This window comes from Kitasatospora sp. NPDC001540, assembly GCF_042894345.1.
Taxonomy (GTDB): Bacteria; Actinomycetota; Actinomycetes; order Streptomycetales; family Streptomycetaceae; genus Kitasatospora; species Kitasatospora phosalacinea_C.
The window spans coordinates 57672-173014 of the sequence record NZ_JBIAVO010000004.1 but is presented as its reverse complement, the minus strand read 5'-3'; the positions used below and the strand labels follow the sequence as shown (position 1 = coordinate 173014).

Below are 115343 nucleotides of genomic sequence, written 5' to 3'. Positions count from 1 at the left end.
GCCGAGCAGCCCGCCCTCGTGACGCGAGGCCACATCGACTTCGGTCGGGTGTGGTCCGCGGCGTGTCGCGGCTGACCCGGCAGCGGGCCGCCTGATCCGGCCCTTCCTCCCTCCGGGAGTCCTCCCTCGGTCGCCCCTGTCGCGGGCCGGGAAGCCGTCCGTCCGGACGGACCAACAGGTGCACGCTGCCGCCTCCCCCCAGCATTCCCCCGCTCGCTCCTGAGCCGGCGTCCCGTCACGCGCCCGCACCCGTCCTCCCCCACCCGTCGCCGCCGTCCGCAGCCGTCCGCACCGCCCGCCGGGGCGTCCCCCGGCATGCCCGGACGCGGCCCGCCCCACCGGAAGAGGCTCCACCATGCCCGTCGAGTTCCTCGGAATCGCCGCCACCGGCGACGGTTCGGAGACCACCGCCCGCACCACCCACGCCTTCGACCGCGACTACACGCTGCGCCTGGCCCGCGCCCACGAGGACCACGGCTGGGACCGGGTGCTGTTCGCCTACGGCGCCGGATCGCCCGAACCCGCCGCCTCCGCCGCGTACCTCGCCGCCAAGCTCGACCGGCTGCAGATCCTGCTCGCGCACCGGCCCAACGTCTCGTACCCGACCTTCGCCGCCAAGACCTTCGCCACCCTGGACCGGATCAGCGACGGCCGGCTCACCGTGCACTTCATCACCGGCGGCAACGACCACGAGCAGCAGCGCGAGGGCGACTTCCTGCCCAAGGACCGCCGCTACGACCGCACCCGCGAGTACATCGGCATCGTCAAGAAGGCCTGGACCAGCCGCGAACCCTTCGACCACGAGGGCGAGTTCTACCGCTTCAACGACTTCGTCTCGGACGTCTTCCCGGTCCAGCAGCCGCGCCCGAACGTCTCCTTCGGCGGCTCCTCGCCTGCCGCGTTCGCCGCGGGCGGCGCCGAGGCGGACATCTACGCGCTGTGGGGCGAGCCGCTGGCCCGCACCGCCGAGCAGATCGAGCTGGTCAAGGCCGCCGCCCGGGCCGCCGGGCGCACCGACACCCCGCGGATCCAGGTCGCCTTCCGGCCGATCATCGCGCCCACCGAGGAACTCGCCTGGGAGAAGGCGCACCGCACGGTCGCCGCGATCAAGGCCCGCCGGGAGGGCGACGACCTGGTGCGCCGCCGGCTCGCGAACGGCGCCGGGCCGGAGAACGCGGGCTCGCAGCGGCTGGTGGAGATCGCCGAGGCGGGCGAGCGCTACGACCGCGCGCTGTGGACCCCGACCGCCGCCGCGACCGGCGGCGCGGGCAACTCCAACGCCCTGGTCGGCACGCCCGAGACGGTCGCCCAGGCGCTGCTCGACTACTACGACCTCGGCGTGGACATCCTCTCCGCCCGCGGCTACGACCACGTCGGCGACGCCATCGACTTCGGCCGGTACGTCATCCCGATCGTCCGCGAGGAGGTCGCCAAGCGCGACGCCGCCAAGGCCGCCCGGGCCGGGGCCGCCGGGGTGGAGGCCGCCCGGGCCGGGGCCGACGCGGCATGAGCGCGCTGACCGTCGAGCGGGCCGTCCTCGGCGACCCGCTCACCCAACCGCTGATCCGCGAGCTCACCCACGAGTACGTCACCCGCTACGGCCCCGGCGGCCACCGGGAGATGGCCCGCTACGGCGCCGAGGAGTTCGCCCCGCCGCACGGCCTGCTGCTCCTGCTGCTGCAGGGCGGCGAGCCGGTGGCGGGCGGCGCCTACCGCCGCCACGAGGACCCGCACACCGCCGAGGTGAAGCGGATGTGGACCGCCGCCGGGCACCGCCGCCGGGGCCTGGGCCGCCGGGTGCTGGCCGAACTGGAGACCGCCGCCCGGGAGGCCGGCTACCGCCGGATCTTCCTCACCACCGGCCCGCTCCAGCCCGAGGCCAAGGGCCTCTACCTGGCGGCCGGGTACACCCCGCTGTTCGACGTCCGCGTCGAGCCCGCACCGGACGGCGACCCGCTGCCGTTCGAGAAGGACCTGCTCCACCCCCGTCCGTCCCACCCGCAGGACCTGGCCGCCGCGGCGGCCGGAAAGGCACCGATCCGATGAAGCGCCACCTCCCCGCCGTCGCCCTGGCCGCCGTCGCCGCCCTGGCGCTGGCGGGCTGCGGCTCCGACCCGGCGGCCGCCCCGAAGGCCGCGCCGGTCGGCATCCAGCCCGACCAGGACGTCCTGTCGGGCGTGCAGAAGAACGAGGCGGCCGCGGCGCTGCTGCCCGCCGAGGTCCGGGCCGCGGGCACGGTCAAGCTCGGCGGCGCGGTCGGCTTCCCGCCCGGGGCGTACTACCCGGAGGGCAAGAAGGAGATCACCGGGCTGGACGTCGACCTGGTCAACGCCGTCGCCAAGGTGCTCGGGGTGCAGGTGCAGCGCGAGGACGCCGCGTTCGAGACCATCCTGCCCGCGCTCGGCAGCGGCAAGTACGACGTCGGCACCGGCAACTTCGGCGTCACCGAGGCCCGGCTGAAGACCATCGACTTCGTCACCTACGTCGACGACGGCCAGGGCTTCGCGGTGCGCGCGGACAACACCGCGCTGAACACCGTCACCGACCTGGTCCAGCTGTGCGGCCTGACCATCGGCACCGGCGCGGGCACCACCTTCGAGGCCACCCTGAACGCCAAGAAGGACGTCTGCGCGCAGGCCGGCAAGAAGCCGTACGAGGTCAAGGTGTTCTCCGACAACGGTGCCGTCTTCACCGGCCTGCAGCAGGGCCGCCTGGACGTGGTGATGTCCACCATCAACGGCCTGCGCTACCAGGCCGCCCAGCCCGGCGCCAAGACCCGCTTCCTCGGCGAGTACCACCTGCTCGACGTCGGCTTCGCGTTCAAGAAGGGCTCGCCGCTCACCCCGGCCTTCCAGGCCGCCGTCAACCAGCTGATCAAGGACGGCACCTACCGGAAGATCCTCGCCAAGTGGGGCACCGCCGACTCGGCGATCACCGAATCGAAGATCAACCCGCCCGAGCACTCCTGACCCCACCCCCGGGAGCCCCCGATGACCGCCCTCACCCCCGAACAAGCCCTCCCGCTCAGACAACCGGCAGACTCCGCCCAGGAGTTGAGGATCGTCCCGCACCGCAGGCCGTGGCGGCTGGTGGCCGGCCTGGCCGCGCTGGTGCTGGCCGCCCAGTTCCTGCACGGGCTGGCCGTCAACCCCGGCTGGGACTGGCCGACCTTCCGCGCCTTCGTCTTCTCCGACAGCATCCTGCGCGCGGTCGGCGTCACCCTCCAACTCACCGCCTACGGCACCGTGCTGGGCTTCGCGCTGGGCGCGGTGATCGCCGCCCTGCGGCTGTCCGGCAGCCCGATCCTGCGCACCATCGCCTGGACGTACGTGTGGGCGTTCCGCTCGATCCCGCTGATCGTGCAACTGGTGTTCTGGTTCAACCTGGCCTACCTGTACAAGCGGATCGGGATCGGCGTCCCGTTCGGTCCGACCTTCGCCTCCTTCGGCACCATGGACCTGCTCGGCGCCCTCGGCGCGGCCGTCCTCGGCCTCGCCCTGCACCAGGCCGCGTACGCCGCCGAGATCATCCGCGGCGGGGTGCTCGCGGTCGACGCCGGGCAGCTCGAGGCCGCCGCCGCGCTCGGCATCCCGAGGTTCCGGCAGGCCTGGCGGATCGTGCTGCCGCAGGCCATGCGCGGCATCCTGCCGAACGCCGCCAACGAGGTGATCTCGCTGTTCAAGGGCACCTCGATCGTCTACGTGATGGCGATCGGCGAGCTCTTCTACCAGGTCCAGGTGATCTACGGCCGCACCGGCCGGGTGGTGCCGCTGCTGATGGTGGCCACCGTCTGGTACGTGCTGCTGACCACCGCCCTCTCGCTCGTCCAGTACTACGTCGAGCGCTACTTCGCGCGCGGCAGCGAACGCCACGCGCCGCCCACCCCCTGGCAGCGGCTGCGCGCCGCCGTCACCGAGATCAAGGAGAAGCGGGCATGAGCGGCGACGGCGCCACGGCCATGGTCGAAGTGCGCGGCGTGCACAAGCGGTTCGGACGGCTGGAGGTGCTGCGCGGCATCGACCTCGACGTCCGCCCCGGCACCGTCACGGTGGTGCTCGGCCCGTCCGGCTCCGGCAAGTCCACCCTGCTGCGGGCGGTCAACCACCTGGAGAAGCTCGACCAGGGGTACGTCCGGGTGGACGGCGAGCTGATCGGCTACCGGCGGGTCGGCGACAAGCTGCGCGAACTGCCCGAGCGCGAGGTGCTCAAGCAGCGCACCCGGCTCGGCTTCGTGTTCCAGAACTTCAACCTGTTCCCGCACCTGACCGTGCTGGAGAACCTGGTCGAGGCCCCGGTCGGAGCCCTCGGCGTGCCCAAGGAGCAGGCCCGGGCCCGGGCGCTGGAGCTGCTGGAGCGGGTCGGCCTGGCCGACAAGGCCGCCGAGTACCCGCGCCGGCTCTCCGGCGGCCAGCAGCAGCGCGTCGCCATCGCCCGGGCGCTCGCCCTGGAGCCCAAGGTGCTGCTGTTCGACGAGCCGACCTCCGCGCTCGACCCCGAACTGGTCGGCGAGGTGCTCGACGTGATCAAGGACCTGGCCCGCACCGGCACCACCATGATCGTGGTCACCCACGAGATCGGCTTCGCCCGCGAGGTCGCCGACACGGTGGTCTTCATGGACGGCGGCGTGGTCGTCGAACAGGGCCCGCCCGCCCAGGTGCTGGACGCCCCGCAGCACGAACGCACCCGCGCCTTCCTCGCCAAGGTCCTCTGAATTCCCCTCCCCGTCAAAGGAGTAGCTCCCATGTCCGTGTACCGCCGCACCTTCGTCCCGGCCGCCGCCGCCCTCGTCGCCGCCCTGCTGCTCTCCTCCTGCGGCTCCTCGGACAACGCCGCCGCCGACCTCGGCGCCAAGAAGGAGGGCACCGCGCCCAACGGCGTGAAGATCAACCTGACGCCGGACCAGAACCGGGTCAGCACCCCCAAGGTCGACGCGATCGCCGCGCTCGTCCCCGACGAGATCCGCCGAAGAGGCACCCTCCAGGTCGCGGCCAACGTCGGCACCATCCCGCCGCTGGGCTTCTACGCCACCGACGACAAGACCGTCATCGGCACCGAACCCGACCTGGCGTACCTGATCGGCGACGTGCTCGGCCTCAAGGTCGAGATCAACCCGGTCTCCTGGGAGAACGTCTTCGTCGGCCTGGACAGCGGCAAGTACGACGTCGCCGTCACCAACGTCACCGTCACCGAGGCCCGCAAGGAGAAGTACGACTTCGCCACCTACCGGCTCGACATCCTCGGCTTCGAGGCCAAGAAGGGCGGCAGCTGGAAGGTCAAGGGCCCGGCCGACGTCGCCGGGCACACCATCGGCGTCTCCTCCGGCACCAACCAGGAGAAGCTGCTGCTGGCCTGGAGCGAGCAGGACGTCAAGAACGGCCTCAAGCCGGTCGACGTGAAGTACTACCAGAACTCCTCCGACTACTACCTGGCCCTGGGCTCCGGCCGGATCGACGCCTGGCTCGGCCCCAACCCGGGCACCGCCTTCCACGCCGCGCAGACCGGCGAGACCGAGGTGATCGGCACCTACTCCGGCGCGGGCGACACCGTGCTCGGCAAGATCGCCGCCACCACCAAGAAGGACAACGGCCTGGTCAAGGCGCTCAACGCGGCCATCAACGAGGCCATCAAGAACGGCAGTTACGGCCAGGTGCTCAAGCGCTGGGGCCTGGACAACGAGGCCGTGCAGACCTCCGAGATCAACCCGCCCGGCCTGCCCAGGACCAATAGCTGACGCCCACCCCGAGGTCGTTGGAGCGCATCCCTCACCAGCCGTGCGGGATGCGCTCCAGCACGCCGCCCGCGAACACGTCGTACAGCGGCAGCGACTCCAGGTGCACGTAGCCGATGTGGCAGTCGCACGACCCCAACGGGCATGCCCGAGGCCGCAGTTGATCCCGGTACGAGTCGTCGTACAGGTTGCCCAGCGGCGGCCGGACGAAGTGGCAGCGGCGCACCGTCCCCTCCCCGTCCACCGACACCACGCTCTCGCCCGTCCGGCACGGCAGCCCCGCGCTGCGGTGCGGGTGGCGGCTGTAGCCGAACAGCGGGTCCAGCTCCGTCCACCGCGCCGCCTCGGCGTCGGTGTACGTCAGCCCCTCGGCCGCGTTCACCCACAGGTACACCCCCTCCGGCAGCGCCGCCCGCAGCCGCCGGGCCGCCGCCAGGTGCTCCGGCTGCCCGACCACGCCCACGCTGAACCGCACGCCCAGCGCGGCGAGTTCGGCGCACTTGGCGAGGAAGCGCTGCTCGGTCACCTGCCCCGGGTGGTACGTCACCCACAGCGCCAGCTTCGACAGGTCCGCCTCCGCCAGCCAGCCGGTCCGGCAGCTCGCGTTGGTCTGGATCGCCACCCGCCCCAGGTGCGGCAACCGGCTCAGCTCCACCATCGCCCGCCGGTACCAACTGCGCACCAGCCCCTCGCCCCACGGCGTGAACAGCACCGACAGCCGCCCGTGCCCGTACGCCGCCGCCCAGGCCGTGAACCGCTCCAGCGCCGCCCGGTCGGCCCGCAGCAGCTCGGGGGTGTCGCGCCGCTTGGCGAACGGGCAGTACGGGCAGTCGTAGTCGCAGGAGGACAGCGGGCCCCGGTACAGGACGGTCAGCTCGGTCGGCTCGGTCATTTGGCTTCGTACTCCGCCATGGCGGCGCGCACCGCCGACGAGAACAGCCGCGGCCCCACCGCGTCCGACCAGGCCAGGCCCTCCGGGCTCAGCAGCAGCCGGGCCGGGTCGTCCGCCGCCAGCCAGCCGCGGGCGGCGAACTCGGCCAGCTCGGCCGGGAAGTCCAGCTCCGGGGTGCTGCCGAAGCGCTCCCGGTAGGCCGCCAGGTCGACGCCCTCGCCCTGCAGCAGCGACTGCACCAGGTGGCGGCGGCGGGTCTCCTCGTCCGTCATCGCCCAGCCCAGCTCGGCCCGGGAGAAGTCCGGCGCGGCCACGTAGTCGTCGATGATCCGCCGCACCTCGCGGGCGTCCACCGCGTAGTCGAAGGAGTAGTGCAGCCGCGAGGTGTACGAGCGGGCCCCGCAGCCGAGGCCCACCATGCCGTCGGTCTGGCAGGCGTACTCGCCCGCGCCCGCGCTCGCCGCGCCGACCCGGCGGAACATCCGCATCGACACCTGCTCGTACCCCTCGGCCAGCAGGTGGTCGCGGCCCGCCCGGTACAGCGCCAGCCGCTGGGCGTCCCACTCCGGGGCCGGACCGGCGGGGGCGTGCCGGCCCAGGCCGGTCAGCGGGCGGACGTACAGCGGGTACAGGTACAGCTCCTCCGGCCGCCAGGCCAGGGCGGCGTCCAGCGACGCGACCCAACTGGCGGGCGTCTGGCCGTCGATGCCGTAGATCAGGTCGATGTTCAGCACCGGGAACCCGGCCTCCCGCACCCGCGCCAGCGCCGCCTCCACCGCCGCCCGCTTCTGCGGGCGCACCGCCGCCCGGGCCTCGCCGTCCAGGAAGGACTGCACGCCCAGGCTCAGCCGGGTCGTCCCGCGCTCCGCCAGCACCCGCAGCCGGTCGGCCGTCGCGGTGTCCGGCGAGGCCTCCACCGAGAGCGGCACCGCCCGCAGGTCCGCCCCCATCCGCACCTCGGCGATGTCGCACAGCCGCTCCAGCTCCGCCGCGCTCAGGTAGGTCGGCGTCCCGCCGCCGAAGGCCGCCAGCGCGAACCGCGCCCCCGGCGCCAGCGCCTCCCGCACCTGCCGGGCCTGCCGCTCCAGCGCGTCCAGGTACGCCGTGGTCAGCCCCTCCGGGCTGCCGATCCGGGTGAACAGGTTGCAGAACCCGCACCGCACCTCGCAGAACGGCACGTGCAGGTAGAGCGAGAGCGCGTCCTGCTTCTCGCCCCGCCACAGCTCGGCCAGCCCCGGCCGCCCCGGCAGCGGGCGGTAGGCCGTCTTGTGCGGGTACGCGTAGACGTAACTCTGGTACGGGGACTCGGCGGTGGCGGTGCTCATCGGGGCTCCTGCGGGGTGGCGGGGAGGGTGAAGTGCGCGTACGGGACGGTCCAGACCACCTCGTGGCCGATCCGGTGGCCGGTGTACCCGTCCTCGCCGTACGCGGTGCCGTGGTCGGAGCAGACGATCGCGAAGCACGGCCGCCGCGCGCTCATCGCCGCGAACAGCCGCCCCACGTGCGCGTCCACGTACTCCAGCGCGGCGGCGTGGGTCTCCCGGCTGTCCCCGTCCTCCCGGGTCGCGCCCGGCAGGTGGAACCAGTTCGGCTGGTGCAGCGCCGAGACGTTCAGGAACAGGAACAGCGGCCGGTCGGGCGGCTGCCCGGCCGCGACCCGCTCCGCCACCGCCACCTGCGACTCGAAGGAGGTCGGCGACGGCACCCCCAGCTCCGGTGCCCAGTGGCTCTCCTGGAACAGGCCCGGCAGGACGGAACCCAGCGGCCCCTGCTTGTTGAAGAACCCCACTCCGCCGATGCACACCGTCCGGTACCCGGCCCGGGCCAGCGCCGTCGGCAGGTCGGGCGCGTCGAACACCCACGTCCGCGCCTCGGTGGTCTCCGAACCGGCGAACCGCGCCGCGAACAGCCGCGGGTGCGGACCGTCCGGCGAGGCGGGCGTCGGCAGGAAACCGGCCAGGATCGCCTGGTGCGCGGCGTACGTGAAGCTCCCCGGCGAGTGCCGCCGCTCCCAGCCGGTGGGCGGGAGGACCTTCGCGAGGTTGGGCAGGCGCCCGGCCGCGAGCAGCTCGGCGGCGACGTCGTAGCGGAGGGTGTCGAGGGTGACCAGGAGGAGGTCGTGCGAGCCGACGACCTCGTTCATGTCGGGAACGGCGGGTCCGTGCTGCTGCGTGTCCGTGACAGGACCCGAAGCCGATGCGCGCTCCGGCAGTGAACCTCGCGCAGACCCGGGCTCGCCGTTCCCCGAGCCCCTGATTTCGCGTCCCGCCGCTCCTTCCGAGCCCTCGGGTGCATACGCGGGCGAAGCCAGTTGCGCCGCGTAGGTGTCCAGGCCCGGGGCCGGCCCCTCGGGGAGGCCGGGGAGGTTCGGGAGGAGGTCGCCGAAGGCGTTGACCTCGGCGACCAGCGCGCGGCGCCAGTGGGCGTGCGGGAGGAGGTCGACGCCGACCATCGGGGCGTGCGGGAAGCAGCGCGCGGCGGCCTCCGCGGTGGCGAGGAGTTCGGGCCAGTGCTCGCCCGCGGCGGCCCGGGCGAGGGCGAGTTCGCCGCGGGCGCCGCCGAGGTGGAGGTTGGTCATGGGGTGGCGGCTGGTGCGGACCACCGCGTGGGTGGCGCGCCCGCCTACCACCAGCACCCGCAGGTCCGCGGCGCGGCCGTGCTGGCCGGACTTGGGGACCCAGCGCTCGACGTGCAGGCCCTCGGGGGCGAGGCGGTCGACGAGTTCGGCGACCTGGGTCGCGGAGCGGTAGCGGCGGACGGCGAGCGAGTTGTGCAGCCCGTCCGGGGCGAGCTCGACCGAGGTGGTCGCCTGGACGCGGCCGTGCGGGCCGAACTCCAGCGCCACCACGCCGGACGCGGAGGAGCCGTGCACCGGCTTGAGGAACACCCGGCGCAGTCCGGCGTCCGCCAGCCGCTCCCGCAACTCCTCGAAGCCGGAGGGCAGTTCGCCCGGCAGGGCGTCCGGCACCGGCACCCCGGCGGCGGTCAGCAGGGCGTGCGTGCGCCGCTTGTCGAACATGGTGGCGATCTCGTCCGGGTCGCCGAGCAGGCGCACCCCGGGCCGGGCGGCCAGCTCGCGCAGGGCCGAGGTGACGCCCGCGTACCAGGCGGGGCCGCCCTCGACCCGGGTCGCGGCGTAGCCCGGGCCGAGGACGGGGCCGCGCAGCAGCCGGTCGGCCTCCGGGTCCTCACCGGGGGAGTCGAGCCGGACCACCGCGCCGGGCGGCAGCTCGTACCGCCCGCGGAGCAGGTCCGACCAGGGCAGCACGGCGGGCTCCGGCCGGCCGGCGGCGCGGGCCGCGGCGGCGAACAGGGTGACCCGGCGGTGCCCCGGACAGCCCAGGACGACCAGCTGGTGGTGCGTCAATTCCCTCGTCCCGCCTACTCGGAGATGGCGACGTAGCGCCAGTTGTCGCCCGGGTCCTCGGCGTCGGAGAGGTCGATCCGGACGCCGGGCAGGGCGTCGCGCAGCCGCTGCTGCATGGCCTCGGTGAGGTAGTGGTGGTGCAGGTCCAGGGTCTTCAGGTGGGTGAGCGGCTGGCCCTCCAGCAGCGCCGCCGCGCCCTCGTCGGTGAGCGCGCCCATGGACAGCGACAGCCCGGTCAGCCGGGGCACCACGGGGGCCTGGGCGACCAGCGCGGCGATCCGGTCCTGGATCTCGGAGTCCTGCAGGCCCAGGTGCTTCAGCGCGGGCAGCTTGGCGCCGGACAGGAACGGGGCGAGGTCCTCCACCGTCCAGTCGCCGCCGTAGTTGGCGACGCCGAGCCACAGCTCCAGCTTCTCCAGCGCCGGGAAGTCGCTGGCCCCGACCGCGCGGACGATCGAGGCGGGCAGGCCGCCGGACTCGAAGCGCAGCGCCTTCAGCCTCTCATGCCGGACGGGCTTCAGGCCGAGCCGCTCGGTGTCCTCGTAGTCCTCGCTGGCGCCGCGCACCACCAGCTCCTCCAGCAGCGGGAAGGTCTCGAACACCGGCGTGATGTCGCACATCTGGATCCAGGAGATCTCGCACTCCTCGCCGGTGACGTCGCACAGGAACAGCGCGCGCAGCGCGGGCAACCGGTCGGCGGCGGCGAGGATCAGCGGCAGCGCCCGGGACAGCGGCTCCGGCTCTTCCGGGAACCAGCGGCCCAGCACCAGCGCGGTGACCTCGGACAGGTCGACGGCGTCCAGGAACGCCTGCCACAGCGCGGGGAACTCCTCGTCCTCGTCCTCCCAGTCCAGGCCGACCCGCCAGGCGGTGGCGCCCGCCGCCGGGAGCTCGCCCTTCGTCCGGGCGGTGCGGAAGTCGGTGACCGGGAGGCCGTGGAACTCCTCGGCGTGGTCCCTGATAACCATGCGCTGCTCCTCGCTGCTTCGTCGTACCGCCGCTGTCGCCGCGGCTCGGGGTGGGCCGAAGACCTGTCTACCAGGCGCCCGTGACTTCACCCGCACGAAGGACGCGGAGCGGGCGCGGTTGTCGGTGGTGCGGCCTAGTTTGCGGTGCACGGAGTCCGGCAGCGGGCCGGACCGGACCGCGGGAGGCCCCGTGTACCGCCAGGGAGACGTACTGATCGTTCCGGTCGCGCCGAGCGCCGTCCCGGGCGCCGTCGCGCACCTGGCGCGCCGGCCGCGGGACGCCCGGGGGCGGCTGGTGCTGGCCCTCGGCGAGGTGACCGGGCACGCCCACGCGGTGCTGGGCCCGGGCGAACTCGTCCGCGAGGGCGGTCCGTTCGCCCCCGCCTGGCTGCACCTGCCGGAGGGCGGCAGGGTCGTCCACGAGGAACACGCGGCGATCACCCTGCCCAGCGGCTGGTTCCGGGTGGTCCGCCAGCGCGAGTACGCGCCCGGCGCGGTCCGCATGGTCGCCGACTGAGCCCGCCCACCCGCCGTCACCCGTCCCGGACCCAGCACACGGAGAATCCATGACCAGCCAGTTGACCGGCCGTCCGGCCGACCTCTCGGTGGCCCACTGGCGGGCCGTCGCCGCCGCCACCGGCCCCGCCGACCGGGCCACCGCCGAGCAGGCCGTCCGGGACGTCTACCGGGCCGCCGGGCTCGCCGAGCCCGCCGAGTTCCGCTGGTACCCCTCGCCGCGTGCCGTCCTCGCCGAACTCCTGCACCACCCGGGCGAGTTCGGGGCGAGCGTGCGCGAGCGGGTGCGCACCGCCGCCTGGGAGCGGGCCCGCACCGCCGCCCTCGCCGCGCTCGGCCCGGCCGGCTGGGCCGAGCTCTGGCACACCACCGGCGCCGAACTCGCCGCCACCGCCGCGCTGCCCGCCGAACGCGTCCGCGCCGCGCTGCTCGACCACTTCGCCCCCGAGCCCGAGCCGATCGCCGACTGGCAGCAGGCCCGCAGGCCCGAGAACCGGGCGGCCCGGCAGCGGGCCGCCGAGGAGCGCGCCGCGGTCCGGCTCGCCCTGCTGGACGCGGTGGCCGGGCAGCACGACGCCGCCTGGCTCGCCGCCTTCGACACCGCGGGCACCGGCGACGCGGCCCTCGCCGCGCTGGCCGGCGTCGCCCGCCAGACCGGCTGGTGGTGGCCGTACGAGCGCGTCGTGCTGCTCAGCGAACGCCCCACCGCCCTGCACCGCGACGAGGCCGGCCGGCTCGACCGCGCCGACGGCCCCGCCCTCGCGTACGCCGACGGCTTCGCGCTGCACGCCTGGCGCGGCATGCCCGTCCCCGCGGACTTCCCCGAGCAGCTGACCGGCCTCACCCCCGAACGCATCCGCGCCGAGGAGAACGCCGAACTGCGCCGCGTCATGCTGGAGCACTTCGGCTACGACCGCTACCTCGCCGAGTCCGGCGCCGAACCGCTGCACCGGGACGAGACCGGCGTCCTGTGGCGGATCCAACTCCCGGACGACGAACCGGTGGTGATGGTCGAGGTGGTCAACTCCACCCCCGAACCGGACGGCACCCACCGCACCTACTACCTGCGCGTCCCGCCCGGCACCCGCACCGCCCGGGCCGGTGTCGCCTGGACGTTCGGCGTCGAGGAGGCCGACTACCGGCCGCAGCGCGAGACCTGACCGGCGGCCGGGCGGGGCGGTGGAGCGGCCCGACGGCTGTCAAGGGTGCGGGCCGCTGATTCGGCTTCCGCCCGACCCCTTTCGATTGGGAGGATTTCGCCGAACGGACACCACTGTTCCGCAGACGAGCGCCGCTGGTATACCTCAATGTCCCGGGGCAGGGTCGAGCCCGCCCCCGAGACGAACAGGTGGTGACGGGCAGTGAAGCTCCTCCGCGTGGGCCCTGCGGGCGCAGAACGACCGGTCGTACTCGCCCCCGACGGCACCGCCCGCGACCTCCGCCCCCTCACCCCCGACCTGGACGGCGCCTTCCTCGCCGGATTCGACCCGGTGACCTTCGACCCCGCCGCGCTCCCGGTCACCGACCTCACCGGCGAACGCGTCGGCCCGCCGGTCGCCCGACCCGGCAAGATCGTCGGCATCGGCCTCAACTACCGCGACCACGCGGCCGAGGCGGGCGCCGCGATCCCGACCGAGCCGGTGGTCTTCCTCAAGCCCACCAACACCCTGGTCGGCCCGCACGACCAGGTGCTCGTCCCGCGCGGCAGCGAGAAGACCGACTACGAGGTCGAACTCGCCGTCGTCATCGGCCGCACCGGCCGCTACCTCGACACCCCGGCCGACGCCGCCGCGATCATCGCGGGCTACGCCGCCGTCAACGACGTCACCGAGCGCGCCTTCCAGTTCGACCGCGGCGGCCAGTGGGACAAGGGCAAGTCCGCCGAGACCTTCACCCCGCTCGGCCCCTGGCTGGTCACCCCCGACGAACTCGGCGACCCGCAGGCCCTCGACCTCCGCCTCTGGGTCAACGGCGAACTCCGCCAGAACGGCTCCACCGCCGACATGATCTTCCCGGTCCACGAGACCGTCCGCTACCTCACCCACTTCATGCGCCTGGACCCCGGCGACGTCGTCATCACCGGCACCCCCGCCGGCGTCACCCTCGGCCGCCCCGGCACCCCCTTCCTCCGCGCGGGCGACAAGCTCGCCCTCGAAGTCACCGGCCTCGGCCGCCAGGAGACCACCCTCGGCCAAGCCTGAGAACGGCGGGCCCCTGAGGGGCCCTCCTCACAGCCCCAGGTCGCGCAGCCGCGCGATGAGCACCCCCGCCGGACTCTCCGCCGTCTCCAGCTCCAGCCACCCGTGCAGCACCTCCGCGGTCTGTTCGTCGCGGACGGCGGTGGCCGCGGCCATCACCACGAACTGGTCGACCAGCCAGGCGCACAGCGAGTCGGCCGGGATCTGCCGCCCCTCGTCGAGCCAGCTGATCGCGGAGGCCTCGACCACCGAGATCCACGAGCGCACCAGCAGGGTGAGCCGCGGTCTGGCCTCCCGCACGCCGAGGTGGCGCAGGGTGCGCCGGAGCGCCGCGCGGCGCACGTCGTCGACGATGGCCGAGGTGCGGGCGGTCTCCACGACGGAGCCGCCGCGCAGCAGCGCGCCGTAGCCCGCGGCGTGCTCGCCGACGAAGTCGAAGTAGCGGTGCAGGACGGCGCCGAGCTGCTGGGTGGGGGTGCCGTCGGTGGGCTCGACGGCGAAGCGGGCGGTGAGTTCGGAGGCGGCGCTGCGCAGCGCCGCCTCGTACAACTGCTGCTTGCCGCCGGCGAAGTAGCGGTAGACGAGCGGCCGGGAGGCGCCCGCGGCCTCCGCGACGTCGTCGAGGGAGACCTCCTCCGGCGGGCGGGCGGCGAAGAGTTCGAGGGCGACGGCGATGAGCTGCTCGCGCCGTTGCTGGACGGGCAGTCGGCGGTAGGCGGCGCGGCGTGGGCGCTCCGCGGCGGTGGGGTCGTCGACGGGTCGCTCGACGGGGTCCCCGACGGGGGAGGGGGTCGCTGCCATGCGTGCCAGGGTAGACCTCGGGCGGTGCCGCCGGACCCCCTCCGCACGGCCGCCACCGGCGGGTTCCCGCCGGGCGGGGCCCGCTCCGGGGTCGCAGACTGTGGGCAGGTGTCGGGTGAGTCGCGGCGAGGAGCGGCCGGTGCGGTGGGTGCGGGCGGTGGCGCGGTGGGTCGGCAAGTCCCCGGGGACGTACGTGTGGCTGCTGCTGCTGGCGATCACCAGCTTCGTGGTGGCGCGGATGGACCCGGCGGCGCTGGACTACTTCCTGCAGAAGCGTTCCACCAACCTCGACCAGCTCTCCTCGCACCCGGTGCACGCCCTGCTGGCCAGCCTGATCTGGACCGAGCAGGCGAACTTCCTCTTCTACTTCGTGGTGTTCCACCTCTTCCACGTGCCCGCCGAGCGCTGGCTCGGCACCCGCCGCTGGCTGACGGTCGCGCTGACCGCGCACGTGCTGGCCACCTTCGTCAGCGAGGGCGTGGTCGCCTGGGGCGTCCACCGCCACGTGCTGCCGCAGAACCTGTCGACCACGGTGGACGTCGGCGTGTCGTACGCGCTGGCCGGGGTGGAGGGCGTGCTGACGTACCGGCTGGCCGGGGCGTGGCGCTGGGTGTACGGCTGCGGGCTGGTCGGGTTCTACCTGGTGCCGCTGCTGACCTCGCACACGTTCACCGACCTCGGGCACTTCTGCTCGGTGCTGATCGGCCTGGCGTTCCGCCCGATGACCCGGGGCCGGCCGACCTGGGACCCGTGGCGCAGCGTCCGCCGACTCGTCCCCGCGAAGGGGTGACCACTTCGACAGCGGACAGGGGTTGAATTCGCCTGCGGCTGCGACAGGATGGCCGGATGGCTCATGAACTGAACGACCCTCACCCGAGCGGCCCCACCCCGCGCCGCCTCGCCGACTCCTACGTCCACGCGCTCGCCGAGGCCGACCCGCTGACCGCGGTGTACCTCGGCCTCAACCCGGAGGACGACCGGCTCCCCGACCTGTCGTCCGAGGGCATCGAAGCCACCGCCGAGCTGGCCCGCCGCACCCTCGCCGCCCTGGACGAACTGGAGGCGTCCGGCCCGGTCGAGGACGAGGCCGAGCGCCGCTGCGCCCGGCTGCTGCGCGAGCGGCTGACCGCCGAACTGGCCGTGCACGACGCGGGCGAGGGCTACCGCAGCGTCCGCAACCTGGGCTCGCCGGTGCACAACACCCGCGAGATGTTCACCCTGCTGCCCACCGAGACCGACGAGGACTGGCAGCGCCTGGGCCGTCGGCTGGCCCGCTTCCCGCTGGCGATGGCCCAGTACCGGCAGAGCCTGGAGGAGGGCGTCCGGCGCGGCCTGCTCTCGGCGCCGCGCCAGGTGGAGACGGTGGTCGGCCAGTTCGGCGAGTGGATCGACGGCGAGACCCCCGGCGGCTGGTTCGGCGAACTGGTCGCCCCCGCCCCCGAGCACCTGCGCGAGCGGCTGACCGCCACCGCGGTCGAGGCCACCGCCGCGCTCGCCGACCTGCGCGACTGGATGCGCGACGCGTACGCCCCCGCCGCGAAGGGCACCCCCGACGCGGTCGGCCGCGAGCGCTACGCCCGCTGGGTGCGGTACTGGACGGGCGCCGAACTCGACCTGGACGAGGCGTACCGCTGGGCCTGGGAGCAGTTCCACGACCTGGACGCCCAGATGCGGGCCGAGGCGGAGAAGGTCCGACCGGGCGCGACCCCGATGCAGGCGATGAAGTGGCTGGAGACCGACGGCCCGGCGATCCGCGGCGAGCAGGAGGTGCAGGAGTACCTGCAGGGCCTGATGGACCGGGCGATCAACGACCTCCAGGGCACCCACTTCGACCTGGCCGAGCCGCTGCTCAAGGTCGAGTCGCGGATCGCCCCGCCCGGCAGCGCCGCCGCCCCGTACTACACCCAGCCCTCGCTGGACTTCTCCCGCCCCGGCCGGACCTGGCTGCCGACCCTGGGCCGGGAGGCGTTCCCGGAGTGGGACCTGGTCTCCACCTGGTACCACGAGGGCGTCCCGGGCCACCACCTGCAGCTGGCCCAGTGGACGTACGTCGCCGACCGGCTCTCCACCTACCAGGTCACCCTGGGCGGGGTCAGCGCCAACATGGAGGGCTGGGCGCTGTACGCCGAGCGCCTGATGGACGAGCTCGGCTACCTCACCGACCCGGGCCACCGCCTCGGCTACCTGAACGCCCAGATGATGCGGGCGCTGCGGGTGATCGTCGACATCGGCATGCACGCCGAGCTGGACTTCCCGGCCGACTCGCCGTTCGCCCCCGGCGAGGCGATGACGCCCGAGCGGGCCCGCGCCTTCTTCGGCGCCTACTGCGGCCTGTCTGCGGACTTCCTGGACAGCGAGCTGGTGCGCTACCTCGGCCTGCCCGGCCAGGCGATCGGCTACAAGCTGGGCGAGCGGGCCTGGCTGCGCGGACGGGCCGCGGCCCGGGCGGCGGCCGAGGCGCGCGGCGAGGAGTTCGACCTCAAGGGCTGGCACATGGCGGCGCTGTCCCAGGGCTCGCTGGGCCTGGACGACCTGGTCACCGAGCTGGGCGCGCTGTAGCCGGAGCGACCGGACGACCGCGTCCCGGGTGGCCGATGCGGCCGGGCACCCGGGTCCGCCGTCCCGGATCGTGGTCGGGAACCCGGGTCCGCCGTCCCGAATGCTGACATCACCGGACAATCCGCCTTGCCGCCGTCCCGTTCGGGGGTTTCCCTGGGAAGAGCGCCGTACGCGCCCAGCCCCACTCCCGATCCTGCGGAAGGCGGCCCCACGGTGACCCCCCAGCACGTCCCCGAGACCTCCGAGGCCGACCCGCGTCGCTGGTGGGCCCTGGCAGTCATCGCCATCGCCCAGCTGATGATCGTCCTCGACGCGACGATCGTGAACATCGCCCTCCCGTCCGCGCAGAAGGCGCTGGACATCTCCGACGGCAACCGGCAGTGGGTGATCACCGCCTACACGCTGGCCTTCGGCGGCCTGCTGCTGCTCGGCGGCCGGATCGGCGACCTCTTCGGCCGCAAACGGACCTTCATGGTCGGCCTGCTCGGCTTCGCCCTCGCCTCCGGCATCGGCGGCTTCGCCACCACCGGCGCCGTGCTCTTCGCCGCCCGCGCCCTCCAGGGCGCCTTCGGCGCGCTGCTGGCCCCGTCCGCGCTCTCCCTGCTCTCCGTCACCTTCCGCGACCCGCGCGAACGCGCCACCGCCTTCGGCATCTTCGGCGCCCTGGCCGGCGGCGGCGCGGCGATCGGCCTGATCACCGGCGGACTGCTCACCGAGTACCTGTCCTGGCGCTGGTGCCTGTACGTCAACATCCCGATCGCGATCGTCACCGGCATCGGCGCGTACTACCTGCTGGTCCGCGACCACATCGACCGCTCCCGCCGGGTCCGGCTCGACCTGCCCGGCGCGGTGCTCGGCTGCGGCGGCCTGCTGGCCATCGTGTACGGCACCTCCGAGGCGGTCTCCCGCGGCTGGGACGACTGGCTGGTGCTCACCGCGCTCTGCGTCGGCGTCGCCCTGCTCGCGGTCTTCGCCCTGGTCGAGCGCCGCACCGAGCACGCCCTGCTGCCGATCCACCTGATCAGCGACCGCAACCGGGCGGGCGGCGCGCTCTCCGTCGGGCTCGCCGTGATCGGCATGTTCGGCCTGTTCCTCTTCCTCACCTACTACCTGCAGGTGATCAAGGGCTACTCGCCGATCAAGGCCGGCGTCTCCTTCCTGCCGATGACCGCCGCCATCGTGATCAGCGCGGCGGGCCTCGCCTCCCGGCTGATGACCCGCGTCCCGACCCGCAACCTGGTCGTCCCCGGCCTGCTGCTCGGCGCCGGGGGGATGGCCTGGCTCACCCAGATCAGGGTCGACAGTCCCTACCCCACCATGGTGCTGCCCGCCGAACTGCTGCTCGGCTTCGGCATGGGCCTGGTCTTCATGCCCACCATGAGCCTGGCCACCCTGGGCGTCGCCCCGCAGGAGACCGGCGCCGCCGCCGCCATCATCAACAGCGCCCAGCAGGTCGGCGGCTCGATCGGCACCGCCCTGCTCAACACCATCGCCGCCAGCGTCACCGCCACCTACCTGGCCGCCCGGAACCCCACCGACCCGCTGGTCCAGGCCCAGGGCGCGGTGCACGGCTACGCCGTCGCCACCACCGTCGCGATGGCCATCCTGCTGGCCGCCGCGGTGATCGCCTTCCTGATGATCAACCACCGTCCGGCCCCCGGCGAGGCCCGGGGCGAGGACGCCGCCGCGGCGGCCCGCGCCACGGTCTGAGCCCCGGGCCCGGCCGGGCCCCGGGCGGGGCCGCGGGCGGGTGTCGCAGTCGGCGGCCCGCCCCCGGGCGTGGGACGCTGCTGTGCTGCACGCCGCGGGAAAACTCACGGGCCTCCCAGGCAGTGATGACGGCTTTCCCAGTTCGACGGCGGATATTGGGGGCAGGCGGCGTGCGACAGGTGCCCGCGCCGGAACCGCGGCGCGGGCGCCGCCACGACCATGAGCAGCGGGAGCGGGGCAACGAGATGGGACGACACACCGGGCCGGAGGAGCGCCGCACCGTGCGGCCGGTCGCCTTCACCTCCTTCCTCGCCGTCGGCGCCGTCGGGGTGATGGCGGCCGCAGGAGTGCTCACCGTCCGCCTGCACGGCGCCGGAGGCCCCGGCAGCGACAGCGTCGCCCTGGCCGCCACCGCCGCGGCCACCGCCGTCGCTTCCCCGTCCCCCTCCCCATCCCCGTCCCCGTCCTCTTCTCCCTCCCCCTCACCCTCATCCAGTGCCCCTGCCCCCGCCCCCGTGGTGCAGCAGGGCACCCCCGCCGCCGGCCCCACCCGGCAGGCCCCGCCCACCGCGCCCCCCGACGTCCCGCTCGGCGTCACCACCACCGCCCCCGACAACGCCGAGTCCCGCCGGGTCGGCGCCCTGTTCTCCGGCCCGACCGCCCCCGGCAACCACTTCTGCACCGCCAGCGTCATCGACAGCCCCGGCCGCAACCTGATCCTCACCGCCGCCCACTGCCTGTCCGGCGCGAGCGGCACCACCTTCGTCCCCGGCTACCGCAACGGCCAGGCCCCGTACGGGACTTGGCAGGTCACCAAGGTCTACACCCCGGACGGCTGGCGGGCCGACAACGACCCCGACGAAGACTTCGCGATCCTGGCCGTCGCCCCCAACGACGGCCACCAGATCGAGGACGCCCTCGGCGGCAACCCCCTCGGCACCGACGCCGCCTGGACCGTCCGGGCCCGCCTCTACGGCTACCCCGCGGGCACCGAACTCCCCATCGTCTGCACCAACACCACCAGCCGCCAGGACACCTACCAGCGCCGCATCGACTGCCCCGCCTTCCCCGGCGGCACCAGCGGGGGCCCCTTCATCGACGCCGCCACCGGACAGGTCATCGGCGTCATCGGCGGCTACCAACAGGGCGGCGCCACCGACGACATCTCCTACAGCGCCGCCTTCGACCACACCATCGCCGACCTCCTGGCCGAGGCCGGCTGACGAGAGCCCCGTCAGGGAGCCCCTCCAGGGGCTCGGGGAACGGCGAGTCCGAGCTGTCGGCGGCCGGAGTCCATCGGAGGTTCGTGCTGCTTCGGGCCGTAGGACAGCACCCGAAGCAACGGCAGGCAAGAGCAGTGCACCGCCGGCAGCCCCGAGCCCGCCGTTCCCCGGGCCCCCGGATCGCACGACCCGTGCTGCGCGGTGAGCACCGCAGGCCCGGGCCGGGCTGAGCCGCCGTCAGCCCGCCGCTCTCAGCCCGCCGTCGGGGCGAACCCGCCGTGCGAGCCGCCGTCCAGCAGGGCGGACCAGTCGATCGGCCCGGCCAGCTCCGCGGCGTCGGCCAGCGACACCACGAGTGCACCACCGGCCCGTTCGACCTCGCCGCACCACTGGGCCACCCCGTCGGTCCCGAACGACCCGCCGAGGGTGGGGAAGAGGCACCCCGCGTCGCCGGGCCCGTCCAGCACGCACATCGTCAACCGGGCGAACACCGACCACCCCTCCAACCCGGGCACCGCCCCGTCCACGACCCGCAGCACCGGCAGCGCACCGTGCACGGGCGCACCACCCAGCAGCAGGATCGGGGCGGACGCCCCGGAGACCAGTCGGACCTGTTCGGGAGAGATCATCACCCGGCCACCCTGCCACACCCCGACGGCCCGCCCCGCGGCCGTTCCGCCCGCCGACGCACCCCGGGAACGCCGAAGGCCCAGGTCCGCGGATCAACTCCGCCGACCTGGGCCTTCGTCACGCTCTTGTGCCCCCGGTAGGATTCGAACCTACGCACCCGCCTCCGGAGGGCGGTGCTCTATCCCCTGAGCTACGGGGGCCTGGGCCGCTTTTCGGGGCGGCCCGGCCTGACACGGGAAACACTACCAAAGAAAGCGCACGTGTTTGCACAGGGTTCTTCCGGCCCGCCCCGACGGCCCGTCAGCGGGTGACCGGCAAGTAGCCGAAAGGCCGGACGCGGGGGGCGGGGCGCGGCTACCCTCGGTGAGGTGGCGGCGACGTCGGGGCGGGTTCTCGTGGTGGACGACAGCGAGGTGATCCGCCAACTGATCAGGGTCAACCTGGAGCTGGAGGGCTTCGAGGTGGTGACCGCCGCCGACGGTGCCGAGTGCCTGGAGGTGGTCCGCCGGGTCGCGCCGGACGTGGTGACCCTGGACGTGGTGATGCCCCGGCTGGACGGGTTGCGGACGGCGGCCCGGCTGCGGGCCGCGCGGGAGACCGCGCACCTGCCGATCGCGATCGTGAGCGCCTGCACCCCGGCCGACCTGGAGCGCGGGGAGTCGGTGGGGGTGGACGGCTACCTGGCGAAGCCCTTCGACCCGGCGGAGCTGGTCGCGCTGGTGCGGCGGCTGCGGGCGGGGTCGGCGTCGTCGGCCGACCCGACGGCGGGCCCGGCCGGCCCGATCGTCCCGGCCCCGGTCGGGCGGCGGTTCGCCTACGACTTCGGGAGCCCGCCCCCGGCACCTCCGCAGGCCCTCCGGAAAACCTCCCGCGATTCAGCTCTGAGCGAACAGTCGCAGGAACTCGTCCGGCCGGACGACCCGCGCCCGTGAGATGTGCCCGCCAGCACCGACGTCCGACGACACGAAGCACGCCCGGAGGGACGACGCGCGCCGTCGCGGGCCAACCGGGTGGCGGTCGGGTACCCCGTCTCGCCTAGGCTGGGCACCGTGACACCCGCAGAACTCTCCCAGGCAGTCCAGGCCGCCGTCAGCGCCGCCGTCCAGGCCGGCGAGCTGACCGTCGACGTGCCCGAGCACGTCACGGTCGAGCGGCCCAAGAACAGGGACCACGGCGACTACGCCACCAACGTGGCCCTCCAGCTCGCGAAGCCGGCCGGTCGGCCGCCGCGAGCCGTCGCGGAGATCCTGGCCGGGCGTCTGCGAGAGATCGGCGGCGTCGCGAAGGTCGACATCGCCGGTCCGGGCTTCCTGAACATCACGCTGGACGCCGCGACCCAGGGCGAGCTGGCGCGCACCATCGTCGAGGCGGGCGAGGCGTACGGCCGCAACGAGGCGCTCAAGGGCCTGAAGATCAACCTGGAGTTCGTCTCGGCGAACCCGACCGGCCCGATCCACATCGGCGGCGTCCGCTGGGCCGCGGTCGGCGACTCGCTGGCCCGGGTGCTGAAGGCGACCGGCGCCGAGGTGTCCACCGAGTACTACCTGAACGACGCCGGCGTGCAGATCACCAAGTTCGCCAAGTCGCTCAAGGCCGCCGCCAACGGGCAGCCCGTCCCCGAGGACGGCTACGTCGGCGAGTACATCACCGACATCGCCAAGGCCGTCACCGACGGCCTGCCCGGCGTGCTCGACCTGCCCGAGGACGAGCAGCTCCAGGCGTTCCGCACCGAGGGCCTCAAGCTGATGGTCGCCGAGATCCAGCGCTCGATGGCCGAGTTCGGCGTGCACTTCGACACCTGGTTCTCCGAGCAGACCCTGCACGACTCCGGCGCCGTCGAGAAGGCCATCGAGCGGCTGCGCGAGCAGGGCCACGTCTTCGACCGGGACGGCGCGATCTGGCTGCGCACCACCGACTTCGGCGACGACAAGGACCGCGTCCTGATCAAGGCCGACGGCGAGACCACCTACTTCGCCGCCGACGCCGCGTACTACCTGAGCAAGCGGGACCGCGGCGCGGAGGTCTCGGTCTACATGCTCGGCGCCGACCACCACGGCTACGTCAACCGCCTGAAGGCCATCGCGGCCTGCGCGGGCGACGACATGGACCGCAACATCGAGGTGATGATCGGCCAGTTCGTGAAGATGCTGCGCGACGGCAAGGAGGTCCGGCTCTCCAAGCGCGCGGGCAACATCATCACGATCGACGACGTGATCGACTGGATCGGCGTGGACGCCGCCCGCTACATGCTGGTGCGGCAGTCCACCGACTCCACCATCACCATCGACATCGACCTGGTGACCAGCACGTCCCGGGAGAACCCGGTCTACTACGTGCAGTACGCGCACGCCCGGATGAGCGCGGTGCAGCGCAACGCCGTGGAGAAGGGCATCGAGCGCAGCGCGGACTTCAAACCGGAGCTGCTGAGCTCCGAGTGGGAGAACGACCTGCTCGGCCAGCTCGGCGAGTTCCCGCGGGTGCTGGCCAAGGCGGGCGAGCTGCGCGAGCCGCACCACGTGGCCACGTACCTGGAGGAGCTGGCCCGCGCCTACCACCGGTTCTACGACAACTGCCAGATCCTGCCGAAGGGCGACGAGGAGGTCACCGACCTCACGCACGCCCGCCTCTGGCTGGCCGACGCCACGCGAACGACGCTGGCCAACGGCCTCCGCCTGCTGGGCGTCTCGGCGCCCGAGCGGATGTAACGCACCAACCCCCCGAAGCGCAGCACAGCTGGGGGCGGCGACCGGTCGACGGAGACCGGTGGCCGCCCCTCGCCATAGGTCGAGGAAGTTTCCAGAGATGAGTCGCTCCGCCCACCCCGCCGGCCCCCGTCACGGCGACGTGCTGCCCGAGGGCCACTACCAGGCCCCGCCGGCCGACCTCAACGCCCTCGACCCCAAGGTCTGGTCGCGCACCGTCGGCCGCGACGCCGAGGGCGTCGCCACCGTCGGCGGCGTCGACGTGCGCACCCTGGCGGCCGAGTTCGGCACCCCCGCGTACGTGATGGACGAGGCCGACTTCCGGGCCCGGGCCCGGGCCTGGCGGGAGGCCTTCGGCGACAGCGCCGACGTGTACTACGCGGGCAAGGCGTTCCTGTCCAAGGCCGTGGTGCGCTGGCTGCACGAGGAGGGGCTGAACGTCGACGTGTGCTCCTCGGGCGAGTTGCACGTGGCGCTGGCGGCCGGGATGCCGGGGGAGCGGATCGCGCTGCACGGCAACAACAAGTCGGTGCAGGAGCTGGAGCAGGCCGTGAAGGCCGGGGTCGGCCACATCGTGGTCGACTCCTTCCAGGAGATCGACCGCCTGGCGGAGATCGCCGGGGCGCAGGGCGTCCGGCAGCCGGTGCTGATCCGGATCACCGTCGGCGTCGAGGCGCACACCCACGAGTTCATCGCCACCGCGCACGAGGACCAGAAGTTCGGCCTCTCGCTCTCCGGCGGCCTGGCCGCCGAGGCGGTCCGCCGGGTGCTGGCCAAGCCCTCGCTGGAGCTGCGCGGCATCCACTCGCACATCGGCTCGCAGATCTTCGACTTCGCCGGTTTCGAGGTCGCCGCCCGCCGGGTGGTCGGCCTGCTGGCCGAGGTCCGCGACGAGCACGGCGTGGAGCTGCCGGAGGTCGACCTGGGCGGCGGCCTGGGCATCGCGTACACCGCCGAGGACGACCCGCGCGAGCCCGCCGAGATCGCCGCCTCGCTCAGCGAGATCGTCCGGCGCGAGTGCGCCGCCGCCGAGTTGACGCCCCCGCGGATCTCCGTCGAGCCCGGCCGGGCGATCGTCGGCCCGACCGCGTTCACGCTGTACGAGGTCGGCACCGTCAAGGTGCTGGAGGGCCTGCGCACCTACGTCAGCGTGGACGGCGGCATGTCCGACAACATCCGCACCGCGCTGTACGACGCCGAGTACTCGGTGGCGCTGGTCTCCCGCACCAGCGAGGCCGAGCCGATGCTGGTCCGGGTGGTCGGCAAGCACTGCGAGTCCGGCGACATCGTGGTCCGGGACGCCTTCCTGCCCGCCGACCTGGCCCCCGGCGACCTGATCGCGGTTCCCGCGACCGGCGCCTACTGCCGCTCGATGGCGAGCAACTACAACCACGCCCTCAAGCCTCCCGTGCTGGCCGTCGCGGACGGATCGGCCCGGGTGATCGTCCGCCGCGAGACGGAGGAGGATCTCCTGCGGCTCGATATCGGCTGACGAAATTTTCGTCTCAGAACGTGGACCGGCCGTAGATCCGTGCGGAAAGTCCCGGAGACTGGTGACCACAGACAAGCCCCCGGGGCCGACGGAACACCCCGGCGGGGACCGAAGAATGCAGAGCGGAGTCGGATGATGCGTACGCGCCCGCTGAAGGTGGCGTTGCTGGGCTGTGGTGTGGTGGGCTCCGAGGTGGCGCGCATCATGACGACGACGGCCGACGACCTCGCCGCGCGCATCGGCGCCCCGGTCGAGCTCGCGGGCATCGCGGTCCGGCGGGCCGGCCGCCCCCGCCCGGGGGTGCCCGAGCACCTGCTCACCACCGACGCCGAGGCCCTGGTCGGGCGCGAGGACGTCGACGTGGTGATCGAGGTCGTGGGCGGCATCGAGCCGTCCAAGTCGCTGATCCTGAAAGCCTTCGCGGGCGGCGCCTCGGTGGTCTCCGCCAACAAGGCGCTGCTGGCCAAGGACGGCGCCGAGCTGCACGCCGCGGCCGCCGCGGCCGGCGTCGACCTCTACTACGAGGCCGCCGTCGCCGGGGCGATCCCGCTGCTGCGCCCGCTGCGCGAGTCGCTGGCGGGCGACAAGGTGAACCGGGTGCTGGGCATCGTCAACGGCACCACCAACTTCATCCTCGACAAGATGGACTCCACCGGCGCCGGGTACTCCGAGGCGCTGGAGGAGGCCACCGCGCTGGGCTACGCCGAGGCCGACCCGACCGCCGACGTGGAGGGCTTCGACGCCGCCGCCAAGGCCGCCATCCTGGCCGGGATCGCCTTCCACACCAAGGTCACCGCCGCGGACGTCTACCGCGAGGGCATCACCGAGGTCACCGCCGCCGACATCGCCTCCGCCAAGCAGATGGGCTGCGTGGTCAAGCTGCTGGCGATCTGCGAGCGGGCCGCCGACGGCGCCTCGGTCACCGCCCGGGTCCACCCGGCGATGATCCCGCTCAGCCACCCGCTGGCCTCCGTCCGCGAGGCCTACAACGCGGTCTTCGTGGAGGCCGAGGCGGCCGGCCGGCTGATGTTCTACGGCCCCGGCGCGGGCGGCTCGCCCACCGCCTCCGCGGTCCTCGGCGACCTGGTCGCGGTCTGCCGCAACAAGCTCGACGGCGCCACCGGCCCCGGCGACTCGGTGTACGCCGCGCTGCCCGCCAAGCCGATGGACGAGGTGGTCACCCGCTACCACGTCAGCCTGGACGTGGACGACCGCGCGGGCGTGCTCGCCCAGGTCGCCTCGGTCTTCGCCGACCACGGCGTGTCCATCGACACCGTCCGCCAGCAGGGCCGCGACGGCGACGCCGCCCTCGTCGTGGTGACCCACCGGGCCACCGACGCCGCCCTGTCGGCGACGGTCGACAAGCTCCGCGCACTGGACAGCGTGCGCGACGTGGCCAGCATCATGCGGGTCGAAGGGGAATAAGGAAAACCAATGAACGCCGTGATTGCCCGAGGCAGCCACACCCACCAGTGGCGCGGCCTCATCGAGGAGTACCGCGACCGCCTCCCGGTCTCCGACTCCACCCCCGTGGTGACCCTGCTGGAGGGCGGCACGCCGCTCGTCCCCGCCCAGGTGCTCTCCGAGCGCACCGGCTGCGACGTCTACCTCAAGGTCGAGGGCGCCAACCCGACCGGCTCCTTCAAGGACCGCGGGATGACCATGGCCATCTCCAAGGCCAAGGAGGACGGCGCCCAGGCCGTCATCTGCGCGTCCACCGGCAACACCTCCGCCTCCGCCGCCGCCTACGCGGTGCGCGGCGGGATGGTCTCCGCCGTGCTCGTCCCGCAGGGCAAGATCGCGCTCGGCAAGATGGGCCAGGCGCTGGTGCACGGCGCCAGGATCCTGCAGGTCGACGGCAACTTCGACGACTGCCTGACGCTGGCCCGCGAGCTCTCCGAGAAGTACCCGGTCGCGCTGGTCAACTCGGTCAACCCGGTGCGCATCGAGGGCCAGAAGACCGCCGCCTTCGAGATCGTCGACATGCTCGGCGACGCCCCGGACATCCACGTCCTCCCGGTCGGCAACGCGGGCAACATCACCGCCTACTGGAAGGGCTACCGCGAGTACGCCGCGGACGGCCTGGCCGCCCGCACCCCCCGGATGTGGGGCTTCCAGGCGTCCGGCTCGGCCCCGATCGTGGACGGTGCCCCGGTGCTCAAGCCGCAGACCATCGCCACCGCGATCCGGATCGGCAACCCGGCCTCCTGGGACCACGCGCTCGCCGCCCGGGACGACTCCGGCGGCCTCATCGACAAGGTGACGGACCGCCAGATCCTGGCCGCCTACCGCCTGCTGGCCGCGCAGGAGGGCGTCTTCGTGGAGCCCGCCTCCGCCGCCTCGGTGGCCGGCCTGCTGGCCAAGGCCGACGCCGGCCTGGTCGACCCCGGCCAGCGGATCGTCTGCACCGTCACCGGCAACGGCCTCAAGGACCCGGACTGGGCGGTGGCCGGCGCGCCGCAGCCCCAGGTCGTCCCGGTCGACCCGGAGGAGGCGGCCCGCCGCCTGGGCCTGCTCGACTGACGGCGGAGGTCGCGCCGACCCGGCGTCGACCCGGGGGGGGGGGGGGGGCCCCCCCCCCCCCCCCCCCCCCCCCCCCGGGGGGGGGCCCCCCCCCCCGGGCCGGCCCCCCCGCCGCCGTTTTCCGGTCAACCCACCGGCGCTTTTCCGCTGCTTGCGGCAACACGGAAGATCGGAGCCGAGCAGGGTGTACCGCTCCGGAACCTCTCTTCGATACGCTTGACCCCGGCGGGCCGCGCCGTGCTGCGCGCCCCTTTCGAGACCCCGCCGTCCGTACCGCCGCAGGCCCCGTCGTCCGGATGGTCCGGGCCTGAGATCCCCCCACCTTTTCAGGAGTGTGTCCACCGCATGGCCGGTCCCGCGTTCCGCGCCGCCGCCGTCCGGGTCCGCGTCCCCGCGACCAGCGCCAACCTCGGCCCCGGCTTCGACGCCTTCGGCCTCGCCCTGGGGCTCTACGACGACGTGGTGGTCCGGGTCGCCGACTCCGGCCTGACCGTGGACATCGCCGGCGAGGGAGCCGAGAACCTCGCCCGCGACGAGCGCCACCTGGTGGTCCGCTCGATGCGGGCCGCCTTCGACCGGCTCGGCGGCCAGCCCCGCGGCCTCGAAGTGGTCTGCGCCAACCGGATACCGCACGGTCGCGGCCTGGGCTCCTCGTCCGCCGCGATCTGCGCCGGCATCGTGGCCGCCCGCGCCGTCACCATCGGCGGCGCCTCCGCGCTCGACGACGACGCGCTGCTGGCCCTCGCCTCCGAGCTGGAGGGCCACCCCGACAACGTCGCGGCCTGCCTGCGCGGCAACTTCACCGTCGCCTGGACCGAGGACGGCGGTGCCCGCACCATCACCCTGGACCCCTCCGACCGGGTCGTGCCGGTCGTGTTCATCCCGTCCACCGAGGTGCTCACCGAGACCGCCCGCGGCCTGCTCCCCAAGACCGTGCCGCTCGCCGACGCCGCCCTCAACGCGGGCCGCGCCGCCCTGCTGGTCGAGGCGCTCACCCGCCGCCCGGAGCTGCTGCTCACCGCCACCGAGGACCGGCTCCACCAGGACTACCGGGCCTCCGCGATGCCGGACAGCGCCGCCCTGGTCGCCGCCCTGCGCACCGAGGGCGTCCCCGCCGTCATCTCGGGTGCCGGACCGACCGTGCTCGCGCTCACCGACGAGACGCACGTCGGGAAGGTCCTGAACTTCGCAGGTGCGCAGTTCGCGGCGCACCGGCTGGAGCTGGACCGCACCGGCGCCACCGTGCTGCCGCTCGACATGTGAGACGGACACGATTGACAACCAAAGGGCTGGGGAATGTGTCAGGGGGTAGGTAGTGTTAACCTCATTGCTGCACCAGATGCCCTCCGGGCGCCGGTGCGAGGCATCCCGATCCCGTTCCCCCGTCCGCACGGGGGCCGGAAGCTCGGGAGCACGATTCTCCGGGAGCTCGCCACAGCGCGTACGCAGCCTGCCTGCGCGATTGCGGCCCATCCCGAAGCCGTGACGGCACCGGACTCCCACCCCCAGCCTCCGCAGTAGCGAGGCTCGGCCGGGCTGGGGCCCGCAGTGCCGCCGCGCGACGGGGGCCCGGGCATCAACAGGCGCAGCGAGGTCGGCACCAGAACCGGCCGTCCGCGCCGCTTCGCACCACAGTGCACCGCACTTCGCAGCTCCCCGGAAGGACCAGCCTTCCACGGGAATCCAGCCCCTGACCAGCGCAAAGAGTCGCCGGCCAGGACAGCACAACCGGTCGCCGTGCCAGACAGGCCGACGTCCGCTCCAGGGAAGGACCCTTAGTGAGCGACACCACCGATCTGATGGGCGCGCGCCCGGACGCCGAGGCGTCGGACGCGGCCGCCCCGGCGGCTCCGGCGCGACGCCGTCGTACCGCCGCCGCCGGCCTGGACGGCCTGGTGCTGGCCGAGCTCCAGAAGCTCGCCTCGTCCCTCGGGATCAGCGGCACCGGGCGACTGCGCAAGGGCCAGCTGATCGAGGCCATCAAGGAGAAGAGCGGCGGGGACCCGCTGCTCGCGGGCGCCCCCGGCGCCACCGCTCCGGCCGCGAAGAAGGCCGCCAAGGCCGCGCCCGCCGCCGAGGCCGCCCCGGCCGCCCCGGCCGAGGAGCAGGGCGAGTCGGCGGCTCCGCCGCGGACTCCCGCCCGCCGCAGCACCCGCACCGCCGCCGCCACCGAGCCGCAGCCGCAGGCGCAGATCGAGATCCCGGTGCAGGCCGCCGCCGAGACCGCGGCCGCCGCCGCCCGGGCCGAGCGCCCGCGCCGCCGGGCCACCGCCGCGGCCGGCGCCCCGACCGCCGAGGCCGCCGCGGCCGCCGCGGCCACCGCCACCGAGCAGGCCCCCGCCGAGGCCAGGACCGAGGCGCAGCGCCCGGCCGCCGCCGAGGGCGAGGCCCGCGCCGAGCGCCGCGAGCGCCGCGACCGCCGCGACCGCACCGAGCGCACCGAGCGCACCGAGGCCCCCGCGGCCGAGGGCGACGGCGAGGTGCGCGAGTCCCGCCGGGACCGCCGCAACCGCCGCGAGCGCGACCGCACCGACCGCCAGCAGGGCGGCGACCGCCAGCAGCAGGACGGCGGCCAGGGCCGCGCCGACCGCCAGCAGAACCAGCAGCAGGGCGGTGCCCAGCAGCAGGGCGGCGGCAACGCCCACCAGCAGCAGGGCGGTTACGACGACGACGAGTTCGGCGACGGCCGCCGCGGCCGCCGCGGCCGTTACCGCGACCGCCGAGGCCGCCGCCGCGACGGCTTCGAGGGCACCGCCGGCCCCGAGGTCCCGCTGAGCGACGACGACGTCCTGATCCCCGTCGCGGGCATCCTGGACATCCTCGACAACTACGCCTTCGTCCGGACCTCGGGCTACCTGCCCGGCCAGAACGACGTCTACGTCTCGCTGGCGCAGGTCCGCAAGCACGGCCTGCGCAAGGGCGACGCCATCACCGGCGCGGTCCGCCAGCCCAAGGACGGCGAGCGCCGCGAGAAGTTCAACGCCATGGTGCGGCTGGACTCCGTCAACGGCATGGACCCGGACAGCGGCCGCGGCCGCCCCGAGTTCGGCAAGCTGACCCCGCTGTACCCGCAGGAGCGGCTCCGCCTGGAGACCGACCCGGGCGTGCTGACCACCCGGATCATCGACCTGGTGTCGCCGATCGGCAAGGGCCAGCGCGGTCTGATCGTGGCCCCGCCGAAGACCGGCAAGACCATGATCATGCAGGCGATCGCCAACGCGATCACCCACAACAACCCCGAGTGCCACCTGATGGTCGTCCTGGTGGACGAGCGTCCGGAAGAGGTCACCGACATGCAGCGGTCGGTGAAGGGCGAGGTCATCTCCTCGACCTTCGACCGCCCGGCCGAGGACCACACCACCGTCGCCGAGCTCGCCATCGAGCGCGCCAAGCGCCTGGTGGAGCTGGGCCACGACGTGGTGATCCTGCTGGACTCCATCACCCGCCTGGGCCGCGCCTACAACCTGGCCGCGCCCGCCTCCGGCCGCATCCTGTCCGGTGGTGTCGACTCGACCGCGCTGTACCCGCCGAAGAAGTTCTTCGGCGCCGCGCGCAACATCGAGAACGGCGGCTCGCTGACCATCCTCGCCACCGCGCTGGTCGACACCGGCTCCCGGATGGACGAGGTGATCTTCGAGGAGTTCAAGGGCACCGGCAACATGGAGCTCAAGCTCGACCGGAAGCTCTCGGACAAGCGCATCTTCCCCTCCGTCGACGTGGACGCCTCCGGCACCCGCAAGGAGGAGATCCTGCTCGGCCACGAGGAGCTGGCCATCACCTGGAAGCTCCGCCGGGTCCTGCACGCGCTGGACTCGCAGCAGGCGATCGAGCTGCTGCTGGACAAGATGAAGCAGACCAAGTCGAACGCCGAGTTCCTGATGCAGATCGCGAAGAACACCCCGGGTTCGGGCGACTGACCCCGGTAGCGGCGACCGCCGCGGACCCCGCACCGCCGTCGAGGCGGGGCGGGGTCCGCGGCGTTTTCCGGGCCGCAGCGGGAAACAGTCCACCGTCCGGGCGTGTCACTTATGCTCGAAAGGTCGCACTGAGGGCGAAAAGAGGCGATATGGCCGAGGACACCGAGCACCGCCCCACCCGCCGCCGCGGGCTGCGGATCGCGCTGATCGCCCTGGCCGGCCTCGTCCTGGTCGGTGCCGGGTTGGGCGGCCTCGCCTACTGGAAGCTGAACGGGAACATCCGCGGCGTCGACATCTCCGGCCAGCTGGGCACCGCCCGGCCGCCCGCCTCCACCGGCGGGGCGTTCAACGTGCTGGTGCTGGGCTCCGACTCGCGTTCCGGCGCCAACGGGAGCCTGGCGGGCGGCGAGACCGGCGACACCGCCCGCTCGGACACCGCGATGGTGGTGCACGTCAACCAGGCGCACACCGCCGCCTCGGTGGTCTCGATACCCCGCGACACCCTGGTGCCCCGCCCGGCCTGCACCGGCACCGACGGCAAGCAGGTCCCGGCGGTCCGCAGCGCGATGTTCAACTCCGCGTACGAGGTCGGCGGCCCGGCCTGCGCGGTGAGGACCGCCGAGCAGCTCACCGGGATGCGGATGGACCACTTCGTCGAGGTGGACTTCGCCGGGTTCGCCGCGATGATCGACGCGATCGGCGGGGTGGACGTCACCACCACGGTGGCGATCGACGACCCGGACAGCGGGCTGCACCTGGATCCGGGCGACCACCACCTGGGCGGGCAGCAGGCGCTGGCCTTCGTCCGGACCAGGCACGGCATCGGTGACGGCAGCGACCTGGGCCGGATCGAGCTGCAGAAGGAGATGGTCCGGGCGATGCTCGGGCAGGTCGGCTCGCTCGGCCTGGCCTCCAACCCGGTGGCGATGTGGAAGCTCGGCGACCGGCTGACCAACTCGCTGACCACCGACTCCGACCTCGCCTCGGTGAACGCGCTGGTCGGCATGGCGCAGACGCTCAAGAAGATCGGCCCGGACCAGCTCACCATGGTCACCCTGCCGGTGGCGTACGCGGTCAGCGACCCCAACCGGGTGGTGCCCAAGGCCCCGGACGTCCAGCAGCTGTGGGCGGCGCTGCGCGAGGACCGGGCGGTGCCGCAGTCGGTGCTCCAGGAGCAGCCGGGCAACCCGGCGCAGGCCACCCCGTCCGGCGGTCCGTCCGCCTCGGCGCGTGCGAGTGCGAGTGCGGATCCGAGTACGGGCGCGAGCGCGAGCGGGCGGGCGACGACGGTGCGCGGGGGAGCGGAATAGTCGGATCCGCCTCCCGGTTTGGGAAGAAGCGGGCAGTGCTGGCACACTGGTCCGTCGGTCCCGGTTCACGAGCGGCTGCCCAGTCCGCCGACCCGGTGCCCTCCCGATCAGCTAGGAGAATCCCTTGAAGTCCAACGTTCACCCGGAGTACGTGCTCACCAAGGTGACCTGCACCTGTGGCAACGAGTTCACCACCCGCTCCACCGAGACCAGCGGCGAGATCCGCGCCGAGGTCTGCTCGAACTGCCACCCGTTCTACACCGGCAAGCAGAAGATCCTCGACACCGGTGGCCGCGTGGCCCGCTTCGAGGCCCGCTTCGGCAAGAAGCTCTCCGGCGGCAAGGCCTAGCGCTTCCACGGCGCCGGTCTCGGACGCCCCCGTGCTCGTCACGGAGGCGTCCGGGCCGGCGCCGTTCGCGTCTCCCCCCTCCAGCACCCCGCGGCACACTCACGGAAGTAGGACAGACCGATGTTCGAGGCAGTCGAAGAGCTCCTCGTCGAGCACGCCGACCTCGAGAAGAGGCTGGCCGACCCGTCGGTGCACGCCGACCAGGCGAACGCCCGCAAGCTGGCCAAGCGCTACGCCGAGCTGACCCCGATCACCCGGACGTACCTGGCCTGGAAGCAGGCCGGCGAGGACATCGCCGCCGCGCGCGAATTCGCCGCCGAGGACCCGGACTTCATCGCGGAGGCGAAGGCCTCGGAGGCCCGGCAGGAGGAGTTGACCGAGGAGCTGCGGCTGCTGCTGGTGCCGCGCGACCCCAACGACGACAAGGACGTCATCCTGGAGGTCAAGGCGGGCGAGGGCGGCGAGGAGTCCGCGCTGTTCGCCGGTGACCTGCTGCGGATGTACCTGCGCTACGCCGAGCGGCTGGGCTGGAAGACCGAGATCATCGACGCCAACGAGTCCGACCTCGGCGGCTACAAGGACGTCTCGGTGGCGGTCAAGAGCAAGGGCAACCCCGAGCCGGGCCACGGCGTCTGGGCGCAGCTGAAGTACGAGGGCGGCGTGCACCGGGTGCAGCGGGTGCCCGCGACCGAGTCGCAGGGCCGCATCCACACCTCCGCCGCGGGCGTGCTGGTCACCCCGGAGGCCGAGGAGGTCGAGGTGGAGATCCACGCCAACGACCTGCGGATCGACGTCTACCGCTCCTCCGGCCCCGGCGGGCAGTCGGTGAACACCACCGACTCCGCGGTCCGGATCACCCACCTGCCGACCGGTATCGTGGCGTCCTGCCAGAACGAGAAGAGCCAGCTGCAGAACAAGGAGCAGGCGATGCGCATCCTGCGTTCGCGGCTGCTGGCCGCCGCGCAGGAGGAGGCCGAGCGGGAGGCGTCCGACGCCCGCCGCAGCCAGGTCCGCACCGTGGACCGCTCCGAGCGGATCCGGACGTACAACTTCCCGGAGAACCGCATCTCCGACCACCGCACCGGCTTCAAGTCGTACAACCTGGACCAGGTGCTGGACGGCGACCTGAACGCGGTGATCCAGTCCTGCGTGGACGCCGACGCCGCGGCCAAGCTGGCCGCCGCCCAGGAGAACTGAGCCTAAGGGGCCCGAGGGATGAACCTGCTGCTCGCCGAGGTGGCCCAGGCCACCCAGCGCCTGGCCGCGGCCGGCGTGCCCTCGCCGCGCTTCGACGCGGAGGAGCTGGCGGCGCACGTCCACGGGGTGAAGCGCAGCCAGTTGCACACCGTGCCGGACGGGGACTTCGACGCCCGGTACTGGGAGGCGGTCTCCCGCCGCGAGCAGCGCGAGCCGCTGCAGCACATCACCGGGCGGGCGTTCTTCCGCTACCTCGAACTGGAGGTCGGCCCCGGGGTGTTCGTTCCCCGGCCGGAGACCGAGACGGTCGTCGAGTGGGCGATAGACGCGGTCCGCGCGATGGACGTGGCCGAGCCGCTGGTGGTCGACCTGTGCACCGGCTCCGGGGCGATCGCGCTGGCCCTCGCCCAGGAACTGCCCCGCTCCACCGTGCACGCCTTCGAGCTCGACGAGGGCGCCCTGGCCTACACCCGGCGCAACGTCGAGGCCAGCCCCGACCGGGCCCGGGTCCACCTGCACCAGGGCGACGCCACCCAGGCCTTCGCCGACGACCGCGGCTGGGACGGCCGCTTCGACCTGGTGATCAGCAACCCGCCGTACATCCCGCTCACCGAGTGGGAGTACGTCGCCCCCGAGGCCCGCGACCACGACCCGCAGATGTCGCTGTTCTCCGGCGAGGACGGCCTCGACACCATCCGCGGCATCGAACGCGTCGCGGCCCGGCTGCTGCGGCCCGGCGGCGCGGTGGTGATCGAGCACGCGGACACCCAGGGCGGGCAGGTCCCGTGGATCTTCCGCGAGGAGGGCGGCTGGACGGACGCCGCCGACCACCGGGACCTGAACAACCGGCCGCGCTTCACAACAGCCCGAAGGGTCTCGTTGTGAACATCGAGCACAGCACGACGGCCAGGCGCGTTCCGCTGTAGGCGCGGCCCCACTGCAAGCACGGCCCCGCTGTACGTACCACTGACACCACCGGAAGGGGATTGCTCCGATGAGCCGCCGATACGACTGCTCCGACGCCCAGGACCGCGCGAGCGGGCTGCGTGAGGCCGCCACGGCGATCCGCCGCGGGGAACTGGTCGTGGTGCCGACCGACACCGTGTACGGCATCGCCGCGGACGCCTTCTCGCCGGAGGCGGTCGCCGCGCTGCTGGCGGCCAAGGGCCGGGGGCGGAACATGCCCTCGCCGGTGCTGGTCGGGTCGCCGACCACGCTGCACGGGCTGGTCACCGACTTCTCCGAGCAGGCCTGGGAGCTGGTGGACGCGTTCTGGCCGGGCGGCCTGACCCTGGTGGCGCGCCACCAGCCGTCGCTGCGTTGGGACTTGGGCGAGACCCGGGGCACCGTCGCGGTCCGGATGCCGCTGCACCCGGTCGCCCTGGAGCTGCTGAACGCCACCGGCCCGCTCGCGGTCTCCTCCGGCAACAAGACCGGCGGCCCGTCCCCGTCCACCTGCGACGAGGCCCAGTCGCAGCTCGGCGACGCGGTCTCGATCTACCTGGACGGCGGCACGGCCGACTACGGCACGCCCTCCACCATCGTCGACGTCACCGGCAAGGTGCCGGTGGTGCTGCGGGCGGGCGCGATCAGCGTCGAGCAGCTGAGGGAGGTCGTTCCGGACGTGGAGGCCGGCAGTTGACCGCCGCCGCCCCGTCGTACGGAGCGGGGAGCGCCCTGGCACCCTTCGCGGAGCCGGGGCCGCTCCCGCTGGACACCTTCCGGATCCTGTTCGTCTGCACCGGCAACATCTGCCGCTCCCCGATCGCCGAGCGCCTGGCCCGGCTGGAGCTGGACTCCCGGCTCGGCGTGCGCACCGGCCGCCGGATCGTGGTGGAGAGCGCCGGGACGTGGGGCCACGAGGGGGCCCCGATGGAGGCGCACGCGGCGACGGTGCTCGGCGAGTACGGCGCGGACAGCGCCGGTTTCGCGGGCCGGGAGCTGCTGGACGAGCACGTGATCGACGCCGACCTGGTGCTGACCGCGACCCTGGACCACCGGGCGCAGGTCATCTCGATGGGGCACGCGGCGGGGCTGCGGACCTTCACGATCAAGGAGTTCACCCGTCTGGTGCAAAGGGTCGACCCGCGCACCCTGCCGGACCCGCGGGACGGCGCGCGACTGACCGAACGCGCCCGCGCACTGGTCCGCTCGGCCGCCGCCCTGCGGGGCTGGCTGCTGGCCTCCGCGCCCGAGTTCGACGAGCTGAGGGACCCTTACGGGGCCCCGATCGGGATGTTCCGCAACTGCGGCGAGGAGATATTCGACGCGCTGGACCCGGTGGTGACCGCACTGACGGGTGTGGCCCGCTGAGTTGAGCGCCCTCCACTAAAGTTTCCGTGGGGGATTTGTGAAGACTGCGTGCGCAGGCGGTGGCGACAACCGGAAAGGCGCAAGCCCGCGCGCGCGGGCGGGCCGGGCGGCGGGGGCCGACCTACGCTGGGGGAACCTGCCCGCCACCGCAGCCTGGAGCCGCACCATGACGGTCGCCGACGCCCCGCTCGCCCACTGGGAGGCCGCCGAGGCCCTGCGCACGGCCGACCCGCTGATCGCCGACCTGCTCACCGCCGAGGCCGAACGCCGGACCGGGAGCCTGCAACTGCTCGCCGGGGAGAACCTGGCCACCCCCGCCGTGCTGGCCGCGCTCTCCGGCCCGCTGGTCGACAAGTACGCCGATGGCTACCCCGGCCACCGCCACCACACCGGCTGCGCGCCCGCCGACACCGTGGAACTGCTGGCGATCGACCGGGCCCGCGAACTCTTCGCCGCCCCGCACGCCAACGTCCAGCCCCGCTCCGCGACTTCGGCGATGCTGGCGGCCTACGCGGCCCTGCTGCGACCGGACGACGCGGTGCTCGCGATGTCGCTGCAGCACGGCGGCCACCTGAGCGCCGGATCGCGCGCCAACTTCTCCGGCCGCTGGTTCCGCTTCCACGGCTACGGGGTGCGCGCCGACGACGGCCGGATCGACCTCGACCAGGTCCGCGCGCTGGCCCGCGAGCACCGCCCGAAGGCGATCGTGGCGGGCGGCATCTCCTACCCGCGGCACGTCGACTGGGCCGCCTTCCGGGAGATCGCCGACGAGGTCGACGCCTACCTGATCGCCGCCGCCGGGCAGACCGCGGGCCTGGTCGCGGCCGGCGCGGCGCCCTCCCCGGTGCCGTACGCGGACGTCACGGTGGCCGCCACCCACAAGCTGCTGCGCGGCCCGCGCGGCGGCCTGCTGCTGTGCACCGCCGCCCTGGCCGACCGGATCGACCGGGCGGTGTTCCCGTTCAGCCAGGGCGGAGCCGCGATGAACGAGGTGGCCGCCAAGGCGGTGGCGCTGGCCCAGGCCGCCGCCCCCGCGTACGGCGACTACGTCCGCCGGGCGGTCGCCGGGGCGCGGGCGCTGGCCGCCGAACTGGTCGCGGCCGGGGCGCCGCCGCTCACCGGCGGCACCGACACCCACCTGGTGACCGCCTCGGTCGCCCCGCTCGGCCTGACCGGCGTGGAGGCCGAACGCCGGTGCGCCGCCGCCGGGCTGATGCTCGGCCGCTGCGCCCTCCCGTACGACCCGGCGCCGCTCACCGAGACCTCCGGGATCCGGCTGGGCACCGGGGCCTGCGCGGCCCAGGGGATGGGGGAGGCGGAGCTCGCCGAGGTCGGCACCCTGCTGGGGCGGGTGCTGGGCGGGGCGGCGGTCGAACCGGTGCGGCAGCGGGTGCGGGAGCTAGCCGGGGCGTTCGCCGGGCGGGGCTGAGCGGTCCGGGCGGGCCGCCGCCGGTCGGCCGCCCGCCCGGTCGCCCGCCCGGGAGAACCGCGATGCGGGGGCAGGGCGTCGGAGTCAATAAGGTGTGCTCCGTGGCGACGCACCTCGAACCCCGAACCAGCGCGGGAGTACTCTGCGTACTCGTCCGTCCGAGCGCGACCCTGGAGGCCGGTGGTGCGTGAGTATCTGCTGGTCATGTTCGTATCGGCCGCGGTGACCTACCTGCTGGTCAGTCCGGTGCGGAAGTTCGCCATCGCGGCCGGGGCGATGCCCGCCGTCCGGGCGCGCGACGTGCACCGCGAGCCCACCCCGCGGCTCGGCGGCATCGCGATGTTCGCCGGCCTGCTGGCCGGGCTGCTCGCCGCGTCCCAACTCTCCGGCCTGGGGCGGATGTTCGTGCAGAGCGCGGACATCAAGGCGCTGCTCTCCGGGGCCGGGATCATGTTCGTGCTGGGCGTCCTGGACGACAAGTGGGGCGTGGACGCGCTGGTGAAGCTCGGCGGCCAGATGATCGCCGCGGGCGTGATGGTCTGGCAGGGCATCACGGTCATCGCCATCCCGGTGCCCGGCTACGGCTCCGTCCCGGTCACGCCGACCCAGGGCATGCTGATCTCGGTCGTGCTGGTGGTCGTCATGGTCAACGCGGTGAACTTCATCGACGGCCTGGACGGCCTGGCCGCGGGCATGGTCTGCATCGCCGCGATGGCCTTCTTCCTCTACTCGTACCGGCTCTGGCTCGGCTACGGGATCAACGACGCCGCGCCCGCCGCGCTGTTCACCGCCGTGCTGATCGGCATGTGCCTGGGCTTCCTGCCGCACAACCTGCACCCGGCGCGGATCTTCATGGGCGACTCCGGCTCGATGATGCTCGGCCTGATGCTGGCCGTCGCCGCGATCTCCATCACCGGCCGCGTCGACCCCGACCTGGTCTCCGCGCAGACCGGTTCGCAGACCACCGCGATCCACGCCCTGGTGCCGATCTACATCCCGCTGATCCTGCCGCTGACGGTGATCGCGCTGCCGCTGGCCGACCTGCTGCTGGCCGTGGTGCGCCGCACCTGGGCGGGCCGGTCGCCGTTCGCCGCGGACAAGCAGCACCTGCACCACCGGCTGCTGGAGGTCGGGCACTCGCACAGCCGGGCCGTGCTGATCATGTACTTCTGGGCCGCGCTGATCGCCTTCGGCACCGTCGCGGTGTCGGTCACCAACACCGGCCGCGCGGTGATCCTGTCGATGGCGGGCCTGTGCCTGGTCGGCCTCGCGGTGCTGCTGATGCCGCGCTTCAAGCCGCGGGCGCCCAAGGCCGTGCAGCCCTTCGTCCCGCCCCGCTACCGGGACGGCGAGGGGCCGGAGGCCGCCGCCGGGGAGAGCGACGGCGACGGCGGCGAGGTGCCCGCGATGGCCGAGCTGTCGGCCGAGGACAAGGCCCTGCTGGGGCGGATGGGCACCGGCGCGACGGCGGTCGGGCCGCGCGGCGAGCCGCGCACCTGACGGCAGGTCAACTCCGGTTGGGCCGTTCGGCGGCACCCGTTCGGCGGCACTCCTGGGCCCTCCGTGTGACAGGTACCACACCTTCATGGTAAAGCTCTCATCAAATAGTTTGTGATACCGTTCACGAGTACCGAGAACACGCCGAAAGACCTGACAGGTGGAGGACTTCCGTCCCCGGTCGGTCTCCCTCGACGGGCTCGCCGTTCAGTCGGCTGTCCGCGGCGAGGTCCTCGCACCCCCGTGTGTCTCTGCCCCCCGTTTCCGACATGCCGCCGGAGTTGCCGACATGCCGTCCCACGACGCCCGGATCCTCCGTGGCGCCGCAATCCCCACTGCGGTCGCCGGAGTGGTCGCCATGGCGGCCGCCCTCGTCGCCGCCGGAGGGAAGGGCCTGCTCGGCGCCCTGCTCGCGACCGTGGTCGTGATCGCCTTCTTCGGGGCCGGTCAGATCGCCCTCGTCCGGCTGGGCCGGAACAACCCGCAGATGCTGATGCCGATCGCGATGCTGGTCTACACCACCCAGATCCTGGTGGTCGGCATCCTGCTCGCGGTGGCCAAGCACCTCACCTTCTTCGACCACAAGGTCTTCGGGTTCTCGCTGCTGGGCCTGGTGATCACCTGGATGGGCTTCCAGGTGCGGGGCTGGCTCAAGGCCAAGACCTTCTACGTGGAACCCGACGGCAAGCCGAAATCAGGGCGTCAACCGTGAGCGGGGCATACCGTCCCCCTCGCGAGGGGGGCGGTGTTTATGCCCTCCTGACGGACTGCTATCGTCCGTCCCAACGGCGGAGTACGGGAAGCGGCCAGGTCCCTCCGATGATCGGACGGATCGCCCCCCGGCTCCACGAAGCTTTCGAAGATCCCGCGGTGGGGATATGCGCCGCGCCGGGTCAGCGAGAAATCCGACAAGTTCCAGTGCCGCACCGTGGCCCCCGGCCGCGCCGACACACCGAGGTTGCCGTAACCATGCGTCAGAACGAAGGAGTCTGTGGTGGGTGCTGACGTCCAGCTCGCCTCCGAGGCCAGTTGCCACCTTTTCTCCGGCTGCGGCTTCCCGGCCCCCGGTCTCGGTGAGTTCCAGTTCAAGCCGATCTTCACGGTCGCCGGCGTCGAGTTCACCAAGCCGATGCTGCTGGCGATCATCTGCGCGCTGCTGGTGGTCGGCTTCTTCTGGGCGGCGTTCGCCAAGCCGAAGCTGCTCCCCGGCAAGTTCCAGCTGGTCGGCGAGATCGGGTACGACTTCGTCAAGCGGAGCATCGTGCTGGAGACCATCGGCAAAAAGGGCGAGAAGTACGTCCCGATGCTGGTCTCGATGTTCTTCTTCGTGTGGATCATGAACATCATGTCCATCATCCCGTTCGCCCAGTTCCCGGTGATGTCGCGCATCGCGTACCCGGTCGGGCTCGCGGCGATCGTGTGGGTCACCTACATGGGACTGACCTTCAAGAAGCACGGCTTCGTCGGCGGCATGAAGAACCTCTGCTGGCCGTCGGGCATCCCGGGCTGGGTCATGGTCATCCTGGTGCCGATCGAGTTCTTCTCGAACATCTTCGTGCGCCCCTTCACCCTCGCGGTCCGAGCCTTCGCCAACATGTTCGCCGGTCACCTGCTGATCGTCGTCTTCTCGGTGGCCTCGTGGTACCTGCTGAGCCCCACCATCGGCGCCCTGTACGGCTCGGTGTCCTTCGTGGTGGCCGTCGGTCTGACCGCCTTCGAGCTGCTGGTGCAGTTCCTGCAGGCGTACATCTTCGTGATGCTCGCCAGCAGCTACATCGCCGGTGCCCTGGAAGAGGCGCACTGAGCCCCGCGGCCCCGGCCGCGCCCTGAACTCCCGGTGGCCAACACCCACCGGTATCCCATCCCCGCAAAGGATTAGCTGAGATGTCCGCTCTCGCTGAAGGTGTCCACGGTTCCGTCGCTTCCATCGGCTACGGCCTCGCCGCGATCGGCCCCGGCATCGGCGTCGGTCTGATCTTCGGTAACGGCGTGCAGGCGATGGCCCGTCAGCCCGAGGCCGCCGGCCTGATCCGTTCGAACATGTTCATCGGCTTCGCGCTGACCGAGGCCCTCGCCCTGATCGGCATCGTCATGCCGTTCGTCTACGGCCAGTGAGCCAGGCGCACCGGTAGTCACTTCCGACGAAAGGTTCTGATATGGCCCCCGAGGTTCTCCTCGCGGCAGAAGAGAAGATGAACCCTCTTCTCCCCGCGTGGCCCGAGGTCATCATCGGCCTGCTCTGCTTCTTCATCGTCTTCGGCATCCTCGGCAAGAAGCTCCTCCCCAGCATCGAGAAGGTGCTGGGGGAGCGCCGTGACGCCATCGAAGGCGGCATGAAGCGCGCGGAGACCGCTCAGGCCGAGGCCCAGGCCCTGCTGGAGCAGTACCGCGCCGAGCTCGCCGAGGCGCGCCACGAGGCCGCTCGGATCACCGAGCACGCCCGCGAGCAGGGCGCTGTCCTGATCAACGAGATGCGCGAGGAGGGCCAGCGCCAGCGCGAGGCCATCGTCGCGGCCGGCCACGCCCAGATCGAGGCCGACAAGAAGCAGGCGACCGCGGTCCTTCGCCAGGACGTCGGCTCGCTGGCCTCCCAGCTGGCCTCCCGCATCGTCGGTGAGTCGCTGGAGGACCACGCCCGTCAGAGCGGTGTCATCGACCGCTTCCTGGACGAGCTGGAGTCCAAGGCCGCCGCTGCCCAGGGTGCGTCCAAGTGATCGGCGCGAGCCGCGAGGCACTCGCCGCCGGTCGCGAGAACCTGGAGAGCCTGACCGACAACACTTCGGTGGACGCGGCCAAGCTCGCCGAGGAACTCGCTGCCGTCACCGCGCTGCTGGACCGTGAGGTCTCGCTGCGCCGCGTCCTGACCGACCCCGCGCGGTCCGGTCAGGACAAGGCCCAGCTGGTCGCCTCGCTGCTGAACGGCCAGGTCTCCGGCGAGAGCGTCGACCTCGTCTCCGGCCTGGTCCGCTCGCGCTGGTCCGGCCCGCGCGACCTGGTCGACGCGGTCGAGGAACTCGCCGCGTACGCCGAGGTCATCGCCGCCGACAGGGCGGGCGCGCTGGACGACGTCGAGGACGAGCTGTTCCGGTTCGGCCGGGTGGTGGCGGGCTCGCACGAGCTGCGCGCCGCGCTGACCGAGCCGAAGGCCGACGCCGCCGCCAAGGCCGCGCTGGTCCGCAAGCTCCTCGGCGGCCGCGCCAACGCGGGCACCGTCCGCCTGGTCACCAGCCTGGTCACCAACCCGCGTGGTCGTAGCCTGGAAGGTGGCCTGGAGTCCTACTCCAAGCTCGCCGCCTCCCGGCGGGGCCGCGTGGTGGCCCTGGTCACCAGCGCGATCCCGCTGTCGGACGTCCAGAAGCAGCGCCTCGCCGCCGCCCTGGCCGGCCTGTACGGCCGGCAGGTCCACCTGAACATCGACGTGGACCCCGCGGTCCAGGGCGGTGTCCGGGTCCAGATCGGCGACGAGATCATCGACGGCACCGTCGCGAGCCGCCTCGAAGGCGCTCGCCAGGGCCTCGAAGGCTGAGCACCAGCACTATCCGACCCTCGGTCGGGCGTCGGTCCACACCAGGTGGGCCGGCAAAACGTACGGCCGGTTCACCCGACCCGGCCGAGAGTCGAGCACTTGCGGCCCTCAATGGCGGGCCGAGGATCGCAAACTAGGAGAGCAGGGAAGCCTGATGGCGGAGCTTACGATCCGTCCGGAGGAGATCCGGGACGCGCTGGCCGACTTTGTCCAGTCGTACCAGCCGGACGCGGCCTCGCGTGAAGAGGTCGGCACGGTCACCGAGGCCATGGACGGTATCGCCAAGGTCGAGGGTCTGCCCTCGGTCATGGCCAACGAGCTGCTGAAGTTCGAGGACGGCACCCTCGGCCTCGCGCTGAACCTCGACACCCGCGAGATCGGTGTCGTCGTCCTCGGTGAGTTCTCGGGCATCGAAGAGGGCCAGACGGTGCAGCGCACCGGCGAGGTCCTCTCCGTCCCGGTCGGCGACGGCTACCTCGGCCGCGTCGTGGACCCGCTGGGCAACCCGATCGACGGCCTGGGCGAGATCGCCTCCACCGGCCGCCGCGCCCTGGAGCTGCAGGCCCCCGGCGTCATGGCCCGCAAGTCGGTCAAGCAGCCGCTGCAGACCGGCATCAAGGCGATCGACGCGATGACCCCGATCGGCCGCGGCCAGCGCCAGCTGATCATCGGTGACCGCCAGACCGGCAAGACCGCCGTCGCCGTCGACACGATCATCAACCAGCGCGACAACTGGCGCTCGGGCGACCCGGAGAAGCAGGTCCGCTGCATCTACGTCGCCGTGGGCCAGAAGGGCTCCACCATCGCGTCCGTCCGCGGCGCCCTGGAGGAGGCCGGCGCGCTGGAGTACACCACCATCGTGGCCGCTCCCGCCTCCGACCCGGCCGGCTTCAAGTACCTCGCCCCGTACACCGGTTCGGCCATCGGCCAGGAGTGGATGTACGACGGCAAGCACGTCCTCATCGTCTTCGACGACCTGTCGAAGCAGGCCGAGGCCTACCGCTCCGTCTCCCTGCTGCTGCGCCGCCCGCCGGGCCGCGAGGCGTACCCGGGTGACGTCTTCTACCTGCACTCCCGCCTGCTGGAGCGCTGCGCCAAGCTGAACGACGCCCTCGGCGGCGGCTCGATGACCGGTCTGCCGATCATCGAGACCAAGGCCAACGACGTCTCGGCGTACATCCCGACCAACGTCATCTCCATCACCGACGGCCAGTGCTTCCTGGAGTCCGACCTGTTCAACGCCGGCATCCGCCCGGCCGTGAACGTCGGCATCTCGGTCTCCCGCGTCGGTGGCTCCGCCCAGATCAAGGCCATGCGCTCGGTCGCCGGCCGTCTGCGCCTGGACCTCGCCCAGTACCGCGAGCTGGAGGCCTTCGCCGCCTTCGGTTCCGACCTGGACGCGGCCTCCAAGGCCCAGCTGGAGCGCGGTGCGCGCATGGTCGAGCTGCTGAAGCAGGGCCAGTACCAGCCGTTCCCGGTCGAGGAGCAGGTCGTCTCCATCTGGGCCGGCACCACCGGTCAGCTGGACGACGTCCCGGTGGCGGACATCCGCCGCTTCGAGCGCGAGTTCCTGGACAACGTCCGCCTGGAGCACAAGGGCATCCTGGCCGGCATCGTCGAGACCGGCCTGCTGGAGCAGGGCACCATCGACGCGCTGACCGCCGCCATCACGTCCTTCAAGCAGGGCTTCACCACGGCTGACGGCAAGCTGCTCTCCGAGCAGGCCTGAGTCCGGTAGCGAGGGAAAGGACGTAACGACCCAATGGGAGCACAGCTTCGGGTCTACAAGCGCCGCATCCGCTCCGTCACCGCGACGAAGAAGATCACCAAGGCGATGGAGATGATCTCCGCGTCGCGCATCGTCAAGGCGCAGCGCGCGGTGGCCGCCTCCACTCCGTACGCCGACGAGCTCACCCGCGCGGTGACCGCGGTGGCCACCCGGTCCACCGCCAAGCACCCGCTGACCACCGAGAACCCGAACGCCAAGCGCGCCGCCGTCCTGCTGATCACGGCGGACCGCGGCCTGGCGGGCGGCTACTCGACCAACGCCATCAAGCAGTCGCTGGCGCTCGCCGCCCGCCTCCGCTCCGAGGGCAAGGAAGTGGTCACGTACATCGTCGGCCGCAAGGGCGTGGGCTACTACGGCTTCCGCAACCTGGCGGTGGCGAACTCCTGGACCGGCTTCTCCGACAAGCCGACCTACGGGGACGCCAAGACGGTCGCGGCGGACCTGATCGAGGCCTTCACCGCGGAGACCGGCGGCGTGGACGAGCTGCACCTGGTGTCGACCGAGTTCGTGTCGATGCTGACGCAGAACGCCATCGACAAGCGCCTGCTGCCGCTGCGGATCGACGAGGTCGAACTCAGCGACGCGACGCCGGCCAAGAACCAGATCTTCCCGCTCTACGACTTCGAGCCGTCGGCGGAGGGCGTCCTCGACGCGCTGCTGCCGCGGTACGTCGAGAGCCGGATCTACAACGCGCTGCTGCAGTCGGCTGCTTCCGAGCACGCCGCCCGCCGTCGTGCGATGAAGAGCGCGACGGACAACGCCGGCGAGCTCATCAAGTCGCTCACGCGGCTTGCCAACTCGGCCCGTCAGGCCGAGATCACCCAGGAAATCAGCGAGATCGTGGGCGGCGCGAACGCGCTGGCCGACGCTAGCGCGGGGAGCGAATGAGTATGACCACCACTGTTGAGCCGACCACGGCGACGGGCCGCGTCGCGCGGGTCATCGGCCCGGTCGTCGACGTGGAGTTCCCCGTCGACGCCATTCCGGACATGTTCAACGCCCTGCACGTCGAGGTGGACAACCCCGACGGCACGGGCAAGAAGACCCTGACCCTCGAGGTCGCCCAGCACCTCGGCGACGGCCTGGTCCGCGGCATCTCGATGCAGCCGACCGACGGCCTGGTCCGCGGTTCGCAGGTCGTCGACACCGGTTCGGCGATCTCCGTCCCGGTCGGCCAGATCACCAAGGGCAAGGTGTTCAACGCCCTCGGTGAGGTGCTGAACGTCGACAAGGCCGAGTTCGAGTCCCAGGTGCAGGTCCGCTGGCCGATCCACCGCAAGGCCCCGAACTTCTCCGACCTCGAGTCGAAGACCGAGATGTTCGAGACCGGCATCAAGGTCATCGACCTGCTGACCCCGTACGTCACCGGCGGCAAGATCGGTCTGTTCGGTGGTGCCGGTGTCGGCAAGACCGTTCTGATCCAGGAGATGATCTACCGCGTCGCCGAGAACTTCGGTGGTGTGTCGGTGTTCGCCGGTGTCGGCGAGCGCACCCGTGAGGGCAACGACCTCATCGACGAGATGGTCGACTCGGGCGTCCTGGACAAGACCGCGCTGGTCTTCGGCCAGATGGACGAGCCCCCGGGCACCCGTCTGCGCGTCGCGCTCTCCGCGCTGACCATGGCGGAGTACTTCCGCGACGTCGAGAAGCAGGACGTGCTCCTCTTCATCGACAACATCTTCCGGTTCACCCAGGCCGGTTCCGAGGTGTCGACCCTGCTCGGCCGCATGCCCTCCGCGGTGGGCTACCAGCCGAACCTGGCCGACGAGATGGGCCTCCTGCAGGAGCGCATCACCTCGACCCGCGGTCACTCGATCACCTCGATGCAGGCGATCTACGTCCCCGCGGACGACCTGACCGACCCGGCCCCGGCCACCACCTTCGCCCACCTGGACGCGACCACCGTTCTGTCGCGCCCGATCTCGGAGAAGGGCATCTACCCGGCCGTCGACCCGCTGGACTCCACGTCCCGCATCCTCGACCCGCGGTACATCACGCAGCTCCACTACGACACGGCCGTCCGTATCAAGGGGATCCTGCAGAAGTACAAGGACCTCCAGGACATCATCGCGATCCTCGGCATCGACGAGCTGTCCGAGGAGGACAAGGTCACGGTGCAGCGGGCCCGCCGCATCGAGCGCTTCCTCTCGCAGAACACCTACGTGGCGAAGCAGTTCACCGGCGTCGACGGCTCGACCGTTCCGCTGTCGGAGACCATCGAGGCCTTCAACGCGATCGCGGACGGCAAGTACGACCACGTCCCGGAGCAGGCCTTCTTCATGTGCGGTGGCATCGACGACCTCGAGCGCAACGCCGCCGAGCTGCTGAAGAAGTAACCGCAGGCCGGTTGCGCGGCAGACCGAACCGTTGAGGGGTGGTCCCCGGCTCTCCGTCGGGGGCCACCCCTCACCGCTGGATCTGCTGTGATCCCGGTCATGTACGGGCCCTTGGTTTCGTTCCGGGGGCGCGTGACCGTTATTCTTACCGAAACTGCCGAGACCGCCGCCCGTTCGCCCGGGTGCCCGAGGACCGGCAAGAGCCAAGGAGCCCACGTTGGCTGAGCTGCACGTCGAGCTGGTCGCAGCCGACCGCAAGGTGTGGTCCGGTGCGGCCACCATCGTTGTCGCCCGTACGGCCTCCGGTGACACCGGCATCATGCCGGGCCACACCCCGGTGCTGAGCGTGCTGGAGACCGGTCCGGTCACCATCCGCACCACCGACCAGGGCACGGTCGTCGCCGCGGTGCACGGCGGTTTCATCTCGTTCGCCGACAACAAGCTGTCGATCCTCGCCGAGATCGCCGAGCTGGCCGACGAGATCGACGTCGCCCGGGCCGAGCGCGCCCTGGAGAACGCCAAGAACGAGGCCGACTCGCACGCCGAGCGGCGCGCCGAGGTCCGGCTGCTCGCCGCCGGCGGCCTCAAGGCGCAGCACTGAGCCTGATGTGACCTCAGCGACGGTCCCGGGGACGCCTGCAGCGTGACCCCGGGACTGTCGCATCAGTTGGTAGGAACGAGCGGTCGTGGGTCGACCGCCACGGGGATGCAGCGAGGAGGTAGGTGAGCATGGTCCTCGCCCTTGTGGTGTGCGCGGCCGTCGTGGTCCTCGCCATCGCCGGCCTGGTCGGCTTCGCGGTACGCCGCCGCCTCATCCAGCGGGTGGGCGGCACCTTCGACTGCTCCTACCGCCTGAAAATGCCCGCCGACGCCTCGACGCAGCCGGATCTCGACGAGAACGGCCAGCCCACCTCCGCCCCGGTCCCGCAGACCGACGGCAAGGGGTGGGTTTTTGGTATCGGCCGCTACAGCGGCGACTCCATCGAGTGGTTCCGGGTCTTCTCCTACGCCCCCCGCCCGCGCCGGGTCCTGCCGCGCACCGAGATCGAGGTCCTCGGCCGCCGCTACCCGCAGGGGCAGGAGGAACTCGCCCTGCTCTCCGGCTCGGTGGTGCTGCGCTGCCTGCACAAGGGCGCCCCGCTGGAGCTCGCGATGAGCGACGACGCCCTGACCGGCTTCCTGGCCTGGCTGGAGGCGGCACCGCCCGGACAGCGCGTGAACGTCGCGTAGCGACGGGACCCGCTGGGGGGGTCCCCCCGGCCGAAGGCTGGGGGATGCGTGAACGTCGCGTAGCGAGGCGCTGTTAACGGTGGTGAACCGGCCCGCTAGGCTGCGGCCATGGTGAACCTGACGCGCATCTACACCCGGACCGGGGACGACGGCACGACCGCGCTCGGCGACATGAGCCGGACCACGAAGACCGACCCCCGGCTGATCGCGTACGCGGACACCAACGAGGCCAACGCGGCGCTCGGCGTGGCGCTGGCCGCCGGGGGGTTGGACGAGGAACTGGCCGCGGTGCTGACCCGGATCCAGAACGACCTGTTCGACGTCGGCGCGGACCTGGCCACCCCGATCGTGCCGGACCCGAAGTACCCGCCGCTGCGGGTCGAGCAGTCGTACGTGGACCGGCTGGAGGCCGACTGCGACCGGTTCCTGGAGGGGCTGGAGAAGCTGCGCAGCTTCATCCTGCCCGGCGGGACGCCCGGGGCGGCGTACCTGCACCTGGCGTGCACGGTGGTGCGGCGGGCCGAGCGGGCGACCTGGGCGGCGATCGAGGAGCACGGGGAGAGCGTCAACCCGCTGACCGCGAAGTACCTGAACCGGCTCTCCGACCTGCTGTTCATCCTGGCGCGGACGGCCAACAAGGAGCGCGGCGACGTGCTGTGGGTGCCCGGCGAGAACCGCTGAGGCGCCGCCGCCCCGGGCGCTCGGGGTGCAGATCACACCCCCTCCGGCGCAGATCACACCGCCGGATCGCACCACGGTGGCCGCGCTCCCACTAGAGTCCGGCGAGAGCGGTGCCGCTCCCGCAGGTGGTCCGCGCCGCCCGGGTGCGGGACGTTCCGGGCGGCCGGGTGAGTTTGCTCACCGTCCGCCCCGCAGACGGGTGATTTGGGCGGTAATCGAGCGTAGGTATGAGGTGTTCCTGCGTATATTCCCTCGGACGGGTGAAGTTGAGGGGCAGTCCGGCGGGTGACAGCAACCTGCGGAACTGGTTCACCGTCAGATTCAGGAAGGGGCCGGTGCGCGGACACGGCCCCACAGGGCGCGGACGTTCCCCGAGCTGCGGGCGCACCGTGGCAGCGGACGTACGGCAGACGGCCGAGGAGGAGGACAGCATGCGCATCACCGGCGACCACACCGCACTGGCCGTCGAAGGACGGCTCGACGTGCGCAGCGCCGCCGACGCCCGGGCGCTGCTGCACGCCGCCGTCGACGGCGGCGAGGGCGACCTCGTCCTCGACCTCGGACGCCTGGAGTTCTGGGACGCCACCGGCCTCGGCGTGATCATGGGCACCCACCGCCGGGCCGGGCGGGCCGGGCGGCGCCTGGTGCTCCGCGACGTGCCCGTGCAACTGCAGCGGCTGCTGGTCGCGACCAGGCTGCACCGGATCCTCGCGGTCGAGGGCGCGGTGCAGGACCCCTGCGGGACGACGCTCCCCGCGCTGGGCTAGTCGCAGCTCCCCGCACCCCTCGGTGGTGCGCCGTCGCAGGTCGGCCCGGGCGCCGGGGGTTCGTGTGCGGAGCGGCTGGGCGCCGGAGCCACCCCTGTGTGGTGACCGGGCGCGCCCGTGTGGGAAAGTCTCCGCTCAGGTGTCCGAGTGGCGGGGAGCAGTGACGTGGGTCAGCCGAGCGGCGATTTCCGGGGGGACGGGGTGCGCCCGCGGAGCGGGGAACTGGTCAGCGGCGAGCGACTGGTGGTGGTCGGCGGGCCGGAGGGCTCGGAGGCCCGGCACTGTCCGGACGAGTGGATGCCGCAGCCCCGCCGGATCCGCGGACTGGTGCAGGCCCGCCCGGAACTGGGCCCCAGCCCGGCCGTCGGCCCGCTCGCGCTCGGCGCCGGACCGGGCGACCTGCGACTGCTGGACCGGGAGGGCGACGTCGCGGCCCTGCTGGAGCAGCTCCGGGCCGGCCGCTCCGTCCAACTGGTCGGACAGGCCGGATCGGGCCGCTCCGCCCTGCTCGCCGCCGTCGCCGAAGCGGCCGGGGAGCTCGCCCCCGACGGCGTGGTGCGCCTGAGCGGCTACCGCCGCACCGTCGCCGACCTGCTGCAGGACCTGTTCGCCGCCACCCACCAGGCCCCCGACTTCCGCCCGGACCGGGAACAGCTCGCCGAACTGCTGGCGGGCGTCGCCGCGGTCGTGGTGATCGACGACGTCGAACCGTACGGCGAGGAGCTGGAGGAACTGCTCACCCTCGCCCCCGAGTGCGCCTTCCTGATCGCCGCCGTCCCCGGCAGTCCGCCCCCCGCCCCCGGCTCCCGGCTGCGCGACCACCTGGTCGCGGGCCTGTCCCGTCCCGCCTCGCTGACCCTCGCGGCCCGGCTCGCGGGCCGTCCGCTCGACGAGGTCGAACGGGCCTGGGCGGTCGACCTCTGGTTCGAGTCCGAGGGCCTGCCGCTGCGCTTCGTCCGGGCCGCCGCGCTGCTGCGCCAGCGCGACGTCACGGTGGACGCCCTGGTCGCCGCCCAGGAGGACCGGCGGAGCCTGTTCGGCACCGTCCAGGAGTACCAACTGCCCAGGGACCCGGCCGAGTTGGAGCGGGAACTGCGCCAGCAGGTGCCGCTGCCCTCGGTGGGGGAGAGCGCCGCGCCGGCCCGCCGCCTGGTGCAGGGGCTGAGCGAGTCCGCCCGGCTGGTGCTGCGGCTCGCCCTCGCCCTCGGCGGGGAGTGCCCGACCGCCCCGCACCTGCCCGCGCTGCTCGACGTCGGCCTCGGCGAGAGCGCCCTGCAGGAACTCGTCGAAGCCGGGCTCGCCGTCTCCGTCGGCGGCCACCACCGCCTCACCGAGGGCGTCCTCGACGCCCTGCTGCCCGAGCTGGAGGACGACAGCAACGGCCTGCCCGCCCCGTTCGCCCCCGGCGGGATCGCGCACGGCGCCGCCGAACACCTCGCCTGGTGGGTCGGGCACGCCTCCGTCTCCACCCGGCAGGTCGCCGCCGAGGCCGAGGTCATCCTCGCCGTGCTGCTCGCCGAACGGAACGCCGACCGCCCCGCCGAGGTGCTCCGCCTCGCCCGGGCCGCCGCCCCCGCGCTCGCGCTGTCGCTGCGCTGGGGCGCCTGGGAGCGCGCCCTGCAACTCGGCCTGGAAGCCGCCAGGATGCTCGGCGCCAACGCCGAACAGGGCTGGTTCCACCACGAGTTGGGCGTGCACGCGCTCTGCACGGGCGACAACCGGCGGGCCGTCGCCGAACTGGAGGCCGCGCTCGCGCTGCGCGCCGCCGCGGGCGAGCAGCGCGGCGTCGCCGGGGCCCGCCGGATGCTCGACCTCATCCGGATCGAGGAGCCCGCGGCCCTGACCGCGGGCTCCGACACCGCGCCCGCCCGCCGCCGCCGCTCCATCCGGGCCATCGCCCAGGTCGTCCCCGGCCGCCTGCGCAAGCGGGCCCCGCGCGGCGCCCGCAAGACCGTGCTGCTGGCCGGTGCGGCGGTGATGGCGCTCGGCGCCCTCGGCACCGCGATCGGCGTCGCCGCCACCGACGACGGCCGCCCGGGCGGCGACCGCACCGGCAACTCCGCCGACGACCTCCCCCCGCTCGACCCCAGCCCCACCCCGCGCAGCACCTCGCCCACCCCCGCCCCGTCCAGCGCCGGTCCCACGGCGACGGACAGCCCGAGCGCGAGCGACAGCCCCAGCACGAGCCCCTCCGCCACGAGCAGCCCCTCCGCCAGCCACAAGCCCGGCGGCTCCCCGTCCCCGAGCACGACCACGACGAAGTCGGGCACCACGCCAGCACCGCCTAACACGGCGCCGCCCAAGCCGACGGCCACGGCGACAGCTTCGACGCCCACAACCACGCCGACGGAGACGCCGAGCATGCCGACGACCACACCGACGACCGCGACGCCGAGCAGCAGCCCGTCCTGACGGGGCGTCACCGCAGGAGCTGCTCCAGGCTGACGTGCCCCCGGGCGAGGATGCGTGCGTACCCCGCCCAGGCCGGGCGGGCGAGCAGGGTGTCCAGCGGGTCGGGGGCGCCGGGGCCGAGGGCGGCCTGCAGGAGGCGGCGGGCGAGGCCGAGGGAGGCGCCGCGGGCGAGCAGCCAGGCCTCGGCGGCGTCCAGGCCCCCGGTGGTGTGGGCCGCCCGCAGCGGGGCCAGCCAGCCCTCGGTCCACCAGGCGGCGCGCTCGGCGTCCGGGACCTCGGCGAAGGTCGGGGCGAGGGCGGCGGCCAGGCGGCGGGTCAGCTCCTCGCCGGAGGTGGTCAGTTCCGGGTACTCGGTGCGGAAGTGCGCCCAGTCGGCGGTGCCGGTGTCCGGCCCGGCGCCGGGCACCGCGTCCGGGCCGGGCGGGGCCTCGGCGAGCCACGCCTCGCCGGAGGTGAACACCTCGCGCAGCACCCCGTACCGCAGCGCCGTCGACTCGGCGAGCAGCACCGCGTCGTACAGGTCCTTGGGCTGCGGGTAGGAGTCGGTGGCCAGCCACAGCAGCTTCCAGGCGAGCGAGAGCTCCCGCCCGGCGACGTTCAGCACCGCGCCCGGGGCGGTCTCCAGCGGCTCGGGCGGCACCGGCAGGTGCTCGGTGAAGACGAAGTCCAGCTGGACGCCGCCGCCGGGCAGTCCGTCGGCCTCCCAGGGCAGCAGCAGGCGGCGGCCGGGAACGCGGTCGTACGTCCAGATCTCCTCGCTGACGGCCTCCGCCGGGAGGAAGCGCACCGCCCCGGTGGTCGGGACGGCGTCGGTCAGGTCGGCGAACAGTTCGTCGGTGCGCGGGTCCTCGGGCAGCCAGTCGGCGGGGGTGAGGACGAAGTCCAGGTCGCCCGGCTCGCGGGCGGCCGCGCCGAACCAGGTGCGCAGCACGACCGAGCCGCGCAGCACCAGGTGGTCGGCCCAGCGGGAGGCGGCGACGGCGGACAGCACGGCGTCCGTCGCGGTGCGGCGGGCGGCCGGCCAGGCGGTGGCCAGGGCCGGGTCGGCGAAGCGCGGGTCGGTGGCCCGGTACGCGCGGGGGTACTGCTTGAGCGACGGGTCGAAGACCGCGGCCTGCCGGGCCCGCCCGTCCGCGAGCGGGCGGAACGTCAGCGGCAGGTCCTCGGGGAAGCGGCGGGCCAGCTCGGCGGCGTCGGGGGCTTCGTTCACGGCAACTCCTCGTTCGGGGGCCCGTCGTGGAGCCAGCCCTCGTCCAGGGCGAGCGCCGAGTCGTGGACCACGTACTCGCGTTCGGCCTTCAGGGGCGGGAAGCCGGCGGTGCCGAGGGCGGTGGTGAGGCGGTTCAGGCGGGCGCCGGCGGTGGTGAGGCCGACGCGGTGGCAGCGCTGGGTGACGAAGTAGTGGCGGTGGCCGTCGGGGTCGGTGCGGCGGGCGTTCCAGGAGACGTGGGCGTCGTGGCCGCGGGCGGCCCGGGCCAGGGCCTCGCGCGGGGTGCCGGGGGCCGTCCGGACCTTCACGTGGTGCTCGAAGTAGCGGGCGGGGTCGGCGAGTTCGGCCTCGGCGTCGGTGCGCGGGACGCCCGGCGTCCAGGGCGCGGCCTCGATCTTGACCCGGACGGGGGTGAACCCGGCGCCGCGCAGCCGGGCGGTCTCGGCGGCGGCCCGGTGGTGCTGCGCGGCCAGCGTGCCCTCGGCGCGCCAGGAGAGCATCGGCTGCGAGGGGTGCCGCCCGCGGGCCAGCAGGATGTGGGTGAACTCCAGGCCGTGCGCGGCCGCCCAGGCGGCCAGCGCGTCGGCCTCGGCCGGGGCCAGCGTCAGGTGGGTCTCGTACGGGCCGGACCACGGGGCCCCGGGGGTGCTGCGAACGGGCATGCCGGGATTGTGGCAGCCCGTACCGACGGCGCCCCGGGCCGGGCGGGTGGGCGGGTCCTAGAAGAGCTTGAGCTTGTCGTCGTCGATGCCGCGCAGCTCGTCGTAGTCGAGGACGACGCAGCCGATGCCGCGGTCGGTGGCCAGGACGCGGGCCTGGGGCTTGATCTCCTGGGCGGCGAAGACGCCCTTGACCGGGGCCAGCAGCGGGTCGCGGTTGAGGAGTTCGAGGTAGCGGGTGAGCTGCTCGACGCCGTCGATCTCGCCGCGGCGCTTGATCTCCACGGCGACGGTGGTGCCGTCGGAGTCGCGGCACAGGATGTCGACCGGGCCGATCGGGGTGGGGTACTCACGGCGGATCAGCTGCCAGCCGGAGCCGAGCACCTCCATCCGGTGGGCCAGCAGCTCCTGCAGGTGGGCCTCCACGCCGTCCTTGATCAGGCCGGGGTCGACGCCCAGTTCGTGCGAGGAGTCGTGGTGGACGTCCTCCAGGGTGATGATCAGCTTCTCGCCGGCCTTGTTGGTGACCGTCCACACGCCGTCGGCCTCCTTGAGGGAGCACGGCGGCGACATCCAGTTCAGCGGCTTGTAGGCCCGGTCGTCGGCGTGGATGCTGACGCTCCCGTCGGCCTTCACGATCACCAGGCGCACGGCGGAGGGCAGATGTGCAGCGAGGCGGCCCGCGTAGTCCACGGTGCACTTGGCGATGACAAGACGCATGGGGACAAGCCTAAGGCCCGCGGGGAGTGCCCCGGTCCGCGTTCGATTCCGCGGGCCGGAACGGCCCGCTCCGCTCCGGTGGGGCCGAAGCGGCGCAATCCCGAGACAGCCGGTCCGGGCGGACGGGAACCGGGAGCCGTTTGAAGCGAGTGCGCGCACGGCAGGTGTGGGCCGGGCGGGAGGGGCGAAGCATGGTGACCGCACGGACACGTGCGGTGAGGGGTGCCTGCTCGCTGCGGGGGGTTGGGACACGTCGGATTCCGGCCAATCTCGTCCAGGAAGGGGCGTTCCGGGCGGCAATCCGTCGATTCACCAACCCGGGTGAGGGGGGTCCTGCCAGGCTGGTCTGACCCCCGGCCCGAACCCCCGACGCGCGGCGTCCGCCGGTGCGTCACACCCGCACCGTTCGAACGGCACGCGTGGTTCACCGCACGTCCGTCCCGCCGTCCCCGGCGCACCGCGCCCCGGCAGCACCCCCAGCACCCACCAGCACCCCCAGCACACCGGCACCACCGCCCCGGCGACCACGTCGGAGCGGACCGCGAGAGGAGAACCCATGTCGCTCGACGTCTCACCGGCCCTGTTGGAGAAGGCCGAACGAGGCGAGGTCGACGAGCGGGAGTTCGTCGACTGTGTCCGCACCTCGCTGCCCTACGCCTGGGACATGATCAGCTCGCTGGTCGCCCAGCTCAAGGTCGACGGAACCGACTTCGCCGACAACGACGTGCCCCCGCCGAGCGAGAAGGAGCGCGGCCAACTGCTCCGCGCACTGGCCAGCGACGCGATCCGGGGCGCACTGCAGCGGCACTTCGGCGTGCAGTTGGCGTTCCAGAACTGCCACCGGGTCGCGGTCTTCGCCCCCGGCCCCGACACCGAGGCGCGGCTCGCCCGCTTCACCTCGATCCGGGGCCAACTGCTCAACCAGTCGCCGGAGCTGCGCGACTGCTGACGGAGCCTCCGCGCACCCGCCGCGCCGCCGTCGGCGCGCCACCGCTGCGCACCACCGCTGACGCACCACCGTCGAAGCACCGCCGTTGACGGGCCGTCAGCACCCCTGCGGGCGCCGAACGCGGGTCACCCCGGGTCCCAGCATCCCGGGGCGGCCCGCGGCCGCGTGCGGGCCCGTACGGCGCTCAGGCCAGTTGCGGCAGCACCTCCGCGCCCAGCCGGGCCAGGTTGTGCAGCGTCGCCGCGGTGTCGCCCGAGCCCTCCGCGAGCAGCGCGAAGCGCCGGACGCCGGTGCGCTCCGCGGTCGCCAGCAGCCGGTCCGCGCACTGCCGGGGCGTGCCGACCGCGTGCAGGTCGCACAGCAGCTCGGTGTACGCCCGCGGGTCGCGCATGGTGCGCTCCCGGCCGTCCACGGTGCGGTGCGCGCCCAGGCCGTGCGCGAAGAAGTCCGGCATCGCCCGCAGCAGGCTGGCCCGGGCCGCCCCCGCCCGGTCGTCCACCTGCGCCACGCCCGCCGCGACGTGCTCCCGCTCCACCCGGGCCAGTTGCTCCTCGCCGCGCCCCGCCGCCCGCCAGGCCGCCCGGTACGCCGCCAGCATCTCCCGCTTGTCCTCGTCGCCCGAGTGCATGCCCAGCAGCATCGGCAGGCCCCGCTCCGCGGCCGTCCGCACCCCGCCCGGCGAGGTGCAGGCGACCACCACCGGCGGGCCGGAGCGGGCCGGGGCCGCCTCGTCCTGGCGCTGGCGCGGGATCACCGGCGCCTCCAGGCCCAGCCAGTTCGCCAGCTCCCCCCGCCGGGCCGGTTCGGCCGCCCGCGGCACCACCGCGACCTCCGGGAAGGCGAACTGCGGCCCCGCCGCCCCCACCCGGGCCCCGCGCAGCCAGCGCAGCAGCAGGTCGAGGCGCTCCGGGAAGCCCCGCTCGTACGCCTCCAGGCCGCCGCCGAACACCGCCAGGTCGATCCACGGCCCGCCGCGCCCCACCCCCAGCGTGAACCGGCCGCCCGAGGTCAGGTGCAGCAGCGCCGCCTGCTCGCCCAGCGCGACCGGGTGACGGGTGCTCAGCACGCTCACCGCCGTCCCCACCCCGATCCGCCGGGTGCGGCCCAGCAGCAGCGCGGCCAGCGTCGCCGCGTCCGGGCAGACCCCGTACGGGACGAAGTGGTGCTCGGCCAGCCAGACCGCGTCCAGGCCCGCCCGCTCGGCGGCCAGCGCGGCCGAGACCGTCCGCTCCAGCGCCTCGCCGTGGCCCTGGCCCGGGAACTGCGCCGACAGCAGGAAGGCGCCGACCCGGATCGCGTCCGTGCCGGTGCCCGGGGACTGCTCGGCGGCGGGCTGCGCCGCGGGCACCACCCCGGTGCGGACCCGCCGCGGGGAGGCGGAGCGGGCTTCGGGGCGGGCGGTGGTCTTCGTCATCGGGTGCCTCCATCGGTGCCGCGCAGGGTCGCGGGCCCCGCCGTGTCACCACGTGAGTAACCCATGTCATGTGCCAATGGCACGCCGAATCCCCGAATTCCCCGGGGGAAGGGTGGATTACCGCCGAAACCCCGGCAGCCGACCGGCCCGCCGTGCTATTGGGGCCCGAGGGGGCGGTGGGGCGGCCGGTGGCTCCCGGTGCCCGCACCCGGTACAACGCGCCGGGCCGCTGTCCGGTCACCGGCTGGGAGCGGCGGCCCGGCGGCCCGTACCCTGGGAGGACAGCGCGCCGATGGAGAGGGAGTCCCGTGTCACCCCGCCGCAACCGGATCGAGAAGCCCGAGGACCGCGGCAGCGGCGCACCGATGGGGAGTTCGCTGCGCCGGGTGGAGGAGTACCGGGGCGAGGAGTGGGTGGTGCAGACCGTGGCCGGGACGGCCGGGCGGTACTACCGGTGCCCCGGCTGCGACCAGGAGATCCCGCCCGGCGTCGGCCACGTGGTGGCCTGGCCCGAGCACGGCGGCGTCGACGACCGGCGGCACTGGCACCGGGCCTGCTGGGGAGCGCGGGAGCGCCGCGGCTCCAACGTCCTGCGGGGCCGCGGCGCTCCGAAGTACTGACGGCCGACGGGGCCTCAGGCGTCGCGCTTCCTCAGGACGAGGTAGCCCCCGAGCAGGGCCGCGGCCGTCCACGCCGCGCAGATCAGCAGGCCGGCCCACGGGCCGTACGGCAGGTCGTCGGTCGGGAAGACCTGGCTGATGGCGCCGCCCGTCTGGTCCGGGAAGTACTTGATCCAGTTCTTCACCACGGGGACGATCGACAGGATCGGCGAGATCAGCAGGATGAACGGCACCAGGATCGCCAGCGCCAGGATCTGGTGCCGTACCATCACCGTGACGCCGGCCGAGAGCAGGCACAGCAGGGTCAGGTAGAGCGCGGTGCCGAACACCGCCCGCAGCACGTTCTCCGCGCCCAGCGAGGTCGACAGCCCGCTGCCGAGCGCGGCCTGCCCGACGAAGAAGGCGACGAACACCGTCACCAGCGAGGCGGCCAGGGCCAGCGCGCCCAGCACGGCGGTCTTCGCCGCCAGCAGGGTGCCGCGCTGCGGGACGGCGGCCAGGGAGACCCGGATCATGCCGCTGCTGTACTCGTTGCCGACGGCCAGCACGCCGAACACCACGATGGCGAGCCGGCCGAAGGCGACGCCGATGAACGAGATGGCGGTGGCGTCGAACGGCCCGCCGCCCTCGGTGAAGTCCGTGGGGTTGTTCCGGGCGACCAGGCCGATCACCAGGCCCAGGGCGACGGTGATCAGGAAGACCGAGACCAGCGACCAGACGGTGGAGCGGACGCTGCGGATCTTGGTCCACTCGGACTGCGCGACAGCGGGGAACGCGGCCATCCTCAGCTCTCCTTCGCCGGCTTGCGGTCGTTCCAGCCCGCGCCCCAGACGGGCGGCGGCTCGGGGGCGCCGGCCCCCATGTGGTACTCCACCGAATCGGCCGTCATCTGCATGAACGCCTCCTCCAACGAGGCCTGCTGCGGGCTCAGTTCGTGCAGGGTGACGCCGTGCGCGGCGGCCAGGTCGCCGAGGACGACCGGGTCGCCGTCGACCACCTCCCAGGCGCCGTCCGGGCCGGGTTCGGCCCGCAGGCCCGCGCCGTGCAGGGCGTTCAGCAACTGCTCCTGGTGCGGGGTGCGCAGCCGGACGGCCGAGCGGGAGTTGCGCCTGATGAACTCGGCCATCGGCAGGTCGGCCAGCAGCCGCCCGCGGCCGATCACCACCAGGTGGTCGGCGGTCAGCGCCATCTCGCTCATCAGGTGGGAGGAGACGAAGACGGTGCGGCCCTCCGCGGCGAGGCGCTTCATCAGGTTGCGGATCCACAGGATGCCCTCGGGATCGAGGCCGTTCACCGGCTCGTCGAACATCAGGGTCTGCGGGTCGGCCAGCAGCGCGGAGGCGATGCCCAGGCGCTGGCCCATGCCGAGCGAGAAGCCGCGGGCGCGCTTCCCCGCCACCGCGGTCAGGCCGACCAGGTCGAGCACCTCGTCGACCCGGGCGCGCGGCACCCGGTTGGACTGCGCCAGCCACAGCAGGTGGTCGTACGCGGTGCGGCCGGGGTGGACGGCCTTGGCCTCCAGCAGGGCGCCGATCCGGCGCAGCGGGTCCTGGATCTCGGCGTAGCGCCTGCCGCCGATGGTGACCTCGCCGCTGGTCGGGCGGTCCAGGTCGAGGATCATCCGCATGGTGGTGGACTTGCCCGCCCCGTTCGGGCCGAGGAACCCGGTGACCACGCCCTCCGGAATGCGGAAGCTCAGATCGTCGACGGCCAACTTGTCGCCGTAACGCTTCGTCAGGTGGTGCAACTCGATCATCTGCCGCTCCTTGGTCTCCGGCCAGGTTAGGGCAGAAAGCGGATGAATCGGACAACCTGTGACCGGGGCGTGCCCCCCGGGCCCTACGGTGGAACCATGACCTCGCCCAGCGCGCCGACCGTCCGCGAGAACGGCACCGGCACCCCGCTCGTCCTGCTGCACGCCTTCCCGCTCTCCGCGCGGATGTGGGAGGTCCAACTGGAGCGAGTACCCGGCCCGGCCGGGGACGACGCCCGGGCCGTCGCGCCGGACCAGCGCGGCTTCGGCGGCGCCCCGCTCGGCGACCCGCCCCCGTCGCTGGACACCGCCGCCGACGACCTCGCCGACCTGCTGGACTCGCTCGGCGTCGAGCGGGCCGTCCTGGCCGGGCTCTCCATGGGCGGCTACGTCGCGATGGCCTTCGCCCGCCGCCACCCCGAACGGCTGGCCGGACTCGTCCTCGCCGACACCAAGGCCACCACCGACACCGACGCCGTCCGCGCCAACCGGGAACGCATCGCCGCCGCCGTCCTGGAGCGCGGCAACGTCGACCTGCTGCTGGAGGAGCGGATGGCGGAGAACCTGCTCGCCCCCGGCACCGACCCCGAACTCGTCGACGCCGTACGGCAGATGATCGCCGAAGCCGACCCGGCGGCGGTCGCCTGGGCGCAGCGCGCGATGGCCGCCCGCCCCGACTCGCTGGACGAACTGGCCGCCCTGGAGGTGCCCGCCGCGGTCATCGTCGGCGAACTCGACACCGTCACCCCGCTCAGCGAGGCCCGGATGATGGCCGAGGCGCTCTCCGACGCCGAACTGACCGTCATCCCGGCCGTCGGCCACCTCTCCTCGCTGGAGGCCCCCGAGACCTTCAACGCCGCCGTCCGGGCCCTGCTCAAGCGCGTCAAGTAGGCCCTGTCCGGGAACGCCGCAGGGGCCCGGAGCGCGAGCTCCGGGCCCCTGCGGGCACTTCAGGACTTCAGCGGTGTCCCGACAAGGCCGACCGGCGGTCGGCCGGGCCGTCAGCGCGACTGCTGCGCGGGCACGCCCAGCGAGTCGTCGTTCGGCAGCGAGGCGGCGGCGACCGCCGCACCCGTCAGCGTGGCCAGCATCTCGCGGACGTTGGTCAGCTGGGCGTTGATCGAGTCGCGGCGGTTGGTGAGCGCCGCCAGCTCGCGCTCCGACTCGCTGCGGACCCGGTCGGCCTTGGCGTTGGCGTCGGCCACGATGTCCTCGGCCTGGCGCTGCGCCGTCTCGATGGTCTGGCGGGAACGGCGCTCCGCGTCGGTGCGCAGCTTCTCCGCCTCCAGGCGGAGCTGCTCGGCGCGGTGCTCGATCTCGGCCAGGCGCTTCTCGGCCTTGGCCTGACGGGCCGCCAGGTCGCGCTCGGACTGCTCCCGGCGCTTGGCCAGGTTGGTCTCGAACTCCAGGGCGGCCTGGGCGGCCTTGGTGCGGGTCTCCTCGAAGAGGGCGTCCGCCTCCTCGCGCTTGTTCTGCGCGTCCTTGTTGGCCTCGGCGCGCAGCTGGGCCGCGTCCGACTTGGCCTTGTCGACGATCCGCAGACCCTCGTCCTCGGCCTTGGCCTTGCGGTCCTTGGCGTAGTTCTCGGCCTCGGTGCGGACCTGCTGCGCGGCGGCCTCGGCGAGCTCGCGGTGCTGCTCGGCGGCGCGGTGCGCCTCGTCGCGCAGGTCCTTGGCCTCCTCCTCGGCGAGGCGGAGGATCTTCTCGACGCGGGCGCCGAGACCGGCGTAGGAGGGCTCCGACTCGGTGACCGCGGCCTGCGCCGTCTGGGTCTCCAGGTGGAGCTCCTCGATGCGCTTCTCCAGCGCGCTGATCCGGGAGAGGGCGCTGTCCCGGTCGGCCACCAGCTTGGCGATCCGCTCGTCGACCTGGGCGCGCTCGTACCCACGGCGTACCAGGTCGAAGCCGTGCGGGGAGTGACTGTCGCTCATGGGATTTCTGGGCTTCCTGTCGTCAAACCGCTGAGATGGTTGAGGGAATCCTGACACGGTACCGGAGTGTCAACGGCGAAACACCGTTGGTTCGCGGACAATGTCCGCTCAATCGGGTGGCGCGCCCCCGGAACGATTGCCTCCCGACCGCGGAGAGCCCACTCCGGCACCTGCCTTGGGCCCTCCGTCCTTCTTGCTTCCCCCGTTGCCGTGGGCCGACGGCGCGGGCGCCTCGAACGCCTCCAACGCCGACAGCACGTCCTGGACCCGAGAGATCTCGGTGTTGATGTCCTTGCGCCGACGGACCAGTTCGTCCAACTCCCGCTGGCCCTCGTCGGTCACGCGCTTGGCCTCCGAGCGGGCCTCGGAGAGCAGCCGCTCCGCCTCCTCGGCGGCCAGCCGCAGCTGCTCCTCGGCGTCCGAACCGGCCCGCCGGACCCGCTTGTCGGCCTCCTCGTCGGCGCGCTTGAGACGCGACGCGGCCTCGTCGGCCGCCGCCTCCAGCTGCTCCTCGGCCTCCATCTCGGCGGCCTTGAGCTTCGCCTCCGCCTTGATGATCAGCGCCTCGGCCCGGGTGGTGGAGTCCGCGAGCTTGTTCTCGGCCTCCTTGAGCAGCGTCTCCGCCTTGCGCACCGCCGAGATCCGCACCCGGCCCGCCTCCGCGGACGCCTCCGAGGTCAGCTCGGACGCCCGCGCCTCGGCCGCCGCGATCAGCTCCGCCGCCCGCTCCTCGGCCTCCGCGACCTGCGCCTGCGCCTGCTCCTCGGCCTCGGTCAACTGCTCCTGGGCCGCCGTCACCAGCGCGTCCACCCGTTCGCCGGCCGACTTCATCGCCTGCGCGTTCTCCTTGCGGGCCCGCTCGTGCAGCGCCTCGATCTCGGCGTCGGTGCGCTCGCGCAGCTCCTCGGCCCGCTCGCGGATCGCCGTGGAGTCCCGACGGGCCTCCGAGAGCAGCGCGTCCGCGTCCGCCCGGGCCTTCTCCACCTCGGCCTTGCCCCGCGCCTCGGCCTCGGCCCGCAGCCGCTCCGCCTCCTGGCGGGCCGCCGCGACCATCGCGTCGGACTGCTCCTCGGCCGCCGCGGCCACCGCCAGCGCCTCCGCCTGGGCCTGCTCGCCGAGCTGCTCGGCGTCCGCGAACGCCTTCTCCAGCACCGACTTCGCCTGCTCGCGGGTCGCCTTGTCGTACGCCTCGGCGGCCTCCCGGGTCTCCCGGTCGAAGGCCTCGGCCCGGCCGCGGATGTCCGCGTCGAACTCCTCCGCCAGCATCCGGGTCGCCAGCGCGTACTCCTCGGCCTCCGAACGCAGCGCACCCGCCCGCTCCTCGGCCTCCGCCAGCGCCGCCGCCGCCAACTCGTCGGCCTCGGCCAGCACCCGCTGCGCCCCGGCCTCCGCCTCGGCCCGCTGCTGCTGGGCGAACTCGGCCACGGCGGCCCGCAGTTCGGCGGTCTCGCGCTCGGCGGTGGCCCGCAGCTCGCGGTCGTACGCCTCGGCCTGCTCGCGCAGCTCCGCGGTCTCCCGCTCGGCGGCGGCCCGCAGTTCGGCGATCTGGCCGGTCGCCTTCTCGTGCATGCCCGCCACCGACTGGCGGACCTCCGCGGCCTCCTGCTCGGCCGCCGCGACCAGCTCGGCGGCCCGCGCCTCGCCGTTCGCCCGCAACTGCTCGGCGGCGTGCTCGGCCCGCTCGCGCAGCTCGGCGGTCTCGCGTTCGGCGGTGGCGCGCAGCTCGGCGGTCTCGCGTTCGGCGGTGGCCCGCAGCTCGCGGTCGTACGCCTCGGCGGCCTCGCGCAGCTCGGCGGTCTCGCGCTCGGCGGTGGCGCGCAGTTCGCGGTCGTACGCTTCGGCGGCCTCGCGCAGTTCGGCGGTCTCGCGTTCGGCGGTGGCGCGCAGTTCGGTGCTCTCGCGCTCGGCCGCGGCGCGCAGTTCGCGGTCGTAAGCCTCGGCGGCCTCCCGCTGCTCGGTGGTCTCCCGCTCGGCGGTGGCCCGCAGTTCGGCGGTCTCGCGCTCGGCGGTGGCCCGCAGCTCGCGGTCGTACGCCTCGGCCTGCTCGCGCAGTCGGGCGGCCTCGGCCCGGTCGGCGGCGGCCTCGGTGCCCAGCGCCTCGGCGTCGGTGCGGGCGGCGGCGAGGGCCTGCTCGGCCTGGGCGCGCAACTGCGCGGCCTCGGCCTCGGCGGCCTCGCGGGTCTGCGCGGCGTCGGTGGCCGCGGCCTCGCGGACCTGCGCGGCCTCGCCGTCGGCGGCGGCCCGGATGGCGGCGGCCTCGGCCAGTTGCTCGGCGGTCCGCGCCTGGTCGCGCTCCAGGTCGGCGCGGGCGGCCTCGCGAGCGGCGGCGGCCTCCTCGCGCAGCGCCTGCGCGGCGGCCTCGGCCCGTTCGGCGACCGCGCGGGCGGCCTCCTCGGCCTCGGCGCGCACGGCCCGCCCGGCCTCCTCGGCCTCGGCGCGGTGCTGCTCGATCCACTGGGCGGTGTCGGCACGCAGTGCCTCGGCGGCGGCCGCGGCCTCGGCGCGGACGGTGTCGGCCTCGGCGGCGGCCTGCTCGCGCAGCTCGGCGCCGTGCCGCTCGGCGGCGGCCCGGGCCTCCTGGGCGGCGGCCTCGGCGGCGGCGAGCAGCTCGGTGCGGGCCTGCTCGGCGGCACCGGTGATCTTCTCGCCCTCGGCGCGGGCCCGGGCGAGGGTCTGCTCGGCCCGGCCCTGGACGGCGGCGGCCTGCTCGCGGGCCTCGCCCAGCAGCCGCTCGACCTCCTCGCCCGCGCCGGAGCGCAGCGCGTCCGCGTCGGACTTGGCGCTGGTCAACAGCTCCTCGGCCTGCTTCGCGGACTCCTCGATCTGCACCGCGGCCTGGCGGCGGGCCTCGGCCCGGACCCGCTCGGCCTCGGCCTCGGCGGCGGCGCGCTGCTCCTCGGCCTGCTCGCGGGCCTGGGCGGCCTCGGCCTGCATCCGCTCCAACTGCTCGCGGATCGAGGCGGCGTCCTCCATGGCGGCGTTCTGCGCCTGCTCGACGGCCTCGCGGGCCTGCTCCAGCAGGGTCCCGGCCTCGGACTTGGCGTGCTCGACCAGCCGCTCGGCCTCGGCGGCGGCCTCGCCGCGGGTGCTCTCGGCGTCGGCGCCAGCCCGGGCGAGCACCTCCTCGGCCTGCTTGGCGGCGCGGGCCAGCCGCAGCGCCGCGTCCTTGGCGCCCTCGGCGCGGCCGGTCTCCTCGGCCTCGGTGCGGATCCGCTCGGCCTCGGCGGCGGCGGCCTCGCGCAGCGCGGCGGCCTCGGCCTCGGCGGCGGCCCGGCGCTCGGCGATCTCCGCCTCGGCCTCGGCGCGCAGCTCGTGGGCGACCGACTCGGCGGCACTGCGCAGGCGCTCGCTCTCCTCGCGGGCGGCGGCCTTGGCGGCGTCCGCCTCGGCCTGCACGGTGGCGGCGGCGGAGCGGATCAGCTCGGCCTCGCGGGTGGCGGCGGCCACCATCTTGGCGATCTCGGCGCGGGCGGTGGCGGAGCGCTGCTCGCTGGCGGCGGCGCCGTCGGCGACCTTGCGCTCGGCCTCGCTGGTGGCCTCGGCCTGCAGGCGCTGGGCGGCGGCGGTGGCCTCCTCGCGCATCCGGGCGGCCTCGGCGCGGGCCCGCTCGGTCTCGGCCAGGGCCTCGGCGCGCAGCCGCTCTATCTCGGCCTGGGCGCCGGACAGGGCGGCCTCGGCGCGCTCCTGGTCGGCGAGGGCCTGCTGCTTGAGGGCGGTGATCTCGGCCTCGGCGGCGGCCAGCTTCTGCTCGGCGGCGGCGTGCGCCTCGGCGAGCTGCTGCTGGGCGGCGGTGAGGGCGGCGGCGCGCTGCTCCTCGGCCTGGGCGCCGGTCTGCTGGGCCTGCTCGGAGGCGGCGCGCAGCAGGCGTTCGGCGTCGGTCTGGGCGCGCAGCAGGGCGGCCTCGGCCTGGGCCTGGGCCTCGCCGCGGGCGGCGTCGACGTCGGCGGCGGTCTGGGCGCGGGCCTGGTCGGCGAGGGCGGCGGCCTCGGCGCGGACGGCGGCCATCATCCGGTCGGCCTCGGCGCGGGCCTCCTGGAGCAGGCGCTGGGCCTCCTGCTCGGTGCCGGCGCGGGTCTGCTCCGCCCAGTTGACGTTCTCGTTGACGTGGCGCTCGGCGGCGGCCCGGAACTCGGCGAGCTCCTCCTCCAGCCGTCGGCGCCGGGCGTTGAACTCGGCCTCCAGCTGGGCGGTCCGCTCGGCGGCCTCGGCCATCATCCGCTGGGTGGCGGCCTGGGACTCGCGCAGTTGGCGCTCGGCGTCCGCGCGCAGCGCCTCGGCCTGCATCTCGGCGTTGCGCAGGAGCTGTTCGGCCTGGCCGGAGACGGAGTCGAAGGCGCGCGGCTGGGCGAGCTGCCGACGGGCTTCGTGCAGCTTGGCCCGGAGCACCTCCACCTGGTAGGCGAGGTCGTCGGCGTGCTCGATGGTCTTGTCCCGCTCCTTGCGGGCCTTCTCCAGCTCGGCCTCGAACTTGGAGAGGTGATCCTCAACCTCGTAGCGGTCGTAGCCCCGCACTCCGCGGTCCCATCCATCTCCTGGTCGCGTCCTCGACCGGGCCGTTCCGCCGCGCGGGTTCGCGGGCGGATCGGTTGGTCCTTGCAATCGCTCCGCCGTCCGGGTGGACTCCTGAGCGACATGTTGCCTCTGGAGAATGGTGACAGATCCGAACGGCGACCGTCCGGCCGTGCCCGCGTCGTGGACTCCCCTGCGGTGCGCGGACCGGTGGTACCAGCGCACCTGGGCATTGTAGTGGGAGCCGCTCCCGGGGGAATGGGGGCGAGGTGCTTTTCGGAAGTTACCGACCAGTTCGTTACCGACCGGTCGGCTCCCGTACCGGCTGAGGACCGGCCCCGGTCAGTGCGCGGACGGGTCCGCGGCGGTGACCAGCTCGGTCAGCACGCCGCCGCAGTCCTTGGGGTGCAGGAAGGTGATCCGCGAGCCCATCGAACCGCGCCGCGGCTCGTCGTACAGCACCCGCACGCCCTTGCCCGCGATCGCGGCCGCGTCCCCGTCCACGTCGGCGGTGCCGAAGGCGATGTGGTGCACGCCCTCGCCGTTCTTGGCCAGCCACTTGGCGACCGTCGAGTCCTCCCGGGTCGGCTCCAGCAGCTGCAGGTAGGAGGCGCCGCCGTCCCCGGTGTCGTTGATCTTCAGCATGGCCTCGCGGACGCCCTGCTCCTCGTTGACCTCGCTGTGGAACACCTCGAAGCCGTAGGTGGCGCGGTAGAACTCGACGGTCTTGTCCAGGTCGAAGCAGGCGATGCCGATGTGGTCGATGCGGGTCAGCACGGTGTCCTCCGGAAAGGGTGGGACGGCGAGGGATGGCACCCAGTGCAGCGCATCCCGGCGACCGGACGCCAGCGGGCCGCGCTGCGAGTCTGCTCACACGTTCCGGCCCGGTTCCGGCACGGTGTTCACTGGGGAGTGCCAGTAGTGCTGATCACATCGCCGCGCCGGTGACGCAGAGGTGACCGGTCAGTACATTGACGGCATCCCCATACCCTCTGGTCCGACGCGCGAAGGGGCTCGTCCATGACTACTTCTGTGATCGTCGCAGGTGCCCGCACCCCGATGGGACGGCTGCTCGGGTCGCTCAAGGGCTTCTCCGGCGCCGAGCTCGGCGGCTTCGCGATCAAGGCGGCACTGGAGCGGGCCGGCATCACCGGCGACCAGGTGCAGTACGTGATCATGGGCCAGGTGCTGCAGGCCGGTGCGGGCCAGATCCCGGCCCGGCAGGCGGCGGTCGCGGCGGGCATCCCGATGAACGTCCCGGCGCTGACGATCAACAAGGTCTGCCTCTCCGGGCTGGACGCGATCGCGCTGGCCGACCAGCTGATCCGGGCCGGCGAGTTCGACGTCGTGGTGGCCGGCGGCCAGGAGTCCATGACCAACGCCCCGCACCTGCTGCCGAAGTCCCGCGAGGGCTTCAAGTACGGCGCGATCGGGATGCTCGACTCGATGGCGCACGACGGCCTGACCGACGCCTACGAGAACATCCCGATGGGCGAGTCCACCGAGAAGCACAACACCCGCCTCGGCATCACCCGCGAGGTGCAGGACGCCATCGCCGCCGCCTCCCACCAGCGCGCCGCCAAGGCCCAGGCCGACGGCGTGTTCGAGGCCGAGATCGTCCCCGTCGCCATCCCGCAGCGCAAGGGCGACCCGGTGCTGTTCAGCCAGGACGAGGGCATCCGCGCCGACACCACCGTCGAGGGCCTGGCCAAGCTGCGCCCCGCCTTCAGCAAGGACGGCACCATCACCGCGGGCACCTCCTCGCAGATCTCCGACGGCGCCGCCGCCGTCGTGGTGATGAGCAAGGCCAAGGCCGAGGAGCTGGGCCTGAGCTGGATCGCCGAGATCGGCGCGCACGGCAACGTCGCGGGCCCGGACAACTCGCTGCAGTCGCAGCCGTCCAACGCGATCAAGCACGCGCTGGCCAAGGAGGGCCTGGAGGTCGGCGACCTCGACCTGATCGAGATCAACGAGGCGTTCGCCGCCGTCGCCCACCAGTCGATGAAGGACCTGGGCGTCAGCGACGAGATCGTCAACGTCAACGGCGGCGCGATCGCGCTCGGCCACCCGATCGGCATGTCCGGCGCCCGCGTGGTGCTGCACCTGGCGCTGGAGCTGCAGCGCCGCGGCGGCGGGGTCGGCGCGGCCGCGCTGTGCGGCGGCGGCGGCCAGGGCGACGCGCTGATCGTCAAGGTCCCCGCGCAGGGCTGAGCCGAACCCCAGGGACCCCCAGGACCCCCGCAGGGCCGCCCGCGCGGCCCGGCGGGGCGTCCGTCTTTCTGCTGCGAGGAGCGATTTCGATGGCCGATGTGGCGACGCTGGTCGACCAGGCCCGGCAGGGCCGTCCCCGGGCGGTGGCCCGACTGATCACGCTGGTGGAGAACGCCGCGCCCGAACTGCGCGAGGTGATGGCGGCGCTGGCCCCGTACAGCGGGCGGGCCTACACGGTGGGCCTGACCGGCTCGCCGGGGGTGGGCAAGTCGACCTCCACCTCGGCGCTGGTCAGCGCCTACCGCAGGCTCGGCAAGCGGGTCGGGGTGCTGGCGGTCGACCCGTCCTCGCCGTTCTCCGGCGGCGCGCTGCTCGGCGACCGGGTGCGGATGCAGGAGCACGCCACCGACCCGGAGGTGTTCATCCGCTCGATGGCCACCCGCGGCCACCTCGGCGGCCTGGCCTGGGCCGCGCCGCAGGCGCTGCGGGTGCTGGACGGGGCGGGCTGCGACGTGATCCTGGTGGAGACCGTCGGCGTCGGGCAGTCCGAGGTGGAGGTCGCCGCGCAGGCCGACACCGCGGTGGTGCTGCTGGCCCCCGGCATGGGCGACGGCATCCAGGCCGCGAAGGCGGGCATCCTGGAGATCGGCGACGTGTTCGTGGTCAACAAGGCCGACCGGGACGGCGCGGACGCCACCGCCCGCGAGCTCAACCACATGCTCGGCCTGGGGGAGTCCCGGCAGGCGGGCGACTGGCGGCCGCCGATCGTCAAGACCGTCGCGGCCCGCGGCGAGGGCGTGGACGAACTCGTCGAGGCGCTGGAGAAGCACCGCGGCTGGCTCGCCGAGACCGGCGAGCTCGACGCCCGCCGCCGCCGCCGGGCCGCCCAGGAGGTCGAGGCGATCACGCTGGCCGCGCTGCGCGCCCGGATCGGCGACCTGCGCGGCGACCGGCACCTGGACGCCCTGGCCGGACAGGTCGCCGCGGGCGAGCTCGACCCGTACGCGGCGGCGGACCGGCTGGTGGCCGAGCTGACCTCCTGAGGCCGCCGTCAGCCCCGGCCGCGGAGCCCGCGCAGGTGCTCGGCGATCGGGGCCAGGGCCGCGTACATCGCGTCCAGCTGCTCGTCGGTGAGCCGGTCGATGAAGTGCTCGCGGACGCTGCGGACGTGGTCCGGGGCGACCTGCTGCAGCGTCTGCCAGCCGTGCTCGGTGAGGTGCGCGTACAGGCCGCGGCGGTCGCCGGGGCACTCCTGGCGCAGCACCAGCCCGGCCGTCTCCATCCGGGTGATCTGGTGCGAGAGGCGGCTCTTGGACTGGAGGGTGGCGGTGGCCAGGTCGGTCATCCGCATCCGGCGCTCGGGCGACTCGGAGAGCACGACCAGGATCTCGTAGTCGTTGATGGCCAGGTTGTGGCTCTGCAGCTCCCGGCTCAGCTGGTGCTCGAGCAGCTTGCCGACCTCCAGGTGGGCGCGCCAGAAGCGCTGCTCGCGGGCGTCGAGCCACGGGGTCTCCGCCGCTCCCCGCGGGGAGGGGGAGACCTCGGGCGCTGCGGTCTCTGAGGTGTCCATGGGATCGAGTATAGCCGAAGTTGTTCAATGTTGTACGAATTCACAACCGCCGCCCCGGCCCGGCCCCCGGGGTGCGGACGAACTGCTCCGTGCTCGCACAACCGCCGCCCCGGACGGCCGAATTGAGCCAGTCATGTCCAATTCCCGGGTCGGAGTCGGACAGTGACACAGCGTTGGGCATAATCGCGCCCATGACGACCCGGAGTGCGCACTTCCATTCGATAGCCGACGGTATATACGCATGGCAGCCGCAGCAACGCGGTTGGGGCCTGGCCAACTGCGGCCTGGTCACCGACGGCGGCCGCGCCCTCTGGATCGACACCCCGTACGACCGCACCCTGGCCGGCGAGTTCCTGCAGCGCACCCGGACCGTCCTCGCCCCCGGCGCCGAGGTCGACCGGATCGTCGTCACCCACGCCAACGGCGACCACATGTGGGGCGCGGGCGTCCTCCCCGACGCCGAGGTGATCACCACCCGCGAGGCGCTGCACCACATCGCCTACGAGCCGACCCCCGAACAGCAGCACGCCCTGCTGCAGAGCCTCGACAAGGGCGGCGACACCGGCGCCTACCTGCACGAGCACTTCGGCTGCTTCAACTGGGCCGACACCCCGCCCGTCGTCCCCGACACCGTCTTCACCGGCGAGCTCGAACTGCGCGTCGGCAGCATCCCGGTGCAGGTCAGCAGCCTCCCGCCGGCCCACACCAGCGGCGACCTGATCGTCCACCTGCCCACCCGCTCCACCGTCTTCACCGGCGACGTCGTCTTCGGCTCCACCGCCGACCGCCCCGGCGACCACCCCGTGCACTGGGCCGGCCCGCTCGGCAACGTCATCGACGCCGTCGAGCGGCTGCTCGACACCGGCGCCGAGACGATCGTCCCCGGCCACGGCCCGCTGCTCACCCGCGCCGACCTGCGCGCCCACGCCGGGTACCTGCGCTACGTCCGCGACCGCGCGCACGCCCTGCACGCCGCCGGGAGCACCGCCGCCGAGGCCGCGCAGACCGTGATCGACGAGGCCCGCTACCCCGAACTCGGCCTCCCCGAGCGGCTGCTGGTCACCATCGGCACCGAGTACCGGCACCTCGACGGCACCGAGCCGCCCGCCATGCTGGAGGTCGTCGGCCGGATGGCCCACCTCGCCCGGCAGCGCGAGGCCCGCACCGCCTGACCCCAGCGCACCGTCCCCGCCGCGACGACTTCCCCCGAGGACCCCATGGCCGAGATCGTGCTCGCCCTGCTGGCCGGCGCCGCCCTGACCGCCGCACCCCTGCTGTGGTCCACCCGGCGCGCCGTCCGCACCGCCCGGGCCGCCACCCGGCGCGCCACCGAGGCCGACCACCGCGTCCAGGGCGCCGAGGTCCGGGCCCGGGCCGCCGAGACCCGGGCCCGCGAGAACGAGGAGCACGCCCGGGCCGCCGAGGCCCGGGCCCGCGCCGCCGACGCCCGGCACACCCTCGCCGAGGACCGGCTGGCCGCCGCCGTCCGCGAGTTCGCCCACCTCGCGCACGAACGCCTCCCCGCCGCCGCCACCGCGCTCACCCACCCCCGCACCCCCGTCCCCGGGCCGCTCGACACCACCGGCGGCAACGAGGAACTGCACCGCGCCCTGGACGCCGTCCTCGGCGCCGCCCTGCGCGCCGCGCTCGCCGAGCGCGAACGCACCGACGCCGCCGCCCGGGCCGCCCTGCGCGGCGCCGCCTCCAAGATCCAGGCCCTGCTGATCCAGGTCCGCTCCCTGCTGGAGGAGATCCAGCTCTCGGTCGACGACCCCCGGCTGCTCGCCCTCGACTTCCGCAACGAGCTCACCCTGCGCCGGGTGCAGTCCCTCGCCGTGCTCTCCGGCGCCTGGCCGGGCATGACCCGCGAGGACTCCCCGCTCGCCGAACTCTGCGTCGGCGCGCAGTCCCGGGTCGCCGGGTACGCCCGGATCGAGATCACCAACCACCTGCGCGAACCCCGGCTCGCGGTTGCCGCCCGGGCCGCCGAGCCCGTCGCCATCGCGCTCGCCGAGATCCTCGGCAACGCCACCGCCTACTCCCACCCCGAGACCCGGGTCGTGGTCGCCATCGAACAGGGCAGCTCCGGCGCCCTCGTGGTGGTCGACGACATGGGCGTCGGCATGGAGCCCGACCAGCTCGAACGGGCCGCCGAACTGCTCGACGGCCAGGCCGAGGTGCTGCTCACCGAGCTCGGCGACCCGCCGCAGGCCGGCTTCGCGGTGATCGGCCTGCTCTGCCGCCAGTTCGGCTTCGGCTGCCGGGTCGAACCCTCCCCGTACGGGGGCGTGCGGGCCATCCTGCGGCTGCCCGCCGACCTGCTCACCCTGACCGACCCGGCCGCCCCGCTCTCCGCCCTCGCCCCCCGGCCGATCACCCAGAGCACCCCGGTGTTCGACGCCGGCGACGCCCTGCCGACCCGCAAGCGCCGCACCCCCCGCGTCCCGCAGCAGGACGCACCGTCCCCCCTCCCCGCCCCGGCGGGCACCACCCCCGACCGGGCCCGCAGCGCGTGGTCGGCGCTCCAGTCCGGCACCGCCGCCGGACGCAGCGCCGCCGAACGCCCCGCGGGCCCCCAGGGACCCGCCGCACCCGAAGGAGTCGAAACCCCGTGACCGCCCAGCTCCGTCGCCACACCGAGGACCTCTCCTGGGTCCTCACCCCGCTGCTCGACCTGCCCGGCGTGCAGAACGCCGTCATCGCCACCGGCGACGGCCTGGTCACCGGCCACTCCGCCGACCTCGGCCGGGACGGCGCCGACCGGGTCGCCGCGATGACCGCCTCGCTGCACGCCGCCGCCCGCGCCTTCACCACCGCCTTCACCGGCGCCGAGCAGGTCGCCCTCACCCAGACCGTGGTCGAGTCCGCGCACGGCTACGCCGTGGTCACCCCCGCGGGCGAGAACTCCTCGCTGGCCGTCTTCGCCCTCCCCGGCGCCGACCTCGGCACCATCGCCTACCAGATGCAGGTCCAGGTCGCCGCGCTGGCCAGGGCGCTGGCCAGCCCCGCCCGGGAGGCGAGCCGCACATGACCACGCCCCCGCGCCGCCGCCTCGTCCCCGCCTACCTCGCCACCCACGGCCGCACCGCCGCCACGGGCGCGGGCACCCTGGACCGGCTCAGCGTGCTGCACGCCGCCGCCGACCTCCCGGCCGGACTCGGCGGCGAGCACCGCCAGTTATGGGAACTGGTCCGCCCCGGCGCCCTGACCCTCGCCGAGGCCGCCGCCCACCTCCGGCTGCCCGTCAGCGCCACCGTCTTCATCGCCGCCGACCTGGCCGAGCGCGGCGCGCTCTCCGTCCGCGCGCCCATCCCCTCCGCCCAGCCGGTCAACCGGGACCTCGCCGAAAGGCTCCTCAGTGGACTTCGCGCCCTCAAGTAGCAACGCCGCCCTGCTCGGCGACGGGCCCGCCGGGGCCCCGGCCTACCTGCCGCCGACCGACCCGGTCCTGATGAAGCTCATGGTCACCGGGCCGTTCGGGGTCGGCAAGACCACCCTCGTGCGCACCCTGTCGGAGATCCCGACCCTGCACACCGAGGAGACCATGACCGCGGCGAGCGTCCCGGTCGACGACATCAGCCGCACCCCCGGCAAGAGCGCCACCACCGTCGCCGTCGACTTCGGCCGACTCACCCTCGCCGACGGCGACTTCGTCCTCTACCTGTTCGGCACCCCCGGCCAGCGCCGCTTCCTGCCGCTCTGGGAGGACCTCGCCCGCGGCGCCCTCGGCGCGCTCGTCCTGGTCGACACCCGCAGCCTCGCCGACGCCTTCGACGCGATGGACCTGATCGAGGAGGCCGGACTGCCCTACGCCGTCGCCGTCAACCGCTTCCCCGACACCCCGCCGATCGCCCTCGACGCCGTCCGCGCCGCCCTCGACCTCGACCCCGCCACCCCGCTGGTCGAACTCGACGCCCGCGAACGCGGGGGCGGCGTCGACGCCCTGATCGCCCTCGCCGAACACGTCCTGGACCGCCTGCCCCAGGAGAGCGCCCCGTGACCGCCCCCGCCCCCCGCACCGCCCTCCACGGCCGCCAGTTCGCGGCCGACCCGCACGCCCACTACGCCCGGCTGCGCGACCGCGGACCGCTCGCCCCCGTCGAACTCGCCCCCGGCGTCGACGCCTGGCTGGTCACCGACTACCACGTCGCCCTCGAAGTCCTCCGCGACACCGACACCTGGACCCGCGACCCGCGCCGCTGGCAGGCCACCCAGCCCGCCGACTCCCCGCTCCTCCCGCTGTTCGGCTGGCGCCCCACCGCGCTCTTCTCCGACGGCCCCGCCCACACCCGCTACCGCCAGGTCATCACCGACAGCGTCGGCATCCTCGAACCCCACCTGCTGCAGCGCGACACCACCGCCGTCGCCGAACAGCTCATCGCCGAGTTCGCGGGCACCGGCAAGGCCGACCTGCTCGCCGAGTACGCCTACCGGCTGCCGCTGCTCATCCTCACCTCCTGGTACGGCGTCCCCGACCCGGACATCGACCGGATCAGCACCGCGATGAACCGCGCCTTCGAGACCTCCTCCGGCGCCGCCGCCGCGTACGCCGACCTGGTCGCCGTCATCACCGAACAGGTCGCCGACCGCCGCACCGCCCCCCAGCACGACCTGATCTCCGCCTTCCTCGGCCACCCCGCGCAGCTCGCCGACGACGAGGTCGTCCGGCACATCACCCTCACCCTGATGGCCGGGCACGAACCCACCGCCAACCTGATCGCGGGCGCGCTGCTGCGGATGCTCTCCGACGACCGGTACGCGGGCTCGCTGCACAGCGGTGCGATGACCGCGCACGACGCGGTCAACGAGGTGCTCTGGAACGACCCCCCGCTGTCCAACTTCTCCCCGCACTACGCCCGGCGCGAGATCGTCTTCCACGGCACCCCGCTCACCCCCGAGCAGCCCGTCCTGGTCTCCTACGCCTCCGCCAACGCCCAGGCGGCCCTCACCCCCGCCGAGAGCGAGTCCCTCGGCGGCTCCTACGCCCACCTCGCCTGGGGCGCCGGACCGCACCGCTGCCCGGCCCGCCAGCCGGCCGTCCTGATGGCCGTCACCGCCATCGAGTACCTCATCAGCCGCCTCACCGACCTCCGCCTCGCCGTCCCCACCGCGGACGTCCTCTGGCGCCCGGGGCCGATCCACCGGGCACTGGTCTCCCTCCCGGTCGAGTTCACCCCCGTGTGAGAGCGCCGGACGCGCACCGACAGGACGCGCACGGTCAGGACGCGCACCGACAGGGGCGCGGGGAACTGCGCGCAGCGGAGGAGCACGTCAGCAAGATCGCGAGACAGTGCAACTGGCTGTCCCACGTCGCGATCCTGCTGTGCGTGCTCGCTCGGCCGCGCAGTTCCCCGCGCCCCTGGTTGTGCCTTCTGTCGGCGGCTTCCGCCTACAGCCCGAAGCGGCGTCCGAGGTCGCCCAGGTTGCCCAGCCCCGTCATGCCGCCGCCGTGTTGCTGCTGCTGGTGCGGGACGCCCGCGCCCGGGATGCCCGGTTCCGCGCCGACGACGCCGACCGAGCGGTCGGCCATCAGGGTCTCGGAGGACTGCATCAGGACCTGCCCGGCCCCGATGAACTCGAACTGGTGCTCCTCGCCGCTGGCGCCGCCGATCCCGGTCAGGTGCCGCAGGCCGCCGATGACGCCGTGCAGGTAACCGTGGTCGTAGTGGTGGCAGGGCGCGGGGCAGTCGGCCCAGCCGACCAGGGCCTGCGGGTCGACCCGGATCGGGGGTTCGACGAAGTGCACGGGGCCGTTGGAGGCGGCGACGAACTTGCCGGTGCCGATCAGGGTGAGGAACCCGGGGATGATGGACTGCTTGAGCTGCAGGGTGGGTTCGAAGGCGAGCAGGTTGCCCGAGCGCACCGTCAGGTTGCCGTCCTCCAGGTCGTACGAGTTGAGGTCGTAGGCCCGGTCGGCGAGCAGCAGCTTGCCCCGCCCCTCGGCGACCACCCAGTCGGAGGCGTGCAGCGGGGAGTTGAAGTTCCGTTCGAGGAGCTGGTCGAGCGCGCCGCGGCCGATCCCGGAGAAGCGCATCTCGCCGTAGTAGGCGATCATCTTCCCCTTCTGCAGGTAGTACGCGCCGTTCAGGTCGACCGAGAAGCAGTACGGGTTGACGTTGTCGTTGTCGGGCAGCGTCCCGGCGTCCCAGACCTTGGGGCCGTCGCCGCCGGGCGGCTGGAACAGCGGGGCGCCGAACTGCCCGGCGGGGGCGGCCTGGTAGGGCGGGGCCTGCGGGGGGAGCGGCATCCCGGCCTGGGTGGCCTGGTGGGACTGCTCGTACTGCTGCTGGGAGTACCCGGGCGGGGGCTGCTGGCCGTACGGCTGCTGGCCGTAGGGGTTCTGCGGGGGGTAGGACATCAGAGCTTCACCTCGCTGGCCTGGACGTACACGGTGCCCTGCCCGGACAGTTCGAGCTGGAACGCCTCGCCGGAGCCGCGTCCGACCATGTCGCGCCAACCGAGGGCGCTGGAGAGCTTGTTGGTGACCTCGCCGCGGTGGGCGACGTACGCCTGCGGGTCGACGTGGACGGGCTGGCCGGGGAAGATCGGGAGCTCGATGACGCCGCCGTGGGCCATCACGGCGACCGCGCCGTGGCCGGTGAGCTTGGTGGTGAACAGGCCCTGCCCGGTGACCTGGCCGCGGACCACGCCCATCAGGCCGCCCTGCTGGCCCATGAACATGGTGGACTGCTGGAGGCTGCCCTCGAAGGCGAGCAGCCGGTCGGCCTCCACGTAGAGGGTGTCGCCGACCAGGTCGACCACGTGCACGTGGTGGCCGCCGTGGCCGAACATCACGGTGCCGTGGCCCTCGACGGTCATCAGCGGGGTGTCCTCGTTGGCGACCCGGCGGCCGATCATCGACATCACGCCGCCCTGGCCGCCCATCAGGTTGGGCTGGAAGGAGACCTCGCCGGTGTAGCCGAGCATCGCGCCGCGCTGGGAGAGGATCCGCTGCCCGGGCAGCACCTGGGCGGAGATCATCTTGTTGTTGATCCTGGTGAAGGCCATCAGACCTCGCCCCCCAGCGTCATCCGCTCGGAGGGCTGGACGTAGACCAGGCCCTCGCCGGTGAACTCGACCTGCATCGCCTCGCCGCCGCCCTCGCCGATCAGCGTGGTCCAGCCCGCGCCGGACTTGAGCGCCCGGTGCAGGTTGCCGGTGTGCGCGACGTAGGCGCCCGGGTCGACCCGCAGCGGCAGGCCCTGGGAGACCCGGAGGATCACCGCGGGGCCGTGCGAGGTGACCGCCGCCCAGCCCTGGCCCTCGACCTTGGTGGTGAACAGGCCGTTGCCGCTCGCCATGCCGTTGAGGCCGGTGAAGGAGGTGCCGGTGCGCAGGGACGCCTCGGTGCAGAGCAGGTTGTCGGATTCGACGAACAGCGTCTCGCCGTTCAGTCGGACGAGGTTGATCTCGGTGGCCTTGTCGGCGAAGTAGCAGGTGCCCTGCCCCTTCACCTCCATGACCTCCATGCGCTCGCCGGTGAGCCGGCGGGTGACCATGCCGCGCAGGCCGTCGCCGCCACCGGAGAGCTTCTTGAAGCCCATCTGCCCGGTGTAGGCGACCATCGAGCCGTTGCGTGCCTTGACGGTGTCCCCGGCGAGATCGACGGCGAGGACCTTTGACCCCTGGAGTCGGAACTGTGCCACGTCCGGGAATGTAGCGGCCTCCTCCCCGGGTGGGGGAGGGGGCCGGGGCACCTGGTACCCGTTCGGTACGAAACCCGTACATCGGACATACCGTCAGTCGGGCATACCGGACAAAAGGTCAGACCGTCTGCGGCAGCGCGCCCGCGGAGGCCTCCACCTCCAGCAGCGAGGCCGAGTGCCGCTCGGCCTCGAACGCGGCGCGGCCGCCGCGCAGGCCGAACAGGCGCTTGGAGAGCATGATCCAGAGCACCGCGGCGATGTTCAGCAGCAGGGTGCAGACCTTCAGGGCGCTGACGTGCTCGGTGAGCTCGTAGCCCTCCAGCGGCAGGAAGGCGGCGGTGGCGACCACGGTCAGGTACTCGGCCCAGCGGTGGCCCCACCACAGGCCGAAGGCCTCGACGATCTCGATCAGCGCGTACACCACCAGCGCGGCCGCCACGTACACCAGGGTGGAGTGCTTGTAGTCGAAGGTCTTGCGGATGGTGTCGACGATCGGCGAGTGCTCCAGGTCCCAGTGGAAGTGCTCGGTGACCGGCTTGAGGACGGTCAGGTTCTCGTCGAAGATCCGGCGCACCGCGTCCTGGCTGTTGGAGAACTTCCACACGCCCCAGGCGACGACCACGATCAGCAGGCCGCGCAGCAGCCGCTCGACGGCCAGGAAGCGCAGGATGAACAGGTCGCGCAGCGCCTTGCCGCGGGGCACCAGCGGCGCGTCCTGGGCGGGCCCGGAGCCGTGCGGCTCGCCGAGCGCGAAGTCGCCGCAGCGCAGGCAGCGCCAGGCGGTGCCGACCGCGGTGGCGGTGTGCAGGCGCGTCCGCAGCTCGGGCTCGTCGGGCGCGTAGGTGATGTGGCCGCGCTTGGCGCAGGTGTGGCGGTCCCAGTCCCGCTTCAGCATGGTGTGTCCCCCCGTGGGTCGGCGCGGTCCGACGGTCGGAGCCCGCGCAGCACAGCAGGATAGGGGGTCCCCGGTCGGTGCCGTTGTCGGGTCGGTGATAATGGGCCCGGCTTGTGCGTCCGTTCACAAGCCGGGCCGTCCACCGGCCCAGCCGTCCGCCGTGCCCCCGTGAGGAATCCCCGTGAAGAGCGTCGCCGCCGTCCACCGCCTGCGCCTGGTCTCCGGCCCCGAGGGGCTGTCCTTCATCCTGCTGCTGATCTGCGCGGTGCTGAAGCGCACCACCAGCTTCAACGCGGTGCCGGTGCTGGGCCCGATCCACGGCGTGCTGTTCATCCTGTACGTGGTGTTCCTGGTGCAGGCGCACCAGGCCCGCCGCTGGGAGCCCAAGCGCGGCTGGGTGCTGTTCGTGCTCTCGGTGCTGCCCACCGGCGGCTTCTTCGCCGAGCGGATGCTCGCCAAGGAGGAGCGCGGCGAGCCGGACGCCCCGGCGACCGCCACCGCCTGACCCGTCCGGAACGTGGTGCGCGGGGGGGGGGGGGGGGGGGGGGGGGGGGCCGGCGCCCCCCGGGGGGGGGGGGGGGGGGGGGGGGGGGGGGGGGGGCCCCCGGGGGGGGGGGGGGGGGGGGGGGGGGGGGGGGGGGGGGGGGGGGGGGGGGCGCCGGCCCCCCGGGCGCCCGCCCCGGCCGCCCCGGCCGGTAGGGGGGGGGGGGGGGGCGGGCCCTCTGGGGGGGCGCCCCGCCCGCCGCGGGCTTTCGTCAGCCGGTCGGCGTCAGTTGACGTTCACCGCGGTCCAGGTGGCCGCGACCGCGTTGTACTCGGCGGAGCCGGAGCCGTACAGGTCGGCGGCGGCGCTCAGGGTCGCGGTGCGGGCGCCCTTGTAGTTGGTGCTGGAGGTCATGTAGACGCTCAGCGCCCGGTACCAGATCTGCGCGGCCTTGGCCCGGCCGATGCCGGTCAGCGACGCGCCGTTGTAGGTCGGCGAGTTGTAGCTGACGCCGTTGATCGTCTTGGCGCCGCTGCCCTCGGCCAGCAGGTAGAAGAAGTGGTTGGCGACGCCCGAGGAGTAGTGGACGTCCTTGCTGCCGACGGTGGAGGACCAGTAGTCGGCGGACGCGCCGTCCTTGGACGGCTTGTCCATGTAGCGCAGCGGCGTGCCGTTGCCGTTGATGTCGATCAGCTCGCCGATCAGGTAGTCCGGGTTGTCCTTCGGCAGGTTGGCGTAGAACTCGACCAGGGTGCCGAAGATGTCGGAGGTGGCCTCGTTCAGGCCGCCGGACTCGCCCGAGTAGTTCAGGCCCGCGGTGTTGGAGGTCACACCGTGGCTCATCTCGTGGCCGGAGACGTCGAGCTCGGTCAGCGGGTGGGTGTTGGAGGCGCCGTCGCCGTAGGTCATGCAGAAGCAGCTGTCGTCCCAGAACGCGTTGACGTAGTTGCGCCCGTAGTGGACCCGGCTGTACGCGCCGACGCCGTCGCCGCGGATGCCCGCCCGGCCGAAGGTGTTCTTGTAGAAGTCCCAGGTGACGGCCGCGCCGTACTGGGCGTCGACGGCCGCGGACTCGCCGTTGGAGACCAGGCCGTTGCCCCAGGTGTTGGTGGACTTCGAGTAGAGGGTGCCCTTGCCCGAGGTCTTGTTGGCCAGCGTGGTGGTGTACTGGCCGCCGCGGGTGGCGTCCTTCAACTGGTACGCGCTGCCGGTGTAGGTGGTGGTCAGCGGGACGCTGCCGACGAACACGCCGTTGCCGGAGCCGGTCGCGTCGGCGGTCTGGATCTGCTCGTGGACGGAGAGCACCGCGCCGCTGTCGGCGTCGGTGACCAGCAGCTGGCGGCTGGGGGTGCCGTCCGCCCGGACGCCCTCCACGGTGGTGCGGTACGCCAGCCGCGGGGCGCCGTCGGCGGCCCAGATCACCAGCTGGGCGCTGCCGCTGGCGCCGGAGACCGAGGTGAGGGCGGCCTCGTCGGCGTCCTTGGTGATGCCGACGGTGGCCTGCACCGCGCCGGTCGCCTTGGCGGCGGCCTGGCCGGCCGTCAGCTTCGGGCTCAGCGAGGCGGGGGCCAGGCTGCCGGGCGTGGCCTTGTCGGTGGACTTCACCTTGCCGTTGGCGGCCTGGTGCACGACCAGGTCGCCGCCGAGCACCGGCAGCCCGTTGTAGGTGCGCTCGTAGCGGAAGTGGCGGGTGCCGTCGGCGTCGACGACGGCGTCCTTGACGACCAGCTTCTCCTGGGCGCCCAGGCCCAGTGCCTTGGCGGCGGCGGGCGCCTGGGCGGCGGCCAGGGCGAGCTGGTCGGCCCGGCCGAGGGAGGCCGGGTTGGGGGCGGCGTACGCCATGCCGGCGCTCACCTGGATCGCACCGGCCAGCAGGGCCGAGGCAGAGAGAACGGCTCCGACAGCGAGCTTTCGCTTCACGTACGGGTTCCTTCCGGATCAACCGCGGGTGTGCGGTCGCACCTCGCTCCGGGGCACCTGGGTCGGTGCCTGCTGGGGCGGAACGGGCGCTGACGTGCAGCTCCGTGCGGTCAGGCGACAGCAGCCGGTGGGGTGGGCCGGCGGTGTCGAACGGGGCTGGCCAGAAGCATGACGAGGCGGCGGCGGTCGGGAACAGCGGTTCGGTAACTATTGGCAAACTCTCGCCAACGGGGCGGCAACGGGGGGTCCGGGAAATCGGAGGTTTCGCTGCGAACCATGCCGTGCGGGCTGCGCAGAGGGCCAACTCCGGTGCAATCACTGAATATTGCCGGAATATGCACGGTAAAGGGCCGCCGCCGGGCCGCTCTCGTCTGTTTGGCGTGATCCCGCCAAGCGGGCGGCTTGTCCACCATCGTGGACACCTGCTACCCCCGTTCGCGCCCGCGGGTACGGTAAGGGGCGTGCCCAAGCCCCTCGCCCTCGACTTCGACCCGATCGCCCGCGCCGACGAGCACTGGACCCAGCGCTGGGGCAAGGTGCCGTCGATGGTGGCGATCACCTCGGTGATGCGCGCCCACCAGATCCTGCTCGCCCGGGTCGACGCGGTGGTCAAGCCCTACGGTCTCACCTTCGCCCGCTACGAGGCCCTGGTGCTGCTCACCTTCAGCCGCTCCGGCGAGCTCCCGCTCTCCAAGATCGGCGAGCGCCTGATGGTCCACCCCACCAGCGTCACCAACACCGTCGACCGCCTGGAGCGGGCCGGCCTGGTCACCCGCCGCCCCAACCCGCTCGACGGCCGCGGCGTCCTCGCCGCCATCACCGACCGCGGCCGCCAGGTCGTCGAGCAGGCCACCCGCGCCCTGGTCGCGATCGAGTTCGGACTGGACGGCTACGACGCCGACGCCTGCGCCGAGGTGTTCGAACTGCTCCGCCCGCTGCGGATCGCCGCCGGTGACTTCACGGTGCCCGCCGAGGAGGGCCCCGACCGGGACGACGCGTAGGGGCGGTTACCCTCGTCGGTATGAAGCAGAGTGTGCTGACCCGCTACCGCGCCATGGCCTACGTCACCGGCGTGCTCCTGATCCTGCTGACCCTCGGAGTGGTCGCCAAGTACGTCCTGGACGTCTCGGGTGCGGCGGGCTTCACCACCGCGGTCGGCATCGCGCACGGCTGGCTGTACGTGGTCTACCTGGTGTTCGCCTTCGACCTCGGGACGAAGGCCAAGTGGCCGATGGGCAAGCTCGCCTGGACGCTGCTGGCCGGGACCATCCCCACCGCCGTCTTCTTCGTCGAGCGCCGGGTGGTCCGCGAGGTCACCCCGCTGATCGCCGTGCCGGAACCCGTCGCCGCCTGACCGCGCCCGCACCAGCCGCTCTGCCGGGGCGCCCCTCCTGACGGGAGGGGCGCCCTTCGCGTGTCGGGGACCCGCCGTCGACAGGTAGTAGGACGTCCGAGTAAATTGCTAGGACATCCAAGTAGTTCTGCCGCCCCCACGAGGAGCGGCCGCACGGAGCGGGAGTCGGAGCCGATGGACGCCGAGCAGATCGAGGCCGGGCGGCAGCGCTGGCAGCAGCGGTACGACCGGGCGCGCAAGCGCGACGCGGACTTCACCACCCTCAGCGGCGAGGAGGTCGAGCCCGTCTACGGGCCGCCGCCCGGCCAGGACGTCGAGGGGTTCGAGCGGATCGGCTGGCCCGGCGAGTACCCCTACACCCGCGGCCTGCACCCCACCGGCTACCGCGGCCGGGCCTGGACCATCCGCCAGTTCGCGGGCTTCGGCAACGCCGAGCAGACCAACGAGCGCTACCGGATGATCCTGGAGGCGGGCGGCGGCGGCCTCTCGGTCGCCTTCGACATGCCGACCCTGATGGGCTACGACTCCGACGACCCCCGCTCGCTCGGCGAGGTCGGCCACTGCGGCGTCGCCATCGACTCCGCCGCCGACATGGAGGTGCTCTTCCGCGGCATCCCGCTCGGCGAGGTCACCACCTCGATGACGATCAGCGGCCCGGCCGTCCCGGTCTTCTGCATGTACCTGGTGGCCGCCGAGCGGCAGGGCGTCGACCCGGCCGTCCTCAACGGCACCCTGCAGACCGACATCTTCAAGGAGTACATCGCGCAGAAGGAGTGGCTCTTCGCCCCCGAGCCGCACCTGCGCCTGATCGGCGACCTGATGGAGCACTGCGCCGCGGGCATCCCCGCCTACAAGCCGCTCTCGGTCTCCGGCTACCACATCCGCGAGGCCGGGGCCACGGCCGCCCAGGAGCTCGCCTACACCCTCGCCGACGGCCTCGCCTACGTCGAGCTCGGCCTCTCCCGCGGCCTGGACGTCGACGTGTTCGCCCCCGGCCTGTCCTTCTTCTTCGACGCCCACCTCGACTTCTTCGAGGAGATCGCCAAGTTCCGCGCCGCCCGCCGGATCTGGGCCCGCTGGATGCGCGACCACTTCGGCGCGAGGACCGAGAAGGCGCAGTGGCTGCGCTTCCACACCCAGACCGCGGGCGTCTCGCTGACCGCCCAGCAGCCGTACAACAACGTGGTCCGCACCGCGGTGGAGGCGCTCTCCGCCGTCCTCGGCGGCACCAACTCGCTGCACACCAACGCCCTCGACGAGACCCTGGCCCTCCCCAGCGAGCAGGCCGCCGAGATCGCCCTGCGCACCCAGCAGGTGATCATGGAGGAGACCGGCGTCACCAACGTCGCCGACCCGCTCGGCGGCTCCTGGTACGTGGAGGCGCTCACCGACCGGATCGAGGCCCAGGTCGAGGAGATCTTCCAGCGGATCCTCGACAAGGGCAGCGCCGAGCACCCGATCGGCCCGATGACCTCCGGCATCCTGCGCGGCATCGAGGAGGGCTGGTTCACCGGCGAGATCGCCGAGGCCGCCTTCCGCTACCAGCAGGCGGTCGAGAAGGGCGACAAGCGGGTGGTCGGCGTCAACTGCCACCCCCGCAGCGTCACCCCCGAACTGGAGATCCTCCGGGTCAGCCACGAGGTCGAACGCGAGCAGGTCCGGGTGCTGGGCGAGCGCAAGGCGCGGCGCGACGAGGCCGCCGTCCGGGCCGGTCTGGACGAGATGCTCGCGGCGGCCCGCTCCGGCGCCAACATGATCGAGCCGATGCTCCGCGCCGTCCGGGCCGAGGCCACCCTCGGCGAGATCTGCCACGCGCTGCGCGACGAGTGGGGCACCTACCGGGAGAACGCCAGCTTCTAGCGCCGCCCCCGGCCACCGGGGCGGGCCGCGCCGCGTCCGCCCCGGTGGCCGGAACCGCCGTCCGGCCTGCCAGAGTTGGTACCTGCGGTGTCGATCCGACGGGGAAAGGGACGTGACGGATGGGCGGGGGAAGCCTTCTCGCGGAGCGCTTCGAGGAGCACCGGCCGCGGCTGCGGGCGGTGGCGTACCGGATGCTGGGCTCGCTGGGCGAGGCCGAGGACGTGGTGCAGGAGACCTGGCTGCGGCTGGACCGGCACGCCGAGGAGGTGGACAACCTGGGCGGCTGGCTGACCACGGTCGCCTCCCGGGTGTGCCTGAACGAGCTGCGCAGCCGTCAGCGGCGGCGCGAGGAGGAGCTGGACACCCGGGTGCCGGACCCGGTGCTGGCGGCGCCGGAGGAGGACGACCCGGAGGCGGTGGCGCTGCTGGGCGACCGGGTGGGCCTGGCGCTGCAGGTGGTGCTGGGCACGCTGGGCCCGGCGGAGCGGCTGGCGTTCGTGCTGCACGACCTGTTCGCCGTCCCGTTCGAGGACATCGCGCCGCTGCTGGAGAAGACCCCGGCGGCGGTGCGGCAGACGGTGAGCCGGGCGCGCAAGCGGGTGAAGGAGCGGGCCCCGGAGCCGGAGCGGGACCGGGCGGCGCAGCGGGCCGTGGTGGAGGCCTTCCTGGCGGCGTCCCGGGAGGGCGACTTCGAGGGCCTGGTCGCGGTGCTGGCCCCGGACGCGGTGCTGCGGGCGGACGGCGGGGCGGCGATGGCGCAGCTCAGCAAGGTGATCCGCGGCGGCACGGCGATCGCGTCCTCGGCGCAGGGCTTCCGGCACCTGGCGCCGTTCGCCCGCCCGGTGCTGGTGAACGGCACCTACGGCACGCTGACGGTGGTGGACGGCAAGCCGGTCTCGGTGATGTCGTTCACCGTGGTGGACGGCCGGGTGGCGCGGATCGACGTGCTCAGCGACCCGGACCGGCTGGCGGCGCTGGCGCTGCCCGCCTGAGCGCGGCTCAGCGCAGCAGGCCGGGGAAGGGCCCCAGCAGCAGGGTGGTGAAGCGGCGGATCCAGTCCGCGGTGACGGGTTCGCCGCTCACCAGCAGTCGGTGCTCGACGGTGCCCGCGATGGTGTCGAAGATGATCTCGACCTCCTCGGCGGCGTCGGCCGGGTCGCGGTCGGGGTCCATCTCGCCGCGGGCCTGGGCGTTGGCCCGGCCGAGCTCGACCAGCACCTTCTGCGGCTGGACGATCCGCTCGCGGATGCGGCGGCGCAGTTGCGGGTCGCGGGAGCCCTCGGCGAACAGGGCGAGCAGCGCGGCCTGGGTCTCGGGCAGGGTGAGCAGTTCGGCGAAGCGGGCGACCACGGCCTCGATGTCGGCCTGCAGGCTGCCGCGGTCGGCGCACTCCAGCTGGTCGAAGAGGCTGGCGATGGCGTCGACGACGAGTTCGCTCTTGGAGGGCCAGCGCCGGTAGAGGGTGGTCTTGGCGACCCCGGCCCGCTGGGCGACGTCGCCCATGGTGAGCCCGCCCCAGCCGAGTTCGGCCAGGGCCTCGCGGGTGGCGTCCAGGATGGCCTGGTCGGCGGCGGCGCTGCGGGGCCGGCCCTTGCCGCGGGCGGCCACGGCCCCGTCGGCCACGGCCGCGTCCGGCGGGGTCCGGTCGTCCGGCGGGTGCGGCTGCTCGGCGGGCTGCCTGGTGGTGGGGGCCACCGCGCCTCCAGATTGTTTACTCAGAAGTAACTTGGTGGTCCCACGGTAGCGACCGACCGCCCCGACCGGCACCCGCCGCGTACCGGAAAGTGGGACAGCTCACGCTCCGGGAGGGGGCGGGGGGCTTGCGGGGGGAGCCCGGGAGACAGATACGCTACGACCAGTAGCGAAAGAGCGACGACCGATCGCGCCCCGCCCTCTGGGATCGGGCGGGCGTGCGGCGCGGGTGGGGACCCGCGTCGAACGGTTCGGGCCCGGCCGGGGAGGCGGGAGCCCGCTCCGGTGTTTTCCGGCCGGATGGCGTCCGGCATCGGCTCCGGCGGGGGAGGATAGAGCCATGCAGTCACGGAATTCGCGTCTCAACAGCTCCGCCCTGCGCGGTGCGGTGGACCTGGCCGCGGTCAAGGCGGCCGGCGAGGCCGCCCAGAAGGCCGAGCAGACCCGGGCCGAGCGGGCCCGGCAGGCGGCGGCGGGCGAGGGCCCGGCGCTCGCGGACTACCCCCTGGTACTGGACGTCACCGAGGAGACCTTCGAGGTCGAGGTGGTCCAGCGCTCGGCCGAGGTCCCGGTGGTGGTGGACTTCTGGGCCGAGTGGTGCGGCCCGTGCAAGCAGCTCAGCCCGGTGCTGGAGCGGCTCGCCGAGGAGTACGCGGGCCGGATCGTGCTCGCCAAGATCGACGTGGACGCCAACCAGCTGATCGCCCAGCAGTTCGGCATCCAGGGCATCCCGGCCGTGATGGCGGTGGTGGCGGGCCAGTTGGTGCCGCTGTTCCAGGGCGCCGAGAACGAGGCCAACGTCCGCAAGATCCTGGACCAGCTGATCGCGGTGGCCGAGCAGCGCTTCGGCATCGTCGGCGGCGCGGCGGGCGGCGGCCAGGGCGCGGCGGCCGAGCCGCGCGTCCCGGCCGACCCGGCGCTGGAGGCGGCGCACGACGCGCTGGACCGGGGCGACCTGGCCGGCGCGGTGCGGGCCTACCAGAACGTGCTGAGCGACCGTCCCGGGCACGTCGAGGCCAAGCTGGGCCTGGCCCAGGCCCAGCTGCTGCAGCGGGTGGAGCAGCTCGACCCGCAGCAGGTGCGCGCCGAGGCGGCGGCCGACCCGAAGGACGTGCCGGCCCAACTGCGGGCGGCCGACCTGGACCTGGTCGGCGGGCACGTCGAGGACGCCTTCGGACGCCTGGTCGACACCGTGGCGCGGACGTTCGGCGACGACCGGGACGCGGCGCGGCTGCGGCTGCTGGAGCTGTTCGAGGTGATCGGCCCGGAGGACCCGCGCACCGTGGCGGCCCGCCAGGCGCTGGCCCGGGTGCTGTTCTGAGGCCGGGCCCCGGCGGCACCCGATGACACCGGCGGCACCTCGGGTGACCTGCGGTGTCGGCGGTGATTTGACGACTTTCGGGTGCCTTCGGGGCACGTTTACCAAATCTTGATAACACCCCTCCGTCGTCACCGGAAGTGACGACGGAGGGGTGTTTCGTCTGTGTTTCCCCGGGTTGAAATCGACCATGCATGTGGTTTCGGTCACCCTCCGTCGTCACGCCTTCGATTCCATGATCGCCCCCGTGCACTGTTGGATTACCCGTCAGTAACGGACCCCTTGTGTTCGGCCCTGGATTGGACCACGATCGGCGACGCCCGGTCCCTCGGCGACGAGGGGTCCCCACCGGGTGAGGGCAGGGGGGTAACCGCAGATCCCACGCGGCGGTTCCTGGCCTCACGACGGCCGCGCGGCCCGCGCGGTCGCACGGTTGTCGCTCGGGGGTGATCGTCGCTGCCGTCCCCACGGCCGCAGGCGCTCTCCGCTACCGAGGACGTAGCTCTCTCCCATCCCGGGCCGGACCACGTGCGGGACGCACCGGAACGGCCGGAGATGTACGTCCTAGAAGGAGGACACGCATGTCCCAGTCCTACGGCAAGACCCGCTGGAAGCGCTTCGCCCTGGTGATGGTGCCCAGCGTCGCGGCCACCGCCGCGATCGGCGTCTCACTGGCCAACTCCGCGCTGGCGGCCTCGTTCTCGGTCTCCGGCCAGCAGTTCAAGGTCACCGTCGAAGACCTGCAGGGCAAGAACTTCTCGCAGTTCGGCGGCGTCGACGTCGAGGCGAACGGCACCCCGCACCCGGTGGCCATCTCCGCCTTCGACAGCGCCACGCTGAAGAACCTGTGCCAGTCGGTCGTCACCGACCTCGGCCCGCTCGGCAAGTGGACCCTGGTCCTCAAGGCCGGCAACAGCACGGACCCGGACAAGCAGGTCAAGGCCCAGCAGCTGCTGATCGACCTCAACCAGCTGAACGCGGACGCCGAGTTCAAGAACATCAACATCGGCCAGGACGCGGCCACCCTCAAGGGCAGCGCGATCGACAAGCTCAAGGCCGACGGCGGCAAGGTGCCGACCGGTGCGCAGGGCTTCGCGCAGTCCGCCGAGACCGCGCACCTGACCGGCGTCCAGCAGACCGCCTGGGCCACCTCGGCGGGCACCTTCACGCTCAACGGCCTGAAGCTGAACATCAACCAGGGCTCCGGCGCCGGCGTCGAGTGCTACTAGTCCGCACCCGAGGGCCCCGCTGAGGGCCCGACGGCAGGACAACCACCGGGGGGGGGGGGGGGGGGGGGCCGCGCCCCCCCCCCCCCCCCCCCCCCCCCCCGGGGCGCGCCCGGGGCCGTCCGCATTCCCCCTCGGACCCACCATCGAGGAGTCGCACCATGTCCAGCGCAACCGTCGAGGCCTGGCCCGAGGGCCCGGCCGGTCTGGTCGGCCGCACCCGGCGCGGCTTCCGCACGTGGCGACGCACCCGGCCGTTCTGGGGCGGGCTGCTCGCGATGCTCGCGGGCGTGCCGATCCTGTACTTCCCGTACGCCCACCTGAGCCTGGGCGGGCTCACGGTGGCGATGTCCACCACCGCCGGGGCCGGTTCGCTGATCATCGGGGTGATGCTGATCGTGCTGGGCCTGACGGCCTGGTTCCAGCCCGCGGTGCGGATCTTCTGCGGCGTGGCGACCACCATCCTGGCCCTGATCTCCGTCCCGGTCTCCAACCTCGGCGGCTTCGGCATGGGCCTGCTCCCGGGCCTGGTCGCGGGCGGCCTGCTGGTCTCCTGGGCGCCCCTGCCGCCGCTGCCCGAGGCGGCCGAGCGGGCCGCGACGGTGCCGGACGAGGCGCCCACCGCCCAGTTGCCCGCGCAGGCCGCCGCCGAGCAGCCGCTGGAGTACGGCGCCGCCCCGCGGCCCGCGGCCGAGGAGGAGCAGCGGTGACCGGCTCCGAGCAGCCGGGCGTCCCCGGCCCGCGGCACGCGGTGCCCCGGGAGGGCGTCCGGGCCCGCCTGCGCGGGCGGGCGCTGGCGATCGCCGCGGTGCCGACCGCGCTGCTGATGGGCGCCGCCTACGCGCCGACGCTGGCGGCGGCCGCCGACCCGCAGGCCGGGAAGTGCGCCCCGGACACCGTGCTCGAGGAGACGCCCGTCCCGAAGAGCGAGGTCAAGGTGCAGCCGGACTCCTCGACGACCCGGACCGCGACCGCCGGGCAGGCCCCCGCGGGCAGCGCCGCCGCGGTGCCCGCCACCCTGGCCGGCACCGGCGCGGACACCGTGCGGTCCGCCGTCTACACCGTGCCGAAGGCGGGCGCGGCGACCGGCGGGGTGCAGCAGGCCGGGGTGATCGACGACCTGTGGAACGGCCTGTTCCACCCCGGCGCGAGCGCCTCGCCCTCGCCCTCACCCGCCGCGACGCCGTCCGCGGCCCCCACCACCACCGCCCCGAAGGCCCCCGCGGCCACCCCCGCCCCGTCCGCGTCCGGCGCCGCCCCGTCGGGCACCGCGGCGCCCGCCCGGACGCCCGCGCCCGGGGCCTCGGCGAGCACCCCCGCCCCGAAGGGCGGCAGCACCGCCAAGAGCACGCCGTCCCCCTCGGCCCCGGCCTCCGCGGACCCGAACTGCCTGGTCAGCACCCAGGGCCTGGCCGCGAAGGCGGCCCCGGCGGGCCACGTGGTGCCGGACCAGAACTGGGTGCTGCACTCGACCCGGCTGGCGCTGCACGGCTCGGTGTTCAACGGCGTCTACGACGTCACCACGGAGAGCGGCACCAAGCGGGTGCTGAAGTTCACCACCGACAGCGTCGACATCGAGAACCTCGACATGTCGACCATCCAGATCCCCGGCCTGACCTTCCACGTGAAGAGCCGCCAGGGCTCGACCTCGACCATGCGGCGCGGCCCGATCACGATGTACGTGGAGAGCCTGTCGGGCAACCTGGCCGCGGTCTACGGCCTGCCGATCCCGATCGACCTGGGCACCATCACGCTCACCCCGGACACCCTGCCGAAGTGGCTGTGGGACCTGCTGGGCGGGGTGCCGATCCCGCTGGACCTGACCCTGACGAACGCCAAGGCGGTGCAGGCGGGCCAGTTCGGCGGCGACCTGACCATCCCCGGCATGCGGCTGTTCAACGACAAGGAGCCGTACGACGGCTGACCGCCGCCGCCACGGAACGCCGCAGGGGCGGGACCCGGTCCTCGGGTCCCGCCCCTGCGGCTGTTCGGGCGTTCGGGCGTCGGTGCGGGGTGCTCAGCCGTCCGAGCGGGCGCCCAGGTGGTGGACCTGGACCATGTTGGTGGTGCCCGGGATGCCGACCGGCACGCCGGCCGTGACGATCACGGTGTCGCCCTCGGCGAGGCGGTTCATCTTCAGCAGCTCGCGGTCGACCTGCTCGACCATCTCGTCGGTGGTGGCCACCTGCTCCGAGACGTACGCCTCGACGCCCCAGCTCAGCGAGAGCTGGTTGCGGGTGGCGACGTCCGGGGTGAAGGCGATCACCGGGATCGGCGAGCGGTAGCGGGACAGGCGGCGGGCGGTGTCACCGGACTTGGTGAACGCGACCAGCGCCTTGCCGTCGAGGAAGTCGCCCAGCTCGCACGCGGCGCGGGCGACCGAGCCGCCCTGGGTGCGCGGCTTGCGGCCCGGGTTGAGCGGCTGGAGGCCCTGCGAGAGCAGCTCCTCCTCGGCCTTCTCGGCGATCCTGCTCATGGTCTTGACGGTCTCGACCGGGTACTTGCCGACGCTCGACTCGGCGGACAGCATGACCGCGTCCGCGCCGTCCAGGATGGCGTTGGCGACGTCGGAGACCTCGGCGCGGGTGGGGCGCGAGGCGTGGATCATCGACTCCATCATCTGGGTGGCGACGATGACCGGCTTGGCGTTGCGGCGGGCCAGGGTGACCAGCTGCTTCTGGACCAGCGGCACCTTCTCCAGCGGGTACTCGACCGCGAGGTCGCCGCGGGCCACCATGATCGCGTCGAAGGCGAGGACGATCTCCTCCATCGCCTCGACGGCCTGCGGCTTCTCGATCTTGGCGATGACCGGCACCCGGATGCCGACCTCGTCCATGACCTTGTGCACGTCGTCGATGTCCGCGGCGTTGCGGACGAAGGACAGCGCGACCATGTCGACGCCCAGCTGCAGGGCGAAGCGCAGGTCGTCTTTGTCCTTCTCGGAGAGCGCGGGGACGTTGACCGCCGCGCCGGGCAGGTTGATGCCCTTGTTGTTGGAGAGGACGCCGCCCTCGACCACGACGGTCTTCACCCGCGGGCCGTCGACGCTGACGACCTCCAGGGCGATGACGCCGTCGTTGATCAGGATCGGGTCGCCGGGCTTCACGTCGCCGGGCAGGCCCTTGTAGGTGGTGCCGCAGATGTGCTGGTCACCGGGGACGTCCTCGGTGGTGATGGTGAACGTGTCGCCGTTGTCAACGGTCACCGGGCCGTTGGCGAAGGTCGCCAGACGGATCTTGGGGCCCTGCAGGTCGGCCAGCACGCCGATGGTGCGGCCGGTGTCCGCCGAGACCTGGCGGACGCGGCGGTACCGGTCCTCGTGCTCGGCGTGGGAGCCGTGGCTCATGTTGAGGCGGGCGACGTTCATGCCCGCTTCGACGATGGCCTTCAGCTGTTCGTAGGAGTCCGTCGCAGGACCCAGGGTGCAGACAATTTTCGCTCGGCGCATATCCGTCAGTCTATCCGTTCGTGTTATCGGTGCATTCAGCTCGAATCGTCAGATATCGCCAACGAACATTCCGAGGGGTGGGATACTGACGGGTAGTCATCCCGCGCGGGGCCTACACCGCGTGGACCAGCGCGAACGTCTGCCGGGCGATCTCCAGCTCCTCGTCGGTCGGCACCACCGCGACGGCGACCCGCGAGTAGGACGGCGAGACCGTCCGCGCCTCCCGCGAGCGCACCGCGTTCAGTTCCGGATCGACCGAAATGCCCAGCTCCTCCAGGTTGGCACAGACCGCGGCCCGCACCTCGGCGGAGTTCTCCCCGACCCCCGCGGTGAACGCCACCGCGTCCACCCGTCCGAGCACCGCGTAGTAGCCGCCCAGGTAGCGCCGGATCCGGTGCACGTACGCGTCGAAGGCCAGCTTGGCGTCCTCCTCGCCCTCCTGGGCCCGGCGCACCACCTCGCGCATGTCGTTGTCCCCGCACAGGCCCAGCAGGCCGCTGCGCCGGTTCAGCAGGTCGTCGATCTCGTCGATGCTCATCCCGCCGACCCGGTGCAGGTGGAACACCAGGCCCGGGTCCGCGTCGCCCGAACGGGTGCCCATCACCAGGCCCTCCAGCGGGGTCAGGCCCATCGAGGTCTCCACGCACACCCCGCCCGCCACCGCGGAGGCCGAGGCGCCGTTGCCCAGGTGCAGCACGATCACGTTCAGCTCCGCCGGGTCCCGGCCGAGCAGCCGGGCGGTGGCCCGCGAGACGTACTGGTGCGAGGTGCCGTGGAAGCCGTAGCGGCGCACCCGGTGCTCGTCGGCGGTCCTCCGGTCGATCGCGTAGCGGGCCGCGTGCTCGGGCAGCGTGGCGTGGAACGCGGTGTCGAACACCGCGACCTGCGGCAAGTCCGGGCGCAGCTTCCGGGCCACCTCGATGCCGGTGATGTTGGCCGGGTTGTGCAGCGGCGCCACCGGGATCAGCCGGCGGATCTCGGCCAGCACCGCGTCGGTGACCAGCGTCGGCCGGGTGAAGCGCAGCCCGCCGTGCACCACCCGGTGGCCGATCGCCGCCAGCTCCGGCGAGTCCAGGCCCATCAGGTCCTTCGCCAGCTCCTCCGCGACCGCCTCCAGCGCCACGTCGTGCCCGCCGAAGCGCCGCACCGTCTCGCGCGGCTCCCCGGTCGGCGGCAGGTGCAGCAGCCGCCCGCTCGCCTCGCCGATCCGCTCCACCAGGCCGGACGCCAGCTTCGCGCCGTCCAGCATGTCGATCAGCTGGTACTTCACCGAGGACGACCCGGCGTTCAGCACCAGGACACGGGTACCGGTGGTCACTGCGCGCCTCCTGCGGCGGGGGACTCGTCGCCGGGCGCGGCCTCGGCGGGCTGGGACTGGATCGCGGTGATCGCCACGGTGTTCACGATGTCCTCCACCAGGGCGCCCCGGGACAGGTCGTTCACCGGCTTGTTCAGGCCCTGCAGCACCGGCCCGACCGCGACCGCCCCGGCCGAGCGCTGCACCGCCTTGTACGTGTTGTTGCCGGTGTTCAGGTCCGGGAAGACCAGCACGGTGGCCCGCCCGGCCACCGCCGACCCCGGCAGCTTGGTCGCCGCGACGCGCGCGTCCACCGCCGCGTCGTACTGGATCGGCCCCTCCACCAGCAGGTCCGGCCGCAGCTCGCGGACCAGCTCGGTCGCCTTGCGGACCTTGTCCACGTCCGCGCCCGAGCCCGAGGTGCCGGTCGAGTACGACAGCATCGCCACCCGCGGCTCCACCCCGAACTGGGCCGCCGTCTCCGCCGACTGGATCGCGATGTCGGCCAACTGCTGGGCGTCCGGGTCCGGGTTGACCGCGCAGTCGCCGTACACCAGCACCTTGTCGGCCAGGCACATGAAGAACACCGAGGAGACGATCGCCGCCCCCGGCGAGGTCTTGATCACCTCGAAGGCCGGGCGGATGGTCGCCGCCGTCGAGTGCACCGCGCCCGAGACCATGCCGTCCGCGATGCCCTCCTGCACCATCAGGGTGCCGAAGTACGAGACGTCGGCGACCACGTCCAGCGCCCGCTCCACCGTCATGCCCTTGTGCGCCCGGGCCTTCGCGTACAGCTCGGCGAACTGCTGGCGCAGCGGGCTGGCCGTCGGGTCGACGACCCGCACCTGGGCGCCCGCGTCGCCGGGCTGCGGGAACTCGATGCCCAGCGCGGCGACCTTGCGGTGCACCGCGTCCGGGTCGCCGAGCAGGGTCAGGTCGCAGATGTTGCGGCGCAGCAGCACCTCGGCGGCGCGCAGCACCCGGTCCTCGGTGCCCTCCGGCAGGACGATGTGGCGGCGGTCCGCGCGGGCCCGCTCCAGCAGCGCGTGCTCGAACATCATCGGGGTGACCCGCTCGGACCGGCTCAGCTCGATCCGGTTGGTCAACTCGGCGGTGTCCACGTGCAGTTCGAACAGGCCGAGGGCGATCTCGGCCTTCCGCGGGCTGTTCGGGCCGATCCGGCCCTCCAGGTGGGTGAGCGCCGCCGCGGTCAGCCAGGAGCCCTCCGACACCTCCGCCACCGGCGTCCCCGGGGCCAGCCGGGAGGCCAGCGCCATCACGTTCGGGCCCGGGTGCTGACCGAGGGTCAGCAGCACGCCCGCGATCGGCGGGGAGCTCGCCGCGTGCGCCGCCAGCGCCCCGATCACCAGGTCCGCCCGGTCGCCCGGGGTCACCACCAGCGCGCCCTCGGTCAGCGCGTCCAGGAAGGTCGGCAGCATCGCCCCGCCGAACACGAAGTTCCGCACGTCCCGGGAGAGCCCCGCCGCGTCGCCCAGCAGCACCGTCGCCCCGGTCGCCTCCACCAGCTGGGCCACCGTCGGCGCGGCCAGCGCGGGCTCCTCCGGGATCACGTACACCGGCACCGGCAGCTTCTCGGTCAGCGTCCGCTGCACCTGCTGCTTCGCCCCCGGCCGGACCCGGTTGGCCACCATCGCCAGGATCGAGCACCCCAGGTCCCGGTACGCCCGGTGCGCGTTGCGGACCTCCGCGACCACCGCCTGCGGGTCCTCGTGCCGCCCGCCGACCACCGGCAGCACGCCCGCCCCGAACTCGTTCGCCAGCCGGGCGTTGAACGCCAGCTCGTCCGGGATGTTGGTCTCCGAGAAGTCGGTGCCCAGCACCAGCACCGCCTGGCAGCGCCGCGCCAGCTGGTGGAAGCGGTCCACCAGCACCGAGACCAGCTCGTCCTGCCCGCGGGCCGCCTGCAGCGCCGCCGCCTCGTCGTACGTCAGCCCGTACAGCTCCGCCAGCGGCAGGTCCAGCCGGTACCTGCCGCGCAGCAGCTCCACCACGTGGTCGCTGCCCGCCTCGCCCCCGTCCGGCACGTGCACCAGCGGCCGGAACACGCCCACCCGGTCCACCTGACGGGTGAGCAGTTCCATGACCCCGAGTTCCACGGCCTGTCGGCCGTCCCCCCGGTCGATCCCGGTCACGTACACGCTGCGCGCCACGGTGGAGTTCTCCGTCCGGTCGTCCCAGGGCATTGGTCATACCGACCATACCGTCGTACAACACGGGGAACTCGCTGCGGCACTGCGGCTGCCGCCGCACGGGTCGGCGGCAGCCGTGGTGGAGCGCCCGGCGGGACTCAGCGGGCCGGGCGGAGCCAGACGGTGGCCAGCGGGGGGAGGACGAGCTCGGCCGAGCGCGGTTGGCCGTTCCACTCCTCCGGCTCGGACTTCACCGGGCTGGAGTTGGCCACGCCGCTGCCGCCGTACTGCTCGGCGTCGGTGTTCAGCGCCTCCTCCCACGCCTGCTCGGCGCCCTCCAGCCGGGGCAGGCCGATCCGGAAGCCGTGCCGGACGACCGGGGAGAAGTTGCAGACCGCGACCAGCGGGCTGCCGTCGGCCGCGAACCGGACGAAGGACAGCACGTTGTCCTCGGCCGCGCCGCCGTCCAGCCAGCTGAAACCGGCCGGGACGGTGTCCTGCTCGTACAGCGCGGGGGTCGCCCGGTAGACGCGGTTCAGGTCGCCGACCAGGCGCTGCACGCCGCGGTGGTCGCCGTGCGCGGGCCAGCCCTCGTCCAGCACCCACCACTGCGGGCCGTGCTCGTGGTCCCACTCCGCGCCCTGGGCGAACTCCTGCCCCATGAACAGGAGTTGCTTGCCGGGGTGGGCCCACATGAAGCCGAGGTAGGCGCGGTGGTTGGCGCGTTGCTGCCACCAGTCGCCGGGCATCTTGGAGACCAGTGCCTGCTTGCCGTGCACCACCTCGTCGTGCGAGATCGGCAGGACGTAGTTCTCCGAGTAGGCGTACACCATCGAGAAGGTGATCTCGTTGTGGTGGTACTTGCGGTGCACCGGCTCCTTGGAGATGTACACCAGCGAGTCGTGCATCCAGCCCATGTTCCACTTCAGGCCGAAGCCCAGGCCGCCGGTGTCGGTCGGCCGGGTCACGCCCTCCCAGGCGGTGGACTCCTCGGCCACCGTCAGCACGCCCGGGCAGCGGCGGTAGACGGTGGCGTTCATCTCCTGGAGGAAGGAGGCGGCGTCCCAGTTCTCGCGGCCGCCGTGCTGGTTGGGGGTCCAGGCGCCGTGTTCGCGGGAGTAGTCGAGGTAGAGCATGGAGGCGACGGCGTCCACGCGCAGGCCGTCGACGTGGAATTCCTCGCACCAGTAGACGGCGTTGGCGACGAGGAAGTTGCGGACTTCGGTGCGGCCGTAGTCGAACTCCAGGGTGCCCCAGTCGGGGTGTTCGGCGCGTAGCGGGTCGGCGGGCTCGTAGAGGGGTTCGCCGTCGAAGCGGGCCAGGGCGAAGTCGTCCTTGGGGAAGTGTGCGGGGACCCAGTCGACGATGACGCCGATGTTGTGCCGGTGGAGGGTGTCGACCAGGTGGCGGAAGTCGTCGGGGGTGCCGAGGCGGGCGGTGGGGGCGTAGAAGCCGGAGACCTGGTAGCCCCAGGAGCCGCCGAAGGGGTGTTCCATGACGGGCATGAACTCGACGTGGGTGAAGCCGAGTTCGTTCAGGTAGCCGGGCAGCACCTCGGCGATCTCCCGGTACGAGGTCAGCTCCGGGCGCCAGGAGGCGAGGTGCATCTCGTAGACCGACAGCGGGGCGCGGTGGTGCACGGTGCGGGCGCGGTGCTGCATCCACTCGGCGTCCTGCCACGCGTGGCGGGAGACGGTCACCAGCGAGGCGGTGTCGGGGGGGCACTGGGCGGCCCGGGCGAGCGGGTCGGCCTTCTCCAGGCGCTGTCCGTGGCGGGTGAGGATCTGGTACTTGTACTGCTCGCCCTCGCCGACGCCGGGCAGGAACACCTCCCACACGCCGGAGGAGCCCAGCGAGCGCATCGGGTGCGCGGTGCCGTCCCAGTGGTTGAACGAGCCGATCACCCGCACCCCGACCGCGTTCGGCGCCCACACCGCGAACGCCGTACCCTCCACCCCCTCCACCGTGCGCACGTGCGAGCCCAGCGCCCGCCACAGCTGCTCGTGGCGGCCCTCCCGGATCAGGTGCAGGTCCAGCTCGCCCAGCGTCGGCGCGAACCGGTAGCCGTCCTCCTGCACCAGCGGCTCACCACCCGGATACGTCACCCGCAGGGTGTAGCGCGGGAAGCGCTGCCCGGTCAGCAGGCCGGTGAACAGGCCGCCCTGCTGGTGGGTCAGCTCGGCCGGGCCCAGCTCGGTGTCCACCACCACGCGCTCCGCGAACGGCCGCAGCACCCGGATCGCGGTGCCCTCGGGCAGCTCGTGCGCGCCCAGCAGCGCGTGCGGGTCGTGGTGCGCGCCGGAGACCAGCCGGTCCACCTCGGCGGGCGGCAGCGGGGCCTCCGGCAGCCGCAGCGCGCCCCCGCCGGACTGCGGCCGCGCCGCGGCTGCCGGAGCGGCGCCCGCTGCCCCCGCCCGGGCGGCCGGCTTCGCCGCGGCGGCCTTCGCCGGGGCCTTCGCGGGGGCCTTCGCGGCGGACTTCGCAGCGGGCCGCCCGGGGGTGGCCTTGCTGCGCGGGCCGCTGCGGAACGTGGCCGGGACGGCCGGTTGGCGGTCGGCGGACGGGTCGAGCGGACCGAGCGGGCTCACGGCGGAATCCTCCAGGATCGGGGTGCCTTGCGCGGGGACGCGGGGGGAACTGGTGTGCGGGGGAGGGGGGTTGAAGGAGAGGGCGGGTGCGGGCCCCGCGGGTGGGCGGGGCAACGCGGTGCGCCCGGCCGTCCCCGCGGGGGCGGCCGGGCGCGGAGTCAGACGGTGTCGGCGAGGCGGTTGATCGCGGCGAGCGGGATCGGCAGCCAGCTCGGCCGGTGCCGGGCCTCGTACACCACCTCGTACACCGCCTTGTCGATCTCCAGCGCGCGCATCAGCTCCGGCGCCCCGGCCGGGTCGAGGCCGCCGCCCGCGGTGTAGCCCGCGCAGTACGCGGCCCGGTTGCGGGCGGCCCAGGCGGCGGCGAGCTGGGCGAGCTCCGGGTCCTGGCCGGGCGCGCCGGCCAGCAGGTGGGCGGCGGCGTAGTCGAAGGAGCGGAGCATCGCGGCGACGTCCCGCAGCGCGGGCTGCGGGAGGCGGCGCTCGGCCAGCGGCTTGGCGGGCTCGCCCTCGAAGTCCAGCAGCACCCAGCCCTGCGGGGTGCGCATCGCCTGGCCCAGGTGCAGGTCGCCGTGGATGCGCTGGACCTGCAGCCCGTCCAGGTGGGCCTCGGTGAGCTGCTGGAACGCGGCGCGCAGCGCCGGGCGGTAGCGCATCAGGCCGGGGACGGCGGTGACCGCGGAGTCCAGCCGGTCGGCCATCGCCCCGGCCAGTTCGGCCGTCCGGGCCCGGTCCAGCAGGGCGGTGGGCATGGTGCGGGCCAGCACCCGGTGCACCTCGGCGGTGGCCCGGCCCAGCCGGTGCGCCTCGATCGCGAAGTTGCCGGGCGAGGGGTCGCCCTTGAGCCGGGCGACCTGGTCGAGGGCCAGCTCCCAGCCGTCCTCGGCGTCCGGCAGGTAGCGCTGCAGCAGGCCCAGGGTGGCGGGTTCGGAGCGCTCCAGCCGGCACTCGAACCAGGCGGCGACCCGGGGGATGCGGGTCGAGCCGGCCCGGGACAGCGCCAGCGACAGCTCCAGGTCGGGGTTGGTGCCCGGGCTGATCCGGCGGAACAGCTTCAGGATGAACTCGGTGTCGTAGATCACCGAGGAGTTGGACTGCTCGGCGGTGGACGCCCGCCCCGGCAGGTTGCCCGGCAGGCCGGGGCCCGGTGTGCGGCGGAACGACAGCGAGCCGAACCGGTCGCCGGTGGCCAGGTGCTCCAGCAGCCGACCGGTCAGCTCGGGGTCGTGCACCGCGTCGTACAGCGTCGCGCCGTCGTAGGTGCCACCCTCCAGCCGTCCCAGCACCGCCATCGGGCCGACCGACGCGGGCTGCTCCGAGCGGATGCCCAGCAGCAACTGGTAGACGTCCCCCGGCCCGGCGGTGGCGCCGCCGTGCTCGACCCGCAGCAGCAGGTGCAGCAGGGCGGGGTCGCCGACCTGCAGCGGGGTGCCGACCACCGGGGTGAGCGCGGCGATCGGCCGGCCCTTGCCGGCGTACCAGCGCTGGGTGGGCAGCCACTCGGCGATCAGCGGCAGCGCCGCCTGGACCAGCTCGCTGACTCCGGCGGCGGTTCTCCGGACCCCCGGCGCGCGCGTGCCCACCTGCCCGGTGGCGGCGTCGGAGGGCTCACGGTGCACGTGGGCTTGAGAACGGGAGGGTTCGGACATGACTCCCTTTCCCCGGAAGCGGGCGGCTGCCCGACGAATCGTGGCCGGGCCCAGCAGTCTTCCGGATTTCGGCGGCGCGGCGGCGACGGCACGCGAGCAGCGGCTCGGTGTCACGCCTTCGTGTGGGTGGCCGTTGGGCTGTTCTCCGTACGCGGTGGTGCGAAGACCCCCGGGGGCGCACGAGGCTTCTCGCGCGCCCGCGGAGGGTGACGTCCCGTTCGGGGCCTGAGGGATCGTTACTTCGTGGACGTGCTGACGGCTCCGGCCGCTACCGTGACCCGGACGGCTTCGTCTGGGACTGGCGCAGCTGGAACCAGTAGAACCCGTGGCCGGCCAGCGTCAGCAGGTACGGCCACTCGCCGATGGTGGGGAAGCGCACGCCGCCGATCAGCTCGACCGGGTACCGCCCCCCGTACTGCCGCAGGTCCAGTTCGGTCGGCTGCGCGAACCGCGAGAAGTTGTTCACGCACATGACCAGGTCACCTTCGTACTCGCGCACGAAGGCCAGCACCGCGGGGTTGCTGGAGGGCAGCTCGGTGTAGCTGCCGAGGCCGAACGCGGGGTTGAGCTTGCGGATCTCGATCATGCGACGCGTCCAGTGCAGCAGCGAACTCGAACTGCTCTGCTGCGCCTCGACGTTGGTCACCTGATAGCCGTACACCGGATCCATGATGGGCGGCAGACTGAGCCTGCCCGGGTCGGCGGACGAGAAACCCGCATTGCGGTCCGGCGTCCACTGCATCGGGGTGCGGACGCCGTCCCGGTCGCCGAGCCAGATGTTGTCGCCCATGCCGATCTCGTCGCCGTAGTACAGCACCGGCGAGCCGGGCAGCGAGAGCAGCAGGGCGGTGAACAGTTCGACCTGGTTGCGGTCGTTCTCCAGCAGCGGGGACAGCCGGCGGCGGATGCCCACGTTGGCCCGCATCCGCGGGTCCTTCGCGTACTCCGCGTACATGTAGTCGCGCTCCTCGTCGGTGACCATCTCCAGGGTCAGCTCGTCGTGGTTGCGCAGGAAGATGCCCCACTGGCAGCCCGAGGGGATCTCCGGGGTCTTCGCCAGGATCTCGGAGACCGGGTAGCGGGACTCCCGGCGGACCGCCATGAAGATCCGCGGCATCACCGGGAAGTGGAACGCCATGTGGCACTCGTCGCCGCCGGAGCCGAAGTCGCCGAAGTAGTCGACCACGTCCTCCGGCCACTGGTTGGCCTCGGCCAGCAGCACGGTGTCCGGGTAGTTGGCGTCGATCTCCTTGCGGACCCGCTTCAGGAAGTCGTGGGTCTCCGGCAGGTTCTCGCAGTTGGTGCCCTCGCGGGCGTACAGGTACGGCACCGCGTCGAGGCGGAAGCCGTCGATGCCGAGGTCCAGCCAGAACTTCAGCGCGGCCATCACCTCCTCCTGCACCCGCGGGTTGTCGTAGTTCAGGTCCGGCTGGTGGCTGAAGAAGCGGTGCCAGTAGTACTGCTTGCGGACCGGATCGAAGGTCCAGTTGGAGGTCTCGGTGTCGACGAAGATGATCCGGGCGTCCGGGTACTGCTTGTCGTCGTCGGCCCACATGTAGAAGTCGCCGTACGGCCCGTCCGGGTCGCTGCGGGAGGCCTGGAACCACGCGTGCTGGTCGCTGGTGTGGTTCACCACGAAGTCGATGATCACCCGCATGCCGCGCAGGTGCGCCGCGTCCACGAACTCCACGAAGTCGGCCAGGTTGCCGAACTCGGGGAGCACCGACTGGTAGTCCGAGACGTCGTAACCGCCGTCCCGCAGGGGGGAGTTCATGAACGGGGGCAGCCAGAGGCAGTCCACACCCAGCCACTGGAGGTAGTCGAGCCGCGAGGTGAGCCCCTTGAGGTCACCGACGCCGTCGCCGTTGCTGTCCTGGAACGAGCGCACCAGCACTTCGTAGAAGACCGCGCGTTTGAACCACTCGGGGTCGCGGTCCCGGGCGGGGGTGTCGGCGAAGGTGTCGGGGACGGGCTCGTTGACTGTCACTGCGGGTTCCTCCGAACCGTGAGGAGGTGGGCCGGCCCGGAAGAGGGATCGAGCCGGACGTAGTTGTGACGGCCCCAGGCGTAGGTGGCGCCGGTCAGCTCGTCGTGCACCGTCAGCGGCCCCGGTACGTCGAGCGTCACCGTGGCCTCCTGGACATGGTGCGGGTCCAGGTTGACCACGCAGATCACGTGGTCCTCCAGGCCATCCTCGGTGACGGCGGTCTTGGAGAACGCGATGATCGCCTCGTTGTCGACGGGGTGGAAGCGCAGGTCCCGCAGCTGCTGCAGCGCGGGGTGTCGGCGGCGGAGCCGGTTGAGGGCGGTGAGCAGCGGGGCGAGGCTGTCCTGCCGGGTCCAGTCACGGGGGCGCAGCTCGTACTTCTCCGAGTGCAGGTACTCCTCCGAGCCGGGCGCCGCCGCCTCGTTCTCGAACAGCTCGAAGCCGGCGTACACGCCGTAGGTCGGCGCGAGCGTCGCCGCCAGCACGGCGCGCAGGGCGAACGCGGCGGGGCCGCCGTGCTGCAGGTGCTCGGGCAGGATGTCGGGGGTGTTGGCGAAGAAGTTGGGCCGCATGTAGGCGGCGGCCTCGCCGGTGAGTTCGGTGAGGTACTCGGTGAGTTCGGTCTTGGTGGTGCGCCAGGTGAAGTACGTGTAGGACTGGTGGAAGCCGATCTTGCCCAGGGTGTGCATCATCGCGGGGCGGGTGAAGGCCTCGGCGAGGAAGAGCACGTCCGGGTCGGTGCGGGCGATGTCGGCGAGCACCTTCTCCCAGAAGTTCACCGGCTTGGTGTGGGGGTTGTCGACGCGGAAGATCCGCACTCCGCGGGCCATCCAGAAGCGCAGGATCCGTACCGTCTCGCGGACGATCCCGTCGAAGTCCTGGTCGAAGTTGACGGGGTAGATGTCCTGGTACTTCTTGGGCGGGTTCTCGGCGTAGGCGATGGTGCCGTCCGCGCGGTGGCTGAACCACTCGGGGTGCTTGTGCACCCAGGGGTGGTCCGGTGAGCACTGGAGGGCGAAGTCGAGGGCGATCTCCAGGCCCAGTGCGGTGGCTTCGGCGACGAAGTGGTCGAAGTCCTCGATGGTGCCCAGGTCCGGGTGGACGGCGTCGTGGCCGCCTTCGGGGGAGCCGATCGCCCAGGGCGAGCCGACGTCGTGCGGACCGGCCGTCAGCGCGTTGTCCGGGCCCTTGCGGTGGGCCCGGCCGATCGGGTGGATCGGCGGCAGGTACACCACGTCGAAGCCCATCGCGGCCACCGCGGGCAGGCGTTCGGCGGCCGTGCGGAAGGTGCCCGAGACCGGCGGCTCGACGCCGGTGGGGTCGACCACCGCGCCCTCCGAGCGCGGGAAGAACTCGTACCAGGAGCCGAACAGCGCCCGCTTGCGGTCCACCTGGAGCGGCTGCGGGCGGGTCGCCGAGACCAGTTCGCGCAGCGGGTGGCGGGCCAGAAGCGCCGTCACCTCCGGGTCCAGCGCCGCCGCGTAGCGGCTCAGCGGCGGCAGGCCGGTGTCGCGCAGCGCGTCCACCGCCGCCAGCACCTGGGCCCGGCCGTCCTTCTTCGGCACCCCGGCGGCGGCGCGCTCCAGCAGTTGCGCGCCCTCCTCCAGCACCAGCGCGGTGTCGATCCCGGCCGGGAGCTTCACCGCCGCGTGCTTCTTCCAGGTCGCCACCGGGTCGGACCACGCCTCCACCAGGTACGACCAGCGGCCCGGCGCGGTCGGCGTGACGTGCGCGCCCCAGCGGTCGCTGCCCTCGGACAGCTCGCGCATCGGCGTCCACGGGCCGGAGCGGCCGCGCGGATCGCGCAGCACCACGTTGGCGCCGACCGCGTCGTGGCCCTCGCGGAACACCGTCGCGGAGACCAGGAAGCGCTCCCCCTCCACGGCCTTGGCCGGGCGCCGACCGGCGTCGACGAGCGGGGTCACGTCAAGCACGGGGATGCGGCCGATCACGGTGTCGCTCTCTGTCGTCTTGCGGGTGGGGCGGGCGGCGGCGCGCTTGGCGGCCGGGCGCGCGGAGGTCGCGGGGGGTTCGGCGGTCGCGGCGGCGGTCTTCCGCGCCGGTCTGCGGGCGGCGGGCCGCGCGGCGGCCTCCACGGCCGCGGCGGCGTCGGTGGCCGGGGAGGCGCCGGTGGTCGGGGTGGTGGACCTGACGGTGGTGGTCCGCTTCGCGGCGGCCTTGCGGGGGGTGCCCGCGGCGCGTTTCACGGCCGGGTCGGCGGCCTTCCGGCGGGCCGCGCCGGTGCGCGGGGCCGGTACCGGCGGTTCGCCGGCCGACGGGGCCTCCGCCTGGGTGTCTGGTGCGTCGTCCGTCGGCACCGTGGACTGGTCCCGCGTGTCGCCGTGCATGCCAATGCTCCTGCCCGAGATCGGCGGCAGCTCCCGAGGCAGCGGCGCCGAGGGAGTACCGGGAGGACTACTTGGGTGAGGAAGGACGTGCGGCCGGAGCCTGCCCGTGCCGACGGCCCCGGCAACCCCGCCCAACCGGTCGCGGCCGCGCGCCGGGTCGGACGCACGTGTCCCGGCGCGCGTCGCTCGGTGCACGCCCCCCACGTGACCCAATCCACCGGAAAACGACCGGGCAGGGAACAAGGACACGCGAAGACGCGGCGACTAGGGCCGAATGGGCTAAGGAAAGTGAGGGTTCGTCGAACAGGGCATGCAGCAGCCGAGGCAGCAGGGGGCGACCACCCGATCGCGCACCAGCGGCACTCACGACCTTGTTGCATCCTCGCACCACCGGCAAGGGCTACGTGTCGGTAGGCGCGCGGTTTCAGCCGGTATGCCACGGCAAAACGGACACTCGAAACCCTCCCGTCCTCAGAAGTTCACACCTGACGGCGCGACTTTTCCCAGCGTGCGCCCCCTGCGCGCCCCGATTTGCCACCACGCGCCGAGAACGATCTGAACACTGCTCCGAACGGGTGTGCCGCCCGCCAGTTGACGCCCCTTCAGGCGTACGGTCGGGGCTACGCTCCATGGCGTGAAGGCAATCCGCAGGTTCACCGTCCGCACCGTCCTGCCCGAACAGTTGCAGCCGCTGCACGAGCTCGCGCTGAACCTCCGATGGTCCTGGCACCCCGAGACGAGGGAGCTGTTCCGCTCCGTCGACCCGGACGTCTGGGCCGCCGTCGGAGAGGACCCGGTCCGACTGCTCGGCGAAGTCCCCGCGACCAGGCTCGCCGCGCTCGCCGCGGACCGGCGCTTCCTGCGCCGCCTCGGCGACCTCTCCGACGAACTGCGCGACTACCTCACCGGCCCGCGCTGGTACCAGGGGGCGAGCGACCCCGCCGACCCCGACGGCGCCCTGCCCGCCGCCATCGCCTACTTCTCGCCCGAGTACGGCATCGCCGCCGCCCTCCCGCAGTACTCCGGCGGCCTCGGCATCCTGGCCGGCGACCACCTCAAGGCCGCCTCCGACCTCGGCGTCCCGATCATCGGCGTCGGCCTGTTCTACCGGCACGGCTACTTCCGGCAGTCCCTCGACCGGGACGGCTGGCAGCAGGAGCGCTACCCGCTGCTCGACCCCGACGCGCTCGCCGTCACCCTGCTCCGCGAGGAGGACGGCACCCCCTGCCGGATCGACCTCGCCCTCCCCGGCGGCCGCACCCTCGCCGCCCAGGTCTGGCGCGCCCAGGTCGGCCGCGTCCCGCTGCTGCTGCTCGACTCCGACGTCGAGGCCAACGGCCCGGCCGAGCGCGACGTCACCGACCGCCTCTACGGCGGCGGCAGCGAGCACCGGCTGATGCAGGAGATACTGCTGGGCATCGGCGGCGTCCGCGCCGTCCGCACCTACTGCCGGCTCACCGGGCACCCGGCGCCCGAGGTCTTCCACACCAACGAGGGCCACGCCGGCTTCCTCGGCCTGGAACGGATCGGCGAACTCGTCACCGCCCACCCCGGGCTCGGCTTCGCCGACGCCCTGGAGGCCGTCCGGGCCGGCACCGTGTTCACCACCCACACGCCCGTCCCGGCCGGGATCGACCGCTTCGACCGGGAGCTGGTCGCCCGGCACTTCGGCGGCGACGCGGCGCTGCCCGGCGTCCCCGTCGAGCAGGTGCTCGCGCTCGGCGCGGAGAGCTGGAGCGGCGGCGACCCCAAGCTGTTCAACATGGCCGCGATGGGCCTGCGGCTGGCCCAGCGCGCCAACGGCGTCTCCACCCTGCACGGGGCCGTCAGCCGGGAGATGTTCCGCGGCCTGTGGCCCGGCTTCGACGCGCCCGAGGTCCCGATCACCTCGATCACCAACGGCGTGCACGCCCCCACCTGGATCGACCCCGCCGTCGTCCGGCTCGGCGCCACCGAGATCGGCCAGGAGCGCGCCGAGAACGCGATGGCCGTCGGCACCGCGGGCCAGTGGACCGGCCTGGAGCGGATCGGCAACGCCGAGGTCTGGGAGCTGCGCCGCGCGCTGCGCAGCCAGCTGGTCGAGGAGGCCCGCGGCCGACTGCGCGCCTCCTGGCGCCAACGCGGCGCCGGGGAGGCCGAGTTGGGCTGGACGGACACCGTCCTCGACCCCGACGTGCTGACCATCGGCTTCGCCCGCCGCGTCCCCTCGTACAAGCGGCTGACGCTGATGTTGCGCAACCCGGCCCGGCTGCGCGCGCTGCTGCTGCACCCCGAGCGGCCGGTGCAGATCGTCATCGCGGGCAAGGCGCACCCCGCCGACGACGGCGGGAAGCGGCTGATCCAGAAGCTGGTCGCCTTCGCCGACGACCCCGCGGTGCGGCACCGGATCGTCTTCCTGCCGGACTACGACATGGCGATGGCCAAGACGCTCTACCCCGGCTGCGACGTCTGGCTGAACAACCCGCTGCGCCCGCTGGAGGCCTGCGGCACCTCCGGGATGAAGGCCGCGCTGAACGGCTGCCTCAACCTGTCGATCCTCGACGGGTGGTGGGACGAGTGGTACGACGGCCAGAACGGCTGGGCCATCCCCACCGCCGACGGCAGCACCGGCGAGGGCGTCCTCGACCCGGAGAGCAAGGAGGCCGAGCGGCGCGACGACATCGAGGCCGCCGCGCTCTACGACCTGATCGAGCACCAGGTCGCCGCCCGGTTCTACGACCGCGGCGCGGACGGCCTCCCGCACCGGTGGATCTCCATGGTCCGGCACACCCTGGTCACCCTGGGCCCGAAGGTGCTGGCCGGGCGGATGGTCCGCGAGTACGTCGAGCGGCTGTACGCCCCCGCCGCCGCGGCCGAGCGGCGGCTGGCCGGACCGGACGGCGACTACGCGGCCGCGCGGGCCCTGGCGGGCTGGAAGGCGGGCGTCCGGGAGGCCTGGTCCGGGGTGCGGGTCGAGCACGTGGAGGCCGACGGCGCGGGCGAGGCCCAGGAGCTCGGCGCGACCCTCGCGCTGCGCGTCCTGGTCAACCTCGGACGGCTGCGGCCCGAGGACGTCGAGGTGCAGGTCGTCTCCGGCCGGGTCGACGAGAGCGACCGGATCTCCGAGGCCACCACCCTCGCGCTCAAGCCCGCGGGCGGCGGCACCGACCTCGACGGCCGGATCCGCTACGAGGGCCACCTCGAACTCTCCCGCACCGGCCCCTTCGGCTACACCGTCCGCGTGCTGCCCACCCACCCGAGGCTGGCCTCGGTCGCCGAGATGGGCCTGCTGGCCGCCCCGGTGGAGACCGGCGGGATGGACGCGGGCGTGCTCAGGTAGCCGTCCGGCACCGCGCGGCGGGGCCCGGGGCGACACGCCGCCCCGGGCCCCGCCGTCATGCCGTCACGCCGTGCGCCAGGTGTGCCAGAGGTCGGCGTACGGGCCCGGCTCGGCCAGCAGGTCCTGGTGGGAGCCCAGGGCGGTCAGGCGGCCCCGGTCGAGGACGGCCACCCGGTCGGCGTCGTGGGCGGTGTGCAGGCGGTGCGCGATGGCGATCACGGTGCGGCCGGTGAGGGCGGCGGCCAGCGCCCGCTCGGTGCGGCGGGCGGTGCCGGGGTCGAGCAGGGCGGTGGCCTCGTCCAGGACGAGGGTGTGCGGGTCGGCGAGGATGACCCGGGCCAGGGCGAGCTGCTGGGCCCGGGCGCCGTCCAGGCGGGTCGCGGCCGGGCCCAGGTCGGTGTCCAGCCCTTCGGGGAGGTCGTGCTCCCAGCCGACCGCGTCCAGTGCGGCGGTCAGCGCGGCGTCCTCGGCCCCGGGGGCGGCGATCCGCAGGTTGTCGCGCAGGGTGCCCAGGAAGACGTGGTGCTCCTGGGTGACCAGGACGACCTGGCGGCGCAGCCGCTCCGGCGCGAGGCCGGCCAGCGGGACGCCGCCGACCGTGACGCTGCCGGTGCGCGGGCGCTCGACGCCCGCCAGCAGGCGGCCGAGGGTGGTCTTGCCGGAGCCGGAGGGGCCGACCACGGCGAGGCGCTCGCCCGGGGTCAGGTCGAGGTCCAGGCCGTGCAGGACGTCCGGCCCGTCCGGGTAGGCGTAGCGGACGCCGCTGACCCGGATCCGGTCGTCGGCGGGCTCGTGCGCGGGGGCGGCGGCCGGGTCGCCGCCCTGCGCGGGGACGGGCGCGGGCGCCGGGGCCAGGCCCTCGACCCGGGCGTACGCGGCGGTGCTGTTCTGCAGGCCCTCCAGCAGGATGACCACGGTGTCCAGCGGGTCCACGACGCGCTGCAGGTACAGCGCGGTGGCGACGGCGGCGCCCGGGGTGACGGTGCCGTGGGCGACCAGGACGGCGCCCAGCGGGAGGACCAGCACGGCCGGGACGGTGTACGAGAGGTTGACGGCGGCGAAGAACCGCAGCCGCAGGTACAGGGTGCGCGTCCGGGCCCGGTGCGCCTCGGCGACGGCCGCCCGTCCGGCGGCCAGGCGCCGCGGGCCCAGGCCGAGGGCGTCCACCGTGCGGGCGCCGTGCGCGGTCGCGGAGAGGGTCTCGGCCAGGCCCGCGGTCGCGGCCCGGTCGGCGAGGTAGGCCGGGCGGGAGCGGCGCAGGTACCAGCGGGAGGCGAGAGCGATGCCGAGGACGCCGAGCAGGCCGCAGCCGCCCAGCAGCGGGCTGACGGTGAGGATCGCGCCGAGGATGAACAGGATCTGCGCGCAGGCGACCAGCAGTTCGGGCGCGGCGTCCCGCAGGGTGTCGCCGACGGCGGTGGCGTCGGCGGTGCCGCGGGAGGTGAGGTCGCCGGTGCCCGCGCGCTCGGCGGTGCCCGCGGGCAGGGCGAGGACCCGGTCGAGCAGCTGCTCGCGGACCTTCGCGGCGCAGCGCTCGCCGAACCGGTGCGCCAGGTAGCGGGCCTGGCGGCTGAGCAGGATCTGGGTCAGGGCGCAGCCGAGCAGCAGCAGGCCGATCCGGTCGACGTCGCCGGTGGTGGCCCCGGTGCGGACCCGGTCGACGATCCGGCCCAGCAGCCAGGGCCCGGCCAGGCCGAGCAGGGCGGCCGCGGCGTTGAGGGCCAGCACGGCGGCGAAGGCCCGGCCGTCGGAGCGGACCAGGGCGGTGGCGGCCCGCCGGACCTGGCGGGAGGAGGCGATCGGCAGGGTGCTCAACTGGCTTCCTCGGCGGGGGTCTCGGGGCGGGCGGCGGTGCCGGCGGCGGGCTCGGGGCGGGAGCCGGTGTCGCGGGTGACCAAGGCGCGGTAGCCGGGCTGGGTGCGGAGCAGTTCGCGGTGGGCGCCGGTGGCGGCGACCTTGCCGTCGACCAGGTAGTGCACGGTGTCGGCGCGGTCGAGCAGCAGCGGGGAGGTGGAGGTGAGCAGGGTGGTCCGGCCGGCGCGGGCGGCGCGCAGCCCGGCGGCCATCGCGGCCTCGGTGTGGGCGTCGACCGCGGAGGTCGGTTCGACGGCCAGCAGCACCTCCGGATCGGCGGTCAACGCGCGGGCCAGGCGCAGGCGTTGGCGCTGGCCGCCGGAGAGGTTGCGGCCGTCGGCGGCGAGCGGGGCGTCCAGGCCGCCGGGCAGGGCATCGTGGACGTCGCGGGCGGCGGCGGCGTCGATCGCGGCGAGCAGGGCGTCGTCACCGGCCCCGGTGCGGCCGCGGACGGTCTCGCGCAGGGTGCCCGCGAACAGGGCGGCCTCGTTCTCGGCCAGGGTGATCCGGTCGCGGACGGCGGTCAGCGGCAGGTCGGTGAGCGGGGTGCCGCCCCACTCGGCGGCGGTGCCGGGGGTGAGCCGGGCGAGCCGTTCGGCGACGGCGGCGCTCTCGGCCGGGCGGGCGCAGGCGAGCACGTTCAGGGTGCCGGGGGCCAGCCGGACGCCGGACTCGGGGTCGGCCAACTCGCTCTGGCCGGAAGGCGGTTCGGTGGTGCCGAGGTCGGGGTCGGGGGCGAGCGAGAGGAAGGCGACCACCCGGCGGGCGCTCACCAGGGCGCGGCCGATCTCCTGGGTGTTCTCCAACAGGAAGTAGACCGGGACGATCAGCACCGCGGTGTACCCGAAGACCGCGGCGAGCTGTCCGGGGGTCAGCTCACCGGCGACGGCGAGCCGGGCGCCGAGCCAGGTCACGGCGGCCAGCAGCAGCACGGGCAGGCCGGTGCCGAGGGCCTGGATCCAGCTGGTGACGGCGCCGACCCGGTAGCCCGCGGCGCGCAGCCGCCGGGAGTCGTCCCGGTAGCGGGCCGCGTACGCGTCCTTGCCGCCGAGGCCGTTCAGCACCCGCAGGCCGCCCGCCAGGTCCTCGAAGCGGGCGGTCAGCCGGGCCTGGTGGTCGCGGTAGGCGTCCTCGACGTGCTGCTGGCGGGAGAGCAGCGGCCGCAGTGTCAGGCCGAGCAGCGGCAGGCCGAGCAGGACGACCAGGGCCAGCAGCGGGGAGAGCGCGAACAGCAGCACGGCGATCGCCAGGTAGCAGACCGCCGCGCCGACGCCCGGCCCGACGAAGGTCAGCGCCATGGACATCCGGACCACGTCGGAGATGCCGATGGTGACCACCTCGCCCGCGGTCACCTGCCGGGGCAGCGCCGCGCCCAGGCGGGTGCTGTGCCGCAGCACCACGGCGACGGTGCGGAAGGTGGCGTCGTTGCGGACCAGCGTCATGGTGCGGTGCCGGCCCCAGGCGAGTGCGGCGCCGAGCACGCCGAAGCCGAGCATCGCGGCGGCCCAGCCGAGGACCGGGCCGGCGCGGCCGACGCGCAGCCCGTCGTCGACGGCGCGGGAGAGCAGGTAGGGCTGGACGGTCAGGCCGAGCATCCAGGCGGTGCCGAAGAAGGTGCCGGCCAGCGAGCGGCGCAGCTGGCTGGTGGCCAGCCAGGCCAGGTAGCGCAGCGGGCTGCGGACGTCTGGTTCGCCGGGGTCGCCGGCCGTCGGATCGTTCACGCAGGAAGGCTAGCGGTCGGGCCGGGGGCGGGACGAAGAGGTTTCCGGTCGCCGCCCCCGGCCCGTGGGGGGCGGAACTACGAGGCGTAGACCTGCAGTTCGGCGACCTGGCCGGCCGGCCAGCCGGTGTTGGCGGTGAAGACCAGGCGCAGGTGGCGGGTGCCGGTGGCGGTGGGGAGGGTGAGCGTCGCGCGGTTGCCGGTCGCCGGGTCGAAGACGTAGCCGGCGGGGGCCAGCAGGCGGGTGAAGGCGGTGCCGTCGGTGCTGCCCTGCACCTCCACGGTCTGGGTGCGGGTGGCCCAGGCGGTGGCGGGCGGGACGGACAGGACGATCCGGCGCACCGGCAGGGTGGAGCCGAGGTCGGTCTGCAGCCACTGCGGGAAGGCGTTGTTGGCGCTCTCCCAGTAGCTGTTCGGGTCGCCGTCCACCGCGTTGCCGGAGCCGTAGACCTGGGTGTGGCTGCTCTCCGCGGTGGGCCGGTGCAGCGCCAGGTCGCCGGTGGGGACGGTGGTGGCGGCGGTGGTCGCCGAGACCTGGGCGGAGGCGGGGGAGAGGTTGCCCGCCGCGTCCAGCGCCTGCACGTCGAAGGTGTAGGTGGTGGAGGCGGACAGGCCGGTGACGGTGCAGGAGGTCGTCGTGGTGGTGGCCGCGACCGCGCCGCCGACCCGGACCCGGTAGCCGGTGACGGCCACGTTGTCGCTGGCGGCGTTCCAGGCCAGCGAGACCGTGGTGTCGCTCTGCCCGGTCACCCGCAGGCCGCCCGGCGCGCCGGGGGCGGTGGTGTCCGGCGCGGTCGGGAACGGCTGGGTCGGGCGGGCCGCCGTCACGGCCAACTGCCCCTTGAGCATCCGGCCGCCGTCGCCGGTCAGCCGCAGGTAGTAGTCCGAGGAGCAGGCGGTGCCGTCCTCGTCCAGCGCCAGGAACCCGGACCCGGCGGGCACCCAGGCCTGGGACTCGGCGGTCTTCGCGATCTGGTTGCCCTCGTTGTACTCGTCGAACATCGAGACGTACGCGGACGCCACCCCGGCCCGGGCCATGTTGTAGAACTGCCGCCACATGAAGTCGCCGTGCGCCCGCTGCCGGTCGCCGACCCCGCCGGGCAGCACGCACGGCTGGTAGTCGATGCCGTGCGCGGCGCACTCCGCCAGGTCCGGGACGGTGGCGACGTTGTAGAAGTTGTCGGCGTCCGCCGCGCTGCCGATCCGGCCGACCAGCCAGGGCGAGAGCATGTCGAAGGAGTGGTAGACGTCCGAGAAACCGGGCCGGGAGTCCCGGTCGCCGGTACGCCACCAGGTCGGCACCCCGCCGATCACGTAACAGCCCTGCGCCTTGAACCAGTTGACCACGTCCTGGCACTGCGCGGGGGTGAACGGGCGCTGGGCGTCGTTGAAGCCGAAGCCCCAGACGCACACCACCGGCTTCCCGTTCTGCCGGGCGTACGCGGGCGAGGCGGTGTGGGCGCGCATCTTGTTCGTCCAGTCGGTCTTGATGTCCGACTGCATGGTCGTCCAGTCAGAGACGTCGTACATGACGTAGAACTTCACGCCCTGCGACTCCGCCGCGCTGCGCACCCTGCCCGCCATCGCGTCCCGGGTCGGGCCCTCGCCGCCGGTCGGGTTGAAGCGCTGCAGGGCGGCGGTGTCGATGCCGTACTGCTTCATCCAGCGGAAGTGCAGGTCGACGGTGGACTGGTCGTAGGAGGAGAACAGGGCGGCCTGCTGACCGTTGTTCAGGTTGGCGAAGGCGGTGGCGTACGTGCGCGGGTACTCGCGGACGTCCGGCCAGGCGACGATCGCGCTGTTGGCGGGGGAGGGGGCGGCGCCCCAGTTGCGGGACCAGTGCCACCAGCCGTTGATCGGGGCGCCGTCGCCCGGGCAGGCGAACCAGCCCTGGTAGCCGACCGTCACCTTGCCGACCACGTCGCCCGGGGCGCTGGCGGCGTGGGCCGGGGCCTCGCCCAGGGCCAGGCCCGTCGTGAGGCCCGCCGCTGCCGCCGCCTGCAGGAACACCCGTCGCGATACCACCATGCCGCTGCCTCCGCCCGGTTGACGACGTCCTGTCAGGTCCGCGACCCGACGACCCGGGAGCGTAACGACGTTGACTTCGGGCGGCAATATGTTCGACAGATATTGCAAGAAGTGGATGGTCAGTTTGAAAGAGATCGACTGGCGAGGTGGGCGGTCCACCCGCCGGACGCCGTGACGTCCACCGCGCCCGCCAGCGCGGCCGGTTCGCACAGGAAGCCCGGTGCGCTCACACCGTCCGCCAGCCGGACCGGGCCCAGCGCCATCGGGTGCGGCAGGGCGGCCAGCAGCGCGCCCAGCCCGGCGGCGGGCAGCTCCCAGAGCTCGCCCGCCAGGGCCGCCCCGCCCTCCGCCACCCGGACCAGGCCCGGCTTGGGCGGGGCGGTGTCCAGCGCGTACATCCGGTACTCCGGGGCGGTGCGCACCTCGGCGGTGAACCGGCCGCCCAGCGCGGTCAGTTGGCCGTTCAGCGGCTGCCCGGTCAGGTGCGCGCCGAACACCGCCAGCCGCACCGGCGGGGCGGTCAGCAGCCGGGCCAGCGCGGCCAGCCGTCCCTCGGTCCGGGGCGGGCCGACCAGCATCACGCCGAACGGCAGGCCGTCGACCGTGCCCGCCGGGACGGCGAGCGCGCACAGCCCCAGCAGGTTCGCCGAGTTGGTGAACCGGCCCAGCCGGGCGTTGGCGCCGACCGGGTCGGCCGCCACCTCGGCGAAGGTCGGGTGCCAGGTGGTGGTGGGCAGCAACAGGGCGTCCGCGTCGCCGAGTTCGGCCAGCGCCGCGGCCCGCAGCCGCTCCAGCTCGGCCCGGTCGGCGAACAGCCGGTGCGCCGGCACCTCCCGGGCCGCCCGGACGATGCCCGCCACCACCGGGTCCAGCCCCGGATCGCCCCGCTCGGCCGCCGCGTCCACGAACGCGCCCACCGCGGCGTACCGCTCGGCCACGAAGGCGCCCTCGTACAGCAGCGCCGCCGCCGCGTCGAACGGCGACAGGTCCAGGTCGCGCAGCTCGACGCCCGCCGCCGCCAGCCGGTCGGCCGCCGCCGCGTGCGCCACCGCCCAGCCGTCCGCGAGCACGCCCAGCCGGGCGGCGGCCGGGACGGCGACCCGCCACGGGCCCGGGCGGCGGCCCGGGGCGGCCGGGGCCGGGTCGGCCAGCAGCCGCAGCGCGGCCTGCGCCTCGTCGACCGTGCGGGCGAACACCGAGACGCAGTCCAGGCTCGCGCAGGCCGGGACCACGCCCGCGGTCGGCACCAGGCCCGGGGTCGGCTTCAGGCCCACCACGCCGTTCAGCGCCGCCGGGACCCGGCCCGAGCCCGCCGTGTCGGTGCCCAGCGCCAGGTCGACCAGGCCCAGCGCCACCGCCACCGCCGAACCCGAGCTGGAGCCGCCCGAGATCCGGCCCGGGTCGACCGCGCCGCGCACCGCGCCGTACGGGCTGCGGGTGCCGACCAGGCCGGTGGCGAACTGGTCCAGGTTGGTGGTGCCCAGCACCACCGCGCCCGCCGCCCGCAGCCGGGCCACCGCCGGGGCGTCCCGCTCCGGCGCGTACGCGTAGGACGGGCAGCCCGCCGTGGTCGGCAGGCCCGCCACGTCGATGTTGCCCTTCACCGCGCACACCGTGCCCGCCAGCGGCAGCCGCTCGCCCGCCGCGACCCGGGCGTCCACCCCGGCCGCCTCGGCCGCCGCCTCCGCCTCGGGCCGCAGGTCGATCCACACCTCCGGCCGGTCGACCGCGGCGATCCGCGCGTACGCCCGGCGCACCCGCTCCAGCGCGCTCACGCGGGAGCCCCCAGCACCACCAGCGGGCTGCCCGCCTCGACCTGGTCGCCCGAGCCGACCAGCAGCTCGGCGACCACGCCGTCCCGGTCCGAGAACACCGCGGACTCCATCTTCATCGCCTCCAACGCCATCAACCGCTGCCCCTTGCGCACCCGTTCGCCCGGCGCCACGTCCACCTTCCACACGCAGGCGGTGAACTCGGCCTCCACCACGCCGCCGCCCGGCGGCACCTCCACCGCGCGCGGCGCGGCGGGCGCCGCCCCGGCCGCCCGGTCGGCCCGGTCGAACTCGCCGGACTCCTCCCAGGCCCGCCGCTCCGCCGCGAACGCCGCCGCCTGCACCGCCCGGAACTCCTCGATCGGACCGGCGTTCGCGCTCAGGAAGCGCAGGTGCTCGGCGAGCGCGAACTCGCCCTCCTCGATCCGGAGTTCGAACCGTCCCGCGGCCATGTCGGCGCGCAGCTCCAGCAGCTCCTCCGCCGAGACCGGGTACCAGCGGATCCGGTCGAAGAAGCGCAGCAGCCACGGCGCGCCCGGGGTGAACGGCCCGCGCTGCTGCCAGCCCGACCACATCTGCACCGTCCGCCCGACGAACTGGTAGCCGCCCGGGCCCTCCATGCCGTACACGCACAGGTAGGCGCCGCCGATGCCGACCGAGTTCTCCGCCGTCCACGTCCGGGCCGGGTTGTACTTGGTGGTGACCAGCCGGTGCCGCGGGTCCAGCGGGGTCGCCACCGGCGCGCCCAGGTAGACGTCGCCCAGGCCCAGCACCAGGTACTCGGCGTCGAAGACCGTCCGGTACACCTCGTCCACCGAGGCCAGGCCGTTGATCCGGCGGATGAACTCGATGTTCCACGGGCACCACGGCGCGTCGTCGCGCACCCCCGCGACGTACCGCTCGATCGCCTCCCGGGTCGCCGGGTCGTCCCAGGACAGCGGCAGGTGCACCGTCCGGCTGGGCACCACCAACTGCTCGGCGGGCGGCAGCTCCTGCTCCAACTCGCGGACGAGTGCCAGGAGTTCGGAGACCGGGAGGACGCCCGGATCCACGTGCACCTGGAGCGAGCGGATGCCCGGCGTCAGGTCGACCACGCCCGCCGGGCGCCGCCCGGCGACCAGCTCCGCCAGCGCGTGCACCCGCATCCGCAGCGCCAGGTCCAGCTGCATCGGCCCGTACT

Annotated in this window: 96 protein-coding genes, 1 tRNA gene and 1 pseudogene (1 of these 98 only partly in view); 62 read left to right on the top strand and 36 right to left on the bottom strand. The window is 73.5% G+C overall.

The window, feature by feature from the left end; translation table 11 throughout:
* The first annotated feature begins 355 nt into the window (after window positions 1-355).
* From ACFY00_RS07620 to ACFY00_RS07595, 6 genes are read left to right on the top strand one after another with little or no spacing between them, the layout of a single operon-like run.
* Window positions 356-1510: an LLM class flavin-dependent oxidoreductase gene (locus ACFY00_RS07620; protein ID WP_388028285.1), complete on the top strand. Its 1155-nt coding sequence runs from the start codon at window positions 356-358 to the stop codon at window positions 1508-1510.
* Complete coding sequence (locus ACFY00_RS07615; RefSeq protein ID WP_388028283.1) at window positions 1507-2046, top strand: GNAT family N-acetyltransferase; 540 nt, start codon at window positions 1507-1509, stop codon at window positions 2044-2046. Before ACFY00_RS07620 ends, ACFY00_RS07615 begins: the two co-directional genes overlap by 4 nt.
* Window positions 2043-2969 (top strand): ABC transporter substrate-binding protein, encoded by a 927-nt coding sequence (locus tag ACFY00_RS07610; RefSeq protein ID WP_388028281.1) that lies wholly within the window; start codon window positions 2043-2045, stop codon window positions 2967-2969. Before ACFY00_RS07615 ends, ACFY00_RS07610 begins: the two co-directional genes overlap by 4 nt.
* Before the next feature lie 21 nt (window positions 2970-2990).
* On the top strand, window positions 2991-3938 hold the full coding sequence (locus ACFY00_RS07605; protein WP_388028279.1) for an amino acid ABC transporter permease: 948 nt from the start codon (window positions 2991-2993) through the stop codon (window positions 3936-3938).
* Window positions 3935-4711 (top strand): amino acid ABC transporter ATP-binding protein, encoded by a 777-nt coding sequence (locus ACFY00_RS07600; RefSeq protein ID WP_388028276.1) that lies wholly within the window; start codon window positions 3935-3937, stop codon window positions 4709-4711. The genes ACFY00_RS07605 and ACFY00_RS07600 overlap by 4 nt, the downstream gene beginning before the upstream one ends.
* A gap of 30 nt (window positions 4712-4741) precedes the next feature.
* Window positions 4742-5731 carry an ABC transporter substrate-binding protein gene (locus ACFY00_RS07595; protein WP_388028272.1) on the top strand — a complete coding sequence of 330 codons (990 nt, stop codon included), beginning with the start codon at window positions 4742-4744 and terminating at the stop codon, window positions 5729-5731.
* 31 nt (window positions 5732-5762) lie between these two features.
* On the opposite strand, the gene ACFY00_RS07590 is transcribed toward ACFY00_RS07595, so the two are convergent.
* The 5 genes and pseudogenes from ACFY00_RS07590 to ACFY00_RS07570 form a co-directional block, all read right to left on the bottom strand.
* Complete coding sequence (locus tag ACFY00_RS07590) at window positions 5763-6620, bottom strand: STM4011 family radical SAM protein (protein WP_388028271.1); 858 nt, start codon at window positions 6618-6620, stop codon at window positions 5763-5765.
* Window positions 6617-7945 carry an STM4012 family radical SAM protein gene (locus ACFY00_RS07585; protein WP_388028270.1) on the bottom strand — a complete coding sequence of 443 codons (1329 nt, stop codon included), beginning with the start codon at window positions 7943-7945 and terminating at the stop codon, window positions 6617-6619. The genes ACFY00_RS07590 and ACFY00_RS07585 overlap by 4 nt, the downstream gene beginning before the upstream one ends.
* Window positions 7942-8763, bottom strand: coding sequence for an STM4013/SEN3800 family hydrolase (locus ACFY00_RS07580; RefSeq protein ID WP_388028603.1), 822 nt, complete (start codon window positions 8761-8763; stop codon window positions 7942-7944). The genes ACFY00_RS07585 and ACFY00_RS07580 overlap by 4 nt, the downstream gene beginning before the upstream one ends.
* A gap of 222 nt (window positions 8764-8985) precedes the next feature.
* Window positions 8986-9987: pseudogene (locus ACFY00_RS07575) on the bottom strand (STM4014 family protein); the annotation flags it as partial.
* Window positions 9988-10001: 14 nt separating this feature from the next.
* Window positions 10002-10955 (bottom strand): STM4015 family protein, encoded by a 954-nt coding sequence (locus ACFY00_RS07570; RefSeq protein ID WP_388028269.1) that lies wholly within the window; start codon window positions 10953-10955, stop codon window positions 10002-10004.
* Window positions 10956-11145: 190 nt separating this feature from the next.
* Here ACFY00_RS07570 and ACFY00_RS07565 point away from each other — a divergent pair, with 190 nt between their 5' ends.
* From ACFY00_RS07565 to ACFY00_RS07555, 3 genes are all read left to right on the top strand, one after another.
* Window positions 11146-11472 carry a hypothetical protein gene (locus ACFY00_RS07565; protein ID WP_388028267.1) on the top strand — a complete coding sequence of 109 codons (327 nt, stop codon included), beginning with the start codon at window positions 11146-11148 and terminating at the stop codon, window positions 11470-11472.
* Window positions 11473-11521: 49 nt separating this feature from the next.
* Window positions 11522-12631 carry a DUF6745 domain-containing protein gene (locus tag ACFY00_RS07560; RefSeq protein ID WP_388028265.1) on the top strand — a complete coding sequence of 370 codons (1110 nt, stop codon included), beginning with the start codon at window positions 11522-11524 and terminating at the stop codon, window positions 12629-12631.
* 201 nt (window positions 12632-12832) lie between these two features.
* The gene (locus ACFY00_RS07555) at window positions 12833-13672 is read left to right on the top strand and encodes a fumarylacetoacetate hydrolase family protein (protein ID WP_388028263.1); all 840 of its coding nucleotides are present in this window, start codon (window positions 12833-12835) and stop codon (window positions 13670-13672) included.
* 27 nt (window positions 13673-13699) lie between these two features.
* Here the strand turns inward: ACFY00_RS07555 and ACFY00_RS07550 are convergent, their stop codons facing one another.
* Complete coding sequence (locus ACFY00_RS07550) at window positions 13700-14470, bottom strand: TetR/AcrR family transcriptional regulator (RefSeq protein ID WP_388028261.1); 771 nt, start codon at window positions 14468-14470, stop codon at window positions 13700-13702.
* Between the two features lie 115 nt (window positions 14471-14585).
* Here ACFY00_RS07550 and ACFY00_RS07545 point away from each other — a divergent pair, with 115 nt between their 5' ends.
* The 4 genes from ACFY00_RS07545 to ACFY00_RS07530 all read left to right on the top strand — a co-directional run bounded on the left by ACFY00_RS07545 (window position 14586) and on the right by ACFY00_RS07530 (window position 19962).
* Complete coding sequence (locus tag ACFY00_RS07545) at window positions 14586-15260, top strand: rhomboid-like protein (protein WP_388028260.1); 675 nt, start codon at window positions 14586-14588, stop codon at window positions 15258-15260.
* 56 nt (window positions 15261-15316) lie between these two features.
* Window positions 15317-17029 (top strand): DUF885 domain-containing protein, encoded by a 1713-nt coding sequence (locus tag ACFY00_RS07540; RefSeq protein ID WP_388028258.1) that lies wholly within the window; start codon window positions 15317-15319, stop codon window positions 17027-17029.
* Window positions 17030-17242: 213 nt separating this feature from the next.
* Complete coding sequence (locus ACFY00_RS07535; RefSeq protein ID WP_388028256.1) at window positions 17243-18739, top strand: MFS transporter; 1497 nt, start codon at window positions 17243-17245, stop codon at window positions 18737-18739.
* Between the two features lie 245 nt (window positions 18740-18984).
* Complete coding sequence (locus tag ACFY00_RS07530) at window positions 18985-19962, top strand: trypsin-like serine peptidase (RefSeq protein WP_388028254.1); 978 nt, start codon at window positions 18985-18987, stop codon at window positions 19960-19962.
* A gap of 251 nt (window positions 19963-20213) precedes the next feature.
* Here ACFY00_RS07530 and ACFY00_RS07525 read toward each other — a convergent pair whose 3' ends face one another.
* A complete protein-coding gene (locus tag ACFY00_RS07525; RefSeq protein ID WP_388028251.1) occupies window positions 20214-20591 on the bottom strand; it encodes a hypothetical protein in 378 nt (125 codons plus the stop codon).
* Window positions 20592-20720: 129 nt separating this feature from the next.
* Window positions 20721-20792: transfer RNA gene (locus ACFY00_RS07520), tRNA-Arg, on the bottom strand.
* A 168-nt stretch (window positions 20793-20960) separates the two neighbouring features.
* On the opposite strand from ACFY00_RS07520, the gene ACFY00_RS07515 reads away from it, so the two are divergent.
* From ACFY00_RS07515 to ACFY00_RS07380, 28 genes are all read left to right on the top strand, one after another.
* Window positions 20961-21524, top strand: coding sequence for a response regulator (locus ACFY00_RS07515; protein ID WP_388028249.1), 564 nt, complete (start codon window positions 20961-20963; stop codon window positions 21522-21524).
* Between the two features lie 117 nt (window positions 21525-21641).
* On the top strand, window positions 21642-23297 hold the full coding sequence (gene argS / locus ACFY00_RS07510) for an arginine--tRNA ligase (RefSeq protein WP_388028247.1): 1656 nt from the start codon (window positions 21642-21644) through the stop codon (window positions 23295-23297).
* Window positions 23298-23394: 97 nt separating this feature from the next.
* Window positions 23395-24786 (top strand): diaminopimelate decarboxylase, encoded by a 1392-nt coding sequence (lysA, locus tag ACFY00_RS07505; RefSeq protein WP_388028244.1) that lies wholly within the window; start codon window positions 23395-23397, stop codon window positions 24784-24786.
* A 132-nt stretch (window positions 24787-24918) separates the two neighbouring features.
* The gene (locus ACFY00_RS07500; RefSeq protein ID WP_388028242.1) at window positions 24919-26211 is read left to right on the top strand and encodes a homoserine dehydrogenase; all 1293 of its coding nucleotides are present in this window, start codon (window positions 24919-24921) and stop codon (window positions 26209-26211) included.
* 9 nt (window positions 26212-26220) lie between these two features.
* Complete coding sequence (gene thrC, locus ACFY00_RS07495) at window positions 26221-27309, top strand: threonine synthase (protein ID WP_388028239.1); 1089 nt, start codon at window positions 26221-26223, stop codon at window positions 27307-27309.
* Window positions 27310-27654: 345 nt separating this feature from the next.
* Entirely contained in the window at window positions 27655-28572 is a 918-nt protein-coding gene (gene thrB, locus ACFY00_RS07490) for a homoserine kinase (protein ID WP_388028237.1), read from the top strand.
* Between the two features lie 515 nt (window positions 28573-29087).
* Window positions 29088-31226 carry a transcription termination factor Rho gene (gene rho / locus ACFY00_RS07485; RefSeq protein WP_388028234.1) on the top strand — a complete coding sequence of 713 codons (2139 nt, stop codon included), beginning with the start codon at window positions 29088-29090 and terminating at the stop codon, window positions 31224-31226.
* Window positions 31227-31375: 149 nt separating this feature from the next.
* Window positions 31376-32536 (top strand): LCP family protein, encoded by a 1161-nt coding sequence (locus ACFY00_RS07480; RefSeq protein WP_388028232.1) that lies wholly within the window; start codon window positions 31376-31378, stop codon window positions 32534-32536.
* 124 nt (window positions 32537-32660) lie between these two features.
* Complete coding sequence (gene rpmE, locus ACFY00_RS07475; protein ID WP_033214688.1) at window positions 32661-32885, top strand: 50S ribosomal protein L31; 225 nt, start codon at window positions 32661-32663, stop codon at window positions 32883-32885.
* Window positions 32886-33005: 120 nt separating this feature from the next.
* Window positions 33006-34082 (top strand): peptide chain release factor 1, encoded by a 1077-nt coding sequence (gene prfA / locus ACFY00_RS07470; RefSeq protein WP_388028231.1) that lies wholly within the window; start codon window positions 33006-33008, stop codon window positions 34080-34082.
* An 18-nt stretch (window positions 34083-34100) separates the two neighbouring features.
* Complete coding sequence (prmC, locus tag ACFY00_RS07465) at window positions 34101-34967, top strand: peptide chain release factor N(5)-glutamine methyltransferase (RefSeq protein ID WP_388028229.1); 867 nt, start codon at window positions 34101-34103, stop codon at window positions 34965-34967.
* Window positions 34968-35076: 109 nt separating this feature from the next.
* On the top strand, window positions 35077-35724 hold the full coding sequence (locus ACFY00_RS07460) for an L-threonylcarbamoyladenylate synthase (protein WP_388028227.1): 648 nt from the start codon (window positions 35077-35079) through the stop codon (window positions 35722-35724).
* A 35-nt stretch (window positions 35725-35759) separates the two neighbouring features.
* Window positions 35760-36395 (top strand): protein-tyrosine-phosphatase, encoded by a 636-nt coding sequence (locus ACFY00_RS07455; RefSeq protein ID WP_193588046.1) that lies wholly within the window; start codon window positions 35760-35762, stop codon window positions 36393-36395.
* A gap of 166 nt (window positions 36396-36561) precedes the next feature.
* Window positions 36562-37824, top strand: coding sequence for a serine hydroxymethyltransferase (glyA, locus tag ACFY00_RS07450; protein ID WP_388028225.1), 1263 nt, complete (start codon window positions 36562-36564; stop codon window positions 37822-37824).
* A 183-nt stretch (window positions 37825-38007) separates the two neighbouring features.
* A complete protein-coding gene (locus ACFY00_RS07445) occupies window positions 38008-39324 on the top strand; it encodes an MraY family glycosyltransferase (protein WP_388028223.1) in 1317 nt (438 codons plus the stop codon).
* 286 nt (window positions 39325-39610) lie between these two features.
* Window positions 39611-40033 carry a hypothetical protein gene (locus ACFY00_RS07440; protein WP_388028221.1) on the top strand — a complete coding sequence of 141 codons (423 nt, stop codon included), beginning with the start codon at window positions 39611-39613 and terminating at the stop codon, window positions 40031-40033.
* A 282-nt stretch (window positions 40034-40315) separates the two neighbouring features.
* Window positions 40316-41125: a F0F1 ATP synthase subunit A gene (gene atpB, locus ACFY00_RS07435; RefSeq protein WP_388028220.1), complete on the top strand. Its 810-nt coding sequence runs from the start codon at window positions 40316-40318 to the stop codon at window positions 41123-41125.
* Window positions 41126-41205: 80 nt separating this feature from the next.
* Window positions 41206-41436 (top strand): ATP synthase F0 subunit C, encoded by a 231-nt coding sequence (gene atpE / locus ACFY00_RS07430; RefSeq protein WP_285734887.1) that lies wholly within the window; start codon window positions 41206-41208, stop codon window positions 41434-41436.
* Window positions 41437-41477: 41 nt separating this feature from the next.
* The gene (locus ACFY00_RS07425; RefSeq protein ID WP_030457724.1) at window positions 41478-42035 is read left to right on the top strand and encodes a F0F1 ATP synthase subunit B; all 558 of its coding nucleotides are present in this window, start codon (window positions 41478-41480) and stop codon (window positions 42033-42035) included.
* The gene (locus ACFY00_RS07420) at window positions 42032-42847 is read left to right on the top strand and encodes a F0F1 ATP synthase subunit delta (protein WP_388028218.1); all 816 of its coding nucleotides are present in this window, start codon (window positions 42032-42034) and stop codon (window positions 42845-42847) included. Before ACFY00_RS07425 ends, ACFY00_RS07420 begins: the two co-directional genes overlap by 4 nt.
* Before the next feature lie 154 nt (window positions 42848-43001).
* A complete protein-coding gene (gene atpA, locus ACFY00_RS07415) occupies window positions 43002-44576 on the top strand; it encodes a F0F1 ATP synthase subunit alpha (RefSeq protein ID WP_030909523.1) in 1575 nt (524 codons plus the stop codon).
* Between the two features lie 33 nt (window positions 44577-44609).
* Window positions 44610-45524, top strand: coding sequence for a F0F1 ATP synthase subunit gamma (locus tag ACFY00_RS07410; protein ID WP_033214710.1), 915 nt, complete (start codon window positions 44610-44612; stop codon window positions 45522-45524).
* A 2-nt stretch (window positions 45525-45526) separates the two neighbouring features.
* On the top strand, window positions 45527-46972 hold the full coding sequence (gene atpD / locus ACFY00_RS07405; protein WP_388028216.1) for a F0F1 ATP synthase subunit beta: 1446 nt from the start codon (window positions 45527-45529) through the stop codon (window positions 46970-46972).
* A 217-nt stretch (window positions 46973-47189) separates the two neighbouring features.
* On the top strand, window positions 47190-47573 hold the full coding sequence (locus ACFY00_RS07400; RefSeq protein ID WP_033252989.1) for a F0F1 ATP synthase subunit epsilon: 384 nt from the start codon (window positions 47190-47192) through the stop codon (window positions 47571-47573).
* 128 nt (window positions 47574-47701) lie between these two features.
* Entirely contained in the window at window positions 47702-48202 is a 501-nt protein-coding gene (locus ACFY00_RS07395) for a DUF2550 domain-containing protein (RefSeq protein WP_176190007.1), read from the top strand.
* 108 nt (window positions 48203-48310) lie between these two features.
* Window positions 48311-48883, top strand: a complete 573-nt coding sequence (locus ACFY00_RS07390; protein ID WP_388028214.1) for a cob(I)yrinic acid a,c-diamide adenosyltransferase — start codon at window positions 48311-48313, stop codon at window positions 48881-48883.
* A gap of 431 nt (window positions 48884-49314) precedes the next feature.
* Window positions 49315-49650, top strand: coding sequence for an STAS domain-containing protein (locus tag ACFY00_RS07385; RefSeq protein ID WP_285735101.1), 336 nt, complete (start codon window positions 49315-49317; stop codon window positions 49648-49650).
* Window positions 49651-49815: 165 nt separating this feature from the next.
* On the top strand, window positions 49816-52062 hold the full coding sequence (locus ACFY00_RS07380; RefSeq protein WP_388028211.1) for an ATP-binding protein: 2247 nt from the start codon (window positions 49816-49818) through the stop codon (window positions 52060-52062).
* 7 nt (window positions 52063-52069) lie between these two features.
* Here the strand turns inward: ACFY00_RS07380 and ACFY00_RS07375 are convergent, their stop codons facing one another.
* From ACFY00_RS07375 to nucS, 3 genes are read right to left on the bottom strand one after another with little or no spacing between them, the layout of a single operon-like run.
* Window positions 52070-53272, bottom strand: coding sequence for a nucleotidyl transferase AbiEii/AbiGii toxin family protein (locus ACFY00_RS07375; RefSeq protein WP_388028209.1), 1203 nt, complete (start codon window positions 53270-53272; stop codon window positions 52070-52072).
* Window positions 53269-53934, bottom strand: a complete 666-nt coding sequence (locus ACFY00_RS07370) for a hypothetical protein (RefSeq protein WP_388028207.1) — start codon at window positions 53932-53934, stop codon at window positions 53269-53271. Before ACFY00_RS07370 ends, ACFY00_RS07375 begins: the two co-directional genes overlap by 4 nt.
* A gap of 57 nt (window positions 53935-53991) precedes the next feature.
* The gene (gene nucS / locus ACFY00_RS07365; protein ID WP_388028206.1) at window positions 53992-54651 is read right to left on the bottom strand and encodes an endonuclease NucS; all 660 of its coding nucleotides are present in this window, start codon (window positions 54649-54651) and stop codon (window positions 53992-53994) included.
* Between the two features lie 556 nt (window positions 54652-55207).
* On the opposite strand from nucS, the gene ACFY00_RS07360 reads away from it, so the two are divergent.
* Window positions 55208-55600 (top strand): SCO5389 family protein, encoded by a 393-nt coding sequence (locus tag ACFY00_RS07360; protein WP_388028204.1) that lies wholly within the window; start codon window positions 55208-55210, stop codon window positions 55598-55600.
* Window positions 55601-55784: 184 nt separating this feature from the next.
* Here ACFY00_RS07360 and ACFY00_RS07355 read toward each other — a convergent pair whose 3' ends face one another.
* Window positions 55785-56894, bottom strand: coding sequence for an LLM class flavin-dependent oxidoreductase (locus ACFY00_RS07355; protein ID WP_388028601.1), 1110 nt, complete (start codon window positions 56892-56894; stop codon window positions 55785-55787).
* 428 nt (window positions 56895-57322) lie between these two features.
* Between ACFY00_RS07355 and ACFY00_RS07350 the strand changes: the two genes are divergently transcribed.
* Window positions 57323-57634 (top strand): ATP/GTP-binding protein, encoded by a 312-nt coding sequence (locus ACFY00_RS07350; RefSeq protein ID WP_388028203.1) that lies wholly within the window; start codon window positions 57323-57325, stop codon window positions 57632-57634.
* A 14-nt stretch (window positions 57635-57648) separates the two neighbouring features.
* Here ACFY00_RS07350 and ACFY00_RS07345 read toward each other — a convergent pair whose 3' ends face one another.
* Window positions 57649-58416: an ABC transporter permease gene (locus tag ACFY00_RS07345; protein WP_388028200.1), complete on the bottom strand. Its 768-nt coding sequence runs from the start codon at window positions 58414-58416 to the stop codon at window positions 57649-57651.
* A 2-nt stretch (window positions 58417-58418) separates the two neighbouring features.
* Entirely contained in the window at window positions 58419-59390 is a 972-nt protein-coding gene (locus ACFY00_RS07340) for an ABC transporter ATP-binding protein (protein ID WP_388028198.1), read from the bottom strand.
* Window positions 59391-59486: 96 nt separating this feature from the next.
* Here ACFY00_RS07340 and ACFY00_RS07335 point away from each other — a divergent pair, with 96 nt between their 5' ends.
* Window positions 59487-60278 (top strand): alpha/beta fold hydrolase, encoded by a 792-nt coding sequence (locus ACFY00_RS07335; RefSeq protein ID WP_388028196.1) that lies wholly within the window; start codon window positions 59487-59489, stop codon window positions 60276-60278.
* A 110-nt stretch (window positions 60279-60388) separates the two neighbouring features.
* On the opposite strand, the gene ACFY00_RS07330 is transcribed toward ACFY00_RS07335, so the two are convergent.
* From ACFY00_RS07330 to mce, 3 genes are all read right to left on the bottom strand, one after another.
* A complete protein-coding gene (locus ACFY00_RS07330; protein ID WP_388028194.1) occupies window positions 60389-61318 on the bottom strand; it encodes a cellulose-binding protein in 930 nt (309 codons plus the stop codon).
* A gap of 108 nt (window positions 61319-61426) precedes the next feature.
* Window positions 61427-65830 carry a hypothetical protein gene (locus tag ACFY00_RS07325; protein WP_388028193.1) on the bottom strand — a complete coding sequence of 1468 codons (4404 nt, stop codon included), beginning with the start codon at window positions 65828-65830 and terminating at the stop codon, window positions 61427-61429.
* 339 nt (window positions 65831-66169) lie between these two features.
* Window positions 66170-66604, bottom strand: a complete 435-nt coding sequence (mce, locus tag ACFY00_RS07320; protein WP_388028190.1) for a methylmalonyl-CoA epimerase — start codon at window positions 66602-66604, stop codon at window positions 66170-66172.
* 243 nt (window positions 66605-66847) lie between these two features.
* Here mce and ACFY00_RS07315 point away from each other — a divergent pair, with 243 nt between their 5' ends.
* Window positions 66848-68038, top strand: a complete 1191-nt coding sequence (locus tag ACFY00_RS07315; protein WP_388028189.1) for an acetyl-CoA C-acetyltransferase — start codon at window positions 66848-66850, stop codon at window positions 68036-68038.
* An 89-nt stretch (window positions 68039-68127) separates the two neighbouring features.
* Window positions 68128-69081, top strand: coding sequence for a methylmalonyl Co-A mutase-associated GTPase MeaB (meaB, locus tag ACFY00_RS07310; protein WP_388028187.1), 954 nt, complete (start codon window positions 68128-68130; stop codon window positions 69079-69081).
* Window positions 69082-69089: 8 nt separating this feature from the next.
* On the opposite strand, the gene ACFY00_RS07305 is transcribed toward meaB, so the two are convergent.
* Window positions 69090-69608 (bottom strand): MarR family winged helix-turn-helix transcriptional regulator, encoded by a 519-nt coding sequence (locus ACFY00_RS07305; protein ID WP_388028184.1) that lies wholly within the window; start codon window positions 69606-69608, stop codon window positions 69090-69092.
* Between the two features lie 191 nt (window positions 69609-69799).
* Between ACFY00_RS07305 and ACFY00_RS07300 the strand changes: the two genes are divergently transcribed.
* From ACFY00_RS07300 to ACFY00_RS07275, 6 genes are all read left to right on the top strand, one after another.
* Complete coding sequence (locus tag ACFY00_RS07300; RefSeq protein WP_388028182.1) at window positions 69800-70780, top strand: MBL fold metallo-hydrolase; 981 nt, start codon at window positions 69800-69802, stop codon at window positions 70778-70780.
* 45 nt (window positions 70781-70825) lie between these two features.
* A complete protein-coding gene (locus ACFY00_RS07295; RefSeq protein ID WP_388028179.1) occupies window positions 70826-72223 on the top strand; it encodes an ATP-binding protein in 1398 nt (465 codons plus the stop codon).
* Window positions 72220-72639, top strand: a complete 420-nt coding sequence (locus ACFY00_RS07290) for a roadblock/LC7 domain-containing protein (RefSeq protein ID WP_388028177.1) — start codon at window positions 72220-72222, stop codon at window positions 72637-72639. The genes ACFY00_RS07295 and ACFY00_RS07290 overlap by 4 nt, the downstream gene beginning before the upstream one ends.
* Window positions 72636-72989: a DUF742 domain-containing protein gene (locus ACFY00_RS07285; protein WP_388028175.1), complete on the top strand. Its 354-nt coding sequence runs from the start codon at window positions 72636-72638 to the stop codon at window positions 72987-72989. Before ACFY00_RS07290 ends, ACFY00_RS07285 begins: the two co-directional genes overlap by 4 nt.
* Before the next feature lie 70 nt (window positions 72990-73059).
* The gene (locus ACFY00_RS07280; RefSeq protein ID WP_388028598.1) at window positions 73060-73608 is read left to right on the top strand and encodes an ATP/GTP-binding protein; all 549 of its coding nucleotides are present in this window, start codon (window positions 73060-73062) and stop codon (window positions 73606-73608) included.
* Window positions 73605-74792, top strand: a complete 1188-nt coding sequence (locus ACFY00_RS07275; protein WP_388028172.1) for a cytochrome P450 — start codon at window positions 73605-73607, stop codon at window positions 74790-74792. Before ACFY00_RS07280 ends, ACFY00_RS07275 begins: the two co-directional genes overlap by 4 nt.
* A gap of 205 nt (window positions 74793-74997) precedes the next feature.
* Here the strand turns inward: ACFY00_RS07275 and ACFY00_RS07270 are convergent, their stop codons facing one another.
* The 4 genes from ACFY00_RS07270 to ACFY00_RS07255 form a co-directional block, all read right to left on the bottom strand.
* Entirely contained in the window at window positions 74998-75855 is an 858-nt protein-coding gene (locus ACFY00_RS07270; RefSeq protein ID WP_388028596.1) for an AIM24 family protein, read from the bottom strand.
* 110 nt (window positions 75856-75965) lie between these two features.
* A complete protein-coding gene (locus tag ACFY00_RS07265) occupies window positions 75966-76616 on the bottom strand; it encodes an AIM24 family protein (RefSeq protein ID WP_388028169.1) in 651 nt (216 codons plus the stop codon).
* Window positions 76616-77254: an AIM24 family protein gene (locus tag ACFY00_RS07260; protein ID WP_388028167.1), complete on the bottom strand. Its 639-nt coding sequence runs from the start codon at window positions 77252-77254 to the stop codon at window positions 76616-76618. The genes ACFY00_RS07265 and ACFY00_RS07260 overlap by 1 nt, the downstream gene beginning before the upstream one ends.
* A 118-nt stretch (window positions 77255-77372) precedes the next feature.
* On the bottom strand, window positions 77373-78146 hold the full coding sequence (locus ACFY00_RS07255; RefSeq protein ID WP_388028593.1) for a DUF2127 domain-containing protein: 774 nt from the start codon (window positions 78144-78146) through the stop codon (window positions 77373-77375).
* 178 nt (window positions 78147-78324) lie between these two features.
* Here ACFY00_RS07255 and ACFY00_RS07250 point away from each other — a divergent pair, with 178 nt between their 5' ends.
* Entirely contained in the window at window positions 78325-78654 is a 330-nt protein-coding gene (locus tag ACFY00_RS07250) for a DUF3817 domain-containing protein (RefSeq protein ID WP_388028590.1), read from the top strand.
* Window positions 78655-78918: 264 nt separating this feature from the next.
* Here ACFY00_RS07250 and ACFY00_RS07245 read toward each other — a convergent pair whose 3' ends face one another.
* Entirely contained in the window at window positions 78919-80553 is a 1635-nt protein-coding gene (locus ACFY00_RS07245; protein WP_388028164.1) for a M4 family metallopeptidase, read from the bottom strand.
* 461 nt (window positions 80554-81014) lie between these two features.
* Here ACFY00_RS07245 and ACFY00_RS07240 point away from each other — a divergent pair, with 461 nt between their 5' ends.
* The 4 genes from ACFY00_RS07240 to ACFY00_RS07225 all read left to right on the top strand — a co-directional run bounded on the left by ACFY00_RS07240 (window position 81015) and on the right by ACFY00_RS07225 (window position 84759).
* A complete protein-coding gene (locus ACFY00_RS07240) occupies window positions 81015-81554 on the top strand; it encodes a MarR family winged helix-turn-helix transcriptional regulator (RefSeq protein WP_388028162.1) in 540 nt (179 codons plus the stop codon).
* Window positions 81555-81574: 20 nt separating this feature from the next.
* Window positions 81575-81907, top strand: a complete 333-nt coding sequence (locus ACFY00_RS07235; protein WP_388028161.1) for a DUF3817 domain-containing protein — start codon at window positions 81575-81577, stop codon at window positions 81905-81907.
* Between the two features lie 174 nt (window positions 81908-82081).
* Complete coding sequence (locus ACFY00_RS07230) at window positions 82082-83767, top strand: methylmalonyl-CoA mutase (RefSeq protein WP_388028160.1); 1686 nt, start codon at window positions 82082-82084, stop codon at window positions 83765-83767.
* 119 nt (window positions 83768-83886) lie between these two features.
* Window positions 83887-84759: a sigma-70 family RNA polymerase sigma factor gene (locus ACFY00_RS07225; protein WP_388028158.1), complete on the top strand. Its 873-nt coding sequence runs from the start codon at window positions 83887-83889 to the stop codon at window positions 84757-84759.
* A 7-nt stretch (window positions 84760-84766) separates the two neighbouring features.
* On the opposite strand, the gene ACFY00_RS07220 is transcribed toward ACFY00_RS07225, so the two are convergent.
* Entirely contained in the window at window positions 84767-85462 is a 696-nt protein-coding gene (locus ACFY00_RS07220; RefSeq protein ID WP_388028156.1) for a TetR/AcrR family transcriptional regulator, read from the bottom strand.
* Between the two features lie 337 nt (window positions 85463-85799).
* Here ACFY00_RS07220 and ACFY00_RS07215 point away from each other — a divergent pair, with 337 nt between their 5' ends.
* The 4 genes from ACFY00_RS07215 (at window position 85800) to ACFY00_RS07200 (ending at window position 89927) form a co-directional block, all read left to right on the top strand.
* Window positions 85800-86780, top strand: a complete 981-nt coding sequence (locus ACFY00_RS07215) for a tetratricopeptide repeat protein (RefSeq protein WP_388028154.1) — start codon at window positions 85800-85802, stop codon at window positions 86778-86780.
* A gap of 578 nt (window positions 86781-87358) precedes the next feature.
* A complete protein-coding gene (locus tag ACFY00_RS07210; RefSeq protein ID WP_388028153.1) occupies window positions 87359-88006 on the top strand; it encodes a DUF6230 family protein in 648 nt (215 codons plus the stop codon).
* Between the two features lie 158 nt (window positions 88007-88164).
* Window positions 88165-88713, top strand: a complete 549-nt coding sequence (locus tag ACFY00_RS07205) for a DUF6114 domain-containing protein (RefSeq protein WP_388028151.1) — start codon at window positions 88165-88167, stop codon at window positions 88711-88713.
* The gene (locus tag ACFY00_RS07200) at window positions 88710-89927 is read left to right on the top strand and encodes a hypothetical protein (protein ID WP_388028148.1); all 1218 of its coding nucleotides are present in this window, start codon (window positions 88710-88712) and stop codon (window positions 89925-89927) included. The genes ACFY00_RS07205 and ACFY00_RS07200 overlap by 4 nt, the downstream gene beginning before the upstream one ends.
* 93 nt (window positions 89928-90020) lie before the next feature.
* Here ACFY00_RS07200 and pyk read toward each other — a convergent pair whose 3' ends face one another.
* The 7 genes from pyk to ACFY00_RS07165 all read right to left on the bottom strand — a co-directional run bounded on the left by pyk (window position 90021) and on the right by ACFY00_RS07165 (window position 103074).
* Window positions 90021-91451: a pyruvate kinase gene (gene pyk / locus ACFY00_RS07195; protein ID WP_388028145.1), complete on the bottom strand. Its 1431-nt coding sequence runs from the start codon at window positions 91449-91451 to the stop codon at window positions 90021-90023.
* A gap of 112 nt (window positions 91452-91563) precedes the next feature.
* Window positions 91564-92769: an acetate/propionate family kinase gene (locus ACFY00_RS07190; protein WP_388028142.1), complete on the bottom strand. Its 1206-nt coding sequence runs from the start codon at window positions 92767-92769 to the stop codon at window positions 91564-91566.
* Entirely contained in the window at window positions 92766-94919 is a 2154-nt protein-coding gene (gene pta, locus ACFY00_RS07185) for a phosphate acetyltransferase (protein WP_388028587.1), read from the bottom strand. The genes ACFY00_RS07190 and pta overlap by 4 nt, the downstream gene beginning before the upstream one ends.
* Before the next feature lie 137 nt (window positions 94920-95056).
* On the bottom strand, window positions 95057-97486 hold the full coding sequence (gene glgB, locus ACFY00_RS07180; protein ID WP_388028139.1) for a 1,4-alpha-glucan branching protein GlgB: 2430 nt from the start codon (window positions 97484-97486) through the stop codon (window positions 95057-95059).
* A gap of 158 nt (window positions 97487-97644) precedes the next feature.
* Window positions 97645-99135 (bottom strand): maltokinase, encoded by a 1491-nt coding sequence (locus ACFY00_RS07175; RefSeq protein ID WP_388028138.1) that lies wholly within the window; start codon window positions 99133-99135, stop codon window positions 97645-97647.
* A gap of 268 nt (window positions 99136-99403) precedes the next feature.
* Window positions 99404-101122 (bottom strand): maltose alpha-D-glucosyltransferase, encoded by a 1719-nt coding sequence (gene treS / locus ACFY00_RS07170; RefSeq protein WP_388028135.1) that lies wholly within the window; start codon window positions 101120-101122, stop codon window positions 99404-99406.
* On the bottom strand, window positions 101119-103074 hold the full coding sequence (locus ACFY00_RS07165; protein ID WP_388028584.1) for an alpha-1,4-glucan--maltose-1-phosphate maltosyltransferase: 1956 nt from the start codon (window positions 103072-103074) through the stop codon (window positions 101119-101121). Before ACFY00_RS07165 ends, treS begins: the two co-directional genes overlap by 4 nt.
* 1030 nt (window positions 103075-104104) lie before the next feature.
* Between ACFY00_RS07165 and glgP the strand changes: the two genes are divergently transcribed.
* A complete protein-coding gene (gene glgP / locus ACFY00_RS07160; RefSeq protein ID WP_388028133.1) occupies window positions 104105-106789 on the top strand; it encodes an alpha-glucan family phosphorylase in 2685 nt (894 codons plus the stop codon).
* Window positions 106790-106852: 63 nt separating this feature from the next.
* Here glgP and ACFY00_RS07155 read toward each other — a convergent pair whose 3' ends face one another.
* From ACFY00_RS07155 to uca, 5 genes are all read right to left on the bottom strand, one after another.
* Window positions 106853-108604 (bottom strand): ABC transporter ATP-binding protein, encoded by a 1752-nt coding sequence (locus ACFY00_RS07155; protein WP_388028130.1) that lies wholly within the window; start codon window positions 108602-108604, stop codon window positions 106853-106855.
* Window positions 108601-110364, bottom strand: coding sequence for an ABC transporter transmembrane domain-containing protein (locus tag ACFY00_RS07150; protein WP_388028128.1), 1764 nt, complete (start codon window positions 110362-110364; stop codon window positions 108601-108603). Before ACFY00_RS07150 ends, ACFY00_RS07155 begins: the two co-directional genes overlap by 4 nt.
* Window positions 110365-110441: 77 nt before the next feature.
* Window positions 110442-112391 (bottom strand): discoidin domain-containing protein, encoded by a 1950-nt coding sequence (locus ACFY00_RS07145; protein ID WP_388028125.1) that lies wholly within the window; start codon window positions 112389-112391, stop codon window positions 110442-110444.
* 119 nt (window positions 112392-112510) lie between these two features.
* On the bottom strand, window positions 112511-114166 hold the full coding sequence (locus tag ACFY00_RS07140; protein ID WP_388028123.1) for an allophanate hydrolase: 1656 nt from the start codon (window positions 114164-114166) through the stop codon (window positions 112511-112513).
* On the bottom strand, window positions 114163-115343 hold the 3' end of the coding sequence (gene uca, locus ACFY00_RS07135) for an urea carboxylase (protein ID WP_388028120.1). Its footprint extends 2392 nt past the window's final position; only the last 1181 of its 3573 coding nucleotides appear in the window; its start codon lies off the right edge, out of view; it ends in the stop codon at window positions 114163-114165. The genes ACFY00_RS07140 and uca overlap by 4 nt, the downstream gene beginning before the upstream one ends.

What these genes read in the sequence shown, in the direction of transcription:
- ACFY00_RS07560 (WP_388028265.1), top strand. Translation starts at nt 11,522, where the DNA reads ATGACCAGCCAGTTGACCGGCCGTCCGGCCGACCTCTCGGTGGCCCAC.
- prmC (WP_388028229.1), top strand. Translation starts at nt 34,101, where the DNA reads ATGAACCTGCTGCTCGCCGAGGTGGCCCAGGCCACCCAGCGCCTGGCC.
- ACFY00_RS07175 (WP_388028138.1), bottom strand. Translation starts at nt 99,135, where the DNA reads ATGTCCGAACCCTCCCGTTCTCAAGCCCACGTGCACCGTGAGCCCTCC.
- ACFY00_RS07235 (WP_388028161.1), top strand. Translation starts at nt 81,575, where the DNA reads ATGAAGCAGAGTGTGCTGACCCGCTACCGCGCCATGGCCTACGTCACC.
- ACFY00_RS07330 (WP_388028194.1), bottom strand. Translation starts at nt 61,318, where the DNA reads ATGAGCGACAGTCACTCCCCGCACGGCTTCGACCTGGTACGCCGTGGG.
- ACFY00_RS07595 (WP_388028272.1), top strand. Translation starts at nt 4,742, where the DNA reads ATGTCCGTGTACCGCCGCACCTTCGTCCCGGCCGCCGCCGCCCTCGTC.
- ACFY00_RS07395 (WP_176190007.1), top strand. Translation starts at nt 47,702, where the DNA reads ATGGTCCTCGCCCTTGTGGTGTGCGCGGCCGTCGTGGTCCTCGCCATC.
- ACFY00_RS07480 (WP_388028232.1), top strand. Translation starts at nt 31,376, where the DNA reads ATGGCCGAGGACACCGAGCACCGCCCCACCCGCCGCCGCGGGCTGCGG.
- ACFY00_RS07425 (WP_030457724.1), top strand. Translation starts at nt 41,478, where the DNA reads ATGGCCCCCGAGGTTCTCCTCGCGGCAGAAGAGAAGATGAACCCTCTT.
- ACFY00_RS07265 (WP_388028169.1), bottom strand. Translation starts at nt 76,616, where the DNA reads ATGGCCTTCACCAGGATCAACAACAAGATGATCTCCGCCCAGGTGCTG.
- ACFY00_RS07590 (WP_388028271.1), bottom strand. Translation starts at nt 6,620, where the DNA reads ATGACCGAGCCGACCGAGCTGACCGTCCTGTACCGGGGCCCGCTGTCC.
- ACFY00_RS07570 (WP_388028269.1), bottom strand. Translation starts at nt 10,955, where the DNA reads ATGGTTATCAGGGACCACGCCGAGGAGTTCCACGGCCTCCCGGTCACC.
- ACFY00_RS07315 (WP_388028189.1), top strand. Translation starts at nt 66,848, where the DNA reads ATGACTACTTCTGTGATCGTCGCAGGTGCCCGCACCCCGATGGGACGG.
- prfA (WP_388028231.1), top strand. Translation starts at nt 33,006, where the DNA reads ATGTTCGAGGCAGTCGAAGAGCTCCTCGTCGAGCACGCCGACCTCGAG.
- atpD (WP_388028216.1), top strand. Translation starts at nt 45,527, where the DNA reads ATGACCACCACTGTTGAGCCGACCACGGCGACGGGCCGCGTCGCGCGG.
- pyk (WP_388028145.1), bottom strand. Translation starts at nt 91,451, where the DNA reads ATGCGCCGAGCGAAAATTGTCTGCACCCTGGGTCCTGCGACGGACTCC.
- ACFY00_RS07270 (WP_388028596.1), bottom strand. Translation starts at nt 75,855, where the DNA reads ATGCCGCTCCCCCCGCAGGCCCCGCCCTACCAGGCCGCCCCCGCCGGG.
- ACFY00_RS07620 (WP_388028285.1), top strand. Translation starts at nt 356, where the DNA reads ATGCCCGTCGAGTTCCTCGGAATCGCCGCCACCGGCGACGGTTCGGAG.
- ACFY00_RS07530 (WP_388028254.1), top strand. Translation starts at nt 18,985, where the DNA reads ATGGGACGACACACCGGGCCGGAGGAGCGCCGCACCGTGCGGCCGGTC.
- ACFY00_RS07300 (WP_388028182.1), top strand. Translation starts at nt 69,800, where the DNA reads ATGACGACCCGGAGTGCGCACTTCCATTCGATAGCCGACGGTATATAC.
- ACFY00_RS07385 (WP_285735101.1), top strand. Translation starts at nt 49,315, where the DNA reads ATGCGCATCACCGGCGACCACACCGCACTGGCCGTCGAAGGACGGCTC.
- ACFY00_RS07340 (WP_388028198.1), bottom strand. Translation starts at nt 59,390, where the DNA reads ATGATCGAGTTGCACCACCTGACGAAGCGTTACGGCGACAAGTTGGCC.
- ACFY00_RS07230 (WP_388028160.1), top strand. Translation starts at nt 82,082, where the DNA reads ATGGACGCCGAGCAGATCGAGGCCGGGCGGCAGCGCTGGCAGCAGCGG.
- ACFY00_RS07280 (WP_388028598.1), top strand. Translation starts at nt 73,060, where the DNA reads ATGAAGCTCATGGTCACCGGGCCGTTCGGGGTCGGCAAGACCACCCTC.
- ACFY00_RS07205 (WP_388028151.1), top strand. Translation starts at nt 88,165, where the DNA reads ATGTCCAGCGCAACCGTCGAGGCCTGGCCCGAGGGCCCGGCCGGTCTG.
- ACFY00_RS07615 (WP_388028283.1), top strand. Translation starts at nt 1,507, where the DNA reads ATGAGCGCGCTGACCGTCGAGCGGGCCGTCCTCGGCGACCCGCTCACC.
- ACFY00_RS07285 (WP_388028175.1), top strand. Translation starts at nt 72,636, where the DNA reads ATGACCACGCCCCCGCGCCGCCGCCTCGTCCCCGCCTACCTCGCCACC.
- ACFY00_RS07605 (WP_388028279.1), top strand. Translation starts at nt 2,991, where the DNA reads ATGACCGCCCTCACCCCCGAACAAGCCCTCCCGCTCAGACAACCGGCA.
- nucS (WP_388028206.1), bottom strand. Translation starts at nt 54,651, where the DNA reads ATGCGTCTTGTCATCGCCAAGTGCACCGTGGACTACGCGGGCCGCCTC.
- ACFY00_RS07585 (WP_388028270.1), bottom strand. Translation starts at nt 7,945, where the DNA reads ATGAGCACCGCCACCGCCGAGTCCCCGTACCAGAGTTACGTCTACGCG.
- thrB (WP_388028237.1), top strand. Translation starts at nt 27,655, where the DNA reads ATGGCCGGTCCCGCGTTCCGCGCCGCCGCCGTCCGGGTCCGCGTCCCC.
- ACFY00_RS07540 (WP_388028258.1), top strand. Translation starts at nt 15,317, where the DNA reads ATGGCTCATGAACTGAACGACCCTCACCCGAGCGGCCCCACCCCGCGC.
- ACFY00_RS07370 (WP_388028207.1), bottom strand. Translation starts at nt 53,934, where the DNA reads ATGCCCGTTCGCAGCACCCCCGGGGCCCCGTGGTCCGGCCCGTACGAG.
- atpA (WP_030909523.1), top strand. Translation starts at nt 43,002, where the DNA reads ATGGCGGAGCTTACGATCCGTCCGGAGGAGATCCGGGACGCGCTGGCC.
- ACFY00_RS07550 (WP_388028261.1), bottom strand. Translation starts at nt 14,470, where the DNA reads ATGGCAGCGACCCCCTCCCCCGTCGGGGACCCCGTCGAGCGACCCGTC.
- ACFY00_RS07500 (WP_388028242.1), top strand. Translation starts at nt 24,919, where the DNA reads ATGATGCGTACGCGCCCGCTGAAGGTGGCGTTGCTGGGCTGTGGTGTG.
- ACFY00_RS07580 (WP_388028603.1), bottom strand. Translation starts at nt 8,763, where the DNA reads ATGAACGAGGTCGTCGGCTCGCACGACCTCCTCCTGGTCACCCTCGAC.
- ACFY00_RS07460 (WP_388028227.1), top strand. Translation starts at nt 35,077, where the DNA reads ATGAGCCGCCGATACGACTGCTCCGACGCCCAGGACCGCGCGAGCGGG.
- ACFY00_RS07210 (WP_388028153.1), top strand. Translation starts at nt 87,359, where the DNA reads ATGTCCCAGTCCTACGGCAAGACCCGCTGGAAGCGCTTCGCCCTGGTG.
- atpE (WP_285734887.1), top strand. Translation starts at nt 41,206, where the DNA reads ATGTCCGCTCTCGCTGAAGGTGTCCACGGTTCCGTCGCTTCCATCGGC.
- ACFY00_RS07305 (WP_388028184.1), bottom strand. Translation starts at nt 69,608, where the DNA reads ATGGACACCTCAGAGACCGCAGCGCCCGAGGTCTCCCCCTCCCCGCGG.
- ACFY00_RS07410 (WP_033214710.1), top strand. Translation starts at nt 44,610, where the DNA reads ATGGGAGCACAGCTTCGGGTCTACAAGCGCCGCATCCGCTCCGTCACC.
- ACFY00_RS07295 (WP_388028179.1), top strand. Translation starts at nt 70,826, where the DNA reads ATGGCCGAGATCGTGCTCGCCCTGCTGGCCGGCGCCGCCCTGACCGCC.
- ACFY00_RS07610 (WP_388028281.1), top strand. Translation starts at nt 2,043, where the DNA reads ATGAAGCGCCACCTCCCCGCCGTCGCCCTGGCCGCCGTCGCCGCCCTG.
- ACFY00_RS07440 (WP_388028221.1), top strand. Translation starts at nt 39,611, where the DNA reads ATGCCGTCCCACGACGCCCGGATCCTCCGTGGCGCCGCAATCCCCACT.
- thrC (WP_388028239.1), top strand. Translation starts at nt 26,221, where the DNA reads ATGAACGCCGTGATTGCCCGAGGCAGCCACACCCACCAGTGGCGCGGC.
- ACFY00_RS07335 (WP_388028196.1), top strand. Translation starts at nt 59,487, where the DNA reads ATGACCTCGCCCAGCGCGCCGACCGTCCGCGAGAACGGCACCGGCACC.
- ACFY00_RS07345 (WP_388028200.1), bottom strand. Translation starts at nt 58,416, where the DNA reads ATGGCCGCGTTCCCCGCTGTCGCGCAGTCCGAGTGGACCAAGATCCGC.
- lysA (WP_388028244.1), top strand. Translation starts at nt 23,395, where the DNA reads ATGAGTCGCTCCGCCCACCCCGCCGGCCCCCGTCACGGCGACGTGCTG.
- ACFY00_RS07600 (WP_388028276.1), top strand. Translation starts at nt 3,935, where the DNA reads ATGAGCGGCGACGGCGCCACGGCCATGGTCGAAGTGCGCGGCGTGCAC.
- ACFY00_RS07390 (WP_388028214.1), top strand. Translation starts at nt 48,311, where the DNA reads ATGGTGAACCTGACGCGCATCTACACCCGGACCGGGGACGACGGCACG.
- ACFY00_RS07525 (WP_388028251.1), bottom strand. Translation starts at nt 20,591, where the DNA reads ATGATCTCTCCCGAACAGGTCCGACTGGTCTCCGGGGCGTCCGCCCCG.
- meaB (WP_388028187.1), top strand. Translation starts at nt 68,128, where the DNA reads ATGGCCGATGTGGCGACGCTGGTCGACCAGGCCCGGCAGGGCCGTCCC.
- ACFY00_RS07145 (WP_388028125.1), bottom strand. Translation starts at nt 112,391, where the DNA reads ATGGTGGTATCGCGACGGGTGTTCCTGCAGGCGGCGGCAGCGGCGGGC.
- ACFY00_RS07215 (WP_388028154.1), top strand. Translation starts at nt 85,800, where the DNA reads ATGCAGTCACGGAATTCGCGTCTCAACAGCTCCGCCCTGCGCGGTGCG.
- ACFY00_RS07225 (WP_388028158.1), top strand. Translation starts at nt 83,887, where the DNA reads ATGGGCGGGGGAAGCCTTCTCGCGGAGCGCTTCGAGGAGCACCGGCCG.
- ACFY00_RS07360 (WP_388028204.1), top strand. Translation starts at nt 55,208, where the DNA reads ATGTCGCTCGACGTCTCACCGGCCCTGTTGGAGAAGGCCGAACGAGGC.
- glyA (WP_388028225.1), top strand. Translation starts at nt 36,562, where the DNA reads ATGACGGTCGCCGACGCCCCGCTCGCCCACTGGGAGGCCGCCGAGGCC.